The following is a 115,343-nucleotide window of genomic DNA, read 5'->3' as shown; positions in this document are numbered from 1 at the left end:
ATTGAGGTGCCTGGTTTGCGATGGACAAAGACTGAACAGCCAATTGTTGCTGTGTTTGAAGTGCCGTCAGACGTGCAGACACTTCCTCCATATCCGCATCAACTAGTGTGCCAATGCCCGATTTTAAAGAATCGGTCAGCTTTCCGATGAAGTCGCTTTGGTTTTCAATTCGTGACTGTGTAGAACCAAAATTAGCTCCGGCGTCGATCGAGGATTGGATCAAGTTTTCAATGCTATCTAACGCTGCATTAGCGCCTGCATTCGTACGAACATCAATTTTGTCCAAGCCGAAAAGGCCACCCGAGGCTTTGCCACCAGCATTGCCAGCGGTCGAAAATGCAAGAGACGCCGATCCAGTTCCGTCATTGTCAACTTGAAGACTCCAAGCCTTGGTCGTTGCATCCTGGACAACTTTGGTCGTTACGCCAGCAATACTGCCGCCATCAATCGCGGTTTTAAGCCCTTTGGCTACGTCTTCCATCGACTCGTCTTTTCCGGCGATATAGTTGTAAGAATTGGAACCTACAGTTACTTTGTATCCATCGCCATCTGCGACAGCGGCCACAGTCGATAAGTCAATTTTCTCTGAACGTTGAGCAATCGTACTGTCCGAGGCTGTGTTGGTGCCGGTCGGACCAGCTCCATTTACAGCTGTAATGTCTGAAGAACCGTCTCCTGCCGTAGTCGCTGTCGACTTAACATTCATACCTTCAAACGCCCGCGTTGAGCTAATCGTTAGTACACCCGCGGTGTTTGAAGCCGTAACGCCCTCTAGACCTAGACCATTAATTGCACCGGCAAAATACGACGCAACGTCTGTGACGTCTGTTCCTGTTGCCGTAAAGCTAAGATCAACCCCCGCAACAGTTAATTGCGCTGTGTCAGCAGCTGCCCACGTATCCGCATAGGTAACAACTGCAGTGTTTGCTGCGGAAGCTACTGCAGTAGCGCTATCTGCAACAACGGCATTGGCGGCAATTGAAGTACCCGTTCCAAATGTACCCGCAGTCGTAGTTTGATCTTGACGTGAAACTTTAATATTTGTGGCTGTTACTGAACCATCGCTCGATCGATCAAGTGAAGACAAAACGTTGACGTCCTCAGTACCTTGAACCAAATTCAAACCATTAAACTGGGCCGCCCCAACAACTGCCGTAATCTGATCACGAAGAGCCGAGATATCCGTTTGGATTTTTGTTCGGTCTACATTCTCTTCTTGAGCGGCAACAATTTTACCTTTGATGTCTGTTAGGAGGTCCGTCACGGTCTCAGAGGCTTGTCTCGCAACTGCCACAGTCGATTCACCTAGCGATAGACTGTCGGAAATCGCCTTAAACCCACTCACATCCGCCTCCATCACTTTTGAAATTGCCCAAACTGCAGAATTATCCTTGGCCGAAGACACGGATTTACCAGTGGAAATTTCGTTTTGCGTAGTCGCCATGCTGGCGTTTACACCTTTTAGCGTTTGAAGCGCGACCATCGCGCCTGTGTTTGTCAGAATGCTGGACATCGTGTTTTCCTAATTCCTAAGACGCTTTTGCGCCGGTTTTCATTTCGCACCGACTAAGGCGCAGCTGATGTCATTCTGACATTTACGACGGTCATATTATTTCTCGCCGCATCATCCCGCTTGGAGATGTTCATCCAAACTGAAGGACAAAACCTAAGAGAACCCTAAGTGTGCAGTCTAAGTTTTGTAGAATTTTACTAAAATTTGGAGTTTCATCATCTGACACGAGCGCAACAGATTCTATCGGGCGCATCAGCTTGCGTACGGCAGGCAATCCGAACCTGGAACTTGCTGGAAAACTTCAATTTCGAAGGTCTGTGAATTGACGTGGATTTCTCATTACCCACAGAGCGCGTCGTCCAGAGCTTAAACCAAATCATTGAGTGGCGTGGAAAACCTCGAAGCATACGCGCCGACAATGACCCATAAAACGCTCATATTGAGTGTTACAATCGCTCTGGACTTACAACAACGAGCTCCCCAACTGGGCATCGGTGGCATAACCCCCGCAATAAAACTGAAAGCAGCCAAATAAAATCTACGGCTGAGCTTCATTAAAAATAGGAAGATCACCGTATTCCTTACACTTTATAAACGGTTTCCGGATAATTTTCATTAAACAATTTCTGGAAGTGCTGTCTCAATGATGATCATGACGTCCCTGATTTTTTCAACTCGGAGAATGCGAGTGCAACGGCTGTTTGGGATAGAAGATCTCACCAATTGCTTTGCAACTCCAGTACTTAAAATAGACTCCAATCTTAAGTCTACAGGCGTCACTGCAACGCATTTTTTATCGATACACCAAATCAAGCCGATTTATTTCTGCTTGAAAAAAGCTGAGCACACTTTCTCGATTGGTCTGTCGAAAACTACCTAATAAAATTGAAGAAAGTTAGTTCCAGAATGGAAACAAAGCTGTCAGTTTCGAACCTATTTAGCCCCACTGTATTACTAGCATTGGTGCTGATGGCTATCATCGTCATGATGATTTTACCGGTGCCAGCATGGATTCTGGACATAGGCCTTGCGACGTCCTTTGCACTCGCTATTCTCATGTTCACGGTCACGCTATTTATTGAACGCCCGTTAGATTTCTCGGCATTCCCCACCGTGTTGCTCGCGTCGCTGATGTTGCGATTGTCACTAAATGTTTCGTCAACCAAACTGATCATTGGACAGGGGCATACGGGACCAGGTGCCGCGGGAGATGTTATTCAGGGCTTCGCTAGTTTCGTTATGGGTGGAAGTGTTTTTTTGGGCCTCGTGGTCTTTGGCGTACTTCTCATTGTAAATTTTGTCGTGATCACCAAGGGTGCTGGGAGGATGGCGGAAGTTGGAGCGCGTTTTGCCCTTGATGCGATGCCCGGAAAACAACTCGCAATTGATGCCGACATGTCCGCCGGAGCCATCGACCACAATGAAGCTAAGGAGCGGCGCGAAAAAGATCAGGCTGAAATGACGTTCTTCGGGTCCCTAGACGGTGCCTCAAAGTTTGTAAAAGGCGACGCAATCGCTGGGCTTCTTATTACCCTCCTCAATTTGGTTATGGGTTTGATTATCGGCGTCGCAATTCACGACATGCCAATTGGTCGGGCCTTTGAAACATATGCCATCCTAACCATTGGGGACGGCCTCGTTTCTCAGATTCCAGCGGTAATTATATCGATCGCATCCGCGTTGCTTTTGGCACGTGGAGGCACAACAGGTTCGACGGATTTGGCGATGGTCGCGCAACTCGGAAGGCACCCTGCTGCCTTGGGAACCGTGGCCGTATTGATGGCGCTTTTCGCGCTCGTTCCAGGACTTCCGTTTTTACCGTTTATCGCCGGCGCTCTTACTTTGGGGTACTGCTCTTGGCTGGTTCATAAACGTTTGGCCAAAGAGAAGAAAACCGAGACGGCAGTTACCGAAAATGCGCTTCCCAAAACGGAAAAGAAACCCATCGGAGACACTTTGGATCTGGACGACATCCACGTCGAATTTTCGCCCGATCTCATTAATATGATTTTGGATCCGGCGACAGGTTTGGATGCCAGAATTGAGAATATGCGCACGCATGTGGCCACCGAATACGGGCTGATTCTGCCCGAAATCCGTTTGACAGACGAGGCTTCATTGCCAGCTGGCTCGTATATCATTCGCGTCCAAGGAGTCGAGCAGGCAAGAGACGTGCTGCACCCTGAAAAAGTTTTGGCGCTGATGCTTGATGGTGGGGATTCTCTTCCATCGGGGGAGGATGTTAGCGAGCCTGTTTACGGGGCTCCCGCGCGATGGATCGCACAAGAGGACCAAGACGAGGCGGCTCTATCTGGGTCCACAATTGTGAACTCAAGCGAGGTTCTTGCAACGCACTTGCTTGAAGTCATTAAGCGAAACTTCCCGCGGCTCTTAACGTTGAAGGCTTTGCGCAAAATTCTAGCTGCTTTGACAAACTTGTCCGACGAAAACCGCGCTGCTGCCAATCGGCAAATGTTAGATGAACTTGTTCCTGAGAAGGTTCCAGTAGATCTGCTTTTAAATGTCATGCGGCTCCTCTTGGAGGAGCAAGTTTCCGTGCGAAATTTACCGCTTATTCTTGAGGCGACTGCCGAGGCAAGACCAATTTATCCAAGCGCCGAAGGAATATGCGAACATGTTCGACAGCGGTTAGGCTTCCAACTGGTCGCTGATATCAAGCGAGCCGATGGCACAATCCCATTGATTCAATTGGCGCCTGAGTGGGAAGCGTCTTTCAATCTGTACCAAATGGTTGGGGATCGCGGTCAGGTGGATGTGGCGCTCCCCCCGCTTGAGTTCAATAAATTGGCGGACGGCGTTGCTGATCGCATTGCGCGGGCTGCGGAGGCGGGAACCTATCCCGCAATCGTAACCTCTCGGCTCAGGAGACGCTTTATCCGCACTGTGCTGTCGGCCAAGGGGATCAGCAATCCTGTCCTGTCGTTCGAAGAAATTGGGACGGATGCGCGCCCTGCACTCGTAGGTTTCGTGCCTTTATGAATGAAGCAATGGAACTCATCAGTGGCTGGGGAAAAGACGAACTCACGTCCTTCTTTTTCGTTTTTCTGCGTGTAGGAGCAGCACTTTCCCTTCTTCCAGCGTTCGGTGAACAATCCATTCCACAGCGTGTTCGCCTAGGCCTAGCCATTGCTTTTACAGCCGTTGTCTATCCCGCGGTTTCAGTGGAAATTCGTGCGTATACTATGGCTGAAGGCCAAGCTTGGGGAGGATATGCGAGTGAGATTCTCGTCGGTTTGATACTGGGCTTGGGGCTAAGATTGTTTGTTTTTTCTTTGCAAATGGCGGGATCAATTGCAGCGCAGGCAACTTCGCTGTCGCAAATATTGGGATCTGCACAGGCTGAGCCAACGGCCGCAATCGGACAATTGCTACTTATGGCGGGCCTCGCGCTGGCCGTGATGAATGGGCTCCACATCAGAATTGCCGAGGCTTTCATCCTTTCCTATAACGTCTTCGGTCCTGGGGACGTTCCCCAAGCAAGCGATGTTTCTCAATGGGGCGTCGCCCGAATTGCAAGCGCCTTTTCCCTCGCGTTTTCCCTCGCCGCGCCGTTTGTCATTGCTTCTCTTGTTTATAATGTCGCGCTCGGGGTTATCAACCGCGCCATGCCTCAGTTGATGGTTGCAATGGTCGGCGCACCCGCGATCACCCTTGGAGGCATGGCCCTTCTTTTGATTGTTGCTCCGGTTCTATTGGCGGTGTGGTGGGACGAACTGTCGGTATTTCTTCAAGCACCATTTGGTGTGATGAAATGAGTGACGACGATGACGACGACAAGCAACACGAACCGACGCAAAAGAAATTGGATGATGCGCGCAAAAAGGGTGAGGTACCAAAATCGACCGACCTCATGACTGCCGCAGGCTATGGTGGATTTCTCGTCGCCGCCTATGCGGTTGGAAGCAGCAGCATGAAGGACATGGGGCAATTGTTGGCGAGTATTATCGGCCAATCAGATAGAATTGCCCCGACGCTTTTTGAAGGCAATGGCCTTCCTGTGACGGGAAGCATTATGATGTCGACCCTTAAAATTATGTCGCCGTGGTTCGCACTACCTAGCTTGCTTGTAATTGTAATGATTGTAGCCCAGAAAAGTTTTGTCGTGGCCCCCGACAAACTTGCACCGAAATTGTCGCGAATTTCGCCCATCTCTAACGCCAAAAATAAGTTCGGGCGCGCGGGTATTTTTGAGTTCTTTAAAAGCTTTGTAAAACTTGGAATATATGGCGTCGTTCTGGGTGTGTTTCTATATCAAAATGTTCTCACCATTGTTGCCACGGTCCATATGACACCCGCAATGGCCACAACGGTATTACTGGAACTGGTGATGAAGTTCTTCTTCATCGTCCTCATTATTGCTACAACCCTTGGGGTTTTGGATTTTCTGTTTCAGTATCAAGAGCACATGCGCAAAAACCGAATGTCGCACAAGGATATGAAAGACGAACACAAAAACAGCGAAGGCGACCCGCATGTGAAGCAGAAGCGGCGCCAAAAGGGCTATGAAATTGCCATGAGCCAAATGATGTCGGACGTTGGGAAAGCTGATGTCATCATTGTTAACCCGACCCATTATGCGGTTGCTTTAAAGTGGGATCGTGCCAATGGCGGCGCCCCAATTTGTGTTGCAAAAGGGGTTGATGAAGTTGCCGCAACCATAAGGGAACTAGCGAGCGAGCATGGCGTCCCCATTCACAGTGATCCCCCCACGGCACGTGCCATTTTTGCAGTTGTGGAAATTGGCCATGAAATTCATGCAACACATTATCAAGCCGTCGCCGCTGCAATCCGCTTCGCCGAAAAAATACGCAAGAAGGCACGCGGTTACGGGGTGAAACCGTTTGGATAAACGCCTTAAAAACCTGAAAAACCTTTCAGCGACCCTGCTGGATATCGAATTGTTCAAGCTAAAAAAAATTTCGGCAGATCAGCAGCGGCTTTCGGATGAAATCCTTAGAATTCGAGAGTCTAAAAGCCAACAAGCGGTTACTTTGACAGAGGCAAACGGAATGGATCCGTCCCTGCTTGCGGGCGCTTTTTCCAAATGGGAGGAGTGGTGTACTCAAAAATCAATGAGCCTAAACCAAGAGCAAGCAGTTTTGCGGGTGGAGATGGAAAAACAACGAAAGAAAACACAGGAGATGTTTGGCAGGTCCGAAGCCGTGAAGGAACTTATGAAGCGCGACACAAATATGGCCAAGAAGAAAATGAGGCTCTGATATTATCACAAAACCTCGGCTATAGTTTGTCTAATGATATAGGGAAGTACGGGGATTTTGGAACGTTCTACCGTAGCGAAGCCTGTTGGATAAACAAATAGTACTGTTATTATCGTCGATATATTCTCGTTCGGATTGAAATTCCTACCATCTTGATTTATGCCCTAATAAGCAGCGCTTGGTGGCATTCTCAAAATCGTTTTTGGAGTGTCATGAGCATTTCAAAAACTTGTGGCACTCAATCGTTTGGTGCGCTCATCTCCGAAAAACGCAAAAAGGTTTAAATCGATGTCAGATAAAAAACGCCTCGACATATTGTATACCATTGTAGACGAAGCTCCCCAGCTCGCTAGCGTCTCACTCCTGCCCATCATTCAATCCTTTGCTTCGGCAGTCGGCGTCACCGTCGGTACCCGAGATATTTCCCTGGCGGGTAGAATTTTGGCGACGGTTCCTGAGTTTCTTACCGAGGAGCAACGCCAGTCTGACGACCTTGCCGTATTAGGTGAACTTGTAAAAACTCCCGAAGCCAATGTGATCAAACTACCCAACGTTTCGGCATCTATTCCCCAACTGTCTGCTGCGATTTCCGAGTTGCAAGCGCAAGGTTTTGCCGTTCCAAATTACCCTGAAAACCCCCAAACTGAAGCGGAAAAATCCCTTCAGGCGCGCTATGACGCGATTAAAGGGAGTGCGGTTAATCCTGTTTTGCGGGAAGGCAACTCTGATCGTCGGTCCGCACGGGCTGTAAAAAACTATGCGATGAAAAATCCACATTCGATGGGTGCATGGGCCTCCACATCCAAAACCCACGTCGCTTCAATGCCCGGGAATGATTTCTACGCCAATGAAAAATCGGCAACGATTTCAGCGGCTCAAGCTGGCAAGGCGAAAATAGAATTTGTTGATAACGCAGGTAAAGTGTCCCTGCTGAAAGGTGATCTCAATCTTCTCGAAGGCACGGTCGTAGACGCGACTTTCATGAGCGCAACTTCATTGCGTGCCTTTATCCGCAATGAAATAGTCGACGCGGCGGCGCAAGGCGTCCTGTTCTCCGTTCATCTCAAAGCAACGATGATGAAGGTTTCGGACCCTATCATTTTCGGTCATTTTGTTTACGTTTACCTTGAAGATGTATTCACCAAGCACGCTGATGTTTTGGCGGAATTGGGTGCAAATCCGAATAATGGAATCGGTGATCTATTGGCAAAAATCGACGGCCTCCCCGCCGACAAAAAGGCCGAGATTGCTGCTGATATTGAGGCGAGTATGGCTTCGAAACCACCGCTTTACATGGTGGATTCCGATAAAGGCATCACCAACCTTCACGTTTCCTCTGACGTGATCATCGACGCATCGCTTCCGGCACTCATCCGTGCGGGAGGCAAAGGCTGGGGTCCTGATGGCAAGGCCGCAGACACTAAATGCGTGGTTCCCGACAATTGCTATGCCAGTATTTATGACGAAACGATCAACTATTTCAAAGAGACGGGCGCCTTAGACCCGACCACATCGGGTAGCGTTTCCAACGTCGGTCTCATGGCCCAGAAAGCCGAGGAATACGGCTCGCATCCAACAACATTCGAAGCGCCTTCTAATGGTACAATTCGCTATGTTTTGGCCAACGGGGAAGTCTTGCATTCCCATGACGTAGGGGCCGGCGACATTTGGCGTTCGTCTTCTGCGAATGCCGCTCCGATCAAAGATTGGGTAAAACTGGGCATTAGCCGTCAGAAAGCAACGGGTTCTGCAGCTGTGTTTTGGTTAGATGAAAACCGAGCTCATGATGCTCAGTTGATCCAAGCGGTCAAAGCAATCCTAACCGAAGAGGGCGCCAATGATTTAGGCCTTCAGATCATGGCCCCACGCGAAGCAACGCGTTATAGCCTTGAGCTTATTCGTCAGGGTAAGGACGTGATTTCGATCACGGGGAACGTCTTGCGCGACTATCTCACCGACCTTTTCCCAATCCTAGAGTTGGGAACGTCAGCAAAAATGCTCTCGATCGTTAAGTTGATGAACGGTGGCGGTATGTTCGAAACGGGTGCTGGCGGTTCTGCTCCGAAACACGTTCAGCAACTGGTGTCTGAAGGGCACTTACGTTGGGATTCCCTTGGCGAATTCTGCGCACTTGGTGAATCTTTGACGTTCCTTGCCGAGAGTAAGGGCGATCCTAGAGTTGCTGTTTTGGGCCGCGCTGTAGATGACGCAACTGAAAAACTTTTGGACACGGGCAAATCTCCTGGCCGTAAAGTGGGTCAACTTGACAACCGCGATAGCCATTACTTCTTTGCCTTATATTGGGCAGAAGCTTTGGCTGCTCAAACCGACGATGCCGACCTTGCTGCGCATTTCGCGCCAATCGCGGCGGAATTGGCGGCGAAACAGGATGTGATTCTGGCTGAGCTGTCCGCAACACAGGGTCAGGCTGCTGATCTAGGCGGCTACTATCACACGGAACTTGAAAAGACTGTGGCCGTAATGCGCCCAAGCGCGACATTTAACGCGATTGTTGGATAAGTGAAAATTCGGTTGGCCATCTCATTGGCCAACCGATCCTTGTTCCTGTTTGACTCAGCTTAGTCCGCTGCGGGCAATGTATTTAGCCAAGTCGAGGATGAGCTGACCACGTGCCAATGCGATGGCTTGCGGTCCCCCGTTTGGGTCAAAAGAAACGGCCAGTTCAAAGAGACCTGAGCGTTCGCGGCCACCATCACTCACCCCGACGAAATACTGACCCGCTGCATGATATTGCCCGTCACCCCGTGCAATTAGGCTTTCAAAGCGAACTTCTAGTCGAGCATCGGGAAAAGCCTCAAGCGGCCATGGCGACGATGCCACCCGCGCACCTGTTAGCTTCGAAAGCGCGCGAGAGAGTTCCATAGCAACGGCACGTTCGGGGCTATCAGCCCAGAGTGCCCCACTCTCAGTTACCAATTTACCGCTCGCGTCCTGAAGTGCGATTTCATCGGCTGCGGCATAGGTTGGCAGAGATATTTCACGCACTTCTATGGAGCGAAACCCGATGCGTATCGATTCTGTAACAGCGGGCGGGGCGACGGAATATCGATCAGCAGGGCCTGAGCAGGCAGCAAGCGTTAAAGCGGTTATGGCAAGGGAAGTTCTGAAAAAACTCATGGTTATCGTCCTCGGATTAGGGCGCTGGGATTGCGTTCCAGCATGCGGGCCAGAGACGTCATCGCCGCTGCGGCTTTTGAAATGTCGCGCAGGGTCTCTTGGGCGTCGCGACTTAATACTTTTCCGCTGTTATACCCTGCGATTGTTGCGCTGGCTTCATTCAGAATGCGTTTGATACTGTCCACCAATGCCGGAAGATCTTTGGTGGAGGTTGCAACCGCATCCGCTGCTTGGCGAGCGGAGTCTAACGTTGCGTTGACATTGGTGACGCTTCCGCCTTCGCGCAACTCATTTAGGATCGTGCTTATTTCAGTCAGAGCAGCACCTAATTCTTGCGGTAGCGCACGAGTGGCGTCCGAGCTGATGAACTCATCGGCTGACTCAGTGAGGCGGGTAAGTTGGATTGTTAAGTCTTCAAGGGGCAGTTCTTCGGCCCTTACCGCGACGGCCTCTATTTGTGCAACCAACGCTGGTACACCTTTGACAGATTCCGTCACGCTGTTTGCCGCAGCCGCAGCGGCATCGACAGCCGCAACGAGCTGAGTTGCGAGTTTCTCTTTTTCCACTTCAGCGAGTAACGTTTCAAAGCGGACAATCGCGGCGTTGAGGGAGACTGGAATATTCTGAATATCTTTCGATGACACAAAATTTCTAACCTCAATCAATGTATCACTCACCTCTTTTGGTATTTCGCGCAAGTTTCCATCGGAAGCCACGGCCTCGGCACTATCGAGGAAATCAATGGCGCTGTGGAGGAGCTGCTCGATGGGCAGTTTGTTAATGCGGTCTAGCACACCCTCGACAGTACCTGCAGCATCTGTGATTTCGCTTTTCGTTGCCGGAATAACAGGCACGATGCCCTCACCAGTCAACATGACAGCTTTTGGCGCGTTATCGACCTGTAAAAGTTCGATTTTAAGGCCTCCCGTCAAGATACTGGTGGAAGCTAGACGCGCGCGCAAACCCTCCTGAACCCGTCGCGATAAGAACTCTAGCGCGGTCTTGGGCGACGCCTCGCCCTGCAACCCAAGGCGCGCGGGTTGGATCGACAGCACGGCATTCAGTCGTACGCGATTATCACCAAAAGTTTTTGCATCAATGATCCCCGAAACGCTCTGCACTTTGCCGATTTTCAGGCCATTGATTTCGACAGGCGCATCTACGGCGAGCCCCGAGATATTCTCTTCAAAGACCACACGCATTTCGACGGTCTCGACTTCGGCCCCAACGAAGAGATTGTTGCGTGCCGTTGCTTTGTCGGTGAAAACTTCGAAGACGGTCCCGCTGGCGACGGGTGAGCCATCGGAAACAAAAGTATCAAAGGTCACACCACCGCCTAAGAGGGTCGCAAGCGAGGAGAAATCAATCTTGGCGCCCGACGCACCAACCGAAAATGTAAATCCGGAGGTGTCCCAGAACCGTGTTGACGGCGTAATCAACTGGCTGTGCGGGTCATAAATGATGGCCTCGGCAATTGCATAACTTCCCTCGACCGAAATGCGTGCTTTTCCGATGCGCCCAACTTCTATCCCGCGAAATGTGATCGGGCTGTTGTCGGTCAAACTACCGCCAGACGTGGAGCGTACTGCGATTTCAAGACCTTCTTTCCCTTGCTGGGAAAGCGGCGGATCTACTAACCCTTTGAATTTTGTCCCCCTGGCACTGATCGTGCTGTCCCATGATCCTTCAATATAAACTCCGGACAAAACCGTATCCAAGCCGGTAACGCCACTGGCGCTCACTTCGGGCCTCACGACCCAGAAGTTTGAGGCGACATCCACAAAAGGCGCGATTTCTTTGTGTAAGCGCACAGAAACGATGACCGCAGCAAGGTCGGGTGCGAATTCAATACCTTCAACAACACCAACTGTAACATCGCGATACCGAAGCTCTGTTTTCTTTGCAGCAATGCCCGCACCGTTTTGAAACGCAATTTCAATCAATGGTCCACGGCTGTCATAGGCCTGCCATGCCACGCCGAGCGAGACCACTAGCGCCGCCAAGGGGATCACCCAGACAATTGAAGCGCGATCAAAAAAGGATTTCCGAGCCGGCTTGATAGCAACGGGAGGTGGGCGATCATTCATGTTTTGATGGCTTTCTGTTTGGCTTGGACATCCCAGATCATTCTGCTGTCAAAAGCTTGCGCGGATAGCATTGTAAAAATAACCGAGAGGGCAAAAAATAGGCTGGCACGACCAGGATTAATAGACGCGATCGTATTGAGTTGCACCAGAGAGGACATAATCGCAACGACAAAGATGTCGATCATTGACCATCGACCAATATACTCCACCATCTCGTAGACAAATTGGCGTTGGTGTTTCGTGACGTTGGACGTGCGATTCACAGAGAGAGCCAAAAAGGCAATGGCCATGAATTTTCCAACGGGGATGACCACACTGGCGAAAAGGATGATGAAAGCGACAGCAAAGGAACCGTGGTGCATTAGTTCAACCGCCCCATCAACAATCGTATTTTCTTGCGTAAAAACCAAAGTGCGGGTTTGCAGCATCGGATACACGTTTGCTGGTACATAGCACATAAGCCCAACCAGCCAGAGCGCCCAAACCCGCTGCATACTTTTCACTTCACGCGAGACAATTTTTTTGCCACATCGGCCGCACGCAGGTGTGCCCACAGGCCAAACCTGCGTACAGCGCGTACACGCCACAACTCCAAGGTCGTGCGCGCTCACGATGTCTAGGCCTTGTCCAGCGAGTTCCATACCGACCACCTACATACAAAATTATCTTGGAATATTGTTAATATCACCAAAGCTACAAACATCCAAAACGCGGGCCCAAATGAAACGTCCGCAATACCACTTATCTTGACCAACGCAACTGCACACCCGATTGCAAATATTTCTGCCATCGACCATGGCCGTAGGGCTTCCGACAGGCGAAAGGCGTGGACTGCTCCGCGGGCGGGCGGGCGGTCTAGCACAATTGGTACAAGCACATAGATTCCCAACAAGGCGCGCGTCAGGGGAATGACAATAATAAGCGAAGCCATGGCGAGAGACAGCGCAATGAGCAACCCGTGATTAAACGCAAAAACCGCATCTAGGATCGACATCGAGTTAGTCGTTCCAGCCGCATCTATCGTCAGGAATGGAAAAACAGTTGCTGCGATAATCAGGATGGCAATCGCAAGCGAAACAGCAATAATTTGCAGCCCTGCTTTGCGGCGGGGTGTAATCAGGTCAGCTCCGCAGCGGCCGCACGACGCCTTTTCCCCATTCTCCGGACGGCGCAACGTATAAACCGCATCACAATGCGGGCAAACAATCAAGTCGCTAAGGGGAATCGCAGGCGCTTCAGACATCAAACATAATTATCCTAATTCGAGTGCAGACTACAGAGCACCCATTCTATTTCTAAATTCCACCGCAAATGCTTCGGTGTTTGGATGCCGCCCTAGTCCTCAAGACCCAAAACTGAATCCGCATTTGCACGACGGTAATTCACAAACGTTTTCGCACTCAAAACAACAAAAAACGTATCCATATCGATAAGTATATAGCCTTCTTCTAAAAGTGCCCGCGAAAGGCTCTGAATATCTTCGGGATACAATCGCTTACGGTCTAGCATATCGCGCAAAACTTTTGAGGCAATTCGATAACGCCCAGAGTCTTTACCGCCAAAACTGGTAAGGTAAAGTGCGCTGAGCTGTTTGGCTGTGTGTTCAAAATTATTCATATCGAATTTATATAAGGTAAATAAATTTTGTCTATAGACAAATAAATACATCCATTTATAGGGAGGCAAGGAGATTTTCCATGACTATGAACCCAGAACAGATCGACCAACCCATCGAAGTTTCAGACGCACTGTATAGTGCGGTCGAAAGCGGTGATGCTATTGCGTTGCAAAACCTCCTAGAACCATTGTCTCTCGCGGAAGCCTTGCGCGAAATTTTACAAATGGATTCCGCTGGGCGTGCGACTGTTCTGTCCCTTATCTCCGCAGAGCTTGCGGCGGCAATCATTGAGGAAGCGCCCCACGAAACGGGTGCCGACCTCATGGAGACCCTTGAGGTTCTGCGCGCCTACGAGATTATGGAGGAGTTGGACTCCGACATTCAGGCCGACCTTATTGGTGACATGCAATACGAAGATGCCGAAGCGATCTTGCAGCAGATGGATGCTGAAGACGCTGCGGATGTTCGTCGCCTAGTCGATTACGAAGATGACACTGCCGGTGGTCTAATGATGGCTGAGGTTTTTGTCTTTTCGGACACCCAAACCGTAGGGGCCGTACTTCGGCAATTGGCCAGTGACGACAACGACGTGGATCGCTATCGAGGGCAACACCCCTATGTCTTGAACGCGGCGTCCGAGCCCATTGGTGTTGTGTCTCTGCGTGGCCTTTTGACGTCAAAACGTTCTGATCGTTTGACTGAGATTATGGTGCAGCCGTTAACGATACCAGTGACGGCCAGCCTTTCTGAGCTCGAAGATATTTTCAATAAGCATCCCTTCCTAGGAATGCCGGTTGTTGAAGAGGACGGAAAGCTCGTGGGCGTGGTTTCGCGCGCAGCTGTGAGTCAAGCTTTGCTCGAACGATCTGAATCCGAGACAATGAAATTGCAGGGTGTTGTTGGGGATGAGTTGCGCTCAATGCCGACGTGGTTGCGATCGAAGCGGCGTTTGGCGTGGCTCTCGGCCAATATCGTCCTCAATATCCTAGCGGCTTCTGTTATATCTGCTTATGAGGAAACCCTTACCGCCGTGATCGCCATCGCAATTTTCCTACCGATGGTCTCGGACATGTCAGGGTGTTCGGGAAATCAGGCGGTCGGTGTCAGTATGCGTGAGTTGAGCCTCGGTTTGGTCCGCCCCAAAGATGCCGCGCGAGTCTGGATGAAAGAAATCACCGTGGGTGTGATTAACGGTATTGCACTTGGTCTTCTCATTGGAATCGTGGCTTGGGTCTGGAAGGGCAATCCGGCTCTTGGCCTCGTCATTGGCCTCGCGCTTGCGCTTAACACCATGCTCGCCGTATCGATTGGGGGCGTGGTCCCACTTTTGCTCAAACGCTTGGGACAAGACCCTGCTGCCGCAAGCGGCCCTTTGCTCACAACCGTGACCGATATGGCCGGTTTCTTCTTTGTTTTGAGTCTCGCATCACTCATGATGCCTTGGCTGATATAATTTAGCGCTGATTGAGAAAAACTATGCCTATGAAAAAAGCCCCTTTGGTTATCGGATGGATTGAGCATGTCTCGCTGCCTGAGCTTTCCCTGCCAAATATTCGGGCCAAAATAGATACCGGCGCGCGAACGTCTGCCCTGCATGCAACTGAGATTACTCCGTTTCAAAAGGACGGCGAACTCTGGGTGCGGTTTGTGGCTCAACTCCATGACGAAGCACCGAACGTCCGAGTGGAAACACCAATTTATGACATTCGCCATATTAAAAACACGGGTGGTATACCGGAAGAGCGCATCGTAATCCGTGCCGCACTCCATATTGCGGGACAATCTTGGCCGATTTCAGTATCTTTAACCGATCGAAGTAAGATGCGGTTTCCAATGATCGTGGGTAGGACCGCGTTGAAAAAGCACAATATTGCCGTCCACACACACAGAACAAACTTAACAGCCAACTGACCTAACAGCGGCGCTCTTTAAGCGGAAGGACCACAAAATGAAAATCGCAATGATGGCTCGGAATCCAGACCTATATTCCCATAAACGCCTCAAAGAAGCTGCCGAAGAGCGCGGACATGAGTTTCGCATCATTAACACCCTGAGTTGTTACATGAACATCGCGTCTCGCCGTCCAGAAATGTACTACAACGGCGAAAAACTTGAGGGTTTTGACGCGGTCATTCCACGCATTGGGTCCTCTATTACGTTTTATGGCCTCGCCGTTTTGCGCCAGTTCGAGATGATGGGCGTTTACCCTCTCAACGAAAGTGTCGCCATCGGGCGCTCACGCGACAAACTGCGCTCTATGCAACTTTTGGCGCGCGACGGCATTGGCCTTCCGGTGACAACATTCGCCCACGACCCCAAGCAAACCAAGGAAGTTCTGAAACTCGCGGGCGGGGCGCCTGTGGTCATTAAATTGCTTGAAGGCACGCAAGGGATTGGCGTGGTTCTGGCCGATACGGATCGTTCCGCCATATCTGTGGTAGAAGCGTTTCGCGGCGCGAAGGTGAACATCCTTTTGCAGGAATTCATCAAGGAGTCCGGTGGCACCGATATCCGTGCGATCGTCGTTGGCGGCAAGGTAATTGCGGCGATGAAACGCACGGGCGCAGGCGACGATTTCCGTTCAAACTTGCATCGCGGTGGCTCGGCAAAGTTGATCAAGCTGTCGCCTGAGGAACGATTGACAGCATCCCGTGCGGCCAAATCCATGGGCCTCAATGTCTGTGGTGTTGATATGCTACGCGCCAACCACGGCCCCGTTGTGATGGAAGTTAACTCCTCTCCGGGACTTGAGGGTGTAGAAAAAGCAACAGGTTTGGATGTGGCCGGAAAAATCATTGAATATATTGAAAAATCGGCAAAACCCTATGCGACCAAAACAAAAGGTAAGGGTTAATGCCAACGCGCAAAAGTTTTATAATTGCAGGGCAAGAAATTCTACCGGGCACCAGAAGAACCGTTGATCTACCCGTAAGCGTCATGTCCGATCACACACCCGTTTCAATGTCGGCGCACGTTATTCACGGAAAACTCAACGGACCTGTGGTATTCATTAGCGCGGGCGTGCACGGGGACGAAGTGATTGGCGTTGAGATTGTGCGCCGTCTGTTGCGGACGTCAAATGTGAAAACTTTGCGCGGCACATTGATTGTGGTTCCGATCGTAAATGCGTTCGGGTTCATAAATCATTCCAGATACTTGCCAGATCGGCGCGACTTGAATCGCTCGTTCCCTGGAAGCCCAAGCGGCTCCTTGGCGGCGCGGTTGGCCTATCTGTTTTTAACTGAAGTGGTCGCCCGAAGTGACCTTGGGATCGATCTACATTCAGCAGCAATACACCGCACTAATTTGCCACAGATCCGGATTTCCCCTGATGTGCCACGCACTGCGGAATTGGCCGAGGTTTTCGGTGCGCCCGTGATTTTGCAGTCACCTTTGCGGGAAGGTTCCATGCGGGGAGCGGCTAAGGCCCTTGGCAAGGATGTGCTTTTGTTTGAAGCGGGTGAAGGGCTCCGCTTTGACGAAATGTCAGTGCGGTCCGGTGTTGCTGGCATTTTGCGAATTTTGCGCCACATGGGGATGATTTCGGCAAAAGGAGTGGCAAAGCCCAAGGCCCCCTCGCAATATTGTGCATCTAGCAAATGGCTTCGAGCCCCCATGGGTGGGTTGTTGCGGAATTTTCGTGGCGATGGCGACGTTGTAAAAAAGGGCGAGGTCATCGCTTCTGTATCGGATCCGTTTGGACAAGTGGATGAAGAAATTATTGCGCCCTTTAATGGCATCGTTATTGGACGAGCCGTTATGCCAATCGTCAACGAAGGGGACGCTGTTTTTCACTTGGCGCGCGTGACGTCGGTTGCAAAGACAACCGAAAACGTTGAGGATTTGAGCGAGCAACTAGCCGATGATCCTCTCTTTGATGAGGACGAAATTATTTAGCGGATTTTGAGTCGCACCAATCTTTGCCGAAGCCATTTTGAAAGGGCCCTTGATGTTGAAGACGAGCCCCAAACCCATATGTGCCTTTAATGTGTCCTCTGAGGGGGGGTGCGAGCGCATTGTGGCTCCGCTCGGCCCCAAGATTGAACTTCCTGCGACGGGATATCTGTGGCTACATTTTGACTTGAATGATGCCAATTTGGAGCCTTGGATTGAACAGGTTCTCCCACGCACAGCCGCCAGAGCATTGCTTCAGCCAGAAACACGTCCACGGTGCGACCGATTGGAGGATGGGATGATCCTTACGTTGCGTGGCGTAAACCTCAATCCCGGCGCGGACCCAAATGACATGGTTTCCGTACGATTGTGGATTCAGGAGGGGCTTATTGTAAGCGCACGCGCCCGAAAAATATGGGCTGTCGATGCTATTCGTCAGAAAATGGAGACTGGGGTCGGGCCGGAAAGTATTGGCGCATTTCTCGCTGAATTGACATATGGCCTTACCAAACGCATTGAAAAAGTGTCGCTGGATTTAGTAGAAGGCACTGATGCGGTTGAAGATAGCGCAATGAGCCAAGTGCAACGCGTAAGCGGTGAGCTTTCAGCGCTGCGTCACAGCGTCATAAAAATAAGACGATTCGTTCGCCCACAAACAGAGGCAATCGCTGATCTATCCAGCGGCTCAACTTGGACTTTCGAACCCCACCAGCGCGACGTCCTCAAGGAAGTTGCGAACCGTGCTGTCCGCACGATGGAAGAACTTGATGCGACATCAGATCGCTTGCACGTCATTCAAGAGCATTTAGACATGCTCCACGCAACAACCCTAGGCCGGAACAGTTATGTGTTGTCTGTCGTTGCTGCAATATTCCTCCCGCTAGGGTTTTTAACAGGCCTGTTCGGGATCAATGTTGGCGGAATGCCAGGGCTTGATTCGAGGTACGGCTTTTTGGCAGTAACAGGCGGATCAGCATTTCTCGGCCTCGTGCTCTATGCGGTATTTAGGCGCTTAAAGTGGCTCTAAATCAAAATAGTTCCGCTCAAACGGTAATGCAGGCGAGTGTTTCTGCGGGTGCCGCGTCCGAAACCGAATTTCATTTTAGCGCTGAAAGAGTTGGATTTCCAAACCCATATTCGGCTATATTTCATTTTTGCGGGCACCTTGAAACAGAAAGCCCTGCAGATGTTTAAAGTGGGTCTCGGTGATTAGGACAACAAAAGAGACGCCTCTTAGGATCGACAACCGAACCGCGCGCAGGCTTTGGCTGCATTCTCAGGGGCTGGGTAAAGCTCCGACGGGGCCACTTGATGTGCTTGGCATCATCCGCAAAATGGGTTTTGTGCAATTAGATTCAATCCAAATTGTTTCACGCGCCCACCACCATATATTATGGAGTCGCAACCAGAAATACCGCGAGCATTTGTTGGACGAGATGTTGGCAAAACATCGAAGCGTTTTTGAGCATTTCACCCATGACGCTTCGATAATTCCAATGGAATTTCTTCCCATGTGGCGCCGTCAGTTCCGCCGCAAACGAGAATATCTGGATAAATCTAGCTGGTTCAACGGATTGCCCAACACGGTTGCGCGGAAAGCTATCAAATCACGTATCGCTGCTGAAGGCCCGCTTTCTACCCACGCATTTGACACAAAGATCACTGGCCCAAAGAAAATGTGGTCACGCCCGCCGCATAAGTTGGCATTGGATTATATGTGGTACACTGGCGAACTTGCCACGTCCCACCGCGTTAACTTTACCAAATATTACGATCTAGCGGAGCGGATTTACCCCGAGCAGACCACAGCACCGCATCTGTCGGACCAACAACAAATTGATTGGCTTTGCCATGCGGCACTTGACCGAATGGGATTTGGTACGATTGCCGAGGTACAAAAATTTTGGGAAGCCGTGGATAGAACCGAAGTCCGCAACTGGGTCGAGGCGAAAAGTGATGTGCGGCGGGTTGAAATCGTGACCGCGCAAGGAACGCTCCTCGAAGCTCTTGCTCCGGCGGACATAGAGGACCGCATTGCGAATCTTAAGCCACCTACTTCACGGTTGCGGATATTGAATCCATTTGATCCAGTGATCCGCGACCGGAGCCGATTGAGTCGACTTTTTGGTTTTGATTATCGAGTGGAAATGTTCGTTCCTGCCGCAAAACGTATTTGGGGCTATTATGTATTCCCGATTTTGGAGGGCGACCGTTTTGTTGGGCGGATCGAATTGAAGGCCGATCGAAAAAATTTAGTGCTACACGTTCTTAATTTTTGGCCGCAGGGTAACACTAATTGGCCGACGAGCAGACGCGTAAAACTCGAAGCCGAATTAGATCGTTTGGCACGTTTTGTCGGAACCCATACGGTTTCATGGAGCTAAGTAGCCCTTCGGGCGAAACACCAATTTACATGCAGTAACTCAGTTCAAGTTTTTAAAGCAAATCTAACCACGCTCCAGTTTCTTGATCTTGCCCGCGAGATTAAGCCGCAGGAACGACTGGCCCTTCATAGGGAGCAGAGTCGCAAGAGGCGAAAGCTGTAGTCTCGGTAGGAGAAAACTCCAAGTCGCGGACAATTATCCAAAGGACTCCTGCCGAACAACATCCGTTATTAGGACGTCCGAAACCGAATTGCCTAGTGCTTTGCGAGCAGACTCCAGAAGGGCATTTTGCAAAATCATCATATTGTTGCTGCTAGTGAAGGAGCCCTCAAAACCTCCAGCATTTGCGTGATCGAAAAGAACAAGAAGGAATGCGTTCCTTAGCTTAGGTTCGAGTGCAAATACAGCTTGGCTGTACCCTGAAACCACCTCCAAATTTAGAGCAAGTACAACCAAAGCTTTCACCCTCCCATCCTCCACGATGGGGATAACGAATTGGTTGCTCAACTTCACATATTCATGAGTTGACGAATCCATTTCGTCAGCAGGAATTGGTGCTGCGTCAGCAACCTCAAGGCCGGAAGTCTCCTGCAAATCAGGTTCACACACGATACTTGGCTCCTCTGGCTCTTGCTTAATCGCGACACCGGCGCCAATACCGGCACAGATACCTATTACAGCCATAAGAATAGGTAGTATTTTCTTCATCTGGAGCTTTCTAGATTAGAATGGAAGAATAATATCATTGATTTGCTGACCGTAAGATGGCTGTTGAACCTGGGTAATCTGCCCGCGGCCGCCATATGAAATCCGAGCCGAGGCAATCTTGTCATACGTGATTTGATTTTGGCGTGAAATGTCTTCTGGTCGCACATATCCTGAAACCAACAGCTCTCTTATTTCAAAGTTTACACGGACTTCTTGGGAGCCTTTGATCGCAAAAACCCCATTTTGGAGAACATCAACGACTGTCGCTGCCACCTTCAACGTAAGCTTTTCATTTCTTCGAACGGAACCACTGCCTTGGTGGGACGTAGACGAATTTGTTTCAACAGCATCGGCCATGGAAGCCCCAGGAGGAAGCATTTCATCTAGGCGCTGAGGAATTCCAAAAAACTGAGGAATTCCCATCGAAGTATTGCCCGTTCGATCACGAGATGAGGTGTTCGAAATTTCAGCTTTTTCATCGATTTCGATGACGACGGTCAAGATGTCCCCACGGCGCAGTGCTCTGCGATCGCTAAAAAGCGACTGATCTTCTCCACTCCACAATGAGGCCGCATCTTTCCTGCTCGTTGGTTCAAGCGAAACGGGAAAACCGGGTGACATCATCGACGAATATTCAAGCGAGCCTCTGGTTTCCGTAAATTCGGGCGCTTGCCCTACTTCACTCAACGACTGACAGCCGGACAAAAAAGCGACGGATAGAAAAGCAATCGAGATTTTCTTCATTTTTTTTCCTCTATTTTGTGACGAGAATTGAGCCATCATCTTGAACAGTCCCTGAAATTGTTGTGCGTGAGTCTAGATTCATAAAGCGGAGCACATCCCCTGCCGACCCGCGTCCCAATGCCCGTGCTTCGACTGATATGTTCAGGACGCCGCTGGAATAGGCGAGTTTGACGATTTGATTGCGCTCAACGAGTGCAGGCGCGCCGATGTCGTTCCTTCGAATTGGTCGGCCAGCGTAAATTGCCACGCGAGCTTCTTGTCCGATGACCTCTTCCAAAAGCGTTAGCGCGCCAAGGGTATTGCCGTCTTTTATTGCTACATCTGCGGGCGAGATGATTGTGTGACTTGGGATAGTTCGAGCCGCCACAAGGGTTTCTCCATACGATACGTTTGCGGCAGTCAGCGCGCATATGAACAATAGATACTTCATCATCGGATTTGCGTTGTTGCGCCGAGCATCTGATCTGCTGCGGTCAACACTTTCGCATTTAGCTCGTATCCTCTTTGAGCTTCGATCAATTCTGTGATCTCTCGAACGGCATCGACAGACGAATTCTCAAGATATCCTTGGCGCAGTGTTCCCAGCCCGTTTTCACCGGGGGTACTGACCGTAGGAGCACCGGACGCAGCGGACTCTAGGAACAAATTTGATCCAATCGCTTCAAGCCCTTTTGAGTTCGAAAACCCGGCGATGGACAATTGCCCCAGCAACTCGGGTTCCACTCGGTCGTTAAAATAGGCATAGGTCTCACCTTCGGCATTGATGGAAATACTGCGAGCGTCGGAGGGAATCGTAATTTCTGGAACGACGGGATACCCGTCTGATGTGACAATTAGGCCGTCAGCAGATCGCTTTAGGCCGCCATCTCGCGTGAACGCCGACTGCCCTGAAGGGAGTGTCACTTCAATATAACCGAGACCCTCAATCGCGAGATCAAGGTCGCCGCCTGTCGCGCCTAAGCTACCTTGGGATAATTCAACCGTTACGGACGATGGACGAACACCAAGGCCGAGTTGCACCCCAGTTGGAACAATCGTTCCATCTGCCGCATTAATCGTACCGGCCCGCGTCTGCTGTTGATAATGCAAGTCGGCGAACTCGGCTCGTCGAGCGTTATACCCCGTTGTGTTCATATTCGCGAGATTGTTCGAAATCGTTTCAACCCGCATTTGCTGGGCCGCCATTCCGGTGGCTGCTATTTGTAGCGCGCGCATGAAAAATCCTTTCTCATTTAACCAAGAGCCCTAATTACGGCACGGATGCGTTCATCTTCTTTCTCAAGAAACCCTTGCCCTTGCTCGTAAGCCCTTTGGACCTCAATCATTCGAGCGACTTCGCCGACTGGGTTCACATTCGAATCTTCGACAAAACCTTGCAGAATTGTTGGGTTCTCTACGGGTGTAACTTCGCCAGTAAATTCAAAACGGACACCGTTCTCACGGCGCAAATCGAATGGGTTTTCAGGCTGAAATAACCCGATCTGTGAGAGAGGTTGACCATCCGCACTCAAGGTTCCGTCTGCGGAAACCTGCAAGTCTGCGACCCCCGCGGGTACAAATATTGGAGCACCGCCAGCATCCAGAAGTCGATTACCATCATGCGTAACGAGATCACCCTCCCCGTTTGGAGTAAAAGCACCTGCTCGTGTCAGACGGTTACCGTCTTGAGTTTCAACCATGAAGAAGCCTTCACCTTCGATGGCGAAGTCGAATGTACCGTTGGTTTGGCTCAATGAGCCTTGCCGTAAGTCCGTGTTGGCCACCGAAGCTGTAGCCATGGAGAGACTGGGATCATCGCGGCCCAAGGCCTTCACGTGTTCTGCGAAAATGACCCCTTCTTTGCGAAATCCCGTTGTGGCCAAATTGGCTAAGTTATTGGCGACGGTTTGCATTTCACGCATCAAGCCAGATTGACGGGTGAGGGTGGTATAACTTGCATTATCCATGCGCTATACCCCCACGATCAATGGGACGATTTGGTCCGTAAAAAACGCAACCAATGTCTCTGTCATGAAGCCCATGGTCATCCAAAACACAATCAAAATGGCCGCCAATTTAGGGACGAAAGTGAGCGTCATTTCTTGAACTGATGTCAGAGCTTGAAACAACCCAACCGCAACGCCAGCAACAAGGGCGACGGTTAAAATTGGGGTGGAAACTAAAACTGCAATCCACAGGGCCTGCCGAAGTGTGTCGTAGAAAACGATGTCATCCATGCCTTACACCGGCATCCGTAAAATTTCTAAATACGCTTCGACAACCTTGTCGCGGACCGTCACTGCCGTTTCCACGGCAAGCTCAGTTTGCGCCAGAGCCTGCACAAGGGCATTGGGATCGGCGCCACCAATCATTGCCGCTTTCGCTTGATTCTCGCCGTTGGCGAGCGTGCTGGCAAAATCCTGAGCAACTTTAGCGAAGGCCTCCCCGCCGCCCGCGTCAGGCTTCGGCGCTGTCGCGGGTCTGGTTGCTGCGTATTGTTGGGCAGCTATTGAGGATTTGAAATCCATTCTGATCTCCTCTAACGGCGAAGGAGTTCGAGCAGAGCAGACGACATTTGTCGCGCCTGATCGAACATTTTGAGATTCGCCTCGTAGCTGCGCTGCGCTTCGCGCGCGTCAGCAATTTCGACCACTAGATCGACATTCGATCCATCATAGTGACCGGTTTCATCCGCCAAGGGGTTTGCGGGGTCAAACATCCGTTTCAATTCAGAACGGTCCAGCTTTACATCGCCGGCTTTGACCTCCCCTGTGCGGAGCCCTTCGGAAATCACCTCTTCAAAAGAGGCCGTTTTACGATGATAGCCGGGGGTGTCGGTATTCGCGATATTCTCGGAAACGTGGCGAAGCCGTGTGGCTTGGGCCTGCATACCGCTCGCGGATAGCGCGAGAGTTTTCATTAAATCACTCATTCTTGGAATCTCCCTTTTAACGGATGCTTGTTCGCAGAATATTCAGCGAAGACTTGTAGATTGAAATTGCGGTATCAAATTGATGCCGTGTCTCGCTGGCCCGCATAAGTTCCGTTTCTAAGGAAACAGAGTTGCCGTTAGGGGACAGCGCGCCGCGCGTTGTGTCGGTTACAATGGTAGGGGTGAAGCCTCGGTCGGCCTCAGTAAGATGGCCTTCACGAGATGCTCGCAAAGGTTTCTCATTGGTGCCCTCATAGGCATCCGAAAAGGCGACAACATCACGGGCTTTGTACCCGGGCGTATCTGCATTGGCCACGTTCTGGGCGATTGTCGCCTGACGGGTACTTGCGTGCGATGCCATCGCTTGCGACATGCGCATAATATCTAGTTTATCAAACATCGGGGCTTCTCCCTCGACCGGTTTCAACTAACTCTTAACCCTGATTCCTTTAAAAAGGGTTTAGTGATCAGAAGGAGCACAGAATGTCCGACTCGAAATTCAAAGAGTTGTCCGCAGGAATTAATGCGACTCCGCTAACACGTGCGATTGGGCGTGTGAGTGGTGTTTCACAGGGCACGGTCATCGTTCGAGGTCTTTCGGATAAGGCAAGTGTCGGGGATCAGGTCCAAGTTCAAAGTCGCGAAGGAAGACTTATCTCTGGCGACGTTTTGAATTTGTCCGTTGGCTCCATGACCGTATTACTCGACGGGACGACCGAAGGTGTCGTCATGGGGGATCGCGTCGCGCTTCTGGGCAAGAACTCAATTTTCCCGCACAATAATTGGATTGGCCGCGTTATCGACCCGTCAGGGATGCCGATGGATGGTCGCAAACTATCCAAAGGGGCACATGAGAAAGCCTTGAAGGCGCCGCCGCCAAACCCCACGCAAAGGCGCGCCATGGGTACGCGCCTAGAGACAGGCCTTGCTGTCTTCAACACACTCTTGCCCATTGTCCGTGGACAAAGATTAGGGTTGTTTTCAGGGTCAGGAGTAGGCAAATCCACCCTTCTGTCAAAGCTCGCCAAAAACGTGCAGGCGGATGTTGTGGTGGTGGCCCTCATCGGAGAACGGGGCCGAGAAGTTCGCGAATTTGTGGATACGGTTTTGGGGCCTGAAGGCATGAAGCGTGCCGTGGTTATTGCCGCCACGTCCGATCAATCCCCCCTTGTACGAAGGAGGTGCGCGTTTACCGCGATGGCCGTTGCCGAATTCTTTCGGGACCAAGGACTGCATGTCCTTCTGCTCGCGGACTCCATCACAAGATTTGCCGAAGCGCACCGCGAAGTTGCTCTGTCATCCGGCGAGCAGGCCAACTTGCGCGGCTTCCCTCCGTCGACCTCCTCAATGATTATGGGTCTGTGCGAACGCGCGGGGCCAGGCGCGGGAACTTCTGGCGATATTACCGCAATTTTAACCGTGTTGGTCGCGGGATCAGATATGGAAGAGCCTATTGCGGATATTTTGCGTGGTGTATTGGATGGGCATATCGTCTTGGATCGCACCATTGCTGAAAGGGGGAGGTTTCCTGCAATTGACCTTCTAAGATCAGTTTCCAGAAGTCTCCCTCTGGCTGCGTCTTTTGAAGAAAATGAACTTATCAAGCGTAGTAGGCAGCTTTTAGGGGCGTTTGATCGTGCCGAAATGATGATTCAGGCAGGACTTTATTCTACGGGTTCTGATCCGCTCGTAGATGCCTCAATTAGAACTTGGCCAGGTTTGGACGCCTTTCTTGCGCAAGACGAGCCAAACAATGTGTCCTCAAGTTTTGAACGACTCACTGCGATTTTGGCGATGGACACTGAAGAAGCCGGGTAAAAATTCATATAAATCCATAAATCTAAGCCGTTATTGCGCGTGAATCATGACCATCTGCAATAGCAACAATCGTGTGATCGCTTAAAAAGGAATATTTCTAAAGTAATTGAGAATAAGCAGTGAAGGGGGAGTGAATTTGGCCCACCACTCCCCCTTATCCAACAACGCCTGAGATAGAGAGCTTGCAGGACGCGTTGAACTTACTGTTAGCGATAACATAGCGATCCATCGCGCCGTGGACAAGAGGGATTTTTGCGCTATGTTGGTTTACACAGAATTTAACAAGGTTTCAGCAATTGACCCAGCTCAGAATTCCGCCGAAGCGTACCCTAACATTACGTGATGTTTCCGAGGCTTCGGGTGTAAGTGAAATGACCGTCTCAAGGGTGTTGCGGAATCGGGGCGATGTTTCCGTAGACACCCGCGAGAAAGTTCAGGCCGCAGCAAAGCGCTTGGGGTATGTCCCCAACAAAATCGCGGGTGCACTTGCAAGCCAGCGCGTCAATTTGGTTGCCGTGATCATCCCCTCACTTTCAAATATGGTGTTTCCAGAGGTGTTGACCGGCATTTCCGATGTTTTGGATGATACGCCTTTGCAACCTGTTGTGGGCGTTACCAACTATCGTCCTGAAAAAGAAGAATCCGTGCTGTATGAAATGCTCTCGTGGCGTCCTTCGGGCGTGATTATTGCCGGTCTTGAGCACACAGAAGCCTCCAAGGCCATGATGCGAAATGCGGGCATTCCCATCGTTGAAATAATGGATGTTGACGGTGAACCCATCGACGCCATGGTCGGGATTTCGCACCGGCGAGCGGGTCGCAAAATGGCCCAAGCGATCATCAAGCAAGGCTACAAACGCATCGGTTTCATGGGTACAAAAATGCCGCTGGATCACCGCGCGCGCAAACGCTTTGAAGGGTTCACGGAAGCTCTGGCAAAAGAAGGGCTAGAGGTTGCCGATCAAGAATTTTATTCGGGGGGGTCGGCCTTGCGTAAGGGGCGCGAGATGACGGAAGCCATGCTCAAACGTACGCCAGATCTGGATTTTCTCTATTATTCCAACGATATGATTGGCGCTGGTGGTCTATTGTATTGTTTGGATCAAGGTATAAAAGTTCCGCAAACGATTGGTCTTGCGGGTTTCAATGGCGTTGAACTCTTGGAAGGGCTGCCGCGCATGTTGGCGTCAATGGGGTCGGAGCGAAATGAAATCGGACGCCTTGCTGCCCAAATCATCGCTCGCCGTGCGGCCGGCGCAGAGGCCAGCCCAGATGATTCAATTGAACTCTCGCCAAAACTCCAATTTGGCGACACGCTCAAACGTAGAAACAGCTAGACACTCGCCGTTAATCGCGGTGAGATCTCACCTACTTGAGTCTTGAGAGCACCCGCGAACTGGCGTACCCATCCGGTATCATCCCAACACTCGCTTGAAAGGCCTTGATCGCCGCGATTGTATTCGGACCAATAATACCGTCCGTTCCCAGTGTATCGAATCCCGCCTGCGTCAAACGTTCCTGCATTTGTATCTTCTCGATAAATCGAAGCGCCTGATCCTCTCGAGGCCAATCCGCTTGAATCTCCGTCCCTCCCGCAATCCGATCGGCCAAATGCCCGACCCCAATGACATAGGCATCTGCGGTATTATAACGCTCGATCACATGGAAATTGTTGAAAATAATGAAGGCCGCCCCCTGTGCCCCGGCGGGGAGGAGTACTGAAGACGGGCCATAATTCGGAACGATTTTCCCTTTGGTATCCCGCACGCCCATTTGCGCCCAAACAGTTGCAGGCTTCTTGACTCGCTCGCTCGACAGGAGGAAATCAAAACCTTTCGGCAGAATAACCTCAACACCCCACGGCTGACCAAATGTCCAACCATAGCCTTTCAAATAGGCCGCCGTTGAAGCCAGCGCATCGGCGGGGCTGTCCCCCCAAATATCGCGCTTGCCGTCGCCTGTGAAATCAACGGCATAGGACAAATATGACGAGGGCATAAACTGTGTATGCCCCATGGCTCCAGCCCATGAACCCGTCATATTCGCAGGTGCCACGTCGCCGGATTGAATGATTTTTAACGCATCAATGATTTGCGCCTCAAAAAAATCTCCGCGCCGACCATCATAGGAAAGGGTCGCGAGGGATTCGATGATCGGGACATTTCCTCGGAAAGTTCCATAAGCACTTTCGAGTCCCCAAATGGCCGCCACAATCTCCTTTTCCACACCGAACTTGGCTTCAATTTGCGAAAGGATGCCGTCGTTTTCAGCGAGAGCTTTCTTCCCGTTTGTGACACGCGCATTTGAGGTTGCACTGTCCAAATATTCCCAGATTTGTTTGGTAAATTCGGATTGGTTACGGTCTTTTTTAACAACATCGGGATTGTAAGAAATACCCGCCAAACTTGCGTCTAACACGCTGGTTGAAATACCCGCCGACTGTGCCCTCTTGCGAAACTCCACTAGCCACGCGTTAAAACCCTCGGCACCCTGTGGTGCAGTCATTTGAACGTCTCCTAAAACGGGCGTGGGTTGTGCAATATCATTTGCGGCCATTCCCAGCGTTGGAAAAAGCATAACGATCCACAAAGCGGATATAAACATGAAGCGCATTCGATACCCCGCGAAATTTGGCCTAGATTAGCAAATAGAAACACCGTGTGAAATGGGTTTGTCTCGTCTATTTCTTTGTGCGTTTGCGGGCCACCTTGCGGTTCATCTTGGCATTCTTGGCGCGCGCTTGGCCAACACGTCGGCCTTTATGGCTTTTTCCGCCGCGCGATCCGCCGCCTTTGGGTAGCGCCTTGCCGTCCAATTCCAGTAACTCAAGAGTGATGCCACCAGTAACGGGCGTGGCCTCCGCCAATCGCACGAGGGCGCGTTGGCCCAACGAAATTTTGAGGCCCGAATGCTCGCCTGTCAAAGTATTGGCTTCCGGATCGTGCACAAAATATTCGCGCCCAATCGTGGCCACAGGTACAAGCCCGTCCGCACCGGTTTCGTCCAGCTTAATGAACGCGCCAAACCGTGCGATTCCTGCGACACGCCCCTGAAATTCATTCCCTACGCGCTCCGAAAGATAGCTCGCAAGATACCGATCCGTTGTGTCGCGTTCGGCAACCATACTGCGCCGTTCGGTATCCGAAATTTGTTTTGCTGTATCGTCCAATTGCGCGACATCTTCGGGGGAAAGTCCGTCTTTACCCCACCCATGCGCCGTAATCAAAGCACGGTGCACAATGAGATCCGCGTAACGGCGAATGGGCGACGTGAAATGCCCGTAGTTTTTCAAAGCGAGGCCAAAATGCGAAAAGTTTTCGGGGCTATAGTAGGCCTGCGTCATTGAACGAAGGGTTGAAATATTGATCAACTCATCATGTTCTGTCTTTGCGGCTTGTGCCAAGAGCTGGTTCAAATGGCGGGTTTTAAGCACCTGCCCTTTTGCCAAAGCAAGGCCCGCAGAGATGGCAGTCTCGCGCAAGGCCTCTAGCTTTTCAACGCTTGGTTCCTCGTGCACGCGAAAGAGTAGCGGCTGTTCTTTCTCGATCAAGGTTTCAGCGGCGGCAACATTTGCCAACACCATAAACTCTTCTATCAGACGGTGCGCATCAAGGCGATCACGGAACGAAATAGAGGTGACTTTGCCCTCGTCGGAAAGCTCAATACGCCGTTCGGGAAGGTTCAATTCAAGTGGTTGGCGCCGCTCGCGTGCCTTAACCAAAACGTCGTAGGCCGCATAAAGAGGGCGAATAACCTCATCCAACAGGGGCGCGCATTTTTCGTTTACATCGCCATCCATCGCCGACTGAACATCAGTGTAAGCCAGCGAAGCATGAGACTTCATCATGGCCCGATGGAACGTGTGGCCAAGTTTATTGCCGTCTTTATCCAAGACCATACGCACCGCGATACAGGCCCGCTCAACACCCTCGTGTAACGAACAAAGGTCACCAGAAAGCCGGTCAGGAAGCATGGGCACGACACGATCGGGAAAATAACTTGAGTTGCCGCGCTTGCGCGCTTCGCGATCGAGCGCACTGCCTGGCGTCACATAAAACGCAACATCGGCAATCGCCACCCACACAATATGGCCGTTGGGATTAGTGGCATCATCATCCGCTTGTGCAAAACACGCATCATCATGATCCCGCGCGTCTGGCGGATCAATTGTCACCAGCGGCATCTCGCGCAGGTCAAGACGTTTGCCCAAACCCGCGGGCTTCGCATTATCGGCTTCGCCAATCACTTCGTCGGGAAAGCTGTCGGGAATTCCGTGCTGATGAATAGCAATGAGGGAAACCGCCTTGGGGGAAGAAGGATCGCCAAGGCGCGCCACGATTTTCGCGCGAGGCAAACCCATACGCGATTTCGGGCCGACCTGCTGTGCTTCAACCAGTTCACCATCGCGCGCCTCAAGGGTTGCGCCCGCTGCAATCTGCCACTCTTTATCGCTACCTTTATCAATGGGAACCAGCCGCCCACCTTCGTGGCCGGTGCGGAAAATACCGACGAGTTTGAGTGGATTAGACCCTATTTGACGGATCAATCGCCCTTCATAGCCATGCTCTTCATTCTCTAGTTTCCGAAGGCGCGCTAAAATTCGATTGCCAGCACCAAGCGCGGGATCGCCATCCTTATCAACCATAAGAATTGTCGGTTCCTCCCCCTGCCCTTGCCATTCCAATGGCCGTGCAAGGAGGTCTCCGTCACTATTTGGTCCCACAATTTCCAACATGCTGACCGGCGTCAAGCTTTCCGGATCGCCATAACTGCGTTGGCGTTTTTGCAAATCCCCATCGGCCTCAAGCTCACGCAACATGCGCTTAAGGTCGATCCGCGCCGCACCTTTAAGGCCAAATGCCTTCGCAATATCGCGCTTGTTGGTTTTTGTCGGATTCTCAGAAATCCAATTCAGGATCTCTTGTTTTGAAGGAATATGTACCATTCGATTGCCCTATCACGCGGCGTTAACCCCGTCCATGCTCTGGTTATTCGGCCAAAAGTTCTAGGTCCGAAACTGTATCAACATCTTGTAGCACGGAAATTTCGGCGATGGACAGGCCCGATAGACTGGCGCGTGAATCTGCGAGGGCGGTTTCCGACGACCATCGCACATTCCGAAATATCGCCGCGGGAATGGCGGCCACACGCTTCATCCCAACGAGCCAATACCCGCCATCGGGTGCCGGACCAAAAACCGCCTGATGATTGCCCAGCGCGGCAAACGCTTCGGTAATATGACGTTTTTGAATGCCCGGAATATCCCCACCAATAATGAGTACCGGCCCTGCAGGCAGGTCGCGAAAAACCCGCGCCATTCGATCGCCAAGATTGCCCTGCCCCTGCGAAATGCGGGGAAGATGCGCCGGCCAAACGCGACTTTTGAGACCCTCAATATCGGGAGAAACGGCGAGGAATAAATCCCACTTTGGGTCTTCTAAGCGTCGCAGTAAATTGCGCACTTGATGACGAAACCACCATGCGGCCCCAACCATTCCCATATCCGCACCTAAGCGCGTTTTCACACGGCCAGCATGCGGGACCTTAAGCATCACAACGAGCTGCTTCCTCACAAAAGGCGTTCCATGTCTCGGTGTGAAATCCCTGCGTCGTCATACTCGCGACCATAGGGTACAAAGCCGAGTTTTTCATAGAAACCAAGTGCTTGAACTTGGGCCGAGAGATAGGCCCGACGCACACCCTCAAGTGTTGAAAAATGCGTAAGCCCCGCTGTAATTAGTGCCGCGCCAAGGCCCGTTCCACGATGTGATTTCACCACACAAACGCGCCCAATCCGGCCAGTATCTCCTAAAAGGAGAAGCCGCGCCGTTCCGACAGGCACATTTTCATCGACGGCCAAAAGATGCACGGCGTCATCATCATAGGCGTCGATTTCTTCCTCAACAGGGATGCCTTGTTCCCCGACAAAAACTTCCATGCGCAAACCAATGCATATTGCCACGTCTTCCGTTACCTCTATAGCGACGGTCATTGAAAATAATCCGCCAGAATGCGCGCGTAAATGCTTTTGAGTTGTTCGATGTGGGCGACCTCTACGCGCTCGTCAACTTGATGCATCGTTTTGCCAACGAGTCCGAATTCAACAACGGGGCAATGGTTTTTTACGAACCGCGCATCCGAAGTTCCGCCCGTAGTGGAGGCGACAGGGACCACCCCTGTAACAGCAGTCACCGCTTTGGAAATCATCGCGGACAATTCGCCCGGAGGGGTCACAAAACTTTCGCCGGAAACCTTGATCACAACATCGATTTCGACGTTCATTTCCTCGGAAACTTTTGCCACCTCTTGGTGCAACCAAGCGCTTAAGCTCTCGCCTGAATGGGTGTCATTGAAGCGGATATTCACCGTGCCTTTGCAAACCGCAGGGATAACATTATTCGCGGGATTACCCGTATCAATCGTCGTAATTGCCAAGGTCGACGCATCGAAATGATCGGTGCCCGCATCCAGCTCATGGCTCGCCAAACGATCCATCAGGCGAGCCAAAGCTGGTAATGGGTTTTTGGCGCGGTGCGGATAGGCCGAATGCCCCTGAACACCCTTGGCTGTAAAAAAGGCCGTCATGCTCCCACGGCGGCCAATTTTCATCATTTCGCCCATGGTATCGGGACAGGTTGGCTCCCCAACAAGGCAAACCGACATCGCTTCGCCAGCCTGCTGCATATAATCGAGAAGCGCCGTCGTGCCATCAAGCGCATCGCCTTCTTCGTCGCCCGTGATTGTCAGGATAATTGCTCCGCTAGGCGGAGTCGTTTTCACAAAATCAATCGCAGCAGCCACAAAGGCCGCAACCCCCGACTTCATATCCGTCGCCCCGCGACCAAAGAGCCATCCATCGCGGATTTCTCCGCCAAATGGGTCCACCGTCCAAGCCGCCAAGTCCCCAACGGGAACAACATCTGTGTGCCCATTGAAACCGAAAGTTTGGTTGGCACCACGCCGTCCCCAACGTGCAAAAAGGTTGCTGACCCCTGCCCGATCCACGCGCGTACATTCAAATCCAGCCTCGTTCAAAAGCGTCTCAAGCAACACGAGCGCACCACCCTCAACTGGGGTAACTGACGGGCATCGAATAAGGTCGGCGGTTAGGGAAACGGCGTCGATGGGGGGCATTACATTCTCCTTTTTGCGATCATTCGGTACCTGCTCGTTTGCGCCTTCGCAAGCCTGATGCCCGATCGAGAGAGAGGAACTTGTTGCATCTGGGAAACAGAAATCTGGGTAACTATCAGAAAGAAGGCAGAATTAGGTTAACACAGCAGCAAAAATCTGCTTCTGTAAAATCAATAATAATTGACCCGAGGCAGGGCAAACGCGGACCTAAAATGGTCCACTTCGAGCAGTAAGTAGTAAAACAGTTTCAAGATAGGCGGAGCAGTCCGCCCCGGCGTTTGCGCTGTTTCCAATGATTGGGGACAGGCATGGTAGCAGCATCAGAACTCGCAATTGACACCAATGCGAGCGCGATACAAATGGCTGAAGAAATTTTCGGCGATGGCGTAACCGTCGTTGGCGCAAGCTATTCTGGCGACTCTCGTTCCTCAGGTATTTATACTGGGGGCGACGCGACCGCCGACGGCGTAACCCCCTCTGATACAGGCGTTATACTTTCGACTGGACGAGCTAGCGGGATAACGCGCTCCTCAGGAAACGCCAACCAATCCAGCAATTACACCTCGTCAAGTGATGGGGAAAACGGCAACGACGACTTTGATGATCTCGCAGGCGCACGGACCTATGACGCGAGCTATATGAACATCGACTTTATCCCGACAACGGACACCCTCACGATGCAATTCGTGTTCGCCTCGGATGAATTTCCCGAATATTCGAACTCAATCTACAACGATGCAATCGGAGTTTGGATCAACGGCGACGTTGCGCCAACGGTTATAGGGGACGCAAACGCCACGGTGAATACCGTCAATCAAGCCAATAATATTAACCTTTTCACCAGCAACGTCAGCAGCGAATACAATACAGAAATGGATGGCTTTACTGTCACCCTAACCCTAACGATGACAGTAATCCCTGGGAAGGTTAACTCGATCCAGATAGGCATCGCCGATGTTTCCGATAGCCAGTATGACTCGTCAATCTTGATCGCGGGAAATTCCGTTCAAACGGTTTTGATTGCCCACCATGATGAAGTCGAAATGTACGTGGACGGATCGCGGAGAGTGGACGTTTTGGCAAACGACTACGATTCATCGGGTGGCGTCCTTACTGTCACCCACATCAATGGCCATGCTGTTTCCGCAGGCGATACAATCACGTTAGCCACTGGCCAAACGGTTACCCTGAATGCCGACTCAACCTTTTCGATCCTCGTTGATTCCGATCCGGAAACCATCAACTTCACCTATGGCATTCAAAACTCCGACGGCGTTACTGACACCGGCTATGTCACCGTTTCAACGATACCCTGCTTTGTCGCAGGGACCGGTATTCTTACGCCCCACGGCGAAGTTGCGGTCGAAACGCTTCCTGCCCGGCGATCTTGTGGTCACCCACGACAACGGGGCACAACCTGTGCGCTGGATTGGCCGTCGTGTTGTTCCTGCCCTTGGGGTCATGGCCCCAATTCACATTCGCGCAAAAACCTTTGGCGACCACGAGGACCTTATGGTCTCACCTCAACACCGCGTTCTGGTTCGCGACAGTCTAGCCGAGCTTCTTTTTGGCGATACTGAAGTTTTGGTTTCCGCCAAAGACCTCGTGAACGACCACTCCGTGACGCGGCTCGAAGGTGGAACCGTTGAATACGTGCACATCCTTTTTGATACGCATGAAGTTGTCTATTCAGCGGGTCTTGCAACCGAAAGCTTCCTTCCCGGACCGCAAATGGCTCAAAACTTTGAGCGCGAAATCATAGATGAGATTTGCGCTATTTTCCCCGAAATAGACCCTAATACTGGCATCGGTTACAGCCCCTCTGCACGGCGCACATTGCGTGGTTTTGAAGCCCAGCTTCTGGTTAATGGCAAGGCGGCCGCTTAGAATGCGAAGGTCCTATTCCCTCAGCGAGGCCCCCAAATGACTTGGCTCGCCCTTTGCGATTTCACCAATAGTGCCTTCATGGATCCCAAGCTTTCCAAGGGCGATCAGGGGACCAACAATGTGTTCGCCCGCACGTCCCCGCCAACTGGAAGAGCGACTGGAAGTCTTATTGTTGAGGTCGAAATTAGCGCGGAACGCACGGGGCAAATCGTGCTCCTTGAATACTCCGCAGTCGGCGACTGGAACCAGAGATTTTCGCTTCGATTGGACCCTACGGGCCAAACTGTTCTGGAAATGGTTAACGGCCAGAATAGACAAACAATGTCGGTCGCAACGGGGACGTCAATGCGCGACCGCAATATGCGCATCACCTACTCTTGGGACATGACGCACCAACGATCTCTCTTAACGATTGAGAACCTCCTCGAAGGGGTTCTAGTTCAGGCCGAGAAGCGCACAGCCATCGAATTCCCAATTCATATCGTCGAACGGCTAACCGTTTTGCGCCAAACAACTCGTGCGGATTCGGCGACCGTTTTTTTTGGCATATCGGACCGCGTGGAACCCGTCGGGTTCGCCGCGACGATCGCCGCGGGTGCGCCCGTCATGACGCCGCGTGGTCCCAAAGCCATTGAAAGACTGCGGGTGGGCGATGAAATTCTCACGCGCGATAATGGGCCACAGATCGTGCGCTGGGTGGGGAGTAGACACGTACCAACCAAGGGTAGTTTTCAGCCCGTGCGCCTGTCTGCTCCGTATTTTGGCCTCACGCATGATCTCCTTGTGGCGCCAGAGCAGCGCCTCCTCGTTGGTGGCGCAGAGGTGGAATACTTGTTTGGCGAAGAGGAAATTTTGGTCGAAGCCCGCCATCTTGTGAATGGCCGCACAGCGTTTAAGGAATCGAGGTTCTCGGCTATCCGATACTATCAAGTGCTCTTGGATAACCACGAGGTGATTGATGTGTCTGGCGGGTCTCTCGAAAGCCTGTACACAGGATCAATTTGCGATGATCCCGAATTGTTGCAAACCACTCTTCTGGCCAAAATGCCCGCCGGAACATTGCCACGCCATCTAAACCTTGCCCGCCCGCTGTTGCGTTCATACGAAGCGCTAAGCCTGAGATCGGCGCTTATGGGCTAGTCATAAAAAGGTGTTGATTGAACGACAATAACGCTGTTTTCTGCCTTCGCTCGGGCCATCAACGCGCGCTCATCGTCGGATATATCATGCCCTTCGGCAAGGCGCTCATCAAGCGTGCCATAGCCCGACACATCCAGCGGTGCCATATCTGCCTGCTTCAAAATCGCGACGGTTTCGCGCACGGCTTCGGCCTCATCTACGCCACTCGCATAGATCATTAATGCGGCCCCCGTAGACTTTGCGGGCAAACCATCGTTATCGCTGCGCCCAACTTCGACGAGCAAAGTATAGACCTGTTGGCGGGAAGGCGTTTTTGGTTTTTTGGGCTGTGAGTCTTGTGTCATGCCTCCGCTTAACAATCGCAGCGCATGCGGTCAATCTTCTCCCTTTTAAATTTATAGTTCCGCGATTTGGCCTTGAGCGCTTAAGCTCATCTTATCGATTTTCAGAAACGGACCGACGCGGGGATCAGACATATGGCGGCCTATGTAATTTTCGACGTCGAAATCTCGGACATTGAACAATATCAGGTATTTATGAAGGGGGTTTCGCCAGAACTTGAACGTGTTGGCGCAAAGTATCTGGCGCGGGGTGGCGATCTCAAAACCTATGAAGGCGATTGGCAGCCACGCAGGATTGTCTTGCTGGAGTTTCCGTCGCACAAAGCATGGGAAGAATTTTACTACGGCGAGACCTATCAAAACTTGAAACACATACGAGATGGGTGCAGTTCCGCGCGCTTGGTGAGTGTCGAAGGTATTGAATAAATTGTGCGGTGGCAGCCCAATAAATGGTCGCCACCGCTAATTTCACTGAACCGAATGGATCAATCGCGGAGTAATTCGTTGATGCCCGTTTTGGAACGCGTGCGCTCATCAACCGTTTTCACGATCACAGCGCAATAGAGGTTCACGCCATTTTTGCTTGGCAAGGAGCCTGAAACAACGACCGAGTAAGGGGGCACTTCGCCGTACATGATTTCGCCCGTTTCGCGGTCGACGATTTTGGTGGATTGGCCGATGAAAACCCCCATGCCAAGAACCGCGCCTTCGCGCACAATACAGCCTTCAACAACTTCCGAACGCGCGCCAATAAAGCAATTATCTTCGATGATTGTAGGACCTGCTTGCATGGGCTCAAGTACGCCGCCGATGCCTACACCGCCAGAAAGGTGCACGTTTTTGCCGATTTGCGCACAGGAGCCAACGGTGGCCCATGTATCAACCATGGTGCCTTCGCCGACGTGTGCCCCAAGATTTACAAACGATGGCATCAAAACCACGCCCGGCGCGATATAGGCAGATTTGCGCACAATCGCGTTTGGTACGGCGCGAAATCCAGCTGTTTTCCATTCGCTTTCACCCCAGCCTAAAAACTTGCTATCAACTTTATCCCACCAGCTTGCGCCTTGTGGGCCGCCGGATTGTTCTTCCATATCTTTGATGCGAAAGCCCAACAATACGGCCTTCTTGGCCCATTGATTGACGTGCCAATCGCCATTCTCTTGACGCTCTGCGACCCGCAATTTACCGCTATCTAGCGCATTCAATGTGTCTTCGATGGCGTCGCGTTGCTCACCCTTTGTGGCGGGGGTGATCGTGTCGCGAGCTTCCCAAGCGGCTTCGATGGCGTTCTCTAATTGTACGTTTGACATAGCGTTTTCGTCTTCCTGTATGGCGTTGGTTGGTCGAAGGATATAAACCTAGAAGGACAAACGCGCAATGCAGGTTAAAGGATACGGAACATGAATGAAGACAGCCGCCGCCACCCGTTTCGCGACAGCCATCAAGACCGCGAGCAATCGCACCACACGCCAGACACGCCGCAGTCGCTCTCGCCCTCGTATCGGTTGGCCTTTGACGACCATGATTTCATGTGCCGCGAAGAGCTTCGGCCCGTTCGATTACAGCTTGAATTACTCAAACCCGAAATGATGCTAGATGAGCAGGGCATCGACTCCACCGTCGTCATGTTTGGCGGCGCGCGGATTCCAGAACCCGCCAAAAAACACACGGCGCGCACCAAAACGCTCGCCGATCTTTCGGAATTCTACGACGAAGCGCGCGAATTTGCGCGGATATTGACGTTGAAATCTATGGAAACTGGGGGCCGCGATAATGTCGTGGTCACAGGCGGTGGTCCTGGTGTGATGGAAGCCGGAAACCGCGGTGCCGCTGATGCTGGCGGGCGCTCGATTGGCCTCAATATTGTTTTACCGTTTGAGCAAGCCCCCAACGAATATGTCACGCCCGAGCTTTGCTTCAACTTCCACTATTTCGGCATTCGCAAAATGCACTTCCTGATGCGTGCCAGTGCGATCGTGGTTTTTCCGGGTGGGTTTGGTACTCTGGATGAAACTTTTGAGGCCCTGACACTCATTCAAACGGGACGGATGGAACCCGTCCCGTTCCTGTTGTTTGGCAAAGCGTTCTGGCAAAAAATCATCAATTGGGAAGCCCTTGCCGAGGCGGGAACTATTTCCGAGCAGGATTTAAAGCTGTTCCAGTTTGTGGATACGGCGGCAGAAGCCATTGAAGTAATGGAAGGCTGGGAAAAGACCGCGAAACGCAAGAGCGTTCCGGGGCGCTAGTTCCAAGTTAGGGCGGCCCTCAGGTCGCCCTATTTTCAGCTTAAACCAGCTTCTCTTGCGATCTGCTTTTTGTTTTTACGCACGCGTTCGGTTTCCGACTTCAACTGACCACAAGCGGCCATGATGTCTTCGCCACGGGGACGACGAATAGGCGATGAATATCCCGCGTTGTGCACAATATCCGCAAAGGCGTGAATGCGGTTGTTCGAGCTGCGTTCATAGGGGGCACCGGGCCATGGATTGAAGGGGATGAGGTTGATTTTCGCAGGAATTCCCTCGATCAGCTTCGTCAAACGATGGGCGTCTTCGTCGGAATCATTCACCCCTTTGAGCATCACATATTCAAAAGTAATGCGCTCGGAATTACTGACCTTGGGATAGGCCCGCAGCGCATCTAGCAAGGCTTCAATATTCCAGCGTTTGTTGATCGGCACCAAAACGTCGCGCACCTCATCGGTTGTCGCGTGGAAAGACACCGCAAGTTGGCAGCCAATTTCCTCGGCCGTGCGCCAAATTTCGGGAACCACTCCAGAAGTGGACAGCGTGATACGACGGCGCGACAGGGAAATACCCTCGGGATCCATCGCAATTTTCATCGCATCGCGCACGTTTTCAAAATTATAAAGCGGCTCGCCCATGCCCATCAAAACGAGGTTCGACAAAAGCCGTGCTTCAGGCGGGTTTGGCACGCCGAGTTTGGGCCATTCGCCCAAATCGTCCCGCGCAACCAAAACTTGGCCAATAATTTCAGCGGGCGACAGATTGCGCACCAATTTTTGCGTCCCTGTGTGACAGAACGTACAGGTCAAAGTACACCCGACCTGCGAACTCACACAAAGGGTGCCGCGATTTTCCTCGGGAATATAAACGATCTCGACTTCATGGCCGCCCGCAATCCGCACGAGGTATTTGCGCGTTCCATCCTCGGAAACCTGCTTGGTCACAACTTCGGGTATCCGAATTTCACAGGTTGCCGCCAAAAGTTCGCGATAGTCTTTGGCCAAATTGCTCATCAGAGCAAAGTCACGCACACCTTTTTGATAGATCCATTGCCAGACCTGACCGGCCCGCATTTTGGCCTGTTTTTCCTTGGTCCCGATGGCAATCAGCGCGTCCTGCAAAGCAGGTCGTGTTAAGCCTACAAGATTCACCTTCTCGCTCGGCGCGTCTTTGCGCGGCAAAGTCAGGATATCAGGTGTTACAGCTTTTGAGACAGGCACAATTGGATCGGTCATTTCACTCTCCAGACGGGGACGAAGGCGGGTCTATACAGGGAATCTATCGGAATGCCAAAGGATTCGCTCAAACGAGCGAATCCGCAATTACGTCCACTTATAAAATCCTCTCGATAATCTCGAGTTAGGAGCCACACCGTTTTTCGGCTTCATCAATGGCCGCCGTAAATCCAAGCAGGCTAAACGTGTCTTGGGTTTGCGTTCCACGCGAGGAGCGCCCTGTCACAACAGCATCGGCACCGCGCTTCATGGCGCCGATGATTTTCGCGTCATCCCCAGAGGTTGCGGGCCATGCGTTCTCTTTGGTGGTGAAGAAATCAAATGTCGTTTCGCCAACTTTGACAGTCACGATCGAGCCATCCGCGAAGGGATAGCCGCCCGTGAACGATATTTCCGAAGTTACCGCAGACCCCGGACGATACGTTACATAAAGCAAAATGTCGCTTCTACGAACGGCCACATCCCGACCATCTTTGGTGTTTTTGGTGCTCTTAGGCGCGGACACGGCCCAACATTCGGTGGGGTCATCCTCAACAAACACACTCCAATCGGTGTTTGCCGCCACACGATTCGTGGATTCTTGGGCACCTACACTTGTTCCAAAAGCAACACACGCAAGTAGTCCAAAAACAATGCCGTGTGTTTTTGTAAATAATGATTTCATACTGTTCACAGCCTCCAGCTGTTTTGCCTCAATTTTCCAAGACTGTCGTCACTCTATAGGATGACTTTTGCACTGGTCCTGAGTTTTTATTCTCGATAAGCGTACTTTAGCGTAAAGCGAACGGATTTTAAAAGCCCCGTTGGCGGAAAATTGCTTAAAACTGCCCGCGCGACCAGATGACGGAATTCAAGGAAGCTAAATATGACATCCCCAATCCAAATGGCCGAACTCTGGCGTGGCGGAATTCTCGAATCTTATCACATGGGACACGCCGTAATTTGCGACGAATCTGGTGCGATTGTGAACGCGTGGGGCGACCCCGAGCAGATTATTTTCCCGCGCAGTTCTTGCAAAATGATCCAAGCGCTTCCCTTGATGGAAAGTGGCGCCGCCGAAGCCGCAAACCTTACCCAAGAACAACTTGCGCTCTCCTGTGCCAGCCACCAAGGTGCCGCGATTCACACAACACGTATTAAAAAGTGGTTGTCCGATTTGGGCCTTGGCGACGATGATTTGCGCTGTGGCCCCCAGCCGTCACAGGATGACGCCGAACGAACACGTTTAATTCTGGAACATGAATCCCCCTGTCAGCTACATAACAATTGCTCAGGAAAACACGCGGGCTTCTTGACGTTGAACAAACATATCGGCGGGGATGCGGAATATATCGATCCAAACCATCCCGTCCAAACCTCAATTAAGACCGCTTTTGAAGAAGTTACAGGCGTGACCAGTCCCGGATATGGCATCGACGGATGCAGCGCGCCTAATTACGCAACATCGGTTCACGGATTAGCCCGCGCGATGGCCTTTTTCGCAACCGCACGCGAAGGCCAAGGCACTCGCGAAACAGCGGCCGCCAAACTCGTCACAGCCGTGCGCACCTACCCCGAACTCGTGGCGGGGGAAACGCGGGCTTGTACCGAATTGATGCGGGCGATGGACCATAAAGTCGCCGTAAAAACCGGCGCGGACGGTGTTTTTGTTGCTATTCTTCCCGAGCAGAAACTTGGGATCGCGCTAAAAATTACCGATGGTGCAACCCGTGCAAGTGAATGTGCCATTGCCGCGATTCTGGTGAAGCTTGGTGTGTTGGAGGCCAACCACCCTGCAACGCTAAAGCGGATGAATGCGCCTCAGTTAAACAGGCGTGGCATTGAGGCGGCGTGGATTCGGCCGAGCGCAGCTTTCGCCTAGAGTAAATCCCAAAGCAATTTGGCTGCCAACGTCGCTGATGTGATGACCAAAAGGGGTTTTATGACCCGCGCTCCGATCTTCACCGCGAGCGCCGCGCCGCAGGTTGCGCCCGCAATTTGCGCCGCGCCCATGGCCAATCCGGTAAACCACCACGGCGTTGCCACCATGGAAAACGCCACGATCGCGCCAAGGTTTGAAGCGAAATTTAGCAACTTCGTATGCGCCGTTGCTTTAAGAATTCCGTAGCCTCCCAAAGTCACAAAGGCGATCATAAAAAACGATCCTGTCCCAGGCCCAAGCAACCCGTCATATGCCGCAACAAGCGGAATCATCGTGGCCGTAAAAACTGGAACTGACATGCGCCTTGTGCGGTCAAAATCATCCAGACCGGGCTTGAACGCAAAGAAAAGGGCGATGCCAACCATGAGGATAGGCAGGATAAAACGGATCAAATGAACCGGTAGAAACGAGACCATGAACGCGCCCGCAGCAGAGGCGAAAAAGGCAATGATTGCTGGAAAAATCTGCTCCCGCAGCGAGACTTGGCCCGCCCGCGCATAGGACAAGGCGGCGGTCGCTGCGCCAAATACGCCCTGCACTTTGTTGGTTGAAAGCGCCTCAATTGGCGAGGCTCCAGCAATCAATAGAACCGGCACTGTGATCAGGCCGCCACCGCCTGCAATCGCGTCGATGAACCCTGCGAAGAAACCCGCGAGGATCAGGAGTGCAAGGACCTCATAGGTGACTTCAAACATCTACAAAATCAGTTTTGGCATAGCCTTGTAAGTAAAGTAGAGCCGTCAAATCGCCGTGGTTAATTCGAATATCACATTGGGCTGCAACCGTCGGTTTGGCATGCAGAGCAACCCCAGAACCCGCGCGGCCCAGCATCCCAAGATCGTTCGCACCATCCCCAACAGCAAGGACATCCGCTTCCGAAATCCCCAGACGGGTAGTGATTTGTTCAAGTGCGTCGACTTTTGCCTGCCGTCCAAGAATGGGTATTCTCACCTCGCCACTAAGCTTTCCGTCCTTGATAATAAGGGTGTTCGCGCGATTTTCGTCGAACCCTAGCGTGGCCGCGACCTTGGCGGTAAAGGCGGTAAAACCACCTGAAACGAGGGCAGCGTAAGCGCCGTTTGCCTTCATGGTTGCGAGAAGAACGGGGCCACCGGGCATCAAGGTAATGCGTGTTTCCAAAACCTGATCGATGACGGATTCGTCGAGTCCCTTAAGCAAACCCACGCGTTCGCGCAAAGCGCCGTCAAAGTCCAACTCACCGTTCATTGCGCGCGCCGTAATGTCCGCAACACGCGGGCCAACGCCCGCTTCATCGGCCAATTCGTCGATGCATTCTTGCTCGATCATCGTGCTGTCCATATCGGCGAGCAGCATTTTCTTGACGCGATTTTCGCGCGGCTGCACGATCAAATCCACCCCCATGGACTGAAGGTTTTCCCATACGTCCCAACGATTTACAGGCACATCCGCAAGGACAAACTCCGCCGCTTCGCCAACTGAAAGCCAAATCGCATCGCCACCACCCCAAGCATTTCGCAGGGATTCAACGGTCTCGCGGGTAAGCGTGGAAGAAGTGGGGCTGGTAAGGAGCGTGGCTATATACATGGAAGTTTCCGATAGTGGATATTGCGCGGTAAATTTGTGTGACTAACCGCGAATTAGCGCAATTTAGCGGCTTGCGCCAGTCATTGAAGCCCTCTATCTCGATCCGTGGGACACCCTTCCCCAACGAAGGGCTTATATCTGTGAGGATACCATCAATGGCTACCACGACTCCGGCAACGCGCCCGGCCAATCCGCGTTTTTCTTCTGGCCCATGTGCCAAACCTGCTTCCTGGACATTAAACGATCTCGCTGACGCGTCTTTGGGCCGCTCGCATCGTGCAGCTGTCGGCAAAGCAAAACTCAAGGCCGCGATCGAAAACACCCGCGAAATCCTTGGAATCCCTACAGATTATAAAATTGGCATTGTTCCCGCCTCTGATACTGGCGCGATGGAAATGGCGATGTGGTCCTTGCTGGGCGAACGTCCCGCAGAAATGGTTGCGTGGGAGTCCTTCGGCGCAGGTTGGGTCACGGATGTTTTGAAGCAACTCAAAATCGAGGCCAATGTGCGCACCGCGGAATACGGCGAAATCGTCGATATGACCGCTGTTGATTACAACAAAGACGTTGTTTTCACATGGAACGGAACGACATCTGGTGTGCGGATGCCTAACGGCGACGCGATCCCCGCGGACCGCGAAGGCCTGACCATTTGCGACGCCACTTCGGCAGCGTTCGCGATGGACCTTCCGTGGGACAAACTCGACGTTACAACCTTTAGCTGGCAAAAAGTGCTGGGCGGCGAAGCAGCGCACGGGATGTTGATCCTAAGCCCACGCGCTGTGGAACGCCTTGAAAACTATACACCTTCTTGGCCTCTCCCTAAGATTTTCCGCCTTACCAAAGGTGGCAAATTGATCGACGGCATCTTTAGTGGCGAAACAATCAACACGCCTTCGATGCTCTGTGTTGAAGACTATCTTGTGGCGCTTGAATGGTCCAAAAAACAAGGTGGCCTTAAGGGTTTGATCGCTCGTGCGGACGCAAATACTGCTGAGATTTCCAAGTTTGTCGAGACACATGACTGGATCGAATTTCTCGCTGCGGACCCTGCTATTCGCTCCACAACTTCGGTTTGCGTGAAGTTCACGGATGCGCGGATCAAGGACGGTGCAGTGTTTGCCAAGGCCGTTGCAAAGCGCCTCGAAAACGAAGGCGTTGCGCTGGATATCGGTGCGTATCGCGATGCACCAGCGGGTCTTCGGATCTGGTGTGGTGGCACGATTGAAGCCTCCGATGTGGCGGCCTTGATGCCGTGGCTCGACTGGGCGTTCAACGCCGAGATCGCCGCTCAATAATCTGTCTGAAGGTTGAAACTTTAAAGTTTTTAAACCTTCAGACCCCCCCCTTTTTTAAACTTTTTAAACTTCTGAGGAGGCCACCATGGCACCTAAAGTTCTCGTTTCCGACAAACTCAGCGACGCCGCTGTTCAAATTTTCCGCGACCGTGGAATCGACGTAGATTTCGAACCCAACCTTGGCAAAGACAAGGACGCGTTGCTCGCGAAGATCAAAGACTATGACGGCTTGGCCATTCGCTCGGCGACCAAAGTCACCGAAAAAATCCTCGCTGCTGCCGACAACCTCAAAGTCATCGCGCGCGCTGGCATCGGGGTGGACAATGTTGATATCCCGGCGGCGTCTAAAAAAGGTGTGATCGTCATGAACACGCCGTTTGGCAACATGATCACAACGGCCGAGCATGCGATTGCGATGATGTTTGCGGTGGCCCGTCAAATCCCAGAAGCGAGCGCCAGCACACATGCGGGCAAATGGGAAAAATCCAAATTCATGGGTGTTGAGCTGACGCATAAAACCCTCGGCGTGATTGGCGCGGGTAATATTGGTGGGATCGTTTGTGATCGGGCTGTTGGTCTGAAAATGAAAGTAATCGCTTATGATCCCTTCCTTTCGGAAGAGCGCGCGGCAAAACTTGGCGTTACCAAAGTTGAACTCGACGAGTTGCTTGAGCGTTCCGATTTCATCACGCTGCACGTGCCTGCAACCGACGCGACACGCGGCATGATCAACGCCGAGACAATTGCGAAAATGAAAAAAGGTGTGCGGATTATCAACTGTGCGCGCGGCGGTCTGGTGATTGAAGCGGACCTTGCCGAAGCCCTCAAATCTGGTCACGTTGCTGGCGCGGCCTTTGATGTTTTCGAAGTTGAGCCAGCAACGGACAGCCCGTTGTTCAATCTTCCCAACGTGGTTTGTACGCCGCACCTTGGCGCGTCCACAACCGAAGCCCAAGAAAATGTCGCGGTGCAAGTTGCCGAGCAAATGTCCGACTACCTCCTCACTGGAGCCGTCACAAATGCACTCAACATGCCATCGGTCACTGCCGAAGAAGCCAAAATCATGGGCCCTTGGATCAAACTTGCCGAGCACCTTGGCGCGTTCATCGGCCAATTGACCGACGAACCCATCAAGGCCATCAACATCACCTATGATGGCACGGTTGCGGAAATGAACTTGGCCGCCCTCGAATGCGCCGCGATTGCGGGCATCATGCAGTCGACAAACCCAGACGTGAACATGGTTTCGGCACCGGTTATCGCCAAGGACCGTGGCATTAAAATCAGCAAAACCACGCAGGAAAAATCGGGCGCGTTTGATGCTTATATCAAGGTAACAATCGCCACGGCGAAACGGGAACGCTCGATTGCGGGAACTGTTTTCAACGACGGCAAGCCACGCTTTATCCAGATCAAAGGCATCAACATCGACGCCGAAGTCGGCGCGCATATGCTCTATACCACCAACAAAGATGTTCCGGGCATTATCGGGACGTTGGGCGGCATCATGGGTGAAAACGGCGTCAATATCGCCAACTTCACTTTGGGTCGCGCAGATCAAGGCGGCGACGCGATTGCGTTGCTTTATGTGGATGGAAAGGTCTCTGACACCGTCCTGAAAAAACTCACGGATACGGGCTTGTTCCAATCCGTGAAGCCTTTGGAATTCGACGCTACCTAGGCCCACGGGTACTGAGAATTTCACAGAAGATCCGCCGGTTTTGCTGGCGGGTCTTTTGTGGTTTTATCGCAAAATAATCTTGAAGGAACGCAATATGCGCACGTATGCAATCGGTGATATCCACGGACAACTCGACATGCTGCATGATGCGCACGCCCGTATTGCGCGGGACAAAAAGCGTGTGCAGGATACCGAAGCGCCGATTGTGCATTTGGGCGATTTGGTGGACCGTGGCCCCGCGTGCAAAGCGGTGGTGCAATATCTTCTCGACGGGATTGATGCTGGTGAAAACTGGGTCGTCCTGATGGGAAATCACGACCGCATGTTCCTGTGGTATTTGGAAAAGGTGTCCAAAAACGACCCGCATTTATTTATCGGTCTCGACTGGCTGAATGCGCGGATTGGTGGCACGGAAACGCTGGCGTCCTATGGTGTCGAGGTTGACGCGAAGCGGCGCTATGGCGAAGTTCATGCCGAGGCGCGCAGCAGTGTTCCGCAATCCCACATCAATTTCCTGAGCCAACGGCCGACGTCCTTTACACGCGGCGATGTGCATTTTGTACATGCGGGGATTCGCCCGACAGTGCCTTTGAATGCCCAAGATGAGGATGATCTGGTTTGGATTCGCGAAGGTTTTTTGGACAGCGATGTGGACCACGGGGCGCTTATTGTGCACGGGCATACCGCGTTAACCCATGCAACGCGCTATCCTAACCGCGTTAATTTGGACAGTTCTGCGGCCTATGGAAACCACCTGACAGCCGCCGTTTTTGAGGGGCGGGATGTTTGGCAACTATCGTCAACTGAGCGCGAGGAAATTACGCGGCACGAGGTTCCAACAACCCTGCCAGAGGCGCATTTTTTCAAGCGTTAGACCGACGTGACGTAATTCTTTGCGTGCGCCGTCAGAATGCTAGGCTTTTCCAAAATGACATTGGAGAGAGCCATGACAGACATCGTAATTCTAGGCGGGGCGCGGACGGCCGTTGGCAGTTTTGGCAAGAGTTTGGTCGGCGTTGCTCCGACGGAATTGGGTACAATCGTCGCCAAAGAAGCCATGTTGCGCGCGGGTGTTGAACCGGCGCAAATTGGCACAGCGGTTTTTGGAACCGTGATCAATACTGAACCACAAGACATGTATCTCTCACGCGTTTGCGCGCGGCAGGCAGGCGTGCCAGACGGGGTTCCGGCGATGAATGTGAACCGGCTTTGCGGGTCAGGAGTTCAGGCACAAATTTCGGTGATTCAGTCTCTAATGCTGGGTGATTGTGACTTTGGGCTGGCCGGTGGTGCGGAAAATATGAGTCGCTCGCCGTATATCCTCCCTGCCGCGCGCTGGGGCGCGAAAATGGGAGATGCGGTTGCTCAAGACATGATGCTGGGCACGCTAAATTGTCCGTTCGGGTCGGGGCATATGGGTGTTACCGCCGAGAACGTCGCGCAGGAACATGACATCACGCGGGCGCAGCAGGACGCCTTTGCGCTTGCGAGCCAAGAGAAGGCGGTCGCGGCGATTGAGGCCGGATATTTCACGAGCCAAATCGTACCGGTTGAAATCAAGGTGAAGCGCGAGGTGGTGCAGTTTGATACCGACGAGCATCCGCGTGCAACGACGCTTGAGGCCTTGGCGGGGTTGCGCCCAGCGTTTCAAAAGGACGGGACCGTTACGGCGGGCAATGCATCGGGGATCAACGACGGGGCGGCGGCTTTGGTATATGCCACGGCATCCGCGGCGGAAAAAGCGGGCCTAAAACCGCGCGCGCGTGTTTTGGGCTATGGGATTGCGGGGGTGCGCCCCGAGGTTATGGGGATCGGGCCTATTCCAGCGGTTCACGACCTTTTGGCAAAGACGGGCCTCAAAATCAGCGACTTTGATGTGATTGAAAGCAACGAAGCCTTCGCGTCTCAGGCCTTGGCCGTGGCGAAGGAATTGGGGATGGACCCCAGAGTGATCAATCCTAACGGCGGGGCGATTGCGCTTGGGCATCCCGTGGGCGCGACGGGAGCGATTTTGACAGTGAAGGCGCTGTATGAATTGGAACGCACGGGCGGAAAACGCGCCTTGATCACCATGTGCATTGGCGGCGGTCAGGGGATCGCGCTGGCGATTGAAAGGCTCTAACCCGCCTTAAGTCAGTTCACAAACACATCGGTGCGCGCGGAACGGCCCTGCGCATCGATCACCGAAAGCGAGACAAATCCACGCCCCGGATAGGGCAGTGAGACCTCGCGCGCGCGCGTGCCAGCTTCCACTAACGCTCCGTTCAAAAGCCATGTGAATGGCGCTTCTCCGTCGCGGACTTTGGCGACGAAAACATCCATCTTCTCAAGGATTGCCCCATCGGGGGGGAAGGCCAATTCCGGCCCACCTAGCGGCGCGCTAAAGGCGGCGTCGCGGGCCCGGAATTCCTTCAAGGGCTGAGGGAGGTCCGCGTATGAAACCGTAAGTGCGGCGGCGGGTGGCGGGGCAAGGGGATAGGTTGGCTGGTTTAGGCGGGCGAAGGCTTCGAACAGAATGGGCGCGGCAAGCTCACCGCCAAAAACGCCGGGCAAGGATGTGCCATCGGCGCGGCCCATCCAAACGCCCGCCACGAATTTACCGTCAAAGCCAATCGCCCATGCATCGCGGTGGCCATAACTCGTGCCGGTTTTGTAGGCGATCCGACCCTTGGGAGCGTTTTTTGGGGGCGCGACTCCGGAAAGGATATCGTTGACGTACCATGCGGGAATGGGGGTTAAAAAACGGCGACCTGTGCGGATCGGTTCGTCTTCTTGGCGCCAATAAAGCGGGCGCGTTTGGCCGCCTTCGGCGAGGCCGCCATAGAGGGTGACAAGATCGGTTAATGTGACCCCAACCCCGCCCAAAGCGACCGCTAGACCCGCTTTGCCACCGGGAATGATGGGGGTCACGCCGGCCTGTTTTAGAGCCGCAACGAGGCGCGCGGGGCCAAGCGCTTGGGTGAGGGAAACCACGGGGATATTGAGCGAAAGTTGGAGCGCTTTTCGCATCGGTAAAAGGCCGCGAAACTGACCGTCGAAATTTTGCGGCACGTAGGAGCCAAAAGCAGTGGGGCGGTCTTGGATCAGGGTCTCGGGATGCGCGAGCCCTTGGTCAAACGCGAGGCCATAGATGAGCGGCTTAAGGGTTGAACCGGGGGAGCGCACGGCGTTGGTCATATCGACAAACCCACGGCGACGCGTGTTTTTGTACCCCGCCGATCCGACACTTGCGAGGATTTCGCCCGTTGTGTGATCGGCGAGAAGAATTGCGACCTGCATCGACTCGTTTTGGTTTCTGAGGGCGGTAATGGCGAGGGCCTCAAGGGATTCCTGAAGCCGCGCATCAACCGTAAGATAGTGCTCGCTGCGCAGCGGAGCTTGACCGATTGCGCGGTCCGAGAGATGCGGCGCGAGACGGGGAAATTCGTGTCTATTCCTCGGAATAGGCTCTGTTTTTGCGGCAACAATCTCGTCGGGGGGCAGTACATTTGCCAACGCGAGGCGGTCTAAAATACGGTCACGGGCAAGATGTGCATTTTCGGAATTCAGGTCAGGACGACGCCCTTCTGGCGATTGGGGGAGCGCCACGAGCAGCGCGGCCTCGGCGGCGGTCAGGCGTCGGGCGGACTTAGCGAAATAGGCGCGAGACGCGGCGCGCACCCCTTCGATATTGCCGCCAAACGGCGCACGGTTGAGATAGAGCGTGAGGATTTCGTCTTTGGTGAGGGTGCGTTCGAGCGCCAAGGCCAGTCGGATTTGGCGGATTTTCCCTTGCCAACTCCCCGTGCTTCCGCCCTCAAGCAGACGCGCGACTTGCATGGTAAGAGTGGACGCGCCAGAGATGATGTGACCGTTCCAAATAGCTTGGCTGGCGGCACGACTCATGGCGCGCAAATCGACCCCATTGTGGGTGAAAAAGCGTTTATCTTCGAAGGCAATCAACATATCGACATAGCGCGGATCGACGTGATCCAAGGTTGTCGCAAGGCGCCAATACCCGCCCGAAGTGGTATAGGCCCGAAGCAGTGCGCCGCTGCGATCCCGCACTTCGACCGAGGTTTCCTGAACGATCGGGGGCAGCTCTGTGTCGCGCACCCATTGGTCGAACCGGTCGCGCAAAGTTGCCAGCATGAGGAGGAACACGGCGAGGAAAACGAGCCCCCGCCATGTGATGTGTCTGAGTATCATTCCACGACAGAAACGCGGCCAGAATCGGTATGGGCGCGGAATTGAGGCCGGTACATATCTTCAACACTGGCGGCGGGGTGATGATAGTCGCCGGGAGAAACCGCACGTACGATATAGGCCAGATTGAACGCTTTGTCGGACCGATGATTTACGGCGGCGAGGAAGCGATCCTGACGGTATTCGGCGTTTTCGACGTAGATATCCAAATCGAGCCATTCGAGGGATTTGATATCGCCCGCTTGCAGCAAGGATGGGTTGTCGATTTCAAAGCCTGCAGGGAGGGGATCGGCGACCATCAGGCGGGCCTCGAGATTGCGGAAGGGGGCAATTTCAAGGACGGTGACCAGTCGGGTTCCGGCACTAACGCTGTCCAAAGTTACAGCATCGCCATCCATGGTGAAATAGCTGCGGGTGATGCTCATGCCGTTGCCGCGCGCGGGTTCGGGCACTTCGGGGACGCCATAGGTGGTGACGGTGACTTGCTGGGATTTTCCCGATTGGTTGCGAATATCGAGCGATTGTCCCGCATTGGTTTGGGCGTCAAGCACGCGCACAAGTGGCCCAGTTGCGGGGACGCCATCCACCGTGAAGCCTGCGACGGAGGGATCCTCAAGCAGGGCATTCGCGGCCATGAGCGTCCACATATTTTCTTGGGTAGAGCGCGTGGTTTCGCCGTTTTGAGTGACCAATTGCGTGAGGGCGTCGATATCCAGCGCGGTGGAACCAGATTCCACAGCAAGGGTGATAACCGCGGCAGTATCGCGCAGGTTCGTGCCGAAATCAGCGCGCCAGTATTGACGATCACGGTCAGATTCCATCTGCGAGAGGGAAACGGCGGCTTTCTTAAACATCCGATCCGCGCGGGTTTGATCGCCATAACTCGCCAGTGCCGCGCCTATTTGGGCTTGGGCAAGGGGCGTTGCGAAAGCGTCGCCTTTTACATCGGCATAGTAACGCAAATCGCCCATCGCCGCCGCCCCTTCGCGGGCAAGAACGAGGAGCGCGTAGGCAAGACCCTCGCCACCAGAGTCAAAATCGGCGTTGTAGTTAACTTGGTTGCGCAGGTTGTCCAAGGCAGAGCGCAGAGCGAGATCGGGCACGTCATGCCCCGTGACGCGTGCACGCGACAGGAAATCGGTCACATAGGCATCAAGCCAAAGAGAGCCGGATTCCGGACGCCACAGACCGAAGGCTCCGCTGGAAGATTGATTGGCCAAAACCTCGATTATGGCCTGATCGATCCGCAGGTTGAGGCCCTCGGGGGTATCGAGGTCCATCGCCTCGGCAACGGAACTTAGATAGAGCAACGGCATCGCGCGGGAGGTGACTTGCTCGGTGCAGCCATAGGGGTATCGATCCAGCGCGGACAGAAGGCCGGGGGCATCAAACTGTGCGAGGGTGCCTATTGCCAAAGTGGCTTCGCCCGTTCCCGGAAGGAGGCCCGCGAAAACGTCGTTGTTAAAGAGCAGGCTTTTGTCGTTCGCGAGGTCAAAGCGACTGGTGCGCATCACGGCGGGATCGTTGTTTTGCACGGGGAGCGTTAGGGTTTTTTCCAAGATTTTTCCGTCAGGCGTGATCAGGGTAATTGCGATTTCCTGAAGGCCCGTATGCGTGGCACGAATGGGAACCGTCAGGCGCGCTGTGCCTTTCTCGGCCAACTCGAACCCTGTGACCAAAGCGGTGATGTCGAGATCAAGACCCGCGGAGGAAACCGCGATGTCCATGTGACCTGCGGGGCCTTTTGCATGCACGATTTCGAGCAATAGGCGCGAAGTGTCGTTGGGGGCCATAAAGCGCGGTACAGAAGCCGTGACAACGATGGGATCGCGCACGAGGATATCGGCCTGTGCTTCGCCCACGGCGGTGTCCGACCAGACCACGGCCATCAAGCGGACGGTGCCGTTGAAGGAGGGTAGGTCGAAGGTGGTTTGGACCGTGCCATCGGCGGCAACTTTGAGCGGACCCGAGAAATACGCGACCAGTTCTTCGGTGGGGGGCGGTGCGTCAAAACTTCCGCTTTGGGCCGCGTCGCCACCCGAGCGTACTTCGCCCATCGCGCCGTTCATGCCATCCAGAAGACGGCCGTAAATATCGCGCAGACCGACGCCGAGGCGGCGCTGGCCAAAGTAGTGACCAGACACATCGGGGGCCTCAAATCCTGTGAGATTGAGAATGCCAACATCGACGGCGGCGATGGTGACGTAAGTGTCTTCATGTGGCTCTATTCCGTCGACTTTGAGCGAAACATCGAGCGGGCCGCGCGGGGCGACCTCCTCTGGTGTTAGGAAAGTTGCGGTCAAAACACGCGCCCCCGGATCGACGGGCGCATAGGACAGACCCAGCGCGCGGGCGGGATTATGTTTGGTCGCCGCATCCATGGGCCGGATGACCGTGGCTGTCACATATGCGCCGCCGCCCCAAGCCTCGGTGACGGGGAGGGAGATAGTGTTTTCGCCCTCAACCACGTCGATCATTTGCATATCAATCAGGTGGTTTGACATGACCGTAATCAAGGCCTTGCCAGCATAGCGCGGCACAAAACGCAGTGTCGCGGTTTCGCCCGGAACATAGCTCGCTTTGTCCAAGGAAACGTCGAGCACGTCGGGCGTGGTGGTCACATCGGCGGCCACATACCAACCGGCGTAGAAGTCCAGCGAACTTGAGAGGGCTTCACCGCCTGCGCGCTCCACGACCAGCTCATAATGGCCCCACTCAACAGGGGTGCTTACGGTGATTGGATCGCCCGTAAAGGTGAGGGCACCGCTATCAACGCGGGTGCGGCGGGTGATTGGTTCATAGTCCCAATTGCCGTATTGTTGGTACCATTGATAGGTGGTTTCCACGCGATTGAACGCATAGACCAAATCCATCGCAACGGGGGTTTGGGTCTTGTCCATGGCTAGAATTAGGAACTCGGCAGCTGTGCCCTCGGCGACCACGTCGTCAAACTGGGGTTTGATCCCGATGACCGATCCCGCAAGATCAAGATCGCGGGTTTCGCGGCGCTCAACAGGACGGCCCGACCCTTCGGTGACCGAAAAGGTGAAATCAGCGCTCAGAGGGCGATTTGCACCATCGCTTTCGGGGAGTGTGAGCACAGCGTTTGCCAGCCCTTGGGCGTCGGTATCGCCGCCGTCAAAATACGTGCGCTCGGCATAGAAACTCTCGTCGTAGCGGCCGAATTGATACCCAGGATAGGCGCTTAGGCCCTCAGACGCTCTTAAGGACACGGAACCAGAAACCCCCATCCCCTCGGCGGGGGCACCAAAGAGGTATTTCACATCAAAAGCCACGGACATATCCTGTCCCGGGCGCAGAGGGGTGTCGGCAAAATCCCAGGTGAAATCAATGCGTTCTGGGAGGAAGTCTTCAACAAGGAAGGTTTGGGTTGCGAGAGCTGCGACCTCAGGGTCGGCATATAAGGCAAGCGTCCATTTCCCACGCGGCGCCGTGGCGGCAATTGGCAGCGAAAGCACGTGACCGCCCATCTCGGAGGAGGTAGAAACTTGCCGCGTATATTCAACCCCATCGGGGCGGCGAAGAATGGCAGTTACAGGCACATTTTGCAGCGCTTGGGAAGCTTGATCACGCAGAAGAGCGGTCACATTTACTGTCTCGCCCGCACGATACGCGCCGCGATCCGTGGTCATGAAAACGTCAATCGGAGGCGCGGGAGGCCGCCCATCTACGCCGCGATCCGAGAGATCAAATTCGGCGTCCTTGAGCGAGAGAAACGCGATATCGGTTTCGCCATCCGTGACCGTCACAAGCGCAGGCGCGCGGCCGCCAGTGCCCAAAGTGAGCCCCGCATCAAAATGAACATAACCCTTTGCATCGGTTAGCCCCTCGGCCAGCACGGAGTTCGCCTCAGAAAGCAAGATGACCGTCACGCCGGACTTTACGTCGGCACTCGCAAGGCTGCGCACAAATACATGCAGCCCATCAATGCCACTCGCTGTAGCGACCCCAAGATCAGAGAGCACAAACCACTGGGTTGCGGGCGGATTATCATAGGGATCGGTGCCCGGAATGCTGGCTTTGAGCGCATAGATTCCCGCAGGCTGCCCCGCAAGTGCTTCATCAAGCGGCAGGCGCGTGGTGACGTCTTGGTTGAGGTCTTGCGTGAGGGTTGCCGTGCCCGTCCAGATATCTTCGGCAATTTCACTGGCGAAGGTTTGCTCGGTCCATGTGGACATGGGGCGACCGAAGTAGTTGTCCTGAATGGCGCGCAACAAATTGCGGTCCGAAACGCGGCGCAGGGTTAGGTCGATCTCGCTCGCATTAACCGATTCAATCGGCAAGGCGGCATTGGGGGTTTTTGGAAGGACATAAGCGCGACTTGGGAAGCTGACGTTGGGGGTTCTATCGCGGACATATCCGGTGATTTCGACGTCTTTTGCGAGGGTCTCGCCACTGGCTGCAGGTAACCCTTGGCGGAAGGTAAATTTGGCGCGTTCGCCGTGGGATAGACCCGAAATACAGAGGCGATCATTCTCGACTTCTACGGCAAGCGAGGCACTTGGAAACTGCATGTAGGATGTATAATCCACCCCAGCGGCGACCAGATTTTCGGAGAAGGTTGCACAGATCCGAGGGGCGGCCAAATCGCTCTCAATTTCGTGTCCGGTAATGCGGAATCCGTATTTAGCGATGGCCGTTTCCAACAGGGCGTCGGCGTCGGCCCGTGGCGCGATTTCGGCAACTTTATTGAGGGCGGAAATCATTTGGCGACCACGGTTGTTTGCTTCAAACGCGAGCGCGAGTTGGAAAAGCGCGTTGGATTTTTGCGGATTGTTAACTGCGCGAATATATCCATTAATCGCGGCCCACATCGCGCGTTGGCGATAGGTGTTTTGTGTGGCGCTGTTCTCAAACTTCACGGCCAATGCAAGACGCGCATATTCAACCCATAAATCCGACGTATCCGTTAGAGAGAGTGCGCCGCCAACAAAATGCAGAGCATTCATCAGATCGCCATTGGCCTCACGATCACTGGCGGAATTCAACAGGTCTTCGGCACCCCATTCGCCACTATAGTGATACTGACCAAGGTTTGCCGCCAACGTATAAGCCCCATCGCGTAGGGGCTGGCCGACAAAGTGAATTTCAGTCAATCGCTGTTCAGCAGAAGCAACCAATCGAGGGTCATTATCCCAGACACGGCCCGAAAGCGCCCCTTCATAAGCGACTGTATCTTCGACACTTTTCTTGGTGAAACAGGCATTAGAGCGCTTATTGAAGGTAAAGGCTTTGCACTGAGTATCGGCCAGACAGGTGCGCTGGCAAACCTCGAAAGTTGTATCAAAAATGGACTGTAAATCAGCGCCGTAAAAATCCAAATCACGGGAAATCGAGAACCGCCGGTCCGGCATGCCATCCTGCGCGGCGACACTGATTGGCAGGAGCAAGAGAAAAGCGAAAACGGCAAAAATAATGCGCATGGGAAACCCTCAAAATTAGTCGTTCGAAGGGTTGCACAAATTTTGTTAAAAATCCACTGGCTGCCTTTTATCAGGCGAATTTAGATGTCCTTAAGAATCTTTTTACCAGAATCGCCCAAACTCGCCTTCGAAAGCATTCTTCGGGGCATAATTTTGGAATGAACATCGCCAACAAGCTAGCTCAAGAACGGCGCGCACGTCTTGCGGCGGAGCGATTGCTAGAGCAAAAACAATCGGAGTTGTTCAACGCGAATTCGCGGCTGGGGGATCATGCCCGCGCGCTATCCAATCAAATTGTCGAAAAACGCAAAGAAGTGAAGGATGTTCGAAGCGCTGCTGCAACGCTAAAAAACGAAAAGCACCAAGTATTATCTGACCTTCGGAATGCGGAAACCAAAGTTCAAATTGCGGAACGCCGTCTTTGGGATTCCATTGAAACCATTCCGGACGGGTTTGCCGTTTTTGACAAAGACAGCAACCTAATTTCTGCTAATCGCGCGTATTTGGCCATTTTCGACGAACTTGAAGATGTGCGAACGGGGATCAACTATTCCCAAATCCTTGAGTTTTTTAGCGATGAAGGCATTGTTGATACCGAGGGCGAGACGCGCGCCGAGTGGCGGGAGTCTATGCTCGATCGATGGCAATCCCCCGAGATTGAACCTCGTACCCTTAAAATGTGGAACAACCAGTTTATCAAGCTCATCGATCGGCGGGCGGACGCCGGCGATACCGTGTCTTTGGCGATCAATATTACCGAAACAATTCGGTATGAAGCGGAGTTGAAAGAAGAACGCACCAAGGCCGAGGCCGCCAATCGCGCAAAATCTGCCTTTTTAGCCAATATGAGCCACGAAATCCGCACGCCCATGAACGGTGTCGTAGGCATGGCCGACATCCTTTCGGACACCCCGCTGAACGACGAGCAAAAGCTGTATATTGATACCATCAAACACTCGGGCGAAGCGCTCCTTGTCATTATCAATGACATTCTTGACTACTCCAAGATCGAAGCGGAAAAACTAATCCTTCAGCCAGAACCATTTGATCTAGAGAAGAATCTCCATGAAATACTCATGCTTTTGCAACCATCGGCCCATGACAAGGGTATCGACCTCATTATCGATTATGCTCCGCACTTGCCTTCGAACTATTTGGGAGACCCAGGACGTATTCGCCAGATATTAACCAATTTAATAGGAAACGCCGTCAAGTTTACCCCCAAAGGCCACGTCCTAGTACAAGTTTTGGAGTTGGCTTCAGATCAGCGGAACGTGGCTAATATCCAAGTCTCGATTACGGATACGGGCATTGGCATTCCCGAAGATATGGTCGACTATATTTTTGGGGAATTCAACCAGGTTGAGGATGACCGGAACAGGAAGTTTGAGGGCACCGGACTGGGCCTCGCAATTTCTAAACAACTGGTTGAGTTAATGGGCGGCAAAATCTGGGTGACGTCGCAATATCGCGTTGGGTCATGTTTCAGCTTCAGACTTCAACTACAGACGACTACGGGGCCCGCCCATATTAGCGCTGAACACTTCGAGAATCTATCGAGCGCCTATGTGTTCGAAGACCAATCGGAACTTGCCCATATCATTGCCACACAGTTGAATCCTATGGGGATTGAAACCATCGCACCTCCCTCGCTCTCACTGGCTCTGGCGGAAAACGCTGCTGATTTTTTTGTCGTCGGTGTGAGTTTTCATGGATTAGGGGCGCATGAAATTATTGAAAAAATCACTGAGGCAGGGGCGAACAAACCGATCCTTTTGGTTGCTTCTGGAAAAACGGTGCTTCCCGCTAACGCGAAAACGGCTCAATGCCTGCAATACCCCATTCGCAAGTGCGACCTCCATAGCGCTCTGCGACGTATTTCCACCATTCTATCCGATCCGGCGCAACTCATTCCGGCCCTGCCAACCGATTCCTCGACAGCCGCTCAGACAAACATTGTTGCGCCCAATCCTACCCCCCCCGAAGATGAGGTCATTGACGGGTCGCCTCGCAGAATGCGCGTGCTTACTGCAGAGGACAATAAAACCAATCAATTGGTTTTTCGAAAGATGGTTAAAAATCTCGATATCGACCTCAAGTTTGCGAACAACGGCCGTGAGGCCATTGAATTGTTCCAGAGTTTTCGACCCGACGTTATTTTTATGGACATTTCCATGCCAGAAGTTGACGGCAAGGAAGCCACACGATCGATTCGGAAAATCGAAACTCAAGATGGATTAAAGCACACGCCCATCATCGCGCTCACGGCCCATGCTATGCCCGAGGATAAGGACGAAATTTTGAAAGCTGGCTTGGATGAATATTCCACCAAACCCCTTCGAAAAGCCATTATTTTCGAAAAAATAGAGAAACACCTCCCTCATGGTGCTTTGCCAATTCGACTACCAACCGAGGCGTTGGAAGCTACGCCATTGGCTTAATAAACACGGGTTGCTCAGGGGTCGAGCGCTCAGGAGCAAACAGAAACCCGCCACTTTCAAAATCGCGAAGGCCTTGGGGATCTTCAATACGGTTTTGAATAACAAATCTCGCCATCGCCCCGCGTGCTTTCTTGGCGCTAAAACTAATTATTTTCGGCCCGCCAGGACGATCTTCCAAAAACTGGGGTGTCACGATTTTCAAGTTGAGCACCGATTGATCAACGGCCGTGAAATACTCCTTGGACGCGCAATTTACGAGGATATCGCTGCCACTGGCTTGGGCGGTATCATTGAGGGCCCTAGCAATTCGGCTCCCCCAATATGCATACAGCGTTTTTCCCTGGCGCGTTTTTAATCGGCTGCCCATTTCCAAACGATAGGGTTGAATGAGATCGTGAGGTGCCAGCACGCCGTACAGGCCCGACAATATCCGCAAATGCCCACGTGCGAAATCCATCTCGTCGGCATCTAGGCTCGAAGCTTCGAGACCCAAATAGGTGTCACCCGCAAAGGCGTAGGCCGCTTGTTTGGCGTTTTCCAATGTCGATTCCGGTTCAAAATCGCGAAACCTTTGCGCGTTGAGTTTGGCGAGATCTGAACTAATAGACATTAGTTCTTGAAGCTTTTTGACGGAAAGGCGACTCGCGGTGGCCGCGAGCGAGGTAGCATCCTCCTGAAACTGCGGAAAGGACACGGGGCCATCAATGGGATCAAAATTCAAACGTTTTGCGGGGGAGATTACGGTTAGCATTTTTCAATCTTCTTTCAAAACTTCAAGAAACGCGGGGCCAAAGCGCTCAGCTTTTACCGCCCCCATACCGGACACACGTTCTAAATTATCCAACGACGCCGGTTTTCGTTCTGCGATATGGCGCAGCGTGGACGTGCTGCAACTTAGGTATTTATCCAATCCAGACTCGCCGCGCGCCAGTCGAACCTGTGTTTCGGCAAGCTTGTCAAAAACATCCCCCGAGGCCCTGCCCGCTATTTTTCGGCGCAAGGGGTGCATGTTTTCGGCTGTCGCCCCAACGATGACCTCCAGAAAAACCGCACCGTAGGTTTCGAGTTTTTTCGCACCGACGCCGCCAATACGCGCCATATCGTCGAGATTTTTCGGGCGCGTTTCCGCCATTTCGATAAGTGTTTTGTCGTTGAAAACAACATAGGCGGGAACATGCGCCGTTTCGGCGAGGGCGCGGCGTTTGGCTTTTAGCGCGCTGAGGAGAGGTTCATCCTCGTCGGAAACCATGCGTTTGATGGCAGGCGTTCGAGTTTCGGAAGCCTTTTTAATCAGATCGCGCCGCAATTCAATCGTCGTTTCGTCGCGCAATAGGGGGCGCGCCGCTTGGGTCATCCGAAGGGCGCCGTATCGCTCGGCGTCAGGGCGCACCAAATCATGCCCCATCATTTGCCGGAAAATCGCTTGCCACTCGCGCTTATTGAACTCTTTTCCAACGCCAAAAGTTGGCAAAGCGTCGTGGCCGCGTTCGCGGACTTTTGGCGACACATTCCCGATGAGGATGTCGATGAGGTGGCCCGCGCCAAAATATTCATTCGTGCGCAAAATCGCGGAGAGGGCTTTTCGCACCGCGATGGTGCCGTCAAAAATATCCGCGGGCGTTTCACATAGGTCGCAATTTCCGCAAGGCTGGCTTTCCTCGTCAAAATAGGACAGCAGGTTTTGACGGCGACACCGCAGCGCTTCGGCCAATCCGAGTAACGCATTGAGACGCGCATGATCCGCCATCCGCCGATCAGGTGGAGCGAGCCCTTCGTCGATTTGGGTCCTGCGCAGGCGAACATCTTCGGAACCGAACAACGTCAGGGTTTCCGCTGGGGCCCCGTCACGACCCGCACGGCCGATTTCCTGATAATACGTTTCGATGGATTTGGGCAAATCTGCGTGGGCGACCCATCGAATATCGGGTTTATCGATGCCCATACCAAAGGCCACGGTCGCGGTGACGATCAAGCCGTCTTCCCGCTGAAACCGGCTTTCCACAATGCGGCGATCATCGGCCTGCATTCCACCATGGTAATGTAATGCGTGGTGGCCAGCATCGCGCAAGGCTTTGGCGAGGGCCTCGGTTTTCGCACGACTGGCGCAATAAACGATCCCCGGCTGGCCTTTGCGTGCGGCGGCGAAGGCCAGAATTTGCCCGCGCGGGCCATCTTTTGCTTCAAATTTCAGGTGGATATTGGGCCTGTCAAACCCGTGCAGGAAGGTTTCTGGCTGCACATTATTAAAGAGGCGCTCGACAATTTCATCGCGGGTTTCTTGATCGGCAGTTGCCGTGAACGCCGCGAGGGGTACGCCAAGAAGCTCCCGCAACTCGCCGATTTTGAGGTAGTCGGGACGGAAATCATGGCCCCAAGCTGAGACGCAATGGGCCTCGTCCACGGCAATGAGACTGACGCCGATGCGGCGCAACATGTTCATCGTGCCGCCATTCGCAAGCCGTTCGGGCGCCAGATATAACAGCTTTAAGCGGCCTGCATCCAGTGCTTCAAACACCAGTGCGGTTTCTTCTTCGGTGTTTCCAGAGGTTAAGGCTCCGGCTTCGACCCCCGCCTCTTTGAGAGCACGCACTTGATCGCGCATAAGGGCGATCAGCGGGGAAATAACAACCGTTACACCGCTACGCACCAATGCGGGAAGTTGGAAACACAGCGATTTTCCGCCCCCAGTTGGCATGATCGCGAGAGTGTTTTTGCCGTTGGTAACGGCATCAACGATCTCCTCTTGGCCGGGTCGAAATTCATCAAACCCGAAGACAGAAGAGAGGAGCGATTGCGCGGTGGTCATGGCCTGTGGTGCTGCTTTTTTGGTTGTCACCACAATCCCACAGGCTGTGCGCAAGGGCAAGCGATCCTAGAAGAAAAGCGCTGCGTTATTTTGAAGAAGAATGCGGACGATGATCAGCGCGAGAAAGGTAACCAGCGGCGCGAGATCAAGCCCCCCCATTTCGGGCAGAAAACGGCGAATTCGACTGTAAATCGGCTCAAGTAATTTGTTCAACCCAAACCAAAGTTGCGCGACAAGCGGTTGGCGCAAATTCAGAACCTGAAAGTTAATCAGCCAACTCATGATGATGTGCGCAATCATGATGTACCACGCGACACTGATGAGCAGATTTAGAATTTGATAGAGTGAAGACATGAACCGAACCTTTTTGCTTTGTTTCCCTCAAGTAAAGGTCGTAGCGCGCGCTGACAAGAGTTTAGGTGGATTTGCCGCGACGTAGGTATTGACGACAGGTCAGTTACGCGCCAAGCCAATGCAAAAAGGAGTTCCCAATGTATCCGTTTTTCCGAATGGGCAAAGAAGTCGTTAAGTTCCGAAATGCCCCTGCGCTCGAACTTGGGGAAACGCATGTCTCGCACCACATCTGCTGGCCTTGGGATCTGGATTTTTGGTTCGAGCTTAACAATGGTCGCACCCTTTCGATTTATGACCTTGGGCGTATTCCATTGGCCACACGTACTGGCGTTATGAAAACGCTGAAGGCGCAGAAATGGGGTCTAACGGTAGCCGGATCGAGCGTTCGTTACCGACGCCGCGTGCGCGCATTTGACCGCCTCGAAATGCACAGTCGCCTTGTAACGTGGGATGCGCGGTTCATCTTTCTGGAGCAATCGATGTGGTATAAGGGCGAATGTACGAGCCATGCGCTGTTCAGAATGGCGATAACGGATCGCAACGGGATTGTTGCGACAGATCGCGTTATGACGGCGATGGGTGTGGAAACGGCTGCTCCCGCGATGCCAGAATGGGTCGCCGCTTGGGTGGGTGCCGAAGGTCAACGCCCGTGGCCACCAATGCAGGACGCCCTCTAAAACCTTGCGCAAAGAGCCACTTCTCTATTCAGTTGTTTGAAAAAGACGTAGAGGAATAGGCATGACAGAGGTTTCCGCGAAGAAACGCATCTGGGGATGGATGATGTTTGATTGGGCTAGCCAACCTTATCATACGTTGCTTTTGACCTTTATTTTCGGACCTTATTTTGCGGAAATCGTCGCTAACTCGCTGATGACTTCGGGCATGACGCCCGATGCCGCAAAAGCCCAAGCGCAGGCCTATTGGGGATACGGGCTTTCGATCACCGGCCTTATTATCGCTTTTTCTGCCCCCGTTTTGGGCGCGTTTGCCGATAGTTCGGGGCGGCGAACGCTCTGGATTAAAACGTTTTCGGTGCTGTATGTTTTGGGGGCTGGAGGCTTATGGTTCGCCGATCCTGGCAATTTCAACATCGCGATTGTCCTGATGTTTTTTGGTATTGGCCTTATCGGGGCGGAGTTCACCACGATTTTCACCAATTCAATCCTGCCGACCCTCGCGCCCCCCGAGGACATCGGACGTATCTCTGGATCGGGGTTTGCGCTTGGGTATTGGGGCGGGGTAATATCGCTTTTTATCATGCTTTTGTTCTTTGCCGAGAATGCGACGGGGGTGACTCTTTTGGGCATTTCACCTCTGTTCGGACTTGAGAGCGGAGCGCGTGAAGGCACTCGGTTTGTCGGCCCTTTTACCGCCCTTTGGTTTATCATCGGGATGATCCCGTTTTTCCTTTGGGTACGTGAAACACCCCGCGAAAATGCAACAGAGGGCGGCGTAAAAACCGCTCTTGGGTCCCTGTGGAAAACCATTAAATCCTTGCCCCAACGCAGTAGCCTTTTTGCCTTTCTCACCAGCAGTCTTTTTTATCGCGACGCGCTGAACGGGCTTTATGGCTTTGGGGCGCTCTATGCGAAAGCGGTGCTTGATTGGTCAATCATTCAGATCGGGATATTCGGAATTGTGGGGGCCATTACGGCGGCGATTTTCGCGTATTTCGGCGGGCATATCGATCAAAGGACGGGGCCAAAACCCATTTTAAAAGTCGCGATCCTCGTCCTGATTGGCGTTTGTATTGTTGTGGTTTCGATGACGCGCGAGAGCCTTTTCGGCATCCAATTTTTGCAGGGTTCCAGCGCACCTGACATTATTTTCTTCATTTGCGGCGGCCTCATTGGCGGCATGGGCGGCGTGTTGCAAGCGAGTTCGCGGACAATGATGGTCCGCCATGCAAACCCGTTGCATGCCACCGAAGCTTTCGGCCTTTATGCGCTGTCGGGCAAAGCCACCTCTTTCCTTGCGCCCGCTTTGGTGGCATTGACGTCGGACATAAGCGGAAACGCGCGGATAGGGATAACGCCCTTAATTGCGCTATTCATTATCGGCCTCGTCCTGTTAGTCTGGGTGAAACCCCAAGGAGATCAAACCGCATGAAATTGCGCGGCATATTGACTGTTATCCTCGCCCTCGCTTCTGCGCCGAGTATGGCGGCCGAACCCGAAGCGCGCGCCCTCTTTGGGGCCAAGAAAACGGGTACAAATCATCAGTCCATGTCCTTTGGCGAATATTCCAAGGGATGCATTGCGGGCGCGCAGCAATTGCCCGAAACTGGCCCAACGTGGCAAGCGATCCGCCTGTCGCGGAACCGCAACTGGGCGCATGCGGATATGATTGAATTTGTCGAGAACCTGTCAAAAACTGCAGCAAAACAACCGGGCTGGAATGGCCTTTATGTTGGCGATATGTCCCAGCCGCGCGGGGGGCCAATGACGTCGGGGCACGTCAGCCATCAACTTGGTTTGGATGCGGATATATGGATGCTGCCCGCTGCAAACTTGACTCTCTCGCGCAAGGATCGCGAAAGTCTTTCGCCGGCTTCGATGCGCAAAAACAAAGGTGCTTATGTGAATTCGAGCTGGACACAAGCGCATCACAACATCCTAAAAGCAGCCGCAAAAGACAAAAGGGTTGCACGGATTTTCTTGTTTCCCGGAGCTAAAGTGCAAATGTGTAAGGATGAAAAAGGCAACCGCAACTGGTTGCGAAAAATTCGCCCCTTGGGCGGCCATCACTATCATTTCCACGTACGACTTGCCTGCCCCAAAGGCGAGAAAAACTGCGTCGATCAAGCTCCTCCTCCAAAGGGGGACGGTTGTGCGGAAGCCGAAAAATGGGTTGCGAACATTTTAAATCCTCCCGCGCCAGAGCCCCGCGATCCAAACGCACCGCCCCCTAAAAAACGTCGTGAACTCATTTTATCGGACCTTCCCAGCCAATGCGCTCAAGTTTTATCGTCGCAATAGCGGTTTTGGCCTTAGTCGGCCTGTTTTCTCAAGGTTTAGCAACCGGTATCACGTCAAAAGCCCGCTATGTCGGCTCTATTCTGGTACCGCAAACCAGCCCTGAGAATGGTGGTTTTTCGGGACTTTCGCTGGATACATCTGGCGACAAATTCTTGACAATTACGGACCACGGTACTTTCTTCTCTGGTCATTTATTGCGCGAAAACAACGTCATACGAAAGGTCGTCCTCGAACGATCCACCCCCCTATTGAGTACGGAGGGGCTTCCCGTTCTCAAGCCCGAAAATGACTCCGAAGGGTTGTCCGTGCGAAAAGACGGGCAAATTTTTGTTTCGTTTGAGGGCCCAGCCCGCGTGTTGTCCTATCGCAATACGTTGAGTAAAGCCGTCGACATTCCCGTGCCCCCAAGCTTTATGAAATTGCCAAAAAACGGCGCGCTTGAGGCACTGGCTGTTGCCCCTAACGGCGCGCTGTTCACCCTCGCAGAAGGGGTTTCCAAACACACAAACCCGCATTCGGTCTTTCGCTATTTCAACGGCGAATGGAAATTATTCGACACCATAGAAAGGCGTGGGAAATACCTGCCTGTGGACGCTGAATTTGGGCCTGATGGAAAATTCTATTTGCTGGAAAGGAACTTCAGCGTGCTCGCGGGTTTCCAATCCCGTGTCCGTCGATTTGATATAGTTGGGAATGATTTTGGACAAGAAGACGTCATTTTGGAAAGCACGTTCGGGCAACACGGAAACCTCGAAGGCTTGTCCGTTTGGCGCGACGCTTTGGGAAATACCCGCCTGACCATGATCGCAGACAACAATTTCAAGTTCTTTCTGCGCAGCGAAATTGTCGAGTATTCGTTGACGGAATAGCTTGCAAGTTGTGGTTCCGTTGGTTAAACGCCTCCCGTCCCGCAAGGTGTGGGGCCGAGTCTCCGCTACCTTGAAAAAACGGAATCAAAACATGAAGAAAATTCTTCCTGGCGTCCTCGCCATGGCTGCCATTGTTGTGACCAGTAACATTCTAGTGCAATTTTTGCTGGGCGACTGGCTCACGTGGGGCGCCCTTACCTATCCTCTTGCGTTCCTTGTGACGGATATCATGAACCGCGTTTATGGTGTTTCCGCCGCGCGGCGTGTTGTCCTCGTGGGCTTCTTCGTTGGCATTATTTGCTCGCTTATCGGAACCCAAATCATCGGCGAATACGGCCCCCTCGTTGCCCTCAGAATTGCTGTTGCCTCCGCGGTTGCCTTTCTTGTCGCCCAGTTATTGGACATCTCTATTTTCAATCGCCTTCGGGATGGGAAATGGTGGAAAGCGCCCCTCGCTTCAACCTTCGTCGGATCCGTGGTGGATACCGCACTGTTTTTCACCATTGCTTTTGCAGCGAGTATTACGATTTTTGGCGCCGAATCTGATGCCGCGATCAGTTGGGCATGGGAGAGCATCCCCTTCCTTGGATTTGGGGCGGCGGCGCCTTTGTGGGTGTCGTTGGCCTGCGCCGATTGGGCGGTAAAACTCGCCCTCGCATTAATCGCTTTGGTGCCATTTCGGGTCATTGTTACAAAACTTCATCCAAATGTAGCGTAAAACATTTTGACAATCCCTAAATATGTGGCAGGCTTCTAGTTATCGTAACAACTTGAAAGGAGGTGCCTATGATTATTGGGAAACAGGAGCAGATGGCTAAGGTCACGAGCGGGGAAATGTTTAGGAGGCAGTCCTTCTAAATATAATCCAGCTCTAGGGCTCTGTTTCGCCCTTTTAGCCACCTCCACTTCTCGAGGGGAGCCCTAGTGAGTTTCACTAGGGCTCTTTCCGTTGAACGACGTGCATGTTAACTCTCTAAAGGGCCGAGCAGGAAATCCTTAACACATGTTAGTTATCAACGAAGCCATAACTCTTGCAGACTGGGAACTTTCAGAGAGTTTCACCCGCAGTTCCGGCCCTGGGGGACAGAACGTTAATAAGGTATCCACGGCAGTTGAGTTACGCTTTGAAGCGGCTCGCAGCCCCAACCTTCCGGCGGACGCCAAGACCCGACTAAAACGCCTTGCAGGTCGAAAATGGACACTGGAAGGCGCGCTCATCCTTCGCGTTGAGGACACGAGGAGCCAAGCACGCAATCGCGAGATCGCCAGAGAGCGCTTAAAAGAGCTTATTCTTGCGGCTCTAAAACGCCCAAAACACCGCGTCAAAACACGCCCAACCCTCGCGAGCAAACGGCGGCGGGTTGAAGGAAAAGTTCAGCGTGGGCAGGTGAAATCCCTACGCGGGCGCGTCAATACAGACGACTAGCCTGCCTCAGACTTCGACATTAAAGGCTGTTTGCTCACCAACGTCAAAGACCCGTTTGTATCTTGCGATCTCTTCGGGGGGCCCCATCGCCTTGGCAGGGTTATCAGAGAGTTTGACCGTGGGATGGCCGTTGGCGCTGACTGCTTTGCAGACCAATGAGAAAGGCGCAAGGCCATCGTTTTCAACCAAACCGCGAAAATCATTGGTCAGTAGTGTCCCCCAACCAAAAGATACGCGCACGCGACCCGCAAACATTGCTTGCAGTTCAATGATTTTCTCAACGTCGAGACCGTCAGAGAAAATGACCAGTTTTTTCGTGGGATCTTCGCCGCGTTCTTTCCACCAATTGATCGCGATTTCTGCGCCTATTGCGGGATCGCCGCTGTCGATCCGAATGCCCGTCCAACTGGCGAGCCAATCTGGAGCTTCACGCAAAAATCCCTCTGTGCCGTATGTGTCGGGCAGAATAATGCGAAGATTTCCCTCATGCTCCTCATGCCAATCGGCAAGAACTTTGTAGGGAGCCTCGCGCAACGTCGCATCATCGGGAGCCAAAGCCGAGGAAACCATCGGCAACTCATGTGCGTTGGTGCCAATCGCTTCAACTTCGCGGCGCATGGCAATCAGGCAGTTCGAGGTGCCAACAAATTTTTCCGAGAGACCTTCCTGCATGGCTTGAACGCACCAATCCTGCCACATAAAGGAATGGCGACGGCGCGTTCCAAAATCTGCGATCCTGAGGCCGTCAACATGTCTCAACCGCTCGACTTTTTCCCAGACTTTTGTCATGGCGCGGGCGTATAGAACCTGAAGTTCAAACCGGCCCATATCCGCCGTGACGGCCCGACTGCGCAATTCCACTAAAATGGCAAGGGCGGGGACCTCCCAGAGCATGACCTCTGGCCAAGTCCCCTCAAAAGTCAGCTCATATTGCCCGTCTGTTTTTTCGAGATGATAGGCGGGTAGTCGGAGTTTTTCGAACCACTCCATGAAATCGGAGCGAAACATTTGCCGCTTCCCATAGAACATATTCCCGCGCAGCCAGGTGCTCTCTCCACGGCTCAGGGAAAGGCTGCGCAAATGGTCGAGCTGCTCGCGTAATTCGCCTTCATCAATGATATCCGCCAAACGGATATTTTTGCTGCGATTGATAAGGGAAAACGTGACAATTGCGGTGGGTTCATTTCGAAAAACCGATTGGCACATCAGCAGTTTGTAAAAATCTGTGTCAATCAAAGACCGAACGATCGGGTCAATCTTCCATTTGTGGTTGTACACACGTGACGCGATATCGACCATTGCTCAGCCCCCGTTAAGTTCCCTTTGTGATAGGGCATAGGGCGCCATTCGAAAAGCTAGAACTAGCGTTGTGCAATGTGAAAGCTGACGCAATCCAACAATTCTTTCATTTTTACCGGTTTTGTGAGGAAGCCGTCCATGCCTGAATTTAGGCATTCTTCGCGGTCACTATTAAAAGCGTTGGCCGTAAGCGCAATAATAATTGCGCGCGATCCATCCTCTTCCTCAAATTTTCGAATGCACCGTGTCGCCTGTAAGCCGTTCTGCTTAGGCATTGAAACATCCATCAACACCAATTCTGGCCTGTGTTTTTTGTACTGCTCCACGGCATCAATGCCGTCTTGAGCGAACTGAAGATCACCCGCGTGCCGCTCTAGCATTTTTCGGATTAACAAGCGATTTGTACCGTTATCTTCGGCGACAAGGATACGCTTATCGCGTAGATCCAATACATTCGAAAGGGGCGCGGCCTCCAGAGGCCGCAGGTTTTCGACACCGGAGTGCGCGGATAGCGTGAGCGACAGCGTGAAACACGACCCTACTCCAATGGTAGATTGGACGTGAATGTCGCCCCCCATTTCAAGGGCAAATCTGCGTGATATCGTGAGCCCCAATCCCGTACCGCCGTAATTGCGGGTGGTATCCTCTTCAGCCTGAGAAAATTCATCGAAAATCCGCGACAGGGCCTCAGGTGCAATCCCAATACCTGTATCCTTGACGGCGATTTCAATTAAATTCCCTGCGTCAACGGGTTGAGTTTTGACACAAATGGCCACCTCTCCTTGGGGCGTGAATTTTATCGCGTTGCCAACAAGATTGATAACGATTTGGCGGATATGTCCAACGTCACCGACAAAGAAATCTGGTGTATCGGGGAGGAACTCCACTTTAATTCCAATGCCTTTTTCCTCCGCCAATGGTGCCAGAAGATTGACGGACTCCGTGAGACAACGAGACAGGGAAAACGGCTCCATCAGGATTTTAATGCCTCCAGCGTCCAGTTTGGAGAGATCGAGAATATCATTGATGATCCGCAGCAGCGCTTCGCCTGAACTGAGGATCGTATCCGTATACTTTCCTTGATCGCCTTCAAGCTTTGTTTGTTTAAGCAAATCGGCCATGCCAATGATCCCATTTAGGGGTGTCCGTATTTCGTGGCTCATGGTTGCCAGAAAATTGGCCTTGGTCCGCGCGCCCTCTTCGGCTGCGACCTTTGCGAGAGCTAACTCTTTCTCGCGTTCTTTTGCCTGTGTGATGTCACGCTCCACCGAAATCACTTTGGCGAGAGTCCCGTTTTCGGCAATGATCGGCGTAATATTCGCATCGACCCAAACGATCTCTCCCGATTTCGTGTGGCTCTGAATTTCAACCCGAATTGATTTGTGTTGGTCAAGCGCGTCAGCGATGGCTTTTAACGTCTTCGGATCGGTTTCTGGACCGTTCAGGAGATCAGCCACCTTCCTGCCCAAAACTTCTTCTCGATCGTATCCGGTAATTCTTGAAAAAGCTGGGTTCACCCATTCAATCCGGCGGTCAGGGCCCGAAATAATCACGCTGTCATTGGCAGACTGCGCCACCAATGCGAGATTCCGAGAATGCAATTCCTTTGAAATGAGGGTCGCGTGCATCTCTGCAAGTTTTTTCTTTTGTTCAAAAATATTCCTACTATTCGCGAGTCGCCGTTTGAAGGTGGAATTCGCATAGCTAATATAAAGGAACGTCATATAGGCCAGCATGCCCGTTGCCAGCGTGTCCAATAGGTTTGGATTTCCGATCCCTGAAGACCCGAAAACGTCCCAAAAACTCAACCAAATCGCGACGCTGGCATAGACCGAGAGCCGCGCCTTACTTGCCCGTTTGTGATATTCCCACACAAGCCCAGCATTGATGGATGCGCTCGTCAGGAAAATCATTGCAAAATAGTGAGTCGACCCGTCGGCAACAGAATACCACGTGGAAAGGACACACAGCCCAAGCGTACATCCCTGAATAAAGGCCGTCACAGAGCTTAATTTTAGCGCTCGGGGAAGGTCTTTTGGGGATAAATCCGCCTTGGTGAGGCGATAGAGACAAAAGCAATCCAACACCTCGCCACACACAACCAAAACCGCCATGGCCAGCCCAAAGAACGGGGACACGAGCCATGCAAGGGCAATAGATCCCCCAAGGGTTACAATTTGCCGGCTTCGAAAATCGCGCACGCGCGCGCGGCCATAGCGAAGGAAGAGACCTTCAGGCGTATAGCGGGCCTCGAATTCCTTGATTTCGTCCGTAGGTGATTTAGCCGATGAGGTCATTTCCGCTGGGTTCCGATGCGCAATATACGAGCACCCTGCCAGCTAGAGTTTAAAAATCACTTATCTTTCGTAGAAAAATCAAAGCAATTTTATACCTTTACTTACCATCAGCGCCTCGGCGGCTTTTAGGGACCCGTCCAAATCAATGGCGCGACAGGCTGCGCGGTCAACTTCGACATCTAGCCCAAGGCCCGCAGCGTCGAGGGCCGAGTAGAAAACGCAATAATCCGTTGCCAATCCGACAAGGCGCACCAACGTAATGCCGCGCGCCGACAAATACCCCGCAAGGCCCGTAGGTGTGACGTGGTCATTTTCAAAGAACGCGGAATAGCTATCAAGGGACGGGTTCATGCCTTTGCGAATAATGACGTCGGCGGAGGCCGTCCGTAAATCGGGGTGAAACGCGGCGCCGATTGAGCCTTGGATGCAGTGATCTGGCCAGAGGACTTGCGGACCATAGGGCATCTCGATCATTTCAAACGGGGCTTTATCAGCGTGAGAACTCGCGAAGGACGCGTGCCCCGCAGGGTGCCAGTCTTGGGTGAAAACGCGGGTTTGATACTGGCCAAGTATGTCATTGATGAGGGGGACAATTGTATCGCCATCCGTGACGGCCAAGGCACCCTTTGGGCAGAAATCATTTTGGACGTCGATAACAAGGAGAGCTTCATTGGCGGGGCGCATGGAGGAAACCTTTCGTTTTAGGATTGGTAAGAGGCCATTTGGCCTGCGTCAACTGTAGCCCTTGCGAGCGGGCCATCATGCGCTTATTTAAACGCCCATGACAGTTGTAGCCGCCTTATATCATTTCACCCGATTCACCGATCCCGACGCCCTGCGCGCGCCCATACTTGCGCTTTGTGCCGAGGAGGGAATCAAAGGATCGCTTCTGATCGCTGCCGAAGGCGTGAACGGAACGGTTGCCGGACCGCGCGCCGGTGTTGATCGCTTGCTGGTGCATCTGCGCTCGCTTCCAGGATGCGCGACGCTGGAGCACAAAGAGAGCCCCGCCGCCGAGATGCCGTTTGGGCGGATGAAAGTGCGCCTTAAGAAAGAGATCGTGACGATGGGGCAACCCGATGTCGATCCTACGGCCTCGGTTGGGCACTATGTTGCGCCCAAGGATTGGAATGATCTGATCACCCAAGACGACGTTGTGGTGATTGATACACGCAACGATTATGAGGTCGCCATTGGCACGTTTCAAGGCGCGATAGACCCTGAAACCAAAAGTTTTGGCGAATTCCCCGCATGGTGGGAAGCCAATAAGGATCGCTTTCACAATAAGCGCGTGGCGATGTTTTGCACAGGGGGTATTCGCTGTGAGAAATCGACGAATTTCCTGATCGGGCAAGGGGTTGAGGATGTATTTCACCTTAAGGGTGGCATCCTGAAATACCTCGAAGAAGTTCCTGCAGACGACAGCACGTGGGAAGGCGAATGTTTCGTTTTTGACGGACGGGTGTCGATTGGACATGGCCTGACGGAAGGGCCGCATGTTCTGTGCCACGCCTGTCGGCAACCTGTTTTGCCAGAAGACACCAAGCGCCCAGAATTTGAAGATGGGGTGAGTTGCCACTTGTGTTACGACACCACCTCTGAGGATCGCAAAACGCGGTTCCGCGAACGGCAGAAGCAAATCGCCCTCTCGGCGGCACGTGGCGAGCGGCATTTCGGGGCACATAGCTAGCCTGTTAAAAACGCTGCCCGACATAGATATAATATGTGTCTTCGCCCGTATCCGCGCGCGCAGCATCCATCGAAAAATCCAATGGGAATTTTTGGGACAGGCGGAAGCGCAAACCAACGCCGCCAGAGGACCGAATATTTTTCGACTTCATATCGGAAAAATCGGGGCCTACATTGCCTAGACCCGCAAATACCACATAGCCTAGACGATCGGTGACGACGCCGCGTACCTCGGCCTGAACCGACACCAAGCTGTTGTTCAACACTTCCCCAAAAGCAAAGCCACGAAAAGCATCAACCGTGCCAAGACCACATTGGTCAAAGAAAGGAGCGCCTTCGGATGCGTTACAAATCGTTGCCTGAGACGCAACGACCAAACTATCGTTTACGCTTGTGTAATTATCAAGTTTTGCAATCGACTTGGTATATGTGCGCTCAAAAATTTTACTTTCAACAATGTTATAATTGCTATTGATCGACAGGTGTGAGCCCGCAGTCGGGTAGGTTGAGTCGTTGCGTGTATCAATTTCAAACATCGGGCCGATTCTCCAAATCTTCAAATCGGCGTCTCGTTCGAAGATTGCGGGCAAATTATCCGATGAATTTAGGCCCAACGCCGTTTCAACGTAGGCGGTATTTAATCCAAGGCGCATCGCGTCCGTAAGACCATATTTCAGAGTGAAGTTTACCAGCCGACCCTCTTGCTCCAAGGGAATTTTCGGGCCGTCGCCACCGAAGAGAGAATAATCGTAGTTCAGCGAGACTTCCCCCAGCGTTAGGGCCAGATTCCAACGGTTCTCGTCCCACGCAATATCGCCTGAGATGCCATAGCCAAAACTTCCATTGTCCGTTTTAAATCCGCCTAACCCCAAATAGGAATCGTCCGAGACATCGTCCATTGCAAACAAATACCCCGCCCCAAGCGCAAACCCTGAGCCCAGTGTAGGGTTCTTAATTGGAATAGGCGCTGCGACGAAACTGCCATGGGTAAAACCAAAGGCGCTCGCCTCCTGAGCCACAGACGCTTCACCATTCGCCGTGGATTTCCCCAACGCTCCCTGCGCATGCGCCCCCGTCACAAGGGTTAGAGTCGCCAGAAAGCTCAAAGCTATGTTTTTCAAATGCATCGTCGGAAGTCTTTCATTTACTTTGAGGGGACCGTAAAAATTCATTTCTTCAGGTCGGACACTAGGGGCAATTGTTCAGGATTTCTAGGATTAAGCGCTATTCTTTTCGCAAAATTGCACCAAGATCAATGCGTGGTGTTAGGCGGATTGTCTCGGCAGGGGGACGCTCTTTTTCTCCCAATCGTGCAATGATCAAAGCCGCGGCACGGTTGCCAATTCCTCGGCGTGGTGACACGGACGTTGCCATACGACACGGCAAAGCCTGAACGAATTCCAAACCGTTAAAACCCACAATTGCCACAGCGTCGGGGATGGAAATGCCCTGCGCCATACAGGCAAATCCTCCGCCCGCCGCCATGTCGTCGTTCGAGAAATAAAGACAATCGAGCGTCGGCGACTCTAATAGAATCTCTTCCGTCAATCGGCGCCCCAACACCATTGAGGATGCCGCGTCGGTGGTTTTTTCCGAGACAAACTCAAGACCATGCTCCGCAAGCGCGTATCGAAACCCGTCAAGGCGTTTGCGCGCACGAACGTCCACGGCCCCCACATAGCCAAACGCCCGAAACCCGCGCTCCAACAACGCCTCGGCCATCGTATTTCCCGCGTCAAAATTCGATATTCCCACACAACAATCCACGGGATCACCGTCCAAATCCATGATCTGAACAATCGGAATGTCGGCGTCTCGCAACAGGGCACGGGTCTCTTCGGGTTGGTCGAGCCCCGTCACAATCAGGCCCGCCGGACGCCAAGACAGCATTTGGCGGATGATCTGATATTCGCGTTCTGGATCGTACTCCGTCACGCCAAAAACCGGCTGCAAGCCCGTGCCTTGGATTTCCTCCGCGATGCCACTGAGTACTTCGGGAAACACGGCGTTGGTCATGGAGGGCACGGTCACGCCGATCAAATCGGACGCTCGATTGGACAGGGACGTCGCCAAAGGGTTGCCCACATATCCAAGGGCGCGCGCGGCTTTTTGGACGCACTCATAGCTTTGCTTGGAAACGCCTTGCGGCGAGCGCAGCGCACGGGACGCGGTCATTTTGCTCACCCCAGATTTCAAGGCGACATCCGCGAGTGTTGGCCGTTTTTTTGCCACGAGACCTCCTCATGCGACAGCGACTTTAAGGCAGTTTAGCCAGAAACCAACCGGAACACACCCTTGACTTTCAGTTCCCCCTCGCCCAATGTATTCATTAAATGGTATCGGTACCAAAATTTGGAGCACGTCGGATGGCAAAACTCAAAACAGCCGTGATTGGCCTTGGTTCGATGGGCTGGGGCGCGGCGATCTCGCTTTTGCGCGCGAAGCTTCCGACCGTCGGGGTGGATATTCGGTCCGAGGTTTTGGCGAAGTTTGAAGCAGAGGGCGGCACGACTTCCCCTTCCCCTGCAGAGGCGGTTAAAAACGCGGATATCGTGTTTATTTTTGTGGTAAATGCTGCCCAGACAGAAGCGGTTTTGTTCGGAGAAAACGGGGCCGTTGCGGCAGCGCGCCCGAATACGATTTTCGCCCTATGCGCCACGATGCAACCCAATGATGCCATCGAGCTTTGCGAACGGATTACCGACGCTGGAATGCGCGCGCTGGACCTACCCGTGTCTGGCGGTGCGGCCAAAGCCTTGAGTGGCGAAATGACCCTGATGGCAGCGGGCGATCCAGTTGATTTCGAACGCGTAGCGCCCGCCCTTGACGCGATTGCCACCAAGATTTTCCGCCTTGGCGATACCCCCGGAATGGGCTCGCAAGTCAAAATGATTAACCAGCTTCTCGCAGGCGTTCATATCGCTGCAACCGCTGAAGCCATGACCCTTGGTGCGGCGGCGGGGATCGATTTGAAAACCTTGTATGACGTGATCACCTCATGCGCGGGGACGTCTTGGATGTTTGAAAATCGCGGGCCGCACATCGTTAACGGCGATTACACCCCGCATTCGGCAGTCGATATTTTCGTCAAAGACCTTGGGATAGTCGCCTCCGAAGCCGAAGCCCTTGGATGCACAACGCCCCTGACGGCGACATCTTTGGCCCTGTTCAAAGAGGCCAGCGCAGCCGGTTTAGGCCGCGAAGATGACGCAGCAGTTGCCAAAATACTCGCGGCAAAAGGCGGGGTTTCCTTGCCGAATGTCCGGCAAAATTAGGAGAAGATTATGAGCGTTGTTTTGGGCTGTGTCGCCGATGATTTCACAGGTGCCACGGATATTGCAGGCCTGTTGGCGCGAAGTGGCGTGAAGGTTTCCTTGCGGATGGGCCTACCTGAGGAGGCCCCCGAAACATGCGAAACCTCGGCCTTTGAAGTGATCGCCTTAAAATCACGCACGGCCCCTGTCGCGGAGGCCATCGCGGAAACGCGGGCCGCGCTTGACTGGCTCAAACGGGCGGGCGCGAAGCGGTTTTTCTGGAAATATTGCTCAACTTTCGACAGCACACCCGAGGGAAATATTGGCCCGGTGGCCGAGGCGCTTATGGCCGATTTGCAAACGAACCAGACAATTTACTGCCCTGCGTTTCCCGAAAACGGGCGTAGTATTTTCATGGGGAACCTCTTTGTTGGGGAGCAGCCATTGGCGGAAAGCCCGATGAAAGACCACCCCCTCACTCCGATGCGTGACAGCAATTTGGTACGCCTGCTCGCCCACCAAGTGCAGGGCGAGGTTGGGCTGGCCAATCGGCTTTGTGTGGCAATGGGAGCGGAGGCCCTCAAGACACGCCTCGCAGAATTGCGCGCGGACGGGATTGCCCATGTGGTGGTTGATGCGGTGGCGAACGAGGACCTCTACACCATCGCCGAAGCTTGCCGCGACATGCTGCTCATGACGGGGGGAAGTGCCGTGGCGATGCCCCTGCCCGCGCTCTATTTAGCGGACGGCACGCTATCGCCATACGCCGAAAAGGTGCAGAAACCTGTGCTGCCGGAAGGGGCAATTATTCTCTCGGGAAGCTGTTCAAAAATGACCCGCGCCCAAGTTGCGGCGTGTTTGGAAACGGTCGGGGGTTATCAGCTTGATCCGCTGGAACTGGCAGCAAACGGCGTGGACGCGGCCCGTGCGTGGCTTGCCAAACAAGATCCGTTCGCGAGCAAACTGATCTATGCCACGACCGACCCCGATGGCGTACGCTCCGCACAAGACAAGCTTGGTCCTGCCAAGGCAGGCCAGATTGTCGAGGATGCACTGGCGCAATTAGCGATTGATGCACGCGACGCTGGTACCCGCCGATTTGTCGTGGCAGGTGGAGAGACCTCTGGAGCCGTAACGAAAGCGTTAAAAGTATCGCGCCTGACCATCGGATCCGAAATTGCACCAGGAGTTCCGTGGACATATTGCGAGAGTGACGGACATGAGATTGCGCTGACGTTAAAATCGGGTAACTTTGGCAGTGAAACCTTTTTCGCAGATGCGCTGGAAAAACTAAACGAAAATTGAGGCTCAATGGCACTTCCTATTTCGGCAAACCTTGGCTTTTTATGGAAAGAGCTGCCCCTGCTTGAGGCCATCCGCGCCGCGAAAATAGCGGGTTTTGACGCCGTTGAATGCCACTGGCCCTATGATACGGACGCAAAGGACGTGCGTGCCACGCTTGAAAGTGTCGACATGCGCATGCTCGGCCTGAATACTTCACGAGGCGGTGCGGGCATGAATGGGCTTTTGGCATTGGTTGGGCGGGAGGTCGAAGCCCGCGCTTCGATTGATCAGGCGCTTTCGTATGCCGTGGCAATCGGAACGCCGAATGTGCATGCGATGGCGGGTTTTGCGAGGGGAGATGCGGCGCATAATTGCTTCGTTAAGAATTTGAAATATGCTTGTACCCAAGCCGCCTTGCGGGGGATCACAATTCTGATTGAACCCCTCAATGCCTATGATGCGCCAGATTACTTTTTGCAAACCACGTCTCAAGCTGCGGCCATTATCGCGGAGGTTGATGCGCCTAATCTCAAACTCATGTTTGATTGCTATCACGTGCAAATAATGGAGGGGGATTTGAGCCGCCGTTTGATCAAGCTTCTACCGCTTATCGGCCATGTTCAGATTGCCTCCGTTCCCGCGCGCTCCGAACCTGATTGTGGCGAAGTGAACTATGCCCATATTTTTAGGCACTTGAGCAAGATAGGCTATGGCGGTGCCATTGGTGCGGAATACAAGCCCGTCGCGACCACCGACGCGGGCCTTGGTTGGCTCAAAAACGGGACTTTGTTTTAGACGCACACCCGCGCTCTTAACAAACATTGACATGCGCACAAGTTGGGTTCATCGATACCCCCTAACACAAAAACTGGAGTTCATATGTCACGCCCTATTGCCCTTATTACCGGTGGTGCCCAAGGCATCGGATTTGCTTGCGCCCAAGCGATTGCAGAGAATGGTGCACGGATTGTTGTCGCCGATATTAACGGAGCAGGCGCGCAGAAAGCCGCCGAGGAATTGGGAAATGACGCCGTAGCAATTACCTGCGACATGAGCGACCCCGCGCAAATCACCGCGATGTTTGATAAAATCGAAGCCGAAGTTGGCAACGTTTCCATCCTTGTAAACAACGCGGGCGTGTCGATCCCTTCCGACTTCCTTGAAACCTCGCTTGAGGATTTCCAGAAAGTTCTGAACATCAATACGGTTGGCGTTTTCCTTGCCACACAGCGCGCAGCGAAAACCATGGTCGCGAATGGCATCAAAGGCGCGATTGTAAACATGTCGTCGGTGAATGCGGTGGTCTCGATCCCAACCATCGTCGCGTATTGCACGTCCAAAGGTGGCGTAATGCAGATGACAAAAGCGACGTCGCTTGCGTTGGCCCCTCACGGCATTCGCGTCAATGCGGTTGGACCCGGATCCATCGACACCGAAATGTTGTCAAGCGTGAATGGCAATCCGAAAGCGATGGAAACACTGCTGTCACGGACGCCGCTTAAGCGCCTCGGTACGGCACGTGAAATCGGCGATGTGGTGGCGTTTTTGGCTTCCGAAAAGGCCAGCTATATCACCGGCGAAACGATCTACGTCGATGGTGGACGCCTTGGGATGAACTATACTTGCTAGGGGAAAACCTGCTTAAACAACCGTGAAGCAGACATATTCAACAAAAAGGGCCGCGAGTTGATCGCGGCCCTTTTTGCATGTGTCAGGAAGGGGCGCTTAACGACCCATCCAACCGCCATCAACGGTTAGGACTGTGCCATGCACATAATTCGCAGCGTCGGATGCGAGGAAGACCGCAGGGCCAGCGAAGTCTTCAGGCTGGCCCCAACGGCCCGCGGGAATGCGTTCAAGAATGGAGCGCGCGCGGTCCGGATCGTCCTGCAAGGCTTGGGTGTTGTCGGTGGCGATATAGCCGGGTGCGATGGCGTTGACGTTCACGCCTCTGCCCGCCCATTCGTTGGCCAGAGCTTTGGTTAATTGCCCGATTGCGCCTTTGGATGCTGCATAACCGGGAACGGTAATGCCGCCTTGGAAGGTCAAAAGCGAAGCGGTGAAGATGATTTTCCCAGAACCGCGCGCAACCATGTTTTTCCCGATTTCGCGGCTAAGAACAAACTGGGCGTTCAAATTAACTTCTATGACTTCGTCCCACATTTCGTCGGGATGTTCAGCGGCTGGGGCACGTTTTATTGTGCCCGCGTTATTCACCAAAATATCAATTGTGGGATGGTCCGCTTGGACGGTTGCGGCAAAAGCGGTGACAGCTTTGCGATCGCTGAAGTCACATTGGTAGGCCGAGAAGGTGCGGCCAAGGGCTTCGACTTCCTTGGCAACAGCGCTGCCTGTTTTTTCAAGCGAGGCACTGACCCCGATGATGTTCGCGCCAGCCGCCGCGAGCGCGACTGTGATGCCTTTGCCAATGCCGCGTTTACAGCCAGTGACGAGGGCAGTTTTGCCCGTGAGGTCGAACGAAGGTAGAGAAGACATTTTGCAACTTTCTGAGGTATTTTAAGAGGCGACGATCACGCCACCTAATGATTTAACGATAAAGCTTGGTTGGAAGCCACATCGACAATTCTGGAATGAACGTCAGCAAGAGGAGCACCGAAATAAGTGGAACCAAGAACGGAGCCGTCGCCACAACGCAGCGCTCAAACGGCACATCCGACACTTTGGCGAGCACATAGAGAACCATACCAACGGGCGGGGTGAGCAAGCCGATCATCAAGTTCAGGATAAGGATAATCCCGAAGTGCACCGGATCAACACCGATCGTCATCGCCACGGGCAGAAGCACGGGCGTCAGAATTGTAATGGCAGCAATTGTTTCCATGAAACACCCTACAACCAGAACAATCAGCATCATGATCAACAAGATTGCGGTTTTGTTATCAGTGAAGCCCAACAACTCGTTTGCAAAGGACTGAGCAACCTGTTCGGACGTCAAAATCCATGCGAAAATGGTGGAGGCGGCGACGATCATCATGATCGAAGCTGTGGTCTCAACCGTGTCCATCGAAACGCGCAGGATGCGTTTGAAATTCAACGTCCGGTAGACAACAAGCCCGAGGAACAAGGAATAGGCAACAGCGGCAATTGCGGCTTCGGTTGGAGTAAAGATGCCAAAGAGGATACCGCCAACAATGATGATCGGGGTAAACAAGGGCAAAATCGCTTGAACAAATGCCTTCAGGAATACGTTCAACCGAAAGCGGTCATCGCGGGGGTAGTTGCGAATTTTCGCATAGACCGCAACCATGATCATCAGGGAAAAAGCCATCAGAAGACCGGGGATAAGACCCGCAGCGAACAGCTGTCCGATAGATGTGTCCGCAATAACGCCGTACACCACGAGGGGAAGTGAGGGCGGAATGATCGGCCCGATTGTTGAGGAGGCGGCCGTGATGCCAACCGAGAAATCCGTGTCATAGCCTGCTTCACGCATGGCTTTGATTTCGATGTTCCCGAGGCCTCCCGCGTCAGCAACCGCTGCGCCCGACATCCCAGCGAAAATGATGCTGGCACCAACGTTTACGTGACCGAGACCCCCGTACATCCAGCCCACAGCCGACCGTGCGAAGGCGAAAATTTTCGTCGTCACACCAGCGGAGTTCATCAAGTGACCCGCCATGATAAAAAACGGAACTGCGATTAACGGGAAGCTATCAATCCCCCCGACCATACGGTGCAAAACCACCATGCTTGGCACACCATCAATGAGTGTGAACGCAAGCGACGCGACACCCAGTGCAACCGCCACAGGGGCTCCTGCAATGAGGAGCAGAAAGAGAATAATAAAGAGAAGGGCCAAAGCCATAGTGCTGCTCGCTATCTATTTTGGAACGTCATGCAAGGCGCTCTCTTCGATTTCACGAAGGACGTCTTCTGGCGACTGACGGATTTTGTGGATGAGCCACCAAAGGGAATACAATGCCATCACAGCGAGGCTGAATGAGACGGCGTAATAAAGGGCGTTCTTTGGAAACTCCATCGAGGCCATTTTGGTTTTTGTTTTGAGAGCAAGCTTATACGCCTGAAGCGACATAAAGGCCCAAAACAGCATCGTCAGTATCTCCATCGCGACGGTAAGCCATTTGCCCGCGACAGGAGAGAGGTAACGATAGAAGAATTCGAGGAAAATATGCGTGCCCTTACGGCTTACCGAAATTGCTCCGAAAAAGGCAACAACAACAAGCACATAACGCGCAAGCTCTTCGGTCCAAGCGAGGCTATCGTTCAACACATACCGCGTGAAGAACTGTACGAAAACCACAATTGAGAGACCCCATAGGGCAATAAGACCCGGCAAATCAGCAGTGCCGAAATCCGAGATGTCTACTTCCGAGTCCATGAAAACGAATTCAGAGCGCGCGTCTTGCGCGCCCTGACTGTCGTTGGGATTGTTCATTTCTGTTCCCACAATCCGTTCAGATCAAAGCTCGCCGAGGCGCTTGTAGTGATCCAAAGTGTATGGAACGCCGTCGCCAGTGAGCAATGGTTTCACAGCTGCTTGGAAAGGAGCTTTGTCAATTTCATTGACCGTGATGCCTTGATCGCGGAACCAAGAAATAAGATCTGTCTCGGCTTGATAAATTTCGTCCGACGATCTCTTGGCAGCTTCAATAAGAACTTCGCGTACCACGGCTTCGTCATCACCCAAACGCGCAAGAGCGTCGTCGGAAGCGATGATCAGAAGGGAGTTTAGGATGTGGCCTGTAAGGTTAATGTTGGATTGAACCTCATAGAACTTCTTGAACTGAATTGTTGGAAGCGGGTTTTCTTGTGCGTCAACAACACCTTGCTGAAGGGCAAGATAAACTTCGGAGAACGCCATTGGTGTTGGGTTTGCGCCAACTGCATTCGGGAACATCAACATAAGCGGTGAGTTAGGCACACGGATCTTAAGACCCTTCATGTCTTCTGGCACCAAGATTGGCTTGTTGGATGTCACGTGACGCTGGCCATAATAGACGAGGCCCAAAACTTGGTTTCCAGTTGCTTCATGGTAACCTTCGGACAGCTCAGCAAAGAGTTCGCTTCCACGATAGGATTCCCAGTGATCAAATCCACGCATGATGAATGGGTAATCGGAAATTGCGATGGGGCCATAATACCGCTCAACAAAGCTTGGGCCCGTATAGATAACGTCTACAGCGCCGATGCCGAGACCTTCGTTGATTTCAACTTCTTTCCCAAGCGAAGATGCTGGAAAGACTTTCATTTCAACGCGACCATCAGTCTTCTTAGCAATCTCTTCTGCGGCCCATTCCGCGTTTTTATGATACGGCGAACCGATCTCATAAACATGCGCAAACTTTAGTGTTTCCGTCGCAAATGCAACCGAAGCGGATGTCATTGCAAGTACGCCTGCGGCCAAGGCCGTCGTGATTTTAGTAAATTTCATTGTATCCTCCCATTAGCTTGAAAAACTCCAAGCCTATCCAAATCGCCCGAAAAAACAGAGCTACTGCGTTTCTTGACGGCTTCTAGTATAATTAGTATACAAGTTATTAACGAAATCAAGGCGGAAAATTTTGTTCAATATGAGCGGCTTGGTGTAGAAGCTTTGAGGAATCACCCTGGGAGGGAAGGAAATGGCAAAGCCAATTGTTTCAAGTTCGCCTGCCCAACGTCGCCGTCGCGCGCCGAATTCTGCCCCAGAGGGCCGCATGGGCTTACTCAAGCGTTCAACCTCCACAATTTCGGATTCAATCTACAACCGTCTGCACGCTCAGATAATTAGCCTTGAGCTTCCTCCAGGCACGCCAATTTCAGAAAACGCAACGGCGCTCACCGAAGGTGTAAGTCGTACACCCGTGCGCGAAGCGATCCTACGTTTATCGGACGAGAAGCTGGTTGAAGTGGTGCCGAAATCGGGAACCTTCGTCGCAAGGATACCGGTTTCCGCCCTCCCCGAGGCGCTTATTGCACGTCGCGCTCTTGAGGCGGTGACCGTGCGCTCGGCCACACGTTTGGCCACACGCAGCCAGATTTTGAGTCTCCGGGCCTGTGTTGAGAGACACCGAGAAATTACGGACCGAGCGAACATAAGCGCCCTTCATTTGGTCGACGAAGAGTTTCACGCGACCATCGCCTCAATCGGTCGCCTCCCCGGCCTTTGGAAGCTCATTCAACAGGTTAAAGTGCAAATCGACAGGTATAGATGCTTAACCCTAAAGCTTCCAAAAGAGCGACGCGCCGAAATGGTCGAGAACGAACATATGGCGATTATTGAAGCCATGGAACGCGGCGACGGTGATGGCGCCGTTGCAGCAATGGAAGCCCACCTAACGGGCCTACAGTTGCATTTCGCAGTCGGGATAAATTTGTACCCCGATTATTTCATTCATGACATCGACTTGAATGAATTCGCCGATATTTAAGGCCTCAAACGGGAAAATATAGCGCCCGACGATAGAGGTGCCACGTCGCGTGCCCCAAGATCGGCAGCGCAACAAAAAGCCCGAGGAAATAGGGCAGCATGGCCGCAAGCATCGAGAGGCCGATGACCCCCGCCCAAACCAACATGACGATCTTGTTTACGGCCACGGTTTTTACGGAAACAATCATTGCGGTCACAAAATCGATTTCCCGGTCCAAAAGAAGCGGCAGGGAAACCACGGTCAGGGCATAAACCAGAAACGCGACCAAACCGCCAACGATAAACTCAAATCCGATGAGCATCTGTCCTTGGGGTGTCGCGAATATTTCCCACGAGGTCGAGATATTGGTGAGAGACATATTGCCCAGAAAAAGGGCCAGCGACATGTGGGCAAAAAAGCTCCAAAACAGGAAAATGATAACCAGAATTGCGCCAACCCATGGGACTTGCCGCCCCCGTTCGCGCCAAACGACGCCCAAAATATCCGACCATCCCAACGGCTCGCCAACCTCAAGCCGCCGACTGACCTCATAAAGGCCAACCGCGGCAAAGGGCGCCACTAGAGGAAAGCCAAGCGAAAGCATGAGAGTCCACGCAAATGTACCGGCGCCACTGACACCGAGGATAATGCCGCAGATCACGTAAAAACTACTGAAAAATATACCGAAAAGCGGTGCCCGTTTAAAATCACTCGCGCCCATTGCAATACAGGCCCGAAGCTCAAATAGGGTAATTTTGCCAATTTCTGGTGGGTCCGAGGCCTCTAGCCGTGGGTTGTCGTGTTTATCCTGCATGCGTAGCGTATCCCCTTTGGGAAAGGCTAGCCTGCGACTAGACGCAAATCAATCGTGAGGACGCGTTCGCGGCACGTTGATGTCAAGTTTTGCATCCACACGCTCAGTTATGTCGTCTAGCGAGGCTTCCAGTTGAAGCCGCAGACGTTCCATTTCGACCTCTGACACTTTGCGCGGCACATCGTGCGGCCACCGCTCGCAATACCGAACACCTTTGTTAAACGGCCACGCCACCATCGCTTGATCCCATGAGGCTCCGAAAATCTTGTGCCGCTTGGTTGCAAATGCGGCAACAAAAATCGGGCAACCGGTTGCGCGCGCCCAAAGCAAAGGCGCGGTTTTGGCAACGCGGGCGGGGCCAGTTGTTCCGTCCACCGCGATTCCTACCGAAACGCCTTCGCGCATTTTTCGTAGAACCTCGCGGGACATAGAAAAACCGCCCTCTCCCTTGGGCATCGCGATGGTTTCAAATCCAAATTCGGTTTGCACGAGCCCAGCCATGCGCCCGCCCTTTGCTTCCGACGTTAGCGAGCAAATTCGTCCCGCTTTGAGGTCAAACAGATAAGGCGCCATGAGGAGGCGTTGATGCCACAGAACAACGATGATCGGGCCGCTTTTAAGAGCCGTGCGCATGTCATCAAACCCCTCGCTTTGCCAACGGGTCGTGATCCAAACAAAGCGTACATAGTTAGCCAGAATTTTGGCAACAATCCGGTTGAAGACCCGACTGTTTGCTATCTTTTTACCAAGCGATTGCTTCTTTTTCCCCGACATATTTCCCCGAGCGTTTTTTGTTTTCTGGAAGGTGTGCCTATGAAGTCTTCGTTGGTACGTCAAACACCCGCGAAAGGGAACGCCATTCATGGGCGTGCCACACCTAAAGCAGCGGAGCGAACAGACGTGCGATCGGCGCACCGATGCGCAATAATCTCGACTTCTCGTTAAGGTTATAGGCCACCATTTTGCAACGCGTGAAATCTTCTTCCAACATTGCCGCCACGGCGCACGCGGCTCGCTTATCAAAAACCATAACCGTAGCCTCGAAGTTTAACCGACAGGAGCGGTTGTCCATATTTGTTGTACCAATTGATGCGATAGCCTCATCAACGACCAGAACTTTCTGATGCATGAACCCGTCTTGATACTTCAAGATCTTCACTCCGACCTCGCGCAATTCGTCAAAAAAGGCAAAGGCCGCCAGCCATGTAAGATAGTGGTCGGCCTTCTCGGGTACCATGATCCGAACGTCGACTCCGCGCAGGGCTGCCAGCTTCAAGACGGTCAGAATATCAACATCTGGAACCAAATAGGGGGAGGCAATCCAAATCCGGTTTTTCGCGGCGGAAATAGCGGCACAGAAATAGAGACTGCCTGTTTCAAGGGTATCCGCGGGGCCCGTGGCCATAAGCAGCGCATCCATATTTTCGGGCGCACGTGTGGGTGACCAATTCAGATTGTCCCCCAAAACCTGCTTTGTCGCCCAGTGCCAGTCTTCGGAAAACACGAGTTGGAGTTGCAACACGACAGGCCCGATCAGGCGGCAATGCGTGTCGCGCCATGGCCCAAACGCGGGGTCACGTCCCATGTATTCGTCCCCCACATTGAGGCCGCCTGTAAACCCAATCACACCATCAACCACCAAAGTTTTGCGATGATTTCTAAAGTTGATTTGAAACCGTGTGCGTGGCCCGTGAAGGGAATGGGCATTTACAGTCTCGATGCCACTATCTTCGAGTTCCGCCAAATATTCAGTGGGTAGTTTTGAACTTCCAACCGCATCAAATAGGAGGCGCACATGGACACCACGAAGCGCGGCATCAATGAGTTTCTGTTTAAACTCGCGGCCAAGGGTATCGTCTTTGATGATATAGAACTGAACGAGGATGTAGCTTTTTGCACTGTCGATGGCGGCAAACATACTCGAAAATGATGCGGCCCCATTTACAAGAATCTCCACAGAATTGCCCGAAACAATGGGGGCCTGTGCGATACTCTCAAACGCTTGATACCCGACATTGTCGTCATCGCCAACTGGCTCAAATTCCTTCGCGAATGCCGCGATCCTCGCAATAACGCGTTGGGAATCCCGTCGTGCAACGATGTACCCTTTGAAGCGAAAATTCCCAAGAAAGAGATATGCTGGAATGCCGATCATTGGCAGACCAAGGAGCAAAAAAACCCAGGCCACGGACCCTTGCGGCGTGCGCGCGGACGCCACCGCGAAATAGGCGAAAAGCATAGCCGTCGTCCAGAGAACGATGGTACCGATTAGAAGGAGAAACACCAGCATCGCCACCCCTTTCCTATTGCGGTTTAAGTTTGGTTTTCGCTTTGTTTAAGCTCAATGAGGGCTTCATTGAAAGAGGCCCCCAAAATCAGAAGGGCGGCAATGAGATAGAGAAACATCAACCCGGACATCACCCCCGCGAGGCCCGCATAGGTCACGCTATAGTTCGCGAAATTCCCCAAATAAAAGGTGAACAGCTTTGCAAAAACGGCCCAAAGCGCGATTGTCAGCAAAACACCTGGCCATACGGACCGAAACGAACGCTTGGCGCCCGTCAAAATGGTATGGCATGCAAAAACGCCGAAGATCAGGGGGGTCGCAGCCAATAACACGCGCAAAAATTCGTTATTGAGCACTTCTAGCGGCAAAATTGGAATCACATCCTGAAAGTACGAGAAGTAGATCGGCAGGCCAACAAGAAGGACGGCCACACCAATCAACGTAATGGTGCCACACAAAACGAACAATATGCAGGTTAGCCGCTTGCGCCAATAGGGCCGGAGGTCTGGTCTACGATAAGACTTTGAAATCGCGCGGCGAATAGCATCAACACCCGTCGACGCGAAGAAAACGGTGAGGAGCAAGTTCAATGTGAGGGTTTGCCCAGAGCCTTGGGCCAGAACCGCACGCAGTTCACGCATAATCGGTTCGGCGACGACATCGGGCCAACCGCCAAAAATCAATTCCATCATTTCAGTGGTATTCAAGCTTGTGGTTAACTGACTGGCCAATGCGAGCAGGAAGATCGTAAACGGAAAAATGGCCATCATAATGGCCATAGCAACGTGGCTGCACATTATCCAACCATCGCGAGCATCAAAATCTTTGAGAGCGATAAAGAACGCTCGAAAGACCTGATTAGTTGTCATTTGTCGGGCCCATTGTCAAAACTTTCGCCCCCCCCTCGCAGCAGAGCTACGAGGGGGGAAGTGTATTAAGCCGTGGCGGCTTTGCTATTCAGAGACATCATAATCAGGGAAACGCCGCTTGAAATCAACTCAATAGCCAACAACACACCAAGAATCGTAACGGCAGATTGAGGAAAGTCTGAGAAAATCATCAAAGCCAAGATAACCGACAACGCGCCCGAAATAAGGACAGGCCAAAAAGCGCCCGTTCCTTTGAGAGAGAATGAGACGACGACCTTGGTGATGCCGATCACAAGAAACAGAATCGCAACCAAAAGGGTAAGCGAGATAATCCCAGCGAACGGATTATTTAACAAGGCAACGCCAAGCACAATGCTCACACCACCAGCAAGGGCTGGCCATACTTTACTACCCGTACCCTCATGTTTGAGCGCCGCATAGAGCTGCACAACGCCACCGATCAGGAACGACCACGCCGCGATTGCGGTCGCCGTGAGAGTTGCGGCAAGGGGATTAGCAAGTGCGAGAATGCCCCCAGCGACGAGGACGATACCAGCTATAAACCACAATAACCAATGTTTCATTTTATATATCCTTTTGATGGACTTAACCTAAATCAGACTCTGCGCATAATAACCTTCGTCAGGCGACAATTCTAATAGGCTTACGTAATTTGAGTCGGCGCACAGTAGATTTTGTGCAACACAGATAAGACGGCTTCAGCTTCCTTCGAGGCGACGCTGTAATAGATCGTTTGCCCGTCGCGGCGTGTTTTGACCAGCTCTGCGGCGCGTAGCTTTGCCAAATGGTGAGACATTGCAGGCTGAGACAGTCCGCAAATTTCGGTGAGCACTTGCACCGATTTCTCGCTCCCTAAAAGATGACAAAGAACCTTGAGTCGTACGGGTTGTGATAGCATATTCATTAAATGAGCTGCGGCGTCCAAATGATCGTCCAGCGCGTTGATTGAGATATCCATGAATTTACCCCTTGTATATACGCAAGTGCTTATATAAGTATTTATCAATAGAAACGCCGAAACGCAAGCCGTTCTGTGTATCTAAGTAAGAAAACAAATGTTGTCTCTACCCAAAAACGCTCTCTTTAATACTAGAACTTCTAAACTATCGTGAGGTTCGACCATTTGGGAAAAGCGCCAATGCTGAACTAGGAGGACGCTATGTCTGGTTATCCCGTTGATATGAAACAAAAAACAAATGTTGAGGCCTTCTTTGATGAGGCGACAAATACCATCAGCTATGTGGTCTCAGATCCGGACACCAAAACCTGTGCCGTCATCGACAGCGTGATGGATATTGATTACGCTGCGGGTCGCATAACCTATGAGCACGCGGACAAAATCATCGCATTCATTCGCGAAAACGGCCTTAACCTTGAATGGATCATCGAGACTCATGTCCATGCCGATCACCTCTCGGCCGCCCCTTACATTCAAGGAATTCTTGGCGGGAAAATCGGCGTTGGCGACCAAATTTTGGTGGTTCAGGATACCTTCGGAAAAATCTTCAATGAAGGCACCGAATTCCAACGAGATGGTAGCCAATTTGATGCGCTATACAAAGATGGCGACACCTATAAGATCGGATCCCTGAACGCGTTTGCGATGTACACACCGGGCCACACGCCAGCCTGTATGGTTCATGTCGTGGGCGACGCTGCGTTCGTGGGCGACACGTTGTTCATGCCCGACGGCGGCTCAGCACGGGCTGATTTCCCAGGCGGAGATGCGGGCGAACTCTATGACAGCATCCTCAAAGTATTGAAACTGCCTGACGATATGCGGTTGTTCATGTGTCACGATTACGGACCAAATGGCCGCGATATCGCTTGGGAAACAACCGTGGGCGAAGAAAAAGAACACAATATCCACGTCGGAAAAGGCAAAACACGGGAAGAATTCGTGAAGTTCCGGACCGAACGCGACGCCACGCTCGGAGTTCCAAAACTTATCATTCCGTCGCTTCAAGTGAACATGCGGGCGGGTGAAGTTCCGCGCGACCCAGACGGCAACCCCATGCTTAAAGTGCCCGTAAACAAGCTCTAGATCCAAGGAGATCCAAACGTGTCTAACATCAGAAAAGTCACAGAGATTTTCTCTGTGAGTGAGCAAGTGTTGCCCAGCCAACTGGAAAAAATTGCAGAACTTGGGTTTAAAACAATCATAGATAATCGCCCCGATGGCGAAAGCTCTGACCAACCAAACTTCGTTGAGATTGAGCGCGTCGCGCAAAAACTTGGCCTTAAAGCGATCTATATCCCTGTTGTGAACGGTCAGCCCACGGAGGCCGCGGCAAAAGATTTAAAAGCAGCACTTGGCGACACGCCAACTCCGGTCCTCGCCTATTGTCGTTCTGGCGGTCGGTCGATGGCGTTGTGGACACAGGCAATGGAAAGTTAAGTTAGGCAAAAACATGCATAGATACCTGCCAATTCTCACGTGGGGTAAGACCTATTCCCGCACGGCATTTTCCAACGATATGGTCGCCGCGTTGATTGTGACGATCATGTTGATCCCACAATCGTTGGCCTACGCATTGCTAGCAGGGCTACCACCGGAAGCGGGTCTCTATGCATCCATCCTCCCGATTATCCTTTACGCCATTTTCGGGACCAGCCGCGCGCTCGCCGTAGGGCCGGTTGCAGTTGTCTCCCTGATGACCGCGGCGTCCATTGGCGCCATCGCGGAGACGGGTACGGCGGGCTATGCAATCGCAGCCCTGACGCTCGCCTTTTTGTCGGGCGGCTTCTTGCTGCTTATGGGGATCTTCCGTCTCGGCTTCCTCGCCAATTTCCTGTCGCATCCCGTGATCTCCGGTTTCATTACAGCCTCAGGCGTGTTGATTGCCGCGAGCCAGCTCAAGTATATCTTTGGCATTTCAGCGCAGGGACACACCCTTCCTGAACTTGTCACTTCCCTTTTCAATGGCCTGCCGCAAACCAACTTTATCACCCTTACCCTAGGCGTTTTGGCCACCGCATTTTTGTTTTGGGTCCGCAAGGGACTTAAACCTCTGCTGTTGAAAGCAGGGCTGTCGGCCACGGGCGCGGAGTTTGGCGCCAAAGCTGGACCCGTTTTCGCGGTGGCCCTGACCACTGTGGCGGTCTTTGCGCTCGGTCTTAAAGATATGGGTGTCGCAATTGTGGGCGAGGTCCCGCAATCCCTTCCGCCATTCACCCTTCCCGATATCTCTCCAGACCTACTGTCTGCCCTCATCGGACCCGCGATTCTAATTTCGGTGATTGGGTTTGTAGAAAGCATTTCCGTGGCCCAAACACTGGCAGCAAAGAAGCGCCAACGCATCGACCCAAACCAAGAACTCATTGGGCTGGGCGCGGCCAATCTCGGAGCGGCTTTTACCGGTGGTTTTCCCGTGACTGGCGGCTTTTCCCGCTCGGTTGTGAACTATGACGCAGGGGCCGAAACGCCCGCCGCTGGGATTTTCACCGCTATGGGCTTGGCCGTTGCCGCCCTTGCCCTGACGCCGCTTATTTTCTTTCTTCCTAAAGCGACCCTTGCCGCCACCATCATCGTTGCTGTGATGAGTCTGGTGGACTTTTCGATCCTCAGAAAAACATGGGCCTACTCAAAAGCCGATTTTGCCGCCGTTTTGACGACAATTGTCATCACACTGGGAGCTGGCGTTGAAATCGGCGTTTCTTCAGGCGTTGTGCTGTCCATATTGGTACACCTGTTCAAATCCTCACGCCCCCATATGGCCATTGTGGGACAAGTGCCGAACACCGAACATTTTCGCAATATTTTGCGTCACGAGGTTGAGATCCACCCCGAAATCCTGACGCTCCGAGTGGACGAAAGTCTGTATTTTGCCAACGCGCGTTTCTTGGAGGATCAAATCTATGACCTTGCCGCTCAGCGCCCAGATTTGAAGCATGTGATATTGCTCTGTTCCGCAGTGAACGCGATTGACATGAGCGCCCTGCATTCACTTGAGGCCATCAACGAGCGGCTTGCAGCATCCGGTGTTACCTTTCACTTGAGCGAAGTGAAAGGCCCCGTTATGGATCGCCTTCTGCGCATTGATTTTCAGAAAAAACTCAGCGGCCAAATATTTTTGTCACAACATCAAGCGATAACGACGCTAACTTTACGCACCGCAGAAATGGGTTAAGCTAGGAGGTCGAATGACTCTCCGTCTGAAGTGACAATCATGTGACCCACTTGTGCCCCGTCGGTAAGAAGCCAAACGGCGCGCCCTGTTCCAGAGTAAACGATGTAGGCATCTTGAATGTTGTCATTGCCGAGTCGGCCGTTGGAGTCGCTGGCATGGCCATAAACAACGGAAAAATCACTGCGTGTCGCACTTCCACCCATAAAGAGACGATCTCCTTGGGAGTGGTTGAAGTCCGTTATAACATCGCGACCGTCGACAGAAGTTCCAGAGTGGTAAAACTTATCTGCCCCTGATCCACCAGTGATTTCATCGCTGCTTCCGCCACCATTAAACAGGTCACTACCGGGACCGCCGTCGAGGAGGTCGGAGTATGAGCCGCCATACAACGTGTCGTTTCCATAGCCCCCATAGAGACGATCTTCGCCGGCATCTCCAAATACAAAATCGTCGCCAGAGCCCCCACCTATGAGGTCATTCCCATCGCCACCATAGACGCGGTCATTGCCAGCGTCGCCGTAGATTGCGTCATTTCCATCAGCCCCATAAAGTCGGTCTGCTCCATTCCCTCCATGCAAAGCGTCTGAGCCATCGCCGCCACCAAGAAGGTCGTTACCATTGGCGCCATAGAGGTCGTCATTACCTGCCTCGCCGAGAACGGTATCATTCCCCTCTCCTCCGCCAAGAAGATCATTGGCATACCCGCCCTCCAGCCGGTCGTTGCCATCGTCACCTAAAAGCGTGTCTTCACCGTAGCCGCCAAATAGCCTGTCGTCACCATAGCCGCCTTCTAATCTATCGTTGGCGTTACCGCCTTCCAGTTGGTCGTTGCCGGTGCCACCAACCAATCTATCGTTTCCGTTGCCACCCAAGAGCCTGTCATTGCCCCCGTAACCGATCAAGACATCGTTGCCGTCGCGTCCATCTATATAATTGCGAGCACTGTTCCCAGTGACTCTGTCTTGGCCACTCCCCGCTATGTAGTGTTCAATCGTCGTCCCTGCTGAAATGGCTATATTCCCAATCAACCCAAAGGCATCCGAAACATACCCAGCCCGCAACTCTATACGCTGATCGTTTGTATCGTTTGAGAAGTTAATTATGTCGATTCCATCACGGTCATAGATCGTGAACGTGATGGGATCTCCGCCATAGATTGAGGCGTTGGGGGAAACTGTGGCATTCCACAAGTCCGCCATATATCCACCGTGCGTGTTGCCAACCCCATAGGTCGTATTGCCAGCTGACACCGAACTGGCACCCGGCGTTCCATAGAGGTCTTGAATCGCTACGATATCCGAACGCATGGCGGTGACCACCCCAGCTCGACTGGCCGTAATAGCGGTGTTTTCCGTTTGGTCAAAATACGACATAACTGACATTTGCCACGAGTCATTGCTGAATTCTTCGTCCGCGCCATATTCTGCGTCGCCGTTGTAATTCCCTTGATGACCAAGGCCAAGAGCGTGCCCGATCTCATGAAGATAGGTTGAGAAACTATAGCTATCTAAGGATGTGCCGTAACTCGCGATCCAAGAGGAGTCTATGGAAACAGTCGCGGAGTTCGTTGTTGTCCCGCTGGCGGAATAACCAGAAGAAGCCCCTCCTGAGGAGGGTTCGTCGAATTCAATATCTGCGGAACCCGAAATTTCGACAAAGTCAATGTTTGCAACCGCTTCCCAAGCCTCAAACGCCCAGCGCGCAAGTTGCTGCGCCCCCGAAGAAAGCCCTGTGATATCCACTGAAATCTGATTGGAAGAGCTGGTATCAAACGTATGCCGATTGCGCCCTGTATCGTTCCAATACCCGTCAGTGAGATAGGCGGCCATCGCATTGATTGACCCTATGGACGGCGCGGCCTCGGCTTCTATATTCAGCGAATACGACCCTGATGACGCACTCTGATAACTGCCTGCCGAAAGATAATAGGTGCCCGAAGATGTCGCTGTGAAGGAGAGTTCCGAATTGTAGCCATTACTATCATCATTTTCAGCGATTTCGGTTCCCGAGGAATTATGAACACGCAAATAGGGGTCGTCCAAAGTATTTCCATCAAGGGAAACCGTATAGCGTTGCCCCGCGGTCAATGTAACGCGTACCCAGTCGTAGTTGTCGCTACCTGAGGTCAACGACCCTGAGAACGTGTCGCCGACGGACAGAAAAGCCGTCGTCGCAGTGCTTCCCGCGGCATCACCGTTCTCAGATCGCGCTGCAAAATCGACAATGTCACTTTCCAACTCAGAATTCTGATCGACGCGAAGCGCAGGCATAACTATTCCCATTCATACTTTGTTGTGCGAAAACTGGTTCCGCGGTGGTCCTATTATCGTGCATTTCTCCGAAAAAATGAAGTCGAAACACGTTTCCGAAGATCTGTAAGTGCCCTTCGTTGGCAAAAACGTAAGTCATTGTCCAATTGAGCAAAATTGTTCAACTTTTAGGATAGAGTTCTCTGCCTTCGAAATTACGTCAAAGGTTTGCTCATTTTATGGCACTCATTTTAAACATCGTTCGCAGGTTAATTCATCAGGTCAAACGTCGCACCGGCGGAGTTTATATTGATCTGATCCAGAGCGGCCCCATCAATTAAAATCCAAGCGGTTTGCCCTGTGGGAATATAAACAATATGCGCCTCACGAATATTATCGCTGCCCATGCGCTGCCCATTTGTTTCACTGGAGTGTTGCAGAACAACTCTAAAGTCGCTCTCTGAGGCCGCGTGCGAGAAAAGCAACCTATCACCTTCCCTGCCATCATAATCCATGACTGTGTCCGTTCCGTTTCCCCAATAGCTATTGTGGTAAAACCTATCCGCACCCATTCCGCCGTGAAGCCTGTCATTACCGATCCCACCAACCAAAAGATCATTACCGACCCCGCCATAAAGCGTGTCCGAACCTACACTGCCGTTTAGCGTGTCGTTGCCATCCCGACCCATGATGACGTCATTTCCATACCCACCATTGATATAATCATGGCCAGAGCCGCCGTCGATCACGTCGCCTCCATCTGCTCGAGAGCCGCCACCGAAAAGGAAATCATCCCCGTCGTTGCCAAAAAGCCGATCAACCCCGTCACCGCCATAAATCCGGTCATTTCCGGCTTCACCGTATAAAGTGTCGTTGCCCGCGCCACCTCCAATGAGGTCAGAACCATAGCCGCCGAGGACTAGATCGTTACCCGCGCCGCCCAATAGGTCATCGTTGCCAATGCCGCCATAAAGGCGATCGTTGCCTGCGTCACCGTTCAATATGTCGCGATCGGACCCACCTGAAAGCGCGTCGTCGCCATTCCCCCCGTAGAGGAAATCATACCCGTCGCCACCCTGAAGATAGTCGTTCCCGTGGGCCCCATAGAGCCTGTCATTTCCATCCTCGCCCCGAAGGGTGTCGGCTCCTATTCCCCCACCCAAGAGATCGTTCCCCTGACCGCCATACAATTGGTCATTACCCGTGCCGCCCAAGAGGTCATCATTGCCAAGGCCGCCATAAAGGCGATCGTTGCCTGCGTCACCGTTCAATATGTCGCGATCGGACCCACCTGAAAGCGCGTCGTCGCCATCTCCCCCGTAGAGGAAATCATACCCGTCGCCACCCTGAAGGTAATCGTTCCCGTGGGACCCATAGAGCCTGTCATTTCCGTCCTCGCCCACCAGGGTGTCATTCCCCAAGCCTCCACCCAAAAGGTCGTTCCCCTGGCCGCCATACAATCGATCATTCCCAGAACCTCCTAAAACGTCATCGTTGCCAACGCCGCCATACAGCCGATCATTGCCAGCGTCGCCGTATAATTTATCGCGATGGTACCCTCCCGAAAGGACGTCGTCGCCATCCCCCCCAAATAAGGTGTCATATCCGGTTCCACCGTCAAGATAGTCGTTTCCCCAATACCCATTGAGAAGATCATTTCCTGCTTCTCCAAAAAGTTGGTCACCCCAAGTTCCGCCATAGATCATGTCGTTTCCAAGGCCGCCACGAAGATAATCAGCGCCAACTCCGCCAGCAATAAGATCATCTCCGTCGAGGCCATAGATTTTGTCGTTGCCATCTAGTCCAAAAAGTCGATTTCCACCGTTGTTACCCGTAATCGTATCGGCTTGATTGGTTCCTGATACGTTTTCCACCTCCTCAATTGTGTCTTTATTTCCAAAGCCATCCCATGCCACGCCCACATGCAAATTGACTAATACGCCAGATGTGCCACCGCTGGCGGCATCATAAACATATGCCACGGTGTCATTCCCGCGCCCCCCTAAGAGGTAATCTGCCCCCGCGAGTCCGACCAGAATGTCATTCCCGTCGCCTCCATCGAGAGTGTCGTTGCCGCCGTAGCCACGCAAGAAATCAGCCCCTCCTAATCCATAGAGAATATCAACGGCACTAGACCCCTCCATTACGTCATTATCCGCACTGCCATTGCGCGCACCTTCGGGTAAAATCCACGAGACCGGAGTATGGGTCGCATTCACGATCGTCATTCCAGCGAGTGTGGCATGGTAAATGGGCTGGCCATTGGCAGACATAAGGCTGATGACTTCGTCTCCAAAGGTCAGCAGTGCGCCACTTGATGTCGTTGTGACCGTAAGCTGTTCGATGCTTCTGAAGAGCGTAAATCCTGAGAGATCAAGAATGTCCAAAGTGGCATCAAAGTCGAGGATTGTGTCGCGTTGACCATCTTCGGACAGGATAAATGTGTCGCGCCCTGCGCCGCCCCGCAGCTGATCCACCCCTGATCCATCCATGAGAATATCGTCGCCCGCACCTCCCGAAATCTCGTCGTCTCCGTTTGCGCCAAACAGAATATCGTCACTGGCCGAACCGGTTATCGTGTCATTGCCACCCGTACCAGTTCGCGTTTCTCCCACCTCACCAATTGTCGCAGTAAGCTGGGTAATTCCGGCCTCCACGCCACTCGCCGCAAAAATTTGCAACTCGCCGTTCTGGTCAGACATCGTCACAGCTGAAATATTTTCCAAGGCCATTTGGACGGTGTCAGCCATGCTGGTTAAATGATGCAACCGACCATCAGGCAAAAGAGTGAACAGACTCAACCCATCATCCGCCCCCCCGACCAGAACATAGGTGCGCCCATTACTCACGATGGTTTCCATTGTTGTTACATTCTGAAACCGCGTCGAGAGGTCATCAATGACATGATCGACTGGCACAAGAGTTCCACTGCCATACATCCGCAGAACGGAAATGGACGAACTCCCCCTTGCGGCGACAAGGACATAATCTCCACTGTTATTAGAGACCGTCGAGATCGCCGAAATGTCGCTAATCCCAAGGCCTTGCTCTGTGCCCATACTTCCAACGGATGTAAGCGTTCCGTCGCCTCCAATACGATAGCTCGTGACATTGTCGAGCGACGCGGACCCGACCAAAAGGTACGTTGCGGAAGCATTGGTGAGAGTTGTCATCCCCGCCACATCTTCGCCCGTCCGCCCGCTCGACAAGGCTTCAGACCCCCTTTGGGTCATCACTCTGTCGCTATCAATTCCATAAATCGAGATGCCAGCAATGCCCGAGTGCGCCGAGAAAAGAAACATCGAATCTGCCACCATGACACAAGTTACATCCCGCAAATTCGCCTCAAATGGAACGTCACTAGCGAAAGTCTCAAGTTTCGAAAAAACCCCCGATGAAGCATAAGTGAAGGACAGCAAATTATCAGCCTGCAAACCCGAAGAAATAACATAAGTGCCGCCCTCCATTGTGAAGGTTTCAAGTGCTGTCGCAACTCCAGGGACTTCGATTTGACTATAGGCAGTCTGGCTTCGGAAAAGCGCATCCCAACCAGAACCCAACTGATAAGACGTCACGCCATTGCCAGCTTGGGACGCCGCATACAACGATGCCACCCCATCATTCCATTGAACAGCCATGTCGGAAATACCCGACCAATAGCTCTCATGGCCGCCCAAAAGCGTTGTTTTGTAAGAGAAATAAGCCACGCAGGCTACCCCATTTGTTATACTGCGCCCACACGCATGCTGGGAAGATAGCGGCCAGATGGATAACAAAACGTTTTCCAAATGTGGCACCCATAAGGTATTTACAAACAATCCTTAACAAATGCGTTTTGAATACGCCCTTTAAGGTCGGCGGTTCCCCCTGTGTTACAAATCCTTTTTGAAGCTTAAAACCTGTGCTAGAACAGCGGAAACGAGCGTGCATACCGCTCATTTTTACAAACGCAGGAACGGTCCTTGAAGATAGAGTCGGAAAATAAACAGGTCGCAATTTTGATGGCTACTTATGAACCTTGCGAGACTCTCGTGGAGCAAGTGGTGAGCTTTCAAGAGCAAGTGGCTGAGGACTTGTCCTTGATCGTCAGCGACGACTCTGAAGGGGAGCCTTCGGCTTTTTTGCGTCTCACACTTGAGCGGTTCTCCAAAGGCCCTGTAACGCTAGCAAGTGGCCCTCGCGAGGGGTTTGCTCAGAATTTCCTTTCGCTCATTCGCTTGGCTGGCCCCGATGTCGCCTACGCTTGCCTCTCGGATCAGGACGACGTCTGGTTTCCGGCAAAAATAGAACGCAGCCGTAATATGCTGGAAATCGAACCCGCAGATATTCCAACAATTTACTGCAGTCGGACCCTAAGGTGTGACAACGAATTAAAGTCGCTCCGACTGTCCCGGATGCCTGCCCGAACCCTCGGGTTTCCACATGCGTTGGTCCAAAATGTGGCGGCGGGAAACACGATCATGATGAACCGTGCCGCGCTTGATTTGCTGCAGGACGCCAGCTTGGAAGCGGGTGCAATTGTGGCCCATGATTGGTGGATTTATCAGATGATCACAGGTGTGGGCGGAAAGGTTATTTTTGATCAGGAACCGTCGCTTTATTATCGCCAACATGGCGGCAATCTCATCGGCGCGAATGTTGGCACCGCTGCCCTCCTCACGCGGACGCGCATGGTTGCCAACGGCAGGTTCAGCGAATGGAACGATATCAACATCGCCGCGCTGCGCCGCTCTGCGCATCGGTTTACCCCCGAAAACCAACGTCGCCTTGCACTGTTTGCGCGGGCGCGACGGCGGCGCGGGATTGCGCGCTTAAATGATCTGCAGAAAGTTGGCGTCTATCGGCAAACTAAGTTTAGCAACGCCGCAATGTGGAGTGCCATCGCCCTTGGCAAAATCTAGCGGGGAAATTTTTACCCTATGTTGATTTCCCCCATTTGAGTTTAAGACCGTGCCAAACTGGTAAAAAATTGCACCAAGGGACCAAACGTGACCCAACCTCGCCTCTCTCCGGAAATAATCAATGCCATTGGCGCCCGTGTTTTGCTGTCTGAGGGCGAAGCACTGGTTCATTTTGCCCAAAACCTGACGCCTGAATTCCATGTTGCCGTTGAAAAGATGCTCAAGTGCGAGGGGCGCATTATTCTCTCTGGGATTGGAAAATCGGGTCATGTTGCGCGCAAAATAAGTTCAACACTCGCGAGCACAGGCACGCCCTCGTTTTACGTTCACCCTTCGGAAGCAAGCCATGGCGATCTGGGAATGATCCGCCCCGAAGATGTCTGCATCCTGATTTCGAACTCGGGCGAAACTTTTGAGTTGGGTGACATAATCGCCCACACCCGCCGCTTCGCGATCCCAATGATTGCCATCACAAAACGGCCAGAGAGTGCGCTCGGATCAGCCTCTGATGTGACCCTAACCCTGCCCGATGTGCCCGAAGCCTGCTTGATTGGTATGGCGCCGACAACATCAACAACACTGTCACTTGCCCTTGGGGATGCCCTCGCGGTGGCCCTGATGGAACTTCGGGAATTCAAGCCCGAGAACTTTCGCACCTATCACCCCGGCGGCAAACTTGGCGCACAACTCATCAAGGTCAGCCAGTTGATGCACGGTGGGACAGCGGTTCCGATTGTCGCCGCCGAAACCCCGATGTCCGAAGCGATTTTGACAATGACTTCAAAAGGGTTCGGGATTGCGGGCGTTGTAGAAAACGGCCGCCTCATCGGGGTGGTTTCAGATGGGGATTTGCGCCGCAACCTCGTAGGGCTGATGGAGAAAACCGCACGGGAAGTGGCGACCCTCAATCCTGTCACGATCCGCGGCGACAGCCTTGCAGAAGAAGCGCTGCGCGTTTTGAATACGAAAAAGATCGGCGCCCTTCTGGTTGTCGACGACACGAATGCGCCAATCGGCGTGCTAAACATCCATGATTGCCTGCGGGCGGGGGTTGCATGAAAACAGTTATTCTAATTCCGGCGCGGTTCGCGTCTACGCGCTATCCAGGTAAGCCACTGGTCAAACTGACATTGCCGGATGGCACACAAAAATCGCTTATTCAAATGAGCTATGAGGCCGCCAAATCAGTACGCGGAGCGGATGAAGTTTTCGTAACAACCGATGACGAGCGGATCGCCGAGGCTGCACGCGCCTTTGGTGCCGATGTTATCATGACCTCCGAGAATTGCGCCAACGGCACAGAACGTTGCGCAGAAGCCATGCAAAACGCAGGATTAGAAGCCGATATTATCGTTAATTTGCAAGGCGATGCCCCCTTGACCCCACCTTGGTTTGTTGAGGCCCTCATCGACGAGCTGGAGCGTGACAATTCCGTGGGTATGGCAACGCCCGTTCTGCGCTGTGATGCCCAAACCTATGCCCTTTTCACCGAAGACCGCCGCAACAATCGCGTTGGAGGAACAACAGCCATCTTTAACAAATTCAAAGACGCGCTGTATTTCACCAAGGAAGTCGTCCCTTATGTCGACCCTAATAAAATTCCAAACCCAATCCCCGTTTTCCATCACGTTGGCGTCTACGCCTATCGCCCCGATGCCCTCGCCGATTATGGCAGTTGGGAAACAGGCCCGCTTGAAAGACTCGAAGGATTGGAGCAACTCCGTTTCTTGGAAAACGGCCACCCCATTCGCTGTGTTGAAGTGGACGGCAGGGGGCGGGTATTTTGGGAACTCAACAATCCACAAGATGTCGCACGCATTGAATCCGTTCTAGGAGCCCAGTTATGAGCAAGATCGTAAACATCGGTGATATCGAAGTTGGTGGTAAAAATCCGTTTTTCCTCATCACCGGACCATGCCAGCTAGAGTCCCTTGAGCATTCGCGCATGATGGCCGAGAAGATCGCTGAAGCATGCGAGCCGACAGGAACGAAGTTCGTTTTCAAGGCCAGCTACGACAAAGCCAATCGCAGTTCCATCGGGACAGAGCGCGGGCTTGGCGTTGACAAGGGTTTGCAAATTTTGGACGATATTGCCCGCGAGTTTAATGTTCCCGTGATTACCGATGTGCACCTTCCTGATCATTGCGCCATCGCCGCCGAAGTTGTCGACGTCTTGCAAATCCCTGCGTTTTTGTGCCGCCAAACCGACTTGCTCCTCGCAGCAGGCGAGACTGGCAAGGTGATCAACGTGAAAAAGGGTCAGTTCCTTGCGCCTTGGGACATGGGCAATGTCGCCGAAAAAATCGCAAGTACGGGCAATGATAACATCATGCTGTGTGAGCGCGGCACGAGCTTTGGGTACAACACTTTGGTTACCGATTTCCGTGGCCTGCCAACGATGGCCGCTACGGGCTACCCCGTCATTTTCGATGCGACTCACTCGGTTCAACAACCCGGCGGGAAGGGCACGTCTTCGGGCGGTCAGCGCGAATTTGCGCCCGTTTTGGCGCGTGCGGCAGTGGCGGTCGGGGTTGCTGGATTGTTTATCGAAACACACCAAGATCCGGACAACGCGCCAAGCGACGGGCCGAACATGATTCCGATTGATCAAATGGGCGCCCTGATTGCAAACTTGCGTCGTTACGACGCGATTTCCAAAGAGTAATTGCCGTCCTGAGGGCGTGTTCCTTAAACCGTGAACTCGAATACTGCTAATCCCCTAGTTTTCTGGTGCGAGCAGTGATATTTGCCGTTCGTCAAACAAGTATTTCGAAAGGCAGGTGCGCTGTGCCACCCTTAAAATCAAAAACCTCGACACATGGTCGCAACATGGCAGGGGCCCGTGGCCTTTGGCGTGCGACCGGCATGAAAGACGACGATTTCGGCAAGCCGATTGTTGCGATTGTGAACTCTTTCACGCAGTTTGTTCCCGGACACGTACACCTCAAAGACTTGGGGCAAATGGTTGCGCGCGAAGTCGAAGCCTCGGGTGGTGTTGCCAAAGAATTCAACACCATCGCGGTGGATGATGGCATTGCGATGGGTCACGACGGGATGCTTTATTCCCTGCCCTCACGCGAAATCATTGCCGACTCGGTTGAGTATATGGTCAACGCGCATTGCGCCGATGCCATGGTTTGCATTTCAAACTGCGATAAAATCACTCCTGGTATGTTGATGGCCGCGTTGCGGTTGAATATCCCAGTTGTGTTTGTTTCCGGTGGCCCAATGGAAGCCGGAAAAGTGGTGCTGGATGGCGAAGAACGGTCCCTTGATCTGGTCGATGCAATGGTTGCCGCAGCTGACGAAACCATGAGCGACGACGATGTGGCTGCGATCGAACGCTCTGCTTGTCCAACCTGCGGTTCTTGCTCGGGTATGTTCACCGCGAACTCGATGAACTGTTTAACCGAGGCGCTTGGATTGGCGCTTGCGGGGAATGGTTCGGCACTAGCGACACACTCTGATCGTAAAGAATTGTTCCTCGAAGCGGGCCGTTTGGTCGTTGACCTTGCGCGCCGCTATTACCACGAAGAAGACGAAAGCGTTTTGCCGCGCAATGTGGCCACAAAAGCTGCGTTTGAAAACGCCATGACGCTCGATATCGCCATGGGCGGCTCTACCAATACGGTTTTGCACTTGCTCGCCGCAGCGCACGAAGGCGAAATCGATTTCGACATGTCCGACATCGACCGCCTTTCACGTGGCGTTCCGGTTTTGTGCAAAGTTGCGCCTTCGATTGCCAATGTGCACATGGAAGACATCCATCGCGCGGGTGGCATCATGGGCATTTTGGGCGAATTGGATCGCGCAGGATTGCTGGATACAACCGTCAACAACATCCACGCGGGCACCCTTGGGGCGGCCTTGGATAAATGGGACATCAAACGCACAGACGACGCAGCGGTGCACGAATTCTACCGTGCTGCACCGGGCGGAGTTCCCACGCAGGTCGCGTTCTCGCAATCACGGCGCTACAAGGCGTTGGATGATGATCGGGAAACCGGCATTGTGCGCTCAGCAGAGCACGCATTCTCGCAAGACGGTGGTTTGGCCGTGTTGTTTGGGAACCTCGCAGAAGACGGCTGTATCGTGAAAACGGCAGGTGTTGACGACTCGATCCTCAAATTCACTGGCCCTGCGAATGTTTTTGAAAGCCAAGATGACGCGGTTTCCGGCATTTTGACCCGCAAAGTGGCGAAGGGCGATATTGTCTTGATCCGCTATGAGGGACCACGCGGTGGGCCGGGGATGCAGGAGATGCTCTATCCCACGAGCTATCTAAAATCCCGCGGCCTGGGCAAAGCCTGTGCGCTTGTGACGGATGGACGCTTCTCGGGTGGCTCTTCTGGGCTTTCCATCGGGCACGTTTCTCCTGAAGCGGCCGAAGGTGGAACGATTGGACTGGTGGAGCAAGGCGATCTTATCGAGATCGACATTCCAAACCGGACGATCAATCTTGCTGTTTCGGATGAGGTTTTGGCCGAACGCCGTGCCAAACGGGACGCTGAAGGCTGGGTGCCGTCCAAACCACGCCCACGCAAGATCACGACAGCCCTGCGGGCCTATGCGGCTCTGACATCCAGTGCTGCAAAAGGTGCTGTTCGCGTCGTTAAATGAAACAACGGGTTGCGCTTCGACGGTCGAAGCGCAACCCTATTTATGCAATACTATGTGTTTCCACGGTTTGAAATTTCGACAAATCCATCGCAAGCCCTGTTGCGTTTGAAACAATAACAAGCTCCCAATTCCCCGCCTCTGCGTCTTTGCAATTTATCAAGAGTGAATCGATTTGGGGAAGTGTTGAATAAAGATACCCCAAGTTATGACCGCGTAATTTTTCAGGCGAAAGACAGGGATCGAAAATTCGCAGACGAAACCCAGCCTCGAGGAGTTTACGCGCCAAATCAACGTTTGGACTCTCGCGTAAATCATCTGTCCCCGCTTTGAACGCCAACCCTGCCATCAGCACCTCGGACTCGGGCGTCAGGTTGCGCACGATGTGGTCAAACTGATGGTTTTTATGCGCGTCGTTAGAGCGAATGAGACTGTCGATTAAATGTGTATTCGCGCCAACGTCGCTTGCGATATATTGCAACGCCCGCACGTCTTTTGGAAGGCATGAACCGCCAAATGCGCCGCCCGGGCGGGTGTAATACGGGGAGATGTTGAGCTTAGTGTCCGAGACAAAAATTTCATGTACCTGCTTTGCGGACACGCCCATTTTCTGGCAAACCCGCCCAAACTCATTTGCAAAAGCAACCTTCACAGCGTGCCACGAATTGTCCACAAACTTGGTAAATTCGGCCTCTTCAAACTGGGTAACAAAAACCTGCGCCTCAATGTTTTTGTTAAGTTCGTCCATGACAGCATTGGGTTTTCCGTCCGCCGTGCCGATGACAATTTTCGGCGGATTAAAGTAGTCGTTAATCGCCTGTGCCTCGCGCAAAAACTCAGGGTTATAGACAAGATCGACCTTGTCACTCCACGCCTCGCCCATGCTGGCTTTGAAAATCGGTATCACAAGTTTGCGAATTGATCCGGGGCGCATGGTCGAACGAAAGACTACTGTCAGTTTTTTTACAGGGTCCGTGCGGGCGATATTGGTCGCGATTTGGCGGGAAACATCCGCGATATATCGCATATCATGCGCGCCATCGATCCCGCTCGGCGTACCGACACATACGATGGCCATATCCGCATCCAACAGCGCGTCTTTCACCGATTTTGTGGCCGATAACCGCCCAGATTTGAAGGATTTCTCCATGAGCTCCTGAAGTCCGGGCTCTTCAAAGGGCGCTATGCAATTGTTAACATCGGTGATTTTGGTGTCGCTTACATCGACGCCGATGACTGTGTGCCCCTCACTTGCGATGCAACACGCTGCGGTGAATCCGACATATCCCATTCCGAAAATAGAAATCTGCATTGTGACGGCCCCAAGTTCAGTAAAAACACCTCAATTTGTACAGTGGGTGATGAATTAGGGATACGAAAAAGGAGCTAGTGGCAACTTGTTAACTCTCCTTTTGCGAGAGTGAAGGCCAAATGCAACACAACCGAGCGTTGCGTTGTCAACCGCTTAGGCCCGCTCGGGATATAAACACCTATCCCTTTCAACTCAGGAGACTCCAAAATGTTAGACCGCTACGAAGGTATTGCACCTGTTTCAAACGGCCCTGCAATTGACGCATTTGATATTGTTCCCAATGACACATCCGAATTGCCCGAAGTCACCCGCGCCCTTTTTGTGGGCCAAGGCGGCACAATTACTGCTGTGACGAAATCTGGAACAACCGTCACGTTTGAGAACGTCACAAATGGTGCGATTTTACCGCTGCGTATCTCCAAGGTGCTGGCCAGCGGCACCACCGCGCTCGCTTTGGTGGGATTAGTATAATGATTGGTTTGGGTCTTCCGCTTTGGCCGAACGCGCCCGCCGTGCAACCCGATACTTTAGGGTTGAAAATGTTGTGCGATTTCACAACAGGTTTCGCCGTTCTGAACGAAAACATCGTTCACATTTCGGATATCTTTGCGTGCACGCGTACAACTGAAGGGCGTTTGGAGGACGGAACAGTTTTCGCTCCAAATACCCTTCGCCTCTCCACACAAGGCCTCCTCATTGAAGAGGCCCGAAATAACGTCTTGCTAAACAGCTTCGCGCCAACCAACCAAACAGTCACATTGGCGGCGGGCACCTATACGGTGTCCGTTGGCGCAGGTGGATCAGCCTCCTTATCTGGAGCGGCGTCAGCCTCTGCGTCCGCAGGCTCAAGCGACACGTTTACTTTGTCCGGATCGGGCAATGTAGACTTGGCGGTGACGGGAAGCCCCATTTGGGTTCAACTCGAAGACGGCGCATTTTCCACCTCACCAATCGCCACGGGAACCACTTCGGTGACGCGATCTTATGATCGCGTCCAACCCCATGATCTCGGTTGGTTTACGCCTGACAACATGACCTTCACAATCGAATGGGAGCAGCTTCAAAACGGTTCTCTCGCGAGCAATGGTGTCGGGAATGTTGCGAGGTGGTCCGGAAATGCTGGCTATTCGCGTATTCGAGCGGGCAGTGCCACCTTTGCCCAAATCAGGAACGAAGCTGGCACCCTTGGCATGAATTCCGGAGTTGGCGGCGGCACAGTCGTGGGCATTCACACAATGACGCTCACGAGCAACGCTTCTGAATTCAAGATCGAGTGGTCGGAAAGCTTAAACGGAAGCGCGGGCAGTGTAACGTCGCAAAATGGACCGGGAGCAGCCCATGTTTCATCGATGAATATCGGCGGAAACGTGGGTGGCGAATTCATAAACGGATTCATACGAAAAATATCGATAACTTAATAACTCCAGCTCGCAGAAACGCGGGCTGGAAACTACTTTTTGAAGGCCAAATTCAAAAGACGACGCCGCCTATCGTTGTTAAAAAGGTATTCTGCAAACAGAAGAGACGTTGAGTTTTTAACGATGTAGAGGGCCGCGCCAAAATCGGACATTCTGATCCCAATTTTTGCCGCCGCCGGAAATCCAAGGCGTGTCGCTGACTCTGCACATATTTTCTGCGCCAATCGGCTTTCCAACCCAGTTACATTTTTCTTCGGTTTTGTGCCACTCATTGAGGAATTTTCCCCCAAACCTTCGAGAGAATTTGGCAGGGCTGTCAATCGCAAAAACCTTGCGAAGGCCTCACTTGTTTTGGGTGTATCACCCACCAAATCTTCGTAGCGGATAAACTGAAACTGTTCCGGCTTCTCTTTCAGCCAGAATTCCGTGCTGGCTGCGGCTTTTTTCCATGCGTACGCCAACACCACTGGGTTATAGCGCCGCCGATCATGCCACCACCCCTCGACATTTTTATAGGACGCCAAGACCGCATTTGGTTGCCGTAATTGACAGACGACCAAAGCTTGCGGAAAGCCCGCGTAAATACGATCCAAATGTTGGTGGTCCTGAGGCGTGTTCCACCCCCAGCGCGTCGCCCCCGCGAGAGTCGCCGCACGCTCAAATATCATGTGGAGCACATCGCTCCACAACAGAAAATCCGGCCATTCTGCACACACAAGTTGCTTAACCTCGCCAAGGTTATCCAGCGAAAGGTGGATCGGTTGCTCAAGTGTTTTACCAACTTCTTGTGTGCTGCGAATTTCCAAAATGCGGTAAACCCATTGCGCAACCCGAAATGCCTCGTCGCTGGTCAACGGTTCCCATAGGTTTTCTGCATCAATTTTTTGGAGGACATAGAAATCATTAACGATAAACACTGAAGGGTCTTCATTGAGCAGGCGGGTCAAAATTGTCGAGCCACTGCGCGGTTGCCCGACGATGACGATGGGATCATTTACGAATGTGGAATTAGGCGGCATCAATAGAAACCTTTGTTTCCAGCCAGCCGCTTTTCAGGTCGTTTGGAGCGAAGCGCGCTCTAAGGGAACACGTCGTTTCTCGTGTGCCAAAGCTACCCGAATAGGCAACCTCCTCAATCAAAAAATGCACGCGGGATCCGGAGCGCCGAAGCGTATCATCAGGTCGCAACCAAAGCTCGACACCAGCAATTTTTTTCCCATCCCGTAGCAAATCTACACTGCCATTTTCTCTTAAATTGACAGCGATCGAGGGATGTAAAACATAAGTCAAACACACCTCTTTGAGACCCTTTTTTGGTGTTCCCAGCAATTGGTCGCGGATTGAATAACCATATGGAGCATCAAGGGCTAATTTGCGTTCATGGATGACGCCGAAGGGTTTTTTATAGCCATCATGTCGCCCCACAGCACACAACCCGCCCGCCGTCTGCGACATTGGCACACGCTTTGCACGCGCGGGATTGGACCAATTGAACGCACCCGAAATTTTACTTTGATCCTTGGAGGACAGGCAGAGCGTGTTGTGCTGCATGGTCCCTCTGAACATGTCACGCGCCTCACCACCCGAGTGATATAGATACGTTCCCGCATCAACAAACACGGGTTGATCATTGAGATGCCACCAAACTGAAAGCGCATCGGCATGCCCGTGCGCCGCAATCGACAGATGCCCGAGGGGACCATGGTCAAGCGCGATTAGGCTTCTGAGCCCCTTCCCGGAATGTCGGAAAACACTGTAGCCACCCTCGTCGAAAAAACCCGCTCCTTCAGGTGATGGTCCTGCCGATGCTGCTCGGCCCGTCCAAATCTGACGTAAGTGGGCGCGATCCTTGAGTGGCGCATACTCTGGACAATCTGCAATTTCTGCCAAAGAAGAAAGGATGTTTCGCACATAATCCTCCTCCCGCGCACCACCTGAAAGAATGACCCGCCCCTCATCATCATCCCCAATGCGCGGAACATTTCCGCCCTCATCCATCATCCAGCGCAGATGTTTGGCCGAAGACTTTAAACGGTTCATAACTTGAGGTTCGAACTTTTCACCCTGATGGCGCGCCATGTTTAGAGCAAGCAGCACCCATTCTAGCGCAAAACAGGAATAGGTGGGGGATTGCTCGGCCCCGACACCATCCTCGTGAATTTGGCACAATATTTGCTCGCCGAGCTCAACGAAAGCCCTGTCCGCAAGGAGTTTCGCCTTATTTAGACGCGGCATCAGTCGACCAAGGATATAGGTCGCTGACAGTTCGGCGATCAAATGGTTATTCGCGGAGGAATATTTAGACGGATACCTGTTGAGCCAAACCAAATGAGCGTTCAATGTTTTGACAAGTTTTAACTTTAGGTTTTCGGGGATATTTTCTTGTCCAAGAAGCGAAACCGCCGTCGTAAAACTCATAATTCGAAGGGCCAGTTCGATGCCGGAATTCCAATTCACCCCTAGAAAAGGCGGATTGGAGTCGATCCAACTTTCCATCACTTCGAGGCAAAACCGCAGGTCTTCTTTCTGACCTTTCGCTCGAAATAACGCAGCAGCAACGGGCAAAATTTGCAGCCGATTCATTTCCCATGTGTATTTAATGTCGCCGCGATCAGGGCGATGCCGATAAGCGACGTCGAAACAGTATTTTTCGCGCTCCCAATACTCGCCACTTACTGGGTCAAAGTGCCATAAGTCGGCAAGAGGCACAGGATCCCATGTGCACCCAAGATAGTGCCAGCGACCAACCCGCGCACGCTCGACTTCTGTTTGCCATTCTTGCCAACAATTCTTAGTGACTTCTACAAACGTTTCTTGGGAAAACTCAAAAAGGGCGAGGGTTCCAAAATCACCGGCTTCAAGCGTAAAAGTGCGCCCACGCCGGCGCAGAGAATGCTCTTTCATCCGATGCACAACTTCTCTGGGAGACATCGACTTTAACCGGTCAAAGTACCACCTCAATTTTGACGACAATTCGCTATTCCCATGCACCTCTAGATACTTTTACCGCAAAACTTGAGAAATCCAGTCAAACGAAAAAGAATAAATATCAATCTAGAGATGTATTGACTATACCTTAAGTAGAGTTCCCTAAAAATATGTGACCGTCTCATAAATGCCAGAACCCACCCAATCCCCCGCTTTTACCTCTTTCGAAGAGTTGCAGGCTTGCGCGCCCCTCAAAGAGCGCAAAGTTCTCATCATCGTCGAGAACCTCCCCGTTCCCTTTGATCGACGCGTCTGGCTCGAAGCCCGCACCCTTAAGGCAGCAGGTGCGGTTGTAAGCGTCATTTGCCCAACTGGAAAAGGGTTCGACAAACGGTACGAAGAGATTGAGGGTATCCATGTTTATCGCCACAGCCTCCCTTTGGATGCAAAAGGGGCGCTAGGATATTTGGTTGAATATGGGGCCGCGCTGTTTTGGGAAAGTTACCTCGCGTGGAAAATCCTTTTCAAGCACGGTTTTGATGTCATTCACGGATGCAACCCCCCCGATCTCATCTTCTTGGTCGCGTGGCAATTTCGCCTGCTTGGGCGGCGATTTGTTTTCGATCACCATGATATTAACCCTGAACTCTATGAGGCGAAATTCAACAAGCGCGGTTTCTTTTGGAAGCTGATGGTTTTGTTCGAACGTGTCACATTTGCCAGCGCGTCGGTGTCAATTGCCACCAACGAAAGCTATCGACGCATCGCAATCGAGCGCGGGAAAATGCCCCCCGATGACGTTTTTGTCGTTCGCTCTGGTCCTGACCTCACGCGTGTTAAATCTGTCGACCCCGTGGAGTCGTGGAAAAACGGGCGTGACTATGTTGTCGGTTATGTTGGCGTTATGGGCGAACAGGAAGGCATTGATCTGTTGCTGGAATCCGTGCGGTATTTGGTCCACGATCGACGGCGGCGCGATATCCAATTCGTCCTTGTTGGCGGCGGGCCTGCCCTTGATGATTTGAAAAACCTCTGCGCCGACATGGGGCTTCAGGATTACGTCACCTTCGCCGGACGCGCGCCGGATCAAGAGTTGTTCGAAGTTCTTTCCACATCCGCGATCTGTGTAAACCCTGATCGCGTGAACCCGATGAACGATAAATCCACGATGAATAAAATTCTAGAGTACATGGCTTTTGGGAAACCCATCGTGCAATTCGATGTGACCGAAGGGCGTTTTTCGGCGGGTGAAAGTTCGCTCTATGCGCTTTCAAACGACATCGTAGATTTTGCGCAAAAGATCGAGGACCTCTTGGATAATCCTGATCGACGGGCCGAAATGGGAGCCATCGGGCGCGAACGGGTCGAGAGAAAATTTGCGTGGCCGCACCAAATTTCATCCCTCATTTCGGCCTACCTTCGCGTCTTGAACAAATGATCAACGTCGCAATCGGCGCACAGCTCTTCCTGCTGCTCGGTTTTGACTATTTTCCGGCAGCATTGCGTCTGGTTTTGGCAGGCGGAATTAACCTGCTCTACATTTTTGCGATTGTCGCCTATCTCCAACGCACAGGCGACCGCAAAGACCTTATTTTGTTTCTACCAGTCGGTATTTTTGTATTCATGGGCCTCATCGGCCTTGCCCTTGAGCAAATGTCGCAGACACAAAACCAAGCATCCGTCCTTGCGGCAGTCCGGCAACTTTCCCCCTATGTTGCCCTCATTGCGCTCGTTATTTGCCGCCGCGAAATCTCCCCTGCGCTTCTTGCCATTTGTGCATTTTCTATACTCGCGTCGGCGGCGCTTCACGCAGTCTTCTTGCCAAACGTTTTCCTAAACAATAGCCAACGTTTTGCACCGTTTTCGACAAACCTCCATGCCTCAGGATATGCGCTCGTTGGCACGCTCCTCCTATTCTGGTTTTTGTATACGTCCGAGAGGCTCAAACCCGTTTGGTTTATCCTCTTCGCGCTCGTGTGCTTGTTCCTGTTGAATGGGAATGGTGTGCGTACACCCATCTTGTTTTTGCTCTTCTACCTCGGCTTTGAGATGCTTTTGTCGAACCCGTTTTTGCGGCATAACCGCTCTGTAATTTTGGTTCTCTGTGCTGTTACGCTCGTCGCCGTTGCAGCAGTCGCCATGACAATTGACCTGTCCGTTTTCAACCAGTTTTCTAGTGGCCGCTTGAGCAATTACGGCGAGCGGTTCGACTTACTTAATCAGCGCGACCTTCAAACGCTTCTGTTCGGTACGGGGCCTGGTTCAGACCTTTTAAAAACCTCTACTTGGTGGTGGGATGAGAAGGACTCCCACAGCGACGTTCTAAAGATTCTTTGGGGCGGCGGGGTACTCGGCCTGATAGTATTCCTATGGTTCTGGCTGCTAGTGGGCTTGCGAAATCAGGGGGTACTTCTCGCTCTAAGCCTCGCGCTTCTTGCGGCGTCATGTGTCTCTAACGCGTATCTTTCTCGCCCAAATTCGGCATTCTTGCTGTTTGCATTTGGCGCGGCTCGACAGGCGTACCTTGAGCGTAAAACCGCCTAAAAACCTTTGCGGCGCGCCACCAAACTAAGCCCGATATCCCGAAGGGCAAAGCCCAGAAGTATTGCAATCGCAATTCCAACGCTCCCCCAAATCGGCCCCGCCAAGAACGAAACAGCTACAACGCAGATCAGTCGCAGAATTGAATATTTTCGGACAATTTTTGCCTGTCCAGACATCAGAAACACATTGCTCGCGGGCCCAAACGCCGCGTTTACAAACGAGCCAAATGCGATGAGGGAAATTGGCAAAACCGCAGCGCTATAGGAAGCTGGAAAGGCCCACCCAATTAGTACGCCTCCTCCCAACGTGCAGAAAAGGACATAAACGAAGGAGGGAATTCCGGCCAATAATCCAGCTTGTTTGCGTGCCTTGTTAAGACCCAAAATATTGTTATCTTTTGACAAGCGCGCATAGGCAGGGCTGAACGTTGCGCCAACGGAACTTGTCAGAAGGGACGGTAAGGTGCCAAATCGAAGAGCAACCTCGATGATGGCCGTGCCACCCGCACCCAATAAAGCTGTCCCCAAAAATATGGGGGCACGCATCGCCAAAACCGTAAATATTTGCGCTTGAAAAATGCTCCATCCATCGCTCAGTAGTACTTTGAATGATGCGCGATCTACACTCCCTATCGGGCCGCCGCCGATGAAAAAACGGATGAGAATTTGTATCGCCAATGTGAGCCATCCTGCCCACAAGAGTGCATGTAACGTGTCGTTTCCGTTCAGTGTTCCATTCAAATAGGCAGGCATAAGCCCCAGAAAAATAAAGAGCTGAAGCCCAATTGATTCTGGTACTTGGGCAGCCAAATTATGCCCCAACCCTCTTACCTGTCCTACCAAAAGACCGATCAACACATAAGCCGGTGCCGCCATGGCAAAAAGAGTAGCGTTTTGGGCACCCAAAAGACCTAACTTTTGCGCGCATAGGACACAAATGGAAATGAGGATACCCGAAGCCATTGCAATCACAATTCCAGCGAGGCTCAACTTTTGCGCCACCGTGGAAACTCGTCTGCCATCCATGGTCCCTGCGATTTGACGCATTGATGCTTGATCAACTCCAAAGGACCCAATTGCGCGCACTAGCCCGAGAGCGGCGTACATCAAAGCAAACTGCCCCATTTCCAAGAGGGTTAGGTTTCGCGCTAAAAAGATTGTCGTCGCAAGCTGCACCCCGACACCTAATGCACGAATTCCCATGAGAGTAATCGACGAAATAACCAAAGAATTCTTCATTTCGCCCTAACTACAAACAACGCTACGCATTCACGGATTAACAATATACAACCAGAAGGAGAAGAGATAGAACAATGCTGCCCTGTCGCCAAAGTAACCCTTTATTATGGAGGGAATTTGAGACCAAAGCGAGGGAGAGCGTATAAACATTTAGGACTAGTAAATAGTGAATACTTCTGGACTCCCGGGGCACAGCATACTTTGCGGTCCTATAGCGCCAAAAAAGGGTGTGTCTCGTGGTGGATACGAGACCGCAAATCGTCGCACAATTTCCCTCCTCGAAGCTGCGGGCTGTCACGTGGATGCGTATGCCTATCCGGATACTCTCGGGAAAGGTTTCCTTCCAAGGGCAATTTCTTACTTCCTGAATTTTCTAGCGCTGCGCAAAAAATTGATCCAACGGCAGGCCAAAGGCAACGCAATACCATTTCACATCACCCCTTTATTTAAGCAGTTTATTCTACCGGAGTTCCTTCTGATCCGTCGTGCAAAACGCCTTGGAATGCGCATCGTTTTGGATTTGCGTGCCGGAAACAAAGCGAGCGATCGCGCACGTTTTGGGAAAACCTATCGTAAACTTTTTGACGGCTGCATAAAATTGGCCGACGAGGTTTCTGTTGAGGGGCGGGAATATATTCCCCTTATTCGGTCAATCGCTCCCGATATTGAGGTCACCTATCTTCCGAACTTTGTGGATGGGGAGAACATCGCGGAAAAACCCCCTACACGGAGTTCAGAGGTTTGTCGCCTCGTTTATGTGGGAACCGTATCAGAGGCTAAGGGCGTGCCTGATCTTATCAATGTCGCGGATCATCTGGTGCAAATTGGTCTGCCCGTGCAGCTGGATATCATTGGTCGACCCACCAAATCCTTTCGGAAAGAATTTGAGAGAAATTGTAAAGACCGACCCTATGTCATGGGACACGGCGCGCAGAGCTTTGAATATGTTCGTACATTCCTTGACCAAAGCCATTTTTTCGTTTTTTTAACGAAGTGGCCCGGCGAGGGTCATTCAAATGCTCTCACCGAGGCTATGGCGCGCGGATGCGTTCCTGTTGCGACCCAGCATGGCTTCAATCAGTCAACGATTTCGGACTGTGGCATCATCATCAAGGATCGCGTTGAAACAGTCGAAATCGCTTCACAAATTGCGCAACTCTGGTCGACTCCGTCTTTTGATGTCCTTGCCGAAGCTTCGATCAATCGTATTCGCACTCAGTTTGGCGAAGACACGGTACGCGCGATCCTACGGGGATTGTATTGGCCTGACGCTCAGACCTAATGGCCGGTTTTCTTGGAAACGACGGTCACTGTCTTTAGAATGAGGCATAAATCCATCCAGAAGCTTTGGCGATCATTATACGTGTTGTCGTAAGAAATTCGGCTCAGAAAGCTAGAGGTGCCGCGCCCTTCAATTTGCCACAATCCGGTAATCCCAGGCCGAAGATTATAGTAGGAACGCCCGCCAGCCGCACGATAAAGCGTGTCTTGGTTTTCCATGAAGGGTCTTGGCCCGACGAGGCTCATATCGCCTTTAACCACGTTCCAAATTTGGGGTAGTTCGTCTAGGCTCGTTGCCCGCAGGAAGCGACCAATTGGGGTAATCCGTGGATCATTTTCCAGCTTTTGGTTAACCCGCCATTCCTCTGCAACTTCAGGATCGTCCTGACAGAGAGCTTCCAACGCTTTTTCCGCATCCAACACCATAGTGCGAAACTTGTAGCACCTAAAAACCTTACCATAGCGACCCACCCGGTTTTGATAGTATAGACCCGGACCGCCCCTTGAGGCCAACATCCAGAGGATTGCAAGAACCGGCACCAAGATCGGCAAAACAACCATCGCGAACCCCAAGTCGAAAAGCCGTTTTGGGTAGGTTGGAAGGGTACTTATTTGTGCCCGATGGTGTGTTGGATAGTAGCGAACGTCACTAGAGACATAGGCTGTCTCGCAAAAGTCTACATTATCAGTATGGTCTTTCATTCAATAGGCCTCGATCGCCCGAAAAACGAGCATCTCACTCCATAACCACCATAGGTTGTGTAGCCCAGCGCGTTCGACGAGTCGAGAATTTTCTCAACAATTTTATAAATTTATTGTTTGTTTACCTACTGTTAACCAATATTAACAAATGGTAAAATTTGAATCCTCCTGATCTATCTTTTCGGAATGGACCCAGCCCTTGGTTGCGCTGTCGGGAAATTCCGTCCGGAAAGGTCGAGGGTTTTGGCCTCGGAAGCTAGTCTAAATGCCGGATTGGAAGCACGCTACACGACTAAATCCGGTCAAAACGGGTGCAGATCAGCGGTTGGCGAGAGCCGTTTTCTGACTAACATTTCGCCCCGCCGATATAAGAAATGACCGGCGGGGCGAGTTGGTTCAGTGGAAACCTGAGCTGTGCCTATTGGCCAGCGTGGCTCGAAGTATTCAAGTTCTTCACCTGCTTAATGACATCTTCGAGGTTATAGCTCGAAGGATCCTGCATCGGTGGGAAGGTGTGGTAGGTCTCAAGTTCTCTGAGCCACAGCGCTTGTCCGATGGGCAATAGATTCCAGTCATACGCATATGCGGTGACCGGTCCTGCGAGCGCGCCGCCGACACCCTGAAGTGTCTTCAACTGGCTACCGACCGACGTTTCGAACGGATCGCGTTTGATGTTGACGATTTGGGTCCAGTGGTAGGGTTGTACCTGTTGTTTTGCACTGAGAGCTGACCCGGTAGCCCCATAAATTTTCACTGAGAGTTGACCCATGTAAACACACTACCCTGACGGATTTGGTCAGGGAGATATGGAGTGATCGACATGGGATT

At 52.6% G+C, this 115,343-nt stretch carries 102 protein-coding genes and 2 pseudogenes (1 of these 104 running past the window's edge); 50 read left to right on the top strand and 54 right to left on the bottom strand.

Annotated features, from left to right (window positions below):
- Positions 1 to 1,513 carry the 5' portion of a flagellin gene (locus AB9F26_RS15165; protein WP_335584642.1) on the bottom strand. The gene continues 23 nt to the left of window position 1, outside the view, so the window shows 1,513 of its 1,536 coding nt (coding positions 1-1,513); its start codon is at positions 1,511 to 1,513; its stop codon lies off the left edge, out of view.
- Between the two features lie 291 nt (positions 1,514 to 1,804).
- On the opposite strand from AB9F26_RS15165, the pseudogene AB9F26_RS15160 reads away from it, so the two are divergent.
- The 6 genes and pseudogenes from AB9F26_RS15160 to AB9F26_RS15135 all read left to right on the top strand — a co-directional run.
- A pseudogene (locus tag AB9F26_RS15160) lies at positions 1,805 to 2,048 on the top strand (IS3 family transposase); the annotation flags it as partial.
- Positions 2,049 to 2,482: 434 nt separating this feature from the next.
- Entirely contained in the window at positions 2,483 to 4,513 is a 2,031-nt protein-coding gene (gene flhA / locus AB9F26_RS15155; protein ID WP_369757950.1) for a flagellar biosynthesis protein FlhA, read from the top strand.
- A gap of 8 nt (positions 4,514 to 4,521) precedes the next feature.
- A complete protein-coding gene (locus AB9F26_RS15150; protein WP_335584640.1) occupies positions 4,522 to 5,289 on the top strand; it encodes a flagellar biosynthetic protein FliR in 768 nt (255 codons plus the stop codon).
- Positions 5,286 to 6,383, top strand: a complete 1,098-nt coding sequence (locus AB9F26_RS15145) for a flagellar biosynthesis protein FlhB (RefSeq protein ID WP_039000254.1) — start codon at positions 5,286 to 5,288, stop codon at positions 6,381 to 6,383. Before AB9F26_RS15150 ends, AB9F26_RS15145 begins: the two co-directional genes overlap by 4 nt.
- The gene (locus AB9F26_RS15140; RefSeq protein ID WP_335584639.1) at positions 6,376 to 6,753 is read left to right on the top strand and encodes a hypothetical protein; all 378 of its coding nucleotides are present in this window, start codon (positions 6,376 to 6,378) and stop codon (positions 6,751 to 6,753) included. Before AB9F26_RS15145 ends, AB9F26_RS15140 begins: the two co-directional genes overlap by 8 nt.
- A 288-nt stretch (positions 6,754 to 7,041) precedes the next feature.
- Positions 7,042 to 9,273 (top strand): NADP-dependent isocitrate dehydrogenase, encoded by a 2,232-nt coding sequence (locus AB9F26_RS15135; RefSeq protein ID WP_369768378.1) that lies wholly within the window; start codon positions 7,042 to 7,044, stop codon positions 9,271 to 9,273.
- Positions 9,274 to 9,327: 54 nt separating this feature from the next.
- Here AB9F26_RS15135 and AB9F26_RS15130 read toward each other — a convergent pair whose 3' ends face one another.
- From AB9F26_RS15130 to AB9F26_RS15110, 5 genes are all read right to left on the bottom strand, one after another.
- Complete coding sequence (locus AB9F26_RS15130) at positions 9,328 to 9,891, bottom strand: ABC-type transport auxiliary lipoprotein family protein (RefSeq protein ID WP_335584637.1); 564 nt, start codon at positions 9,889 to 9,891, stop codon at positions 9,328 to 9,330.
- Positions 9,892 to 9,893: 2 nt separating this feature from the next.
- Positions 9,894 to 11,978 (bottom strand): MlaD family protein, encoded by a 2,085-nt coding sequence (locus AB9F26_RS15125; protein ID WP_335584636.1) that lies wholly within the window; start codon positions 11,976 to 11,978, stop codon positions 9,894 to 9,896.
- Positions 11,975 to 12,619: a paraquat-inducible protein A gene (locus tag AB9F26_RS15120; protein WP_335584635.1), complete on the bottom strand. Its 645-nt coding sequence runs from the start codon at positions 12,617 to 12,619 to the stop codon at positions 11,975 to 11,977. The genes AB9F26_RS15125 and AB9F26_RS15120 overlap by 4 nt, the downstream gene beginning before the upstream one ends.
- On the bottom strand, positions 12,595 to 13,221 hold the full coding sequence (locus AB9F26_RS15115) for a paraquat-inducible protein A (protein ID WP_039000259.1): 627 nt from the start codon (positions 13,219 to 13,221) through the stop codon (positions 12,595 to 12,597). The genes AB9F26_RS15120 and AB9F26_RS15115 overlap by 25 nt, the downstream gene beginning before the upstream one ends.
- 92 nt (positions 13,222 to 13,313) lie before the next feature.
- Positions 13,314 to 13,595, bottom strand: coding sequence for a hypothetical protein (locus tag AB9F26_RS15110; RefSeq protein WP_335584634.1), 282 nt, complete (start codon positions 13,593 to 13,595; stop codon positions 13,314 to 13,316).
- Between the two features lie 80 nt (positions 13,596 to 13,675).
- Between AB9F26_RS15110 and mgtE the strand changes: the two genes are divergently transcribed.
- The 6 genes from mgtE to AB9F26_RS15080 all read left to right on the top strand — a co-directional run bounded on the left by mgtE (position 13,676) and on the right by AB9F26_RS15080 (position 19,874).
- On the top strand, positions 13,676 to 15,049 hold the full coding sequence (gene mgtE / locus AB9F26_RS15105) for a magnesium transporter (protein ID WP_335584633.1): 1,374 nt from the start codon (positions 13,676 to 13,678) through the stop codon (positions 15,047 to 15,049).
- Positions 15,050 to 15,072: 23 nt separating this feature from the next.
- The gene (locus AB9F26_RS15100) at positions 15,073 to 15,507 is read left to right on the top strand and encodes a RimK/LysX family protein (RefSeq protein ID WP_039000261.1); all 435 of its coding nucleotides are present in this window, start codon (positions 15,073 to 15,075) and stop codon (positions 15,505 to 15,507) included.
- A 37-nt stretch (positions 15,508 to 15,544) separates the two neighbouring features.
- Positions 15,545 to 16,450 carry a 30S ribosomal protein S6--L-glutamate ligase gene (rimK, locus tag AB9F26_RS15095; RefSeq protein WP_335584632.1) on the top strand — a complete coding sequence of 302 codons (906 nt, stop codon included), beginning with the start codon at positions 15,545 to 15,547 and terminating at the stop codon, positions 16,448 to 16,450.
- A complete protein-coding gene (locus AB9F26_RS15090) occupies positions 16,450 to 17,493 on the top strand; it encodes a succinylglutamate desuccinylase/aspartoacylase family protein (protein WP_039000263.1) in 1,044 nt (347 codons plus the stop codon). The genes rimK and AB9F26_RS15090 overlap by 1 nt, the downstream gene beginning before the upstream one ends.
- Positions 17,494 to 17,545: 52 nt before the next feature.
- A complete protein-coding gene (locus AB9F26_RS15085; RefSeq protein ID WP_369768377.1) occupies positions 17,546 to 18,517 on the top strand; it encodes a zinc transporter ZntB in 972 nt (323 codons plus the stop codon).
- Positions 18,518 to 18,695: 178 nt separating this feature from the next.
- Positions 18,696 to 19,874, top strand: coding sequence for a DNA glycosylase AlkZ-like family protein (locus AB9F26_RS15080; protein ID WP_335584629.1), 1,179 nt, complete (start codon positions 18,696 to 18,698; stop codon positions 19,872 to 19,874).
- A 195-nt stretch (positions 19,875 to 20,069) separates the two neighbouring features.
- Here AB9F26_RS15080 and AB9F26_RS15075 read toward each other — a convergent pair whose 3' ends face one another.
- The 9 genes from AB9F26_RS15075 to AB9F26_RS15035 are packed head-to-tail and all read right to left on the bottom strand — an operon-like array spanning position 20,070 to position 24,637.
- On the bottom strand, positions 20,070 to 20,582 hold the full coding sequence (locus AB9F26_RS15075) for a flagellar basal body-associated FliL family protein (protein ID WP_335584628.1): 513 nt from the start codon (positions 20,580 to 20,582) through the stop codon (positions 20,070 to 20,072).
- A 15-nt stretch (positions 20,583 to 20,597) separates the two neighbouring features.
- A complete protein-coding gene (flgH, locus tag AB9F26_RS15070) occupies positions 20,598 to 21,326 on the bottom strand; it encodes a flagellar basal body L-ring protein FlgH (protein WP_335584627.1) in 729 nt (242 codons plus the stop codon).
- 10 nt (positions 21,327 to 21,336) lie between these two features.
- Positions 21,337 to 21,756 carry a flagellar basal body P-ring formation chaperone FlgA gene (gene flgA / locus AB9F26_RS15065; protein WP_335584647.1) on the bottom strand — a complete coding sequence of 140 codons (420 nt, stop codon included), beginning with the start codon at positions 21,754 to 21,756 and terminating at the stop codon, positions 21,337 to 21,339.
- Entirely contained in the window at positions 21,756 to 22,541 is a 786-nt protein-coding gene (gene flgG / locus AB9F26_RS15060; RefSeq protein ID WP_039000270.1) for a flagellar basal-body rod protein FlgG, read from the bottom strand. Before flgG ends, flgA begins: the two co-directional genes overlap by 1 nt.
- A gap of 17 nt (positions 22,542 to 22,558) precedes the next feature.
- Complete coding sequence (locus AB9F26_RS15055) at positions 22,559 to 23,272, bottom strand: flagellar hook-basal body complex protein (RefSeq protein ID WP_335584626.1); 714 nt, start codon at positions 23,270 to 23,272, stop codon at positions 22,559 to 22,561.
- Positions 23,273 to 23,275: 3 nt separating this feature from the next.
- Positions 23,276 to 23,542, bottom strand: a complete 267-nt coding sequence (locus AB9F26_RS15050; protein ID WP_335584625.1) for a flagellar biosynthetic protein FliQ — start codon at positions 23,540 to 23,542, stop codon at positions 23,276 to 23,278.
- Between the two features lie 3 nt (positions 23,543 to 23,545).
- Positions 23,546 to 23,833, bottom strand: a complete 288-nt coding sequence (fliE, locus tag AB9F26_RS15045) for a flagellar hook-basal body complex protein FliE (protein WP_039000274.1) — start codon at positions 23,831 to 23,833, stop codon at positions 23,546 to 23,548.
- Between the two features lie 11 nt (positions 23,834 to 23,844).
- Entirely contained in the window at positions 23,845 to 24,237 is a 393-nt protein-coding gene (gene flgC, locus AB9F26_RS15040; protein ID WP_039000275.1) for a flagellar basal body rod protein FlgC, read from the bottom strand.
- 16 nt (positions 24,238 to 24,253) lie between these two features.
- A complete protein-coding gene (locus AB9F26_RS15035) occupies positions 24,254 to 24,637 on the bottom strand; it encodes a FlgB family protein (protein ID WP_039000276.1) in 384 nt (127 codons plus the stop codon).
- 83 nt (positions 24,638 to 24,720) lie between these two features.
- Here AB9F26_RS15035 and AB9F26_RS15030 point away from each other — a divergent pair, with 83 nt between their 5' ends.
- Together AB9F26_RS15030 and AB9F26_RS15025 are read left to right on the top strand one after the other, a co-directional pair.
- Complete coding sequence (locus tag AB9F26_RS15030) at positions 24,721 to 26,055, top strand: FliI/YscN family ATPase (protein ID WP_335584623.1); 1,335 nt, start codon at positions 24,721 to 24,723, stop codon at positions 26,053 to 26,055.
- Between the two features lie 296 nt (positions 26,056 to 26,351).
- Positions 26,352 to 27,392, top strand: a complete 1,041-nt coding sequence (locus AB9F26_RS15025; RefSeq protein WP_179946761.1) for a LacI family DNA-binding transcriptional regulator — start codon at positions 26,352 to 26,354, stop codon at positions 27,390 to 27,392.
- Positions 27,393 to 27,423: 31 nt separating this feature from the next.
- On the opposite strand, the gene AB9F26_RS15020 is transcribed toward AB9F26_RS15025, so the two are convergent.
- The 5 genes from AB9F26_RS15020 to dapE all read right to left on the bottom strand — a co-directional run bounded on the left by AB9F26_RS15020 (position 27,424) and on the right by dapE (position 33,189).
- A complete protein-coding gene (locus AB9F26_RS15020) occupies positions 27,424 to 28,560 on the bottom strand; it encodes a lytic murein transglycosylase (protein WP_335584622.1) in 1,137 nt (378 codons plus the stop codon).
- Between the two features lie 175 nt (positions 28,561 to 28,735).
- On the bottom strand, positions 28,736 to 31,000 hold the full coding sequence (rnr, locus tag AB9F26_RS15015; protein ID WP_369768376.1) for a ribonuclease R: 2,265 nt from the start codon (positions 30,998 to 31,000) through the stop codon (positions 28,736 to 28,738).
- A gap of 43 nt (positions 31,001 to 31,043) precedes the next feature.
- Positions 31,044 to 31,628: a TIGR04282 family arsenosugar biosynthesis glycosyltransferase gene (locus tag AB9F26_RS15010; protein WP_335584620.1), complete on the bottom strand. Its 585-nt coding sequence runs from the start codon at positions 31,626 to 31,628 to the stop codon at positions 31,044 to 31,046.
- Positions 31,625 to 32,047 (bottom strand): GNAT family N-acetyltransferase, encoded by a 423-nt coding sequence (locus AB9F26_RS15005; protein WP_335584619.1) that lies wholly within the window; start codon positions 32,045 to 32,047, stop codon positions 31,625 to 31,627. Before AB9F26_RS15005 ends, AB9F26_RS15010 begins: the two co-directional genes overlap by 4 nt.
- On the bottom strand, positions 32,044 to 33,189 hold the full coding sequence (gene dapE, locus AB9F26_RS15000) for a succinyl-diaminopimelate desuccinylase (protein ID WP_335584618.1): 1,146 nt from the start codon (positions 33,187 to 33,189) through the stop codon (positions 32,044 to 32,046). Before dapE ends, AB9F26_RS15005 begins: the two co-directional genes overlap by 4 nt.
- Positions 33,190 to 33,497: 308 nt before the next feature.
- Here dapE and AB9F26_RS14995 point away from each other — a divergent pair.
- From AB9F26_RS14995 to AB9F26_RS14985, 3 genes and pseudogenes are all read left to right on the top strand, one after another.
- Positions 33,498 to 34,136: pseudogene (locus AB9F26_RS14995) on the top strand (choice-of-anchor L domain-containing protein); the annotation flags it as partial.
- Positions 34,137 to 34,380: 244 nt separating this feature from the next.
- The gene (locus tag AB9F26_RS14990) at positions 34,381 to 35,076 is read left to right on the top strand and encodes a Hint domain-containing protein (RefSeq protein WP_369768408.1); all 696 of its coding nucleotides are present in this window, start codon (positions 34,381 to 34,383) and stop codon (positions 35,074 to 35,076) included.
- 36 nt (positions 35,077 to 35,112) lie between these two features.
- Positions 35,113 to 36,216 carry a Hint domain-containing protein gene (locus AB9F26_RS14985; RefSeq protein ID WP_369768375.1) on the top strand — a complete coding sequence of 368 codons (1,104 nt, stop codon included), beginning with the start codon at positions 35,113 to 35,115 and terminating at the stop codon, positions 36,214 to 36,216.
- Here the strand turns inward: AB9F26_RS14985 and AB9F26_RS14980 are convergent.
- Positions 36,213 to 36,560: a hypothetical protein gene (locus AB9F26_RS14980; protein ID WP_039000286.1), complete on the bottom strand. Its 348-nt coding sequence runs from the start codon at positions 36,558 to 36,560 to the stop codon at positions 36,213 to 36,215. The genes AB9F26_RS14985 and AB9F26_RS14980 overlap by 4 nt on opposite strands.
- 132 nt (positions 36,561 to 36,692) lie before the next feature.
- Between AB9F26_RS14980 and AB9F26_RS14975 the strand changes: the two genes are divergently transcribed.
- Positions 36,693 to 36,983, top strand: coding sequence for a DUF1330 domain-containing protein (locus AB9F26_RS14975; protein WP_039000287.1), 291 nt, complete (start codon positions 36,693 to 36,695; stop codon positions 36,981 to 36,983).
- A gap of 59 nt (positions 36,984 to 37,042) precedes the next feature.
- Here AB9F26_RS14975 and dapD read toward each other — a convergent pair whose 3' ends face one another.
- Positions 37,043 to 37,870 carry a 2,3,4,5-tetrahydropyridine-2,6-dicarboxylate N-succinyltransferase gene (gene dapD / locus AB9F26_RS14970; RefSeq protein ID WP_369768374.1) on the bottom strand — a complete coding sequence of 276 codons (828 nt, stop codon included), beginning with the start codon at positions 37,868 to 37,870 and terminating at the stop codon, positions 37,043 to 37,045.
- A 90-nt stretch (positions 37,871 to 37,960) separates the two neighbouring features.
- Here dapD and AB9F26_RS14965 point away from each other — a divergent pair, with 90 nt between their 5' ends.
- Positions 37,961 to 38,806: a TIGR00730 family Rossman fold protein gene (locus AB9F26_RS14965; protein WP_039000289.1), complete on the top strand. Its 846-nt coding sequence runs from the start codon at positions 37,961 to 37,963 to the stop codon at positions 38,804 to 38,806.
- A 35-nt stretch (positions 38,807 to 38,841) separates the two neighbouring features.
- Here the strand turns inward: AB9F26_RS14965 and rlmN are convergent, their stop codons facing one another.
- Both rlmN and AB9F26_RS14955 read right to left on the bottom strand, forming a co-directional pair.
- Entirely contained in the window at positions 38,842 to 40,041 is a 1,200-nt protein-coding gene (rlmN, locus tag AB9F26_RS14960) for a 23S rRNA (adenine(2503)-C(2))-methyltransferase RlmN (RefSeq protein ID WP_335584615.1), read from the bottom strand.
- A gap of 124 nt (positions 40,042 to 40,165) precedes the next feature.
- Complete coding sequence (locus tag AB9F26_RS14955) at positions 40,166 to 40,705, bottom strand: invasion associated locus B family protein (RefSeq protein ID WP_369768373.1); 540 nt, start codon at positions 40,703 to 40,705, stop codon at positions 40,166 to 40,168.
- A gap of 201 nt (positions 40,706 to 40,906) precedes the next feature.
- On the opposite strand from AB9F26_RS14955, the gene AB9F26_RS14950 reads away from it, so the two are divergent.
- On the top strand, positions 40,907 to 41,902 hold the full coding sequence (locus AB9F26_RS14950) for an asparaginase (protein WP_335584614.1): 996 nt from the start codon (positions 40,907 to 40,909) through the stop codon (positions 41,900 to 41,902).
- Here AB9F26_RS14950 and AB9F26_RS14945 read toward each other — a convergent pair.
- Together AB9F26_RS14945 and serB are read right to left on the bottom strand one after the other, a co-directional pair.
- A complete protein-coding gene (locus AB9F26_RS14945; RefSeq protein ID WP_335584613.1) occupies positions 41,899 to 42,657 on the bottom strand; it encodes a TSUP family transporter in 759 nt (252 codons plus the stop codon). The genes AB9F26_RS14950 and AB9F26_RS14945 overlap by 4 nt on opposite strands.
- Positions 42,650 to 43,528: a phosphoserine phosphatase SerB gene (gene serB / locus AB9F26_RS14940; protein WP_335584612.1), complete on the bottom strand. Its 879-nt coding sequence runs from the start codon at positions 43,526 to 43,528 to the stop codon at positions 42,650 to 42,652. Before serB ends, AB9F26_RS14945 begins: the two co-directional genes overlap by 8 nt.
- Positions 43,529 to 43,683: 155 nt before the next feature.
- Here serB and AB9F26_RS14935 point away from each other — a divergent pair, with 155 nt between their 5' ends.
- The 4 genes from AB9F26_RS14935 to AB9F26_RS14920 all read left to right on the top strand — a co-directional run bounded on the left by AB9F26_RS14935 (position 43,684) and on the right by AB9F26_RS14920 (position 48,629).
- The gene (locus AB9F26_RS14935) at positions 43,684 to 44,826 is read left to right on the top strand and encodes a phosphoserine transaminase (RefSeq protein WP_369768372.1); all 1,143 of its coding nucleotides are present in this window, start codon (positions 43,684 to 43,686) and stop codon (positions 44,824 to 44,826) included.
- An 85-nt stretch (positions 44,827 to 44,911) separates the two neighbouring features.
- The gene (gene serA, locus AB9F26_RS14930; RefSeq protein WP_039000298.1) at positions 44,912 to 46,507 is read left to right on the top strand and encodes a phosphoglycerate dehydrogenase; all 1,596 of its coding nucleotides are present in this window, start codon (positions 44,912 to 44,914) and stop codon (positions 46,505 to 46,507) included.
- A 94-nt stretch (positions 46,508 to 46,601) separates the two neighbouring features.
- Positions 46,602 to 47,381: a metallophosphoesterase gene (locus AB9F26_RS14925; RefSeq protein ID WP_369768371.1), complete on the top strand. Its 780-nt coding sequence runs from the start codon at positions 46,602 to 46,604 to the stop codon at positions 47,379 to 47,381.
- A 72-nt stretch (positions 47,382 to 47,453) separates the two neighbouring features.
- The gene (locus AB9F26_RS14920) at positions 47,454 to 48,629 is read left to right on the top strand and encodes an acetyl-CoA C-acyltransferase family protein (protein ID WP_369768370.1); all 1,176 of its coding nucleotides are present in this window, start codon (positions 47,454 to 47,456) and stop codon (positions 48,627 to 48,629) included.
- Between the two features lie 11 nt (positions 48,630 to 48,640).
- On the opposite strand, the gene pbpC is transcribed toward AB9F26_RS14920, so the two are convergent.
- Positions 48,641 to 50,695, bottom strand: a complete 2,055-nt coding sequence (gene pbpC, locus AB9F26_RS14915) for a penicillin-binding protein 1C (protein WP_369768369.1) — start codon at positions 50,693 to 50,695, stop codon at positions 48,641 to 48,643.
- The gene (locus AB9F26_RS14910) at positions 50,692 to 56,136 is read right to left on the bottom strand and encodes an alpha-2-macroglobulin family protein (protein WP_369768368.1); all 5,445 of its coding nucleotides are present in this window, start codon (positions 56,134 to 56,136) and stop codon (positions 50,692 to 50,694) included. The genes pbpC and AB9F26_RS14910 overlap by 4 nt, the downstream gene beginning before the upstream one ends.
- A 158-nt stretch (positions 56,137 to 56,294) precedes the next feature.
- Here AB9F26_RS14910 and AB9F26_RS14905 point away from each other — a divergent pair, with 158 nt between their 5' ends.
- On the top strand, positions 56,295 to 58,577 hold the full coding sequence (locus AB9F26_RS14905) for an ATP-binding protein (protein ID WP_369768367.1): 2,283 nt from the start codon (positions 56,295 to 56,297) through the stop codon (positions 58,575 to 58,577).
- Here AB9F26_RS14905 and yaaA read toward each other — a convergent pair.
- From yaaA to AB9F26_RS14890, 3 genes are all read right to left on the bottom strand, one after another.
- Positions 58,561 to 59,328 carry a peroxide stress protein YaaA gene (gene yaaA, locus AB9F26_RS14900; RefSeq protein ID WP_369768366.1) on the bottom strand — a complete coding sequence of 256 codons (768 nt, stop codon included), beginning with the start codon at positions 59,326 to 59,328 and terminating at the stop codon, positions 58,561 to 58,563. The two genes, AB9F26_RS14905 and yaaA, sit on opposite strands and share 17 nt — an antisense overlap.
- A 3-nt stretch (positions 59,329 to 59,331) precedes the next feature.
- Positions 59,332 to 61,383 (bottom strand): DNA helicase RecQ, encoded by a 2,052-nt coding sequence (recQ, locus tag AB9F26_RS14895; RefSeq protein WP_369768407.1) that lies wholly within the window; start codon positions 61,381 to 61,383, stop codon positions 59,332 to 59,334.
- A gap of 66 nt (positions 61,384 to 61,449) precedes the next feature.
- Entirely contained in the window at positions 61,450 to 61,737 is a 288-nt protein-coding gene (locus AB9F26_RS14890; protein ID WP_335584604.1) for a YggT family protein, read from the bottom strand.
- Positions 61,738 to 61,874: 137 nt separating this feature from the next.
- Between AB9F26_RS14890 and AB9F26_RS14885 the strand changes: the two genes are divergently transcribed.
- The 6 genes from AB9F26_RS14885 (at position 61,875) to arfB (ending at position 67,010) form a co-directional block, all read left to right on the top strand.
- On the top strand, positions 61,875 to 62,414 hold the full coding sequence (locus tag AB9F26_RS14885) for a thioesterase family protein (RefSeq protein ID WP_335584603.1): 540 nt from the start codon (positions 61,875 to 61,877) through the stop codon (positions 62,412 to 62,414).
- Between the two features lie 61 nt (positions 62,415 to 62,475).
- Positions 62,476 to 63,846, top strand: coding sequence for an MFS transporter (locus tag AB9F26_RS14880; protein WP_369768365.1), 1,371 nt, complete (start codon positions 62,476 to 62,478; stop codon positions 63,844 to 63,846).
- The gene (mepA, locus tag AB9F26_RS14875; RefSeq protein WP_335584601.1) at positions 63,843 to 64,715 is read left to right on the top strand and encodes a penicillin-insensitive murein endopeptidase; all 873 of its coding nucleotides are present in this window, start codon (positions 63,843 to 63,845) and stop codon (positions 64,713 to 64,715) included. Before AB9F26_RS14880 ends, mepA begins: the two co-directional genes overlap by 4 nt.
- Complete coding sequence (locus AB9F26_RS14870; protein ID WP_335584600.1) at positions 64,688 to 65,584, top strand: esterase-like activity of phytase family protein; 897 nt, start codon at positions 64,688 to 64,690, stop codon at positions 65,582 to 65,584. The genes mepA and AB9F26_RS14870 overlap by 28 nt, the downstream gene beginning before the upstream one ends.
- A 91-nt stretch (positions 65,585 to 65,675) precedes the next feature.
- Entirely contained in the window at positions 65,676 to 66,302 is a 627-nt protein-coding gene (locus AB9F26_RS14865; RefSeq protein WP_335584599.1) for a queuosine precursor transporter, read from the top strand.
- Positions 66,303 to 66,587: 285 nt separating this feature from the next.
- Positions 66,588 to 67,010, top strand: coding sequence for an alternative ribosome rescue aminoacyl-tRNA hydrolase ArfB (gene arfB / locus AB9F26_RS14860; RefSeq protein ID WP_039000309.1), 423 nt, complete (start codon positions 66,588 to 66,590; stop codon positions 67,008 to 67,010).
- Positions 67,011 to 67,016: 6 nt separating this feature from the next.
- Here the strand turns inward: arfB and pncB are convergent, their stop codons facing one another.
- From pncB to pncA, 3 genes are all read right to left on the bottom strand, one after another.
- Positions 67,017 to 68,309 (bottom strand): nicotinate phosphoribosyltransferase, encoded by a 1,293-nt coding sequence (gene pncB, locus AB9F26_RS14855; protein ID WP_369768364.1) that lies wholly within the window; start codon positions 68,307 to 68,309, stop codon positions 67,017 to 67,019.
- A 62-nt stretch (positions 68,310 to 68,371) separates the two neighbouring features.
- The gene (locus AB9F26_RS14850; RefSeq protein WP_369768363.1) at positions 68,372 to 70,606 is read right to left on the bottom strand and encodes an ATP-binding protein; all 2,235 of its coding nucleotides are present in this window, start codon (positions 70,604 to 70,606) and stop codon (positions 68,372 to 68,374) included.
- Positions 70,607 to 70,684: 78 nt separating this feature from the next.
- Positions 70,685 to 71,290, bottom strand: coding sequence for a bifunctional nicotinamidase/pyrazinamidase (pncA, locus tag AB9F26_RS14845; RefSeq protein ID WP_369768362.1), 606 nt, complete (start codon positions 71,288 to 71,290; stop codon positions 70,685 to 70,687).
- A gap of 97 nt (positions 71,291 to 71,387) precedes the next feature.
- Here pncA and AB9F26_RS14840 point away from each other — a divergent pair, with 97 nt between their 5' ends.
- Positions 71,388 to 72,296, top strand: coding sequence for a rhodanese-related sulfurtransferase (locus AB9F26_RS14840; RefSeq protein WP_369768361.1), 909 nt, complete (start codon positions 71,388 to 71,390; stop codon positions 72,294 to 72,296).
- A gap of 4 nt (positions 72,297 to 72,300) precedes the next feature.
- On the opposite strand, the gene AB9F26_RS14835 is transcribed toward AB9F26_RS14840, so the two are convergent.
- Both AB9F26_RS14835 and AB9F26_RS14830 read right to left on the bottom strand, forming a co-directional pair.
- The gene (locus AB9F26_RS14835) at positions 72,301 to 73,422 is read right to left on the bottom strand and encodes a BamA/TamA family outer membrane protein (RefSeq protein ID WP_369768360.1); all 1,122 of its coding nucleotides are present in this window, start codon (positions 73,420 to 73,422) and stop codon (positions 72,301 to 72,303) included.
- A 97-nt stretch (positions 73,423 to 73,519) separates the two neighbouring features.
- Positions 73,520 to 74,527, bottom strand: coding sequence for a LacI family DNA-binding transcriptional regulator (locus AB9F26_RS14830; protein WP_369768359.1), 1,008 nt, complete (start codon positions 74,525 to 74,527; stop codon positions 73,520 to 73,522).
- A gap of 134 nt (positions 74,528 to 74,661) precedes the next feature.
- Between AB9F26_RS14830 and ltnD the strand changes: the two genes are divergently transcribed.
- The 4 genes from ltnD (at position 74,662) to AB9F26_RS14810 (ending at position 78,462) form a co-directional block, all read left to right on the top strand.
- Positions 74,662 to 75,570 (top strand): L-threonate dehydrogenase, encoded by a 909-nt coding sequence (ltnD, locus tag AB9F26_RS14825; protein ID WP_335584592.1) that lies wholly within the window; start codon positions 74,662 to 74,664, stop codon positions 75,568 to 75,570.
- Positions 75,571 to 75,579: 9 nt separating this feature from the next.
- Positions 75,580 to 76,854, top strand: a complete 1,275-nt coding sequence (gene otnK / locus AB9F26_RS14820; protein ID WP_369768358.1) for a 3-oxo-tetronate kinase — start codon at positions 75,580 to 75,582, stop codon at positions 76,852 to 76,854.
- Positions 76,855 to 76,860: 6 nt separating this feature from the next.
- Positions 76,861 to 77,628: a hydroxypyruvate isomerase family protein gene (locus tag AB9F26_RS14815; RefSeq protein ID WP_369768357.1), complete on the top strand. Its 768-nt coding sequence runs from the start codon at positions 76,861 to 76,863 to the stop codon at positions 77,626 to 77,628.
- An 84-nt stretch (positions 77,629 to 77,712) separates the two neighbouring features.
- Positions 77,713 to 78,462: an SDR family NAD(P)-dependent oxidoreductase gene (locus AB9F26_RS14810; RefSeq protein WP_369768356.1), complete on the top strand. Its 750-nt coding sequence runs from the start codon at positions 77,713 to 77,715 to the stop codon at positions 78,460 to 78,462.
- Positions 78,463 to 78,558: 96 nt separating this feature from the next.
- Here AB9F26_RS14810 and AB9F26_RS14805 read toward each other — a convergent pair whose 3' ends face one another.
- From AB9F26_RS14805 to AB9F26_RS14790, 4 genes are read right to left on the bottom strand one after another with little or no spacing between them, the layout of a single operon-like run.
- Positions 78,559 to 79,329, bottom strand: a complete 771-nt coding sequence (locus AB9F26_RS14805) for an SDR family oxidoreductase (protein WP_369757956.1) — start codon at positions 79,327 to 79,329, stop codon at positions 78,559 to 78,561.
- Positions 79,330 to 79,381: 52 nt separating this feature from the next.
- Positions 79,382 to 80,659 carry a TRAP transporter large permease gene (locus AB9F26_RS14800; protein WP_335584587.1) on the bottom strand — a complete coding sequence of 426 codons (1,278 nt, stop codon included), beginning with the start codon at positions 80,657 to 80,659 and terminating at the stop codon, positions 79,382 to 79,384.
- A gap of 15 nt (positions 80,660 to 80,674) precedes the next feature.
- Entirely contained in the window at positions 80,675 to 81,250 is a 576-nt protein-coding gene (locus AB9F26_RS14795) for a TRAP transporter small permease (RefSeq protein ID WP_335584586.1), read from the bottom strand.
- Positions 81,251 to 81,274: 24 nt separating this feature from the next.
- On the bottom strand, positions 81,275 to 82,246 hold the full coding sequence (locus AB9F26_RS14790) for a sialic acid TRAP transporter substrate-binding protein SiaP (RefSeq protein ID WP_335584585.1): 972 nt from the start codon (positions 82,244 to 82,246) through the stop codon (positions 81,275 to 81,277).
- 190 nt (positions 82,247 to 82,436) lie between these two features.
- On the opposite strand from AB9F26_RS14790, the gene AB9F26_RS14785 reads away from it, so the two are divergent.
- Positions 82,437 to 83,225 (top strand): GntR family transcriptional regulator, encoded by a 789-nt coding sequence (locus AB9F26_RS14785; RefSeq protein WP_369768355.1) that lies wholly within the window; start codon positions 82,437 to 82,439, stop codon positions 83,223 to 83,225.
- Between the two features lie 4 nt (positions 83,226 to 83,229).
- Here the strand turns inward: AB9F26_RS14785 and AB9F26_RS14780 are convergent, their stop codons facing one another.
- The 6 genes from AB9F26_RS14780 to AB9F26_RS14755 all read right to left on the bottom strand — a co-directional run bounded on the left by AB9F26_RS14780 (position 83,230) and on the right by AB9F26_RS14755 (position 88,153).
- On the bottom strand, positions 83,230 to 84,018 hold the full coding sequence (locus tag AB9F26_RS14780) for a DUF2189 domain-containing protein (RefSeq protein WP_369768354.1): 789 nt from the start codon (positions 84,016 to 84,018) through the stop codon (positions 83,230 to 83,232).
- A gap of 48 nt (positions 84,019 to 84,066) precedes the next feature.
- Positions 84,067 to 84,792 carry a DUF374 domain-containing protein gene (locus tag AB9F26_RS14775; protein ID WP_335584582.1) on the bottom strand — a complete coding sequence of 242 codons (726 nt, stop codon included), beginning with the start codon at positions 84,790 to 84,792 and terminating at the stop codon, positions 84,067 to 84,069.
- A gap of 103 nt (positions 84,793 to 84,895) precedes the next feature.
- Positions 84,896 to 86,308, bottom strand: a complete 1,413-nt coding sequence (gene cls, locus AB9F26_RS14770) for a cardiolipin synthase (RefSeq protein WP_369768353.1) — start codon at positions 86,306 to 86,308, stop codon at positions 84,896 to 84,898.
- A gap of 23 nt (positions 86,309 to 86,331) precedes the next feature.
- Positions 86,332 to 87,174 carry a YihY/virulence factor BrkB family protein gene (locus tag AB9F26_RS14765; protein WP_335584580.1) on the bottom strand — a complete coding sequence of 281 codons (843 nt, stop codon included), beginning with the start codon at positions 87,172 to 87,174 and terminating at the stop codon, positions 86,332 to 86,334.
- 65 nt (positions 87,175 to 87,239) lie between these two features.
- Complete coding sequence (locus AB9F26_RS14760; protein WP_039000327.1) at positions 87,240 to 87,758, bottom strand: HdeD family acid-resistance protein; 519 nt, start codon at positions 87,756 to 87,758, stop codon at positions 87,240 to 87,242.
- A gap of 80 nt (positions 87,759 to 87,838) precedes the next feature.
- Positions 87,839 to 88,153, bottom strand: coding sequence for a metalloregulator ArsR/SmtB family transcription factor (locus AB9F26_RS14755; RefSeq protein ID WP_335584579.1), 315 nt, complete (start codon positions 88,151 to 88,153; stop codon positions 87,839 to 87,841).
- A gap of 201 nt (positions 88,154 to 88,354) precedes the next feature.
- On the opposite strand from AB9F26_RS14755, the gene AB9F26_RS14750 reads away from it, so the two are divergent.
- From AB9F26_RS14750 to AB9F26_RS14740, 3 genes are read left to right on the top strand one after another with little or no spacing between them, the layout of a single operon-like run.
- The gene (locus tag AB9F26_RS14750) at positions 88,355 to 89,239 is read left to right on the top strand and encodes an MBL fold metallo-hydrolase (RefSeq protein ID WP_335584578.1); all 885 of its coding nucleotides are present in this window, start codon (positions 88,355 to 88,357) and stop codon (positions 89,237 to 89,239) included.
- Between the two features lie 18 nt (positions 89,240 to 89,257).
- Positions 89,258 to 89,593, top strand: a complete 336-nt coding sequence (locus AB9F26_RS14745; protein WP_369768352.1) for a TIGR01244 family sulfur transferase — start codon at positions 89,258 to 89,260, stop codon at positions 89,591 to 89,593.
- Positions 89,594 to 89,606: 13 nt separating this feature from the next.
- Positions 89,607 to 91,325, top strand: coding sequence for a SulP family inorganic anion transporter (locus AB9F26_RS14740; RefSeq protein WP_369755850.1), 1,719 nt, complete (start codon positions 89,607 to 89,609; stop codon positions 91,323 to 91,325).
- Here AB9F26_RS14740 and AB9F26_RS14735 read toward each other — a convergent pair.
- Both AB9F26_RS14735 and AB9F26_RS14730 read right to left on the bottom strand, forming a co-directional pair.
- Positions 91,322 to 93,595, bottom strand: a complete 2,274-nt coding sequence (locus AB9F26_RS14735) for a M10 family metallopeptidase C-terminal domain-containing protein (protein ID WP_369768350.1) — start codon at positions 93,593 to 93,595, stop codon at positions 91,322 to 91,324. The two genes, AB9F26_RS14740 and AB9F26_RS14735, sit on opposite strands and share 4 nt — an antisense overlap.
- A gap of 248 nt (positions 93,596 to 93,843) precedes the next feature.
- On the bottom strand, positions 93,844 to 97,281 hold the full coding sequence (locus AB9F26_RS14730; protein ID WP_369768348.1) for a calcium-binding protein: 3,438 nt from the start codon (positions 97,279 to 97,281) through the stop codon (positions 93,844 to 93,846).
- 255 nt (positions 97,282 to 97,536) lie between these two features.
- On the opposite strand from AB9F26_RS14730, the gene AB9F26_RS14725 reads away from it, so the two are divergent.
- The 5 genes from AB9F26_RS14725 (at position 97,537) to ilvD (ending at position 103,095) form a co-directional block, all read left to right on the top strand.
- Entirely contained in the window at positions 97,537 to 98,475 is a 939-nt protein-coding gene (locus AB9F26_RS14725) for a glycosyl transferase (RefSeq protein ID WP_335584573.1), read from the top strand.
- Between the two features lie 87 nt (positions 98,476 to 98,562).
- Positions 98,563 to 99,534, top strand: coding sequence for a KpsF/GutQ family sugar-phosphate isomerase (locus AB9F26_RS14720; protein ID WP_335584572.1), 972 nt, complete (start codon positions 98,563 to 98,565; stop codon positions 99,532 to 99,534).
- Positions 99,531 to 100,322, top strand: coding sequence for a manno-octulosonate cytidylyltransferase (locus tag AB9F26_RS14715; protein ID WP_335584571.1), 792 nt, complete (start codon positions 99,531 to 99,533; stop codon positions 100,320 to 100,322). Before AB9F26_RS14720 ends, AB9F26_RS14715 begins: the two co-directional genes overlap by 4 nt.
- Positions 100,319 to 101,140 (top strand): 3-deoxy-8-phosphooctulonate synthase, encoded by an 822-nt coding sequence (gene kdsA / locus AB9F26_RS14710; RefSeq protein ID WP_335584570.1) that lies wholly within the window; start codon positions 100,319 to 100,321, stop codon positions 101,138 to 101,140. The genes AB9F26_RS14715 and kdsA overlap by 4 nt, the downstream gene beginning before the upstream one ends.
- 122 nt (positions 101,141 to 101,262) lie before the next feature.
- A complete protein-coding gene (gene ilvD, locus AB9F26_RS14705; RefSeq protein WP_369768347.1) occupies positions 101,263 to 103,095 on the top strand; it encodes a dihydroxy-acid dehydratase in 1,833 nt (610 codons plus the stop codon).
- Positions 103,096 to 103,135: 40 nt separating this feature from the next.
- Here the strand turns inward: ilvD and AB9F26_RS14700 are convergent, their stop codons facing one another.
- A complete protein-coding gene (locus tag AB9F26_RS14700) occupies positions 103,136 to 104,404 on the bottom strand; it encodes a nucleotide sugar dehydrogenase (protein ID WP_369768346.1) in 1,269 nt (422 codons plus the stop codon).
- A gap of 207 nt (positions 104,405 to 104,611) precedes the next feature.
- Here AB9F26_RS14700 and AB9F26_RS14695 point away from each other — a divergent pair, with 207 nt between their 5' ends.
- Positions 104,612 to 104,875, top strand: coding sequence for a hypothetical protein (locus AB9F26_RS14695; protein WP_335584567.1), 264 nt, complete (start codon positions 104,612 to 104,614; stop codon positions 104,873 to 104,875).
- A complete protein-coding gene (locus AB9F26_RS14690) occupies positions 104,875 to 105,822 on the top strand; it encodes a hypothetical protein (protein WP_369768345.1) in 948 nt (315 codons plus the stop codon). Before AB9F26_RS14695 ends, AB9F26_RS14690 begins: the two co-directional genes overlap by 1 nt.
- Before the next feature lie 32 nt (positions 105,823 to 105,854).
- On the opposite strand, the gene AB9F26_RS14685 is transcribed toward AB9F26_RS14690, so the two are convergent.
- Both AB9F26_RS14685 and AB9F26_RS14680 read right to left on the bottom strand, forming a co-directional pair.
- On the bottom strand, positions 105,855 to 106,841 hold the full coding sequence (locus AB9F26_RS14685; protein ID WP_369768344.1) for a sulfotransferase: 987 nt from the start codon (positions 106,839 to 106,841) through the stop codon (positions 105,855 to 105,857).
- On the bottom strand, positions 106,831 to 108,753 hold the full coding sequence (locus AB9F26_RS14680; RefSeq protein WP_369757958.1) for an alginate lyase family protein: 1,923 nt from the start codon (positions 108,751 to 108,753) through the stop codon (positions 106,831 to 106,833). The genes AB9F26_RS14685 and AB9F26_RS14680 overlap by 11 nt, the downstream gene beginning before the upstream one ends.
- Before the next feature lie 184 nt (positions 108,754 to 108,937).
- On the opposite strand from AB9F26_RS14680, the gene AB9F26_RS14675 reads away from it, so the two are divergent.
- Both AB9F26_RS14675 and AB9F26_RS14670 read left to right on the top strand, forming a co-directional pair.
- Positions 108,938 to 110,188 (top strand): glycosyltransferase family 4 protein, encoded by a 1,251-nt coding sequence (locus AB9F26_RS14675; RefSeq protein ID WP_369768343.1) that lies wholly within the window; start codon positions 108,938 to 108,940, stop codon positions 110,186 to 110,188.
- Positions 110,131 to 111,294, top strand: a complete 1,164-nt coding sequence (locus AB9F26_RS14670) for a hypothetical protein (protein ID WP_369768342.1) — start codon at positions 110,131 to 110,133, stop codon at positions 111,292 to 111,294. Before AB9F26_RS14675 ends, AB9F26_RS14670 begins: the two co-directional genes overlap by 58 nt.
- Here AB9F26_RS14670 and AB9F26_RS14665 read toward each other — a convergent pair.
- On the bottom strand, positions 111,291 to 112,532 hold the full coding sequence (locus AB9F26_RS14665) for a lipopolysaccharide biosynthesis protein (RefSeq protein ID WP_369768341.1): 1,242 nt from the start codon (positions 112,530 to 112,532) through the stop codon (positions 111,291 to 111,293). The genes AB9F26_RS14670 and AB9F26_RS14665 overlap by 4 nt on opposite strands.
- 166 nt (positions 112,533 to 112,698) lie before the next feature.
- Between AB9F26_RS14665 and AB9F26_RS14660 the strand changes: the two genes are divergently transcribed.
- On the top strand, positions 112,699 to 113,814 hold the full coding sequence (locus AB9F26_RS14660) for a glycosyltransferase family 4 protein (protein WP_369768340.1): 1,116 nt from the start codon (positions 112,699 to 112,701) through the stop codon (positions 113,812 to 113,814).
- Here the strand turns inward: AB9F26_RS14660 and AB9F26_RS14655 are convergent.
- Complete coding sequence (locus tag AB9F26_RS14655; protein ID WP_369768339.1) at positions 113,811 to 114,515, bottom strand: sugar transferase; 705 nt, start codon at positions 114,513 to 114,515, stop codon at positions 113,811 to 113,813. The genes AB9F26_RS14660 and AB9F26_RS14655 overlap by 4 nt on opposite strands.
- 418 nt (positions 114,516 to 114,933) lie before the next feature.
- On the bottom strand, positions 114,934 to 115,284 hold the full coding sequence (locus AB9F26_RS14650) for a hypothetical protein (RefSeq protein ID WP_369768338.1): 351 nt from the start codon (positions 115,282 to 115,284) through the stop codon (positions 114,934 to 114,936).
- Between the last annotated feature and the right edge of the window lie 59 nt (positions 115,285 to 115,343).

The organism is Falsihalocynthiibacter sp. BN13B15, from assembly GCF_041205415.1.
In the GTDB taxonomy this organism is placed as follows: Bacteria; Pseudomonadota; Alphaproteobacteria; order Rhodobacterales; family Rhodobacteraceae; genus Falsihalocynthiibacter; species Falsihalocynthiibacter arcticus.
Note: the sequence above shows the minus strand (reverse complement) of the source record. Positions and strands in the feature narration are given on the sequence as shown.

Coding starts and splice junctions, on each gene's coding strand:
- AB9F26_RS14785 (WP_369768355.1), top strand. CDS start 82,437: ATGGCAAAGCCAATTGTTTCAAGTTCGCCTGCCCAACGTCGCCGTCGC.
- yaaA (WP_369768366.1), bottom strand. CDS start 59,328: ATGCTAACCGTAATCTCCCCCGCAAAACGTTTGAATTTTGATCCCATT.
- flgH (WP_335584627.1), bottom strand. CDS start 21,326: ATGAAGAAAATCTCGATTGCTTTTCTATCCGTCGCTTTTTTGTCCGGC.
- AB9F26_RS14760 (WP_039000327.1), bottom strand. CDS start 87,758: ATGAAACATTGGTTATTGTGGTTTATAGCTGGTATCGTCCTCGTCGCT.
- AB9F26_RS14755 (WP_335584579.1), bottom strand. CDS start 88,153: ATGGATATCTCAATCAACGCGCTGGACGATCATTTGGACGCCGCAGCT.
- AB9F26_RS14700 (WP_369768346.1), bottom strand. CDS start 104,404: ATGCAGATTTCTATTTTCGGAATGGGATATGTCGGATTCACCGCAGCG.
- AB9F26_RS14740 (WP_369755850.1), top strand. CDS start 89,607: ATGCATAGATACCTGCCAATTCTCACGTGGGGTAAGACCTATTCCCGC.
- AB9F26_RS14835 (WP_369768360.1), bottom strand. CDS start 73,422: ATGCATTTGAAAAACATAGCTTTGAGCTTTCTGGCGACTCTAACCCTT.
- AB9F26_RS14950 (WP_335584614.1), top strand. CDS start 40,907: ATGACATCCCCAATCCAAATGGCCGAACTCTGGCGTGGCGGAATTCTC.
- AB9F26_RS14890 (WP_335584604.1), bottom strand. CDS start 61,737: ATGTCTTCACTCTATCAAATTCTAAATCTGCTCATCAGTGTCGCGTGG.
- AB9F26_RS15145 (WP_039000254.1), top strand. CDS start 5,286: ATGAGTGACGACGATGACGACGACAAGCAACACGAACCGACGCAAAAG.
- AB9F26_RS14800 (WP_335584587.1), bottom strand. CDS start 80,659: ATGGCTTTGGCCCTTCTCTTTATTATTCTCTTTCTGCTCCTCATTGCA.
- rnr (WP_369768376.1), bottom strand. CDS start 31,000: ATGGTACATATTCCTTCAAAACAAGAGATCCTGAATTGGATTTCTGAG.
- flgC (WP_039000275.1), bottom strand. CDS start 24,237: ATGAGTGATTTAATGAAAACTCTCGCGCTATCCGCGAGCGGTATGCAG.
- AB9F26_RS14810 (WP_369768356.1), top strand. CDS start 77,713: ATGTCACGCCCTATTGCCCTTATTACCGGTGGTGCCCAAGGCATCGGA.
- AB9F26_RS14765 (WP_335584580.1), bottom strand. CDS start 87,174: ATGACAACTAATCAGGTCTTTCGAGCGTTCTTTATCGCTCTCAAAGAT.
- AB9F26_RS15110 (WP_335584634.1), bottom strand. CDS start 13,595: ATGAATAATTTTGAACACACAGCCAAACAGCTCAGCGCACTTTACCTT.
- AB9F26_RS15035 (WP_039000276.1), bottom strand. CDS start 24,637: ATGTTTGATAAACTAGATATTATGCGCATGTCGCAAGCGATGGCATCG.
- pncA (WP_369768362.1), bottom strand. CDS start 71,290: ATGCGCCCCGCCAATGAAGCTCTCCTTGTTATCGACGTCCAAAATGAT.
- AB9F26_RS14965 (WP_039000289.1), top strand. CDS start 37,961: ATGAATGAAGACAGCCGCCGCCACCCGTTTCGCGACAGCCATCAAGAC.
- flgA (WP_335584647.1), bottom strand. CDS start 21,756: ATGAAGTATCTATTGTTCATATGCGCGCTGACTGCCGCAAACGTATCG.
- AB9F26_RS15030 (WP_335584623.1), top strand. CDS start 24,721: ATGTCCGACTCGAAATTCAAAGAGTTGTCCGCAGGAATTAATGCGACT.
- cls (WP_369768353.1), bottom strand. CDS start 86,308: ATGCTGGTGTTTCTCCTTCTAATCGGTACCATCGTTCTCTGGACGACG.
- AB9F26_RS14870 (WP_335584600.1), top strand. CDS start 64,688: ATGCGCTCAAGTTTTATCGTCGCAATAGCGGTTTTGGCCTTAGTCGGC.
- AB9F26_RS14925 (WP_369768371.1), top strand. CDS start 46,602: ATGCGCACGTATGCAATCGGTGATATCCACGGACAACTCGACATGCTG.
- AB9F26_RS14780 (WP_369768354.1), bottom strand. CDS start 84,018: ATGCAGGATAAACACGACAACCCACGGCTAGAGGCCTCGGACCCACCA.
- AB9F26_RS15020 (WP_335584622.1), bottom strand. CDS start 28,560: ATGACTGCACCACAGGGTGCCGAGGGTTTTAACGCGTGGCTAGTGGAG.
- AB9F26_RS14680 (WP_369757958.1), bottom strand. CDS start 108,753: ATGTCTCCCAGAGAAGTTGTGCATCGGATGAAAGAGCATTCTCTGCGC.
- rlmN (WP_335584615.1), bottom strand. CDS start 40,041: ATGACCGATCCAATTGTGCCTGTCTCAAAAGCTGTAACACCTGATATC.
- AB9F26_RS15100 (WP_039000261.1), top strand. CDS start 15,073: ATGCCTATGAAAAAAGCCCCTTTGGTTATCGGATGGATTGAGCATGTC.
- AB9F26_RS15125 (WP_335584636.1), bottom strand. CDS start 11,978: ATGAATGATCGCCCACCTCCCGTTGCTATCAAGCCGGCTCGGAAATCC.
- AB9F26_RS15090 (WP_039000263.1), top strand. CDS start 16,450: ATGCCAACGCGCAAAAGTTTTATAATTGCAGGGCAAGAAATTCTACCG.
- AB9F26_RS14885 (WP_335584603.1), top strand. CDS start 61,875: ATGTATCCGTTTTTCCGAATGGGCAAAGAAGTCGTTAAGTTCCGAAAT.
- dapD (WP_369768374.1), bottom strand. CDS start 37,870: ATGTCAAACGTACAATTAGAGAACGCCATCGAAGCCGCTTGGGAAGCT.
- AB9F26_RS14985 (WP_369768375.1), top strand. CDS start 35,113: ATGACTTGGCTCGCCCTTTGCGATTTCACCAATAGTGCCTTCATGGAT.
- AB9F26_RS14980 (WP_039000286.1), bottom strand. CDS start 36,560: ATGACACAAGACTCACAGCCCAAAAAACCAAAAACGCCTTCCCGCCAA.
- recQ (WP_369768407.1), bottom strand. CDS start 61,383: ATGACCACCGCGCAATCGCTCCTCTCTTCTGTCTTCGGGTTTGATGAA.
- AB9F26_RS14685 (WP_369768344.1), bottom strand. CDS start 106,841: ATGCCGCCTAATTCCACATTCGTAAATGATCCCATCGTCATCGTCGGG.
- AB9F26_RS14905 (WP_369768367.1), top strand. CDS start 56,295: ATGAACATCGCCAACAAGCTAGCTCAAGAACGGCGCGCACGTCTTGCG.
- arfB (WP_039000309.1), top strand. CDS start 66,588: ATGTTAGTTATCAACGAAGCCATAACTCTTGCAGACTGGGAACTTTCA.
- AB9F26_RS15005 (WP_335584619.1), bottom strand. CDS start 32,047: ATGACCGTCGCTATAGAGGTAACGGAAGACGTGGCAATATGCATTGGT.
- serB (WP_335584612.1), bottom strand. CDS start 43,528: ATGTATATAGCCACGCTCCTTACCAGCCCCACTTCTTCCACGCTTACC.
- AB9F26_RS14715 (WP_335584571.1), top strand. CDS start 99,531: ATGAAAACAGTTATTCTAATTCCGGCGCGGTTCGCGTCTACGCGCTAT.
- mepA (WP_335584601.1), top strand. CDS start 63,843: ATGAAATTGCGCGGCATATTGACTGTTATCCTCGCCCTCGCTTCTGCG.
- ltnD (WP_335584592.1), top strand. CDS start 74,662: ATGGCAAAACTCAAAACAGCCGTGATTGGCCTTGGTTCGATGGGCTGG.
- AB9F26_RS15075 (WP_335584628.1), bottom strand. CDS start 20,582: ATGAAGAAAATACTACCTATTCTTATGGCTGTAATAGGTATCTGTGCC.
- AB9F26_RS14880 (WP_369768365.1), top strand. CDS start 62,476: ATGACAGAGGTTTCCGCGAAGAAACGCATCTGGGGATGGATGATGTTT.
- pncB (WP_369768364.1), bottom strand. CDS start 68,309: ATGGTCGATATCGCGTCACGTGTGTACAACCACAAATGGAAGATTGAC.
- AB9F26_RS14990 (WP_369768408.1), top strand. CDS start 34,381: ATGCCGACTCAACCTTTTCGATCCTCGTTGATTCCGATCCGGAAACCA.
- kdsA (WP_335584570.1), top strand. CDS start 100,319: ATGAGCAAGATCGTAAACATCGGTGATATCGAAGTTGGTGGTAAAAAT.
- AB9F26_RS14920 (WP_369768370.1), top strand. CDS start 47,454: ATGACAGACATCGTAATTCTAGGCGGGGCGCGGACGGCCGTTGGCAGT.
- flgG (WP_039000270.1), bottom strand. CDS start 22,541: ATGCGCGCGCTACAAATAGCAGCCACCGGAATGGCGGCCCAGCAAATG.
- AB9F26_RS14695 (WP_335584567.1), top strand. CDS start 104,612: ATGTTAGACCGCTACGAAGGTATTGCACCTGTTTCAAACGGCCCTGCA.
- mgtE (WP_335584633.1), top strand. CDS start 13,676: ATGACTATGAACCCAGAACAGATCGACCAACCCATCGAAGTTTCAGAC.
- AB9F26_RS15135 (WP_369768378.1), top strand. CDS start 7,042: ATGTCAGATAAAAAACGCCTCGACATATTGTATACCATTGTAGACGAA.
- AB9F26_RS14945 (WP_335584613.1), bottom strand. CDS start 42,657: ATGTTTGAAGTCACCTATGAGGTCCTTGCACTCCTGATCCTCGCGGGT.
- rimK (WP_335584632.1), top strand. CDS start 15,545: ATGAAAATCGCAATGATGGCTCGGAATCCAGACCTATATTCCCATAAA.
- AB9F26_RS14675 (WP_369768343.1), top strand. CDS start 108,938: ATGCCAGAACCCACCCAATCCCCCGCTTTTACCTCTTTCGAAGAGTTG.
- AB9F26_RS14805 (WP_369757956.1), bottom strand. CDS start 79,329: ATGTCTTCTCTACCTTCGTTCGACCTCACGGGCAAAACTGCCCTCGTC.
- AB9F26_RS15120 (WP_335584635.1), bottom strand. CDS start 12,619: ATGGAACTCGCTGGACAAGGCCTAGACATCGTGAGCGCGCACGACCTT.
- AB9F26_RS14910 (WP_369768368.1), bottom strand. CDS start 56,136: ATGCGCATTATTTTTGCCGTTTTCGCTTTTCTCTTGCTCCTGCCAATC.
- AB9F26_RS14955 (WP_369768373.1), bottom strand. CDS start 40,705: ATGAAATCATTATTTACAAAAACACACGGCATTGTTTTTGGACTACTT.
- AB9F26_RS14650 (WP_369768338.1), bottom strand. CDS start 115,284: ATGGGTCAACTCTCAGTGAAAATTTATGGGGCTACCGGGTCAGCTCTC.
- AB9F26_RS14850 (WP_369768363.1), bottom strand. CDS start 70,606: ATGACCTCATCGGCTAAATCACCTACGGACGAAATCAAGGAATTCGAG.
- flhA (WP_369757950.1), top strand. CDS start 2,483: ATGGCTATCATCGTCATGATGATTTTACCGGTGCCAGCATGGATTCTG.
- AB9F26_RS14935 (WP_369768372.1), top strand. CDS start 43,684: ATGGCTACCACGACTCCGGCAACGCGCCCGGCCAATCCGCGTTTTTCT.
- pbpC (WP_369768369.1), bottom strand. CDS start 50,695: ATGATACTCAGACACATCACATGGCGGGGGCTCGTTTTCCTCGCCGTG.
- AB9F26_RS14790 (WP_335584585.1), bottom strand. CDS start 82,246: ATGAAATTTACTAAAATCACGACGGCCTTGGCCGCAGGCGTACTTGCA.
- AB9F26_RS14795 (WP_335584586.1), bottom strand. CDS start 81,250: ATGAACAATCCCAACGACAGTCAGGGCGCGCAAGACGCGCGCTCTGAA.
- AB9F26_RS14735 (WP_369768350.1), bottom strand. CDS start 93,595: ATGCCTGCGCTTCGCGTCGATCAGAATTCTGAGTTGGAAAGTGACATT.
- AB9F26_RS15050 (WP_335584625.1), bottom strand. CDS start 23,542: ATGGATGACATCGTTTTCTACGACACACTTCGGCAGGCCCTGTGGATT.
- AB9F26_RS15085 (WP_369768377.1), top strand. CDS start 17,546: ATGTTGAAGACGAGCCCCAAACCCATATGTGCCTTTAATGTGTCCTCT.
- AB9F26_RS15130 (WP_335584637.1), bottom strand. CDS start 9,891: ATGAGTTTTTTCAGAACTTCCCTTGCCATAACCGCTTTAACGCTTGCT.
- AB9F26_RS14655 (WP_369768339.1), bottom strand. CDS start 114,515: ATGAAAGACCATACTGATAATGTAGACTTTTGCGAGACAGCCTATGTC.
- AB9F26_RS14690 (WP_369768345.1), top strand. CDS start 104,875: ATGATTGGTTTGGGTCTTCCGCTTTGGCCGAACGCGCCCGCCGTGCAA.
- AB9F26_RS14775 (WP_335584582.1), bottom strand. CDS start 84,792: ATGTCGGGGAAAAAGAAGCAATCGCTTGGTAAAAAGATAGCAAACAGT.
- AB9F26_RS14975 (WP_039000287.1), top strand. CDS start 36,693: ATGGCGGCCTATGTAATTTTCGACGTCGAAATCTCGGACATTGAACAA.
- fliE (WP_039000274.1), bottom strand. CDS start 23,833: ATGGATTTCAAATCCTCAATAGCTGCCCAACAATACGCAGCAACCAGA.
- AB9F26_RS14750 (WP_335584578.1), top strand. CDS start 88,355: ATGTCTGGTTATCCCGTTGATATGAAACAAAAAACAAATGTTGAGGCC.
- AB9F26_RS15055 (WP_335584626.1), bottom strand. CDS start 23,272: ATGGATAATGCAAGTTATACCACCCTCACCCGTCAATCTGGCTTGATG.
- serA (WP_039000298.1), top strand. CDS start 44,912: ATGGCACCTAAAGTTCTCGTTTCCGACAAACTCAGCGACGCCGCTGTT.
- AB9F26_RS15115 (WP_039000259.1), bottom strand. CDS start 13,221: ATGTCTGAAGCGCCTGCGATTCCCCTTAGCGACTTGATTGTTTGCCCG.
- AB9F26_RS14865 (WP_335584599.1), top strand. CDS start 65,676: ATGAAGAAAATTCTTCCTGGCGTCCTCGCCATGGCTGCCATTGTTGTG.
- AB9F26_RS15150 (WP_335584640.1), top strand. CDS start 4,522: ATGGAACTCATCAGTGGCTGGGGAAAAGACGAACTCACGTCCTTCTTT.
- otnK (WP_369768358.1), top strand. CDS start 75,580: ATGAGCGTTGTTTTGGGCTGTGTCGCCGATGATTTCACAGGTGCCACG.
- AB9F26_RS14815 (WP_369768357.1), top strand. CDS start 76,861: ATGGCACTTCCTATTTCGGCAAACCTTGGCTTTTTATGGAAAGAGCTG.
- AB9F26_RS14840 (WP_369768361.1), top strand. CDS start 71,388: ATGACAGTTGTAGCCGCCTTATATCATTTCACCCGATTCACCGATCCC.
- dapE (WP_335584618.1), bottom strand. CDS start 33,189: ATGCCCCCCATCGACGCCGTTTCCCTAACCGCCGACCTTATTCGATGC.
- AB9F26_RS14665 (WP_369768341.1), bottom strand. CDS start 112,532: ATGAAGAATTCTTTGGTTATTTCGTCGATTACTCTCATGGGAATTCGT.